Annotated in this window: 106 protein-coding genes (2 of these 106 only partly in view); 48 read left to right on the forward strand and 58 right to left on the reverse strand. The window is 64.6% G+C overall.

The genetic code is table 11. The annotated features are described in order from the left end of the window. The 8 genes from FJ948_RS08325 to FJ948_RS08360 form a co-directional block, all read right to left on the reverse strand. Window positions 1–260, reverse strand: the beginning of a protein-coding gene (locus FJ948_RS08325; RefSeq protein WP_140703241.1) for an alpha-D-ribose 1-methylphosphonate 5-triphosphate diphosphatase. 880 nt of this gene lie to the left of the window's left edge; the window shows 260 of its 1,140 coding nt (coding positions 1–260); it begins with the start codon at window positions 258–260; its stop codon lies off the left edge, out of view. Between the two features lie 35 nt (window positions 261–295). Further along, window positions 296–1,003 (reverse strand): DUF1045 domain-containing protein, encoded by a 708-nt coding sequence (locus FJ948_RS08330; protein ID WP_140703243.1) that lies wholly within the window; start codon window positions 1,001–1,003, stop codon window positions 296–298. 153 nt (window positions 1,004–1,156) lie between these two features. Beyond that, window positions 1,157–1,969: a 5-deoxy-glucuronate isomerase gene (gene iolB, locus FJ948_RS08335; RefSeq protein ID WP_140703245.1), complete on the reverse strand. Its 813-nt coding sequence runs from the start codon at window positions 1,967–1,969 to the stop codon at window positions 1,157–1,159. Window positions 1,970–2,343: 374 nt separating this feature from the next. Further along, window positions 2,344–2,577 (reverse strand): DUF3329 domain-containing protein, encoded by a 234-nt coding sequence (locus tag FJ948_RS08340; protein ID WP_140703246.1) that lies wholly within the window; start codon window positions 2,575–2,577, stop codon window positions 2,344–2,346. A 64-nt stretch (window positions 2,578–2,641) separates the two neighbouring features. Next, window positions 2,642–3,559, reverse strand: a complete 918-nt coding sequence (gene iolE, locus FJ948_RS08345; protein ID WP_140703247.1) for a myo-inosose-2 dehydratase — start codon at window positions 3,557–3,559, stop codon at window positions 2,642–2,644. Window positions 3,560–3,606: 47 nt separating this feature from the next. Beyond that, window positions 3,607–5,457, reverse strand: a complete 1,851-nt coding sequence (gene iolD, locus FJ948_RS08350) for a 3D-(3,5/4)-trihydroxycyclohexane-1,2-dione acylhydrolase (decyclizing) (RefSeq protein WP_140703248.1) — start codon at window positions 5,455–5,457, stop codon at window positions 3,607–3,609. A gap of 37 nt (window positions 5,458–5,494) precedes the next feature. After that, on the reverse strand, window positions 5,495–7,429 hold the full coding sequence (gene iolC, locus FJ948_RS08355) for a 5-dehydro-2-deoxygluconokinase (protein WP_140703249.1): 1,935 nt from the start codon (window positions 7,427–7,429) through the stop codon (window positions 5,495–5,497). Window positions 7,430–7,584: 155 nt separating this feature from the next. Beyond that, window positions 7,585–8,430, reverse strand: coding sequence for a MurR/RpiR family transcriptional regulator (locus FJ948_RS08360; protein WP_140703250.1), 846 nt, complete (start codon window positions 8,428–8,430; stop codon window positions 7,585–7,587). Between the two features lie 151 nt (window positions 8,431–8,581). Here FJ948_RS08360 and FJ948_RS08365 point away from each other — a divergent pair, with 151 nt between their 5' ends. After that, complete coding sequence (locus tag FJ948_RS08365) at window positions 8,582–9,691, forward strand: Gfo/Idh/MocA family oxidoreductase (protein WP_140703252.1); 1,110 nt, start codon at window positions 8,582–8,584, stop codon at window positions 9,689–9,691. 274 nt (window positions 9,692–9,965) lie between these two features. Here FJ948_RS08365 and FJ948_RS08375 read toward each other — a convergent pair whose 3' ends face one another. Further along, complete coding sequence (locus FJ948_RS08375) at window positions 9,966–10,664, reverse strand: YafY family protein (RefSeq protein ID WP_140703253.1); 699 nt, start codon at window positions 10,662–10,664, stop codon at window positions 9,966–9,968. 128 nt (window positions 10,665–10,792) lie between these two features. On the opposite strand from FJ948_RS08375, the gene FJ948_RS08380 reads away from it, so the two are divergent. Beyond that, on the forward strand, window positions 10,793–11,428 hold the full coding sequence (locus FJ948_RS08380; protein ID WP_140703254.1) for a LysE family translocator: 636 nt from the start codon (window positions 10,793–10,795) through the stop codon (window positions 11,426–11,428). 37 nt (window positions 11,429–11,465) lie between these two features. Here FJ948_RS08380 and FJ948_RS08385 read toward each other — a convergent pair whose 3' ends face one another. The 8 genes from FJ948_RS08385 to FJ948_RS08415 form a co-directional block, all read right to left on the reverse strand. Further along, complete coding sequence (locus FJ948_RS08385; RefSeq protein WP_140703255.1) at window positions 11,466–12,557, reverse strand: 3-deoxy-7-phosphoheptulonate synthase; 1,092 nt, start codon at window positions 12,555–12,557, stop codon at window positions 11,466–11,468. Between the two features lie 86 nt (window positions 12,558–12,643). Continuing rightward, on the reverse strand, window positions 12,644–12,793 hold the full coding sequence (locus FJ948_RS30225) for a hypothetical protein (RefSeq protein ID WP_181173595.1): 150 nt from the start codon (window positions 12,791–12,793) through the stop codon (window positions 12,644–12,646). 191 nt (window positions 12,794–12,984) lie between these two features. Beyond that, window positions 12,985–13,779, reverse strand: a complete 795-nt coding sequence (locus tag FJ948_RS08390; protein WP_140703256.1) for an SDR family oxidoreductase — start codon at window positions 13,777–13,779, stop codon at window positions 12,985–12,987. Window positions 13,780–13,815: 36 nt separating this feature from the next. Further along, a complete protein-coding gene (gene iolG / locus FJ948_RS08395; RefSeq protein WP_140703257.1) occupies window positions 13,816–14,811 on the reverse strand; it encodes an inositol 2-dehydrogenase in 996 nt (331 codons plus the stop codon). 117 nt (window positions 14,812–14,928) lie between these two features. Then, entirely contained in the window at window positions 14,929–15,696 is a 768-nt protein-coding gene (locus tag FJ948_RS08400; protein WP_023772158.1) for an ATP-binding cassette domain-containing protein, read from the reverse strand. A gap of 2 nt (window positions 15,697–15,698) precedes the next feature. Then, the gene (locus FJ948_RS08405; protein ID WP_140703258.1) at window positions 15,699–16,775 is read right to left on the reverse strand and encodes an ABC transporter permease; all 1,077 of its coding nucleotides are present in this window, start codon (window positions 16,773–16,775) and stop codon (window positions 15,699–15,701) included. A gap of 105 nt (window positions 16,776–16,880) precedes the next feature. Continuing rightward, window positions 16,881–17,822, reverse strand: coding sequence for a sugar ABC transporter substrate-binding protein (locus FJ948_RS08410; RefSeq protein WP_140703260.1), 942 nt, complete (start codon window positions 17,820–17,822; stop codon window positions 16,881–16,883). 384 nt (window positions 17,823–18,206) lie between these two features. Then, a complete protein-coding gene (locus FJ948_RS08415; RefSeq protein WP_140703262.1) occupies window positions 18,207–19,238 on the reverse strand; it encodes a LacI family DNA-binding transcriptional regulator in 1,032 nt (343 codons plus the stop codon). 164 nt (window positions 19,239–19,402) lie between these two features. On the opposite strand from FJ948_RS08415, the gene FJ948_RS08420 reads away from it, so the two are divergent. Genes FJ948_RS08420 through FJ948_RS08430 form a run of 3 tightly spaced genes read left to right on the forward strand, consistent with a single transcriptional unit; the run spans window position 19,403 to window position 22,070 of the window. Continuing rightward, a complete protein-coding gene (locus FJ948_RS08420; RefSeq protein WP_140703264.1) occupies window positions 19,403–20,494 on the forward strand; it encodes a fatty acid desaturase family protein in 1,092 nt (363 codons plus the stop codon). A gap of 26 nt (window positions 20,495–20,520) precedes the next feature. Continuing rightward, window positions 20,521–20,835, forward strand: a complete 315-nt coding sequence (locus FJ948_RS08425; protein ID WP_140703266.1) for a MocE family 2Fe-2S type ferredoxin — start codon at window positions 20,521–20,523, stop codon at window positions 20,833–20,835. 17 nt (window positions 20,836–20,852) lie between these two features. Then, window positions 20,853–22,070, forward strand: coding sequence for an FAD-dependent oxidoreductase (locus FJ948_RS08430; RefSeq protein ID WP_246677477.1), 1,218 nt, complete (start codon window positions 20,853–20,855; stop codon window positions 22,068–22,070). Between the two features lie 82 nt (window positions 22,071–22,152). On the opposite strand, the gene FJ948_RS08435 is transcribed toward FJ948_RS08430, so the two are convergent. The 5 genes from FJ948_RS08435 to hslV form a co-directional block, all read right to left on the reverse strand. Continuing rightward, window positions 22,153–23,112 (reverse strand): DUF1402 family protein, encoded by a 960-nt coding sequence (locus FJ948_RS08435; protein ID WP_140703270.1) that lies wholly within the window; start codon window positions 23,110–23,112, stop codon window positions 22,153–22,155. A gap of 168 nt (window positions 23,113–23,280) precedes the next feature. Beyond that, window positions 23,281–24,591 carry an ATP-dependent protease ATPase subunit HslU gene (hslU, locus tag FJ948_RS08440; RefSeq protein ID WP_140703272.1) on the reverse strand — a complete coding sequence of 437 codons (1,311 nt, stop codon included), beginning with the start codon at window positions 24,589–24,591 and terminating at the stop codon, window positions 23,281–23,283. A 4-nt stretch (window positions 24,592–24,595) separates the two neighbouring features. After that, window positions 24,596–25,195, reverse strand: coding sequence for a DUF2585 domain-containing protein (locus tag FJ948_RS08445; RefSeq protein ID WP_140703274.1), 600 nt, complete (start codon window positions 25,193–25,195; stop codon window positions 24,596–24,598). A 3-nt stretch (window positions 25,196–25,198) separates the two neighbouring features. Next, window positions 25,199–25,717, reverse strand: a complete 519-nt coding sequence (locus FJ948_RS08450; RefSeq protein WP_140703276.1) for a GNAT family N-acetyltransferase — start codon at window positions 25,715–25,717, stop codon at window positions 25,199–25,201. Beyond that, window positions 25,707–26,258 (reverse strand): ATP-dependent protease subunit HslV, encoded by a 552-nt coding sequence (gene hslV, locus FJ948_RS08455; protein WP_027142430.1) that lies wholly within the window; start codon window positions 26,256–26,258, stop codon window positions 25,707–25,709. The genes FJ948_RS08450 and hslV overlap by 11 nt, the downstream gene beginning before the upstream one ends. 230 nt (window positions 26,259–26,488) lie before the next feature. Here hslV and hisB point away from each other — a divergent pair, with 230 nt between their 5' ends. Genes hisB through coaA form a run of 8 tightly spaced genes read left to right on the forward strand, consistent with a single transcriptional unit; the run spans window position 26,489 to window position 31,969 of the window. Further along, window positions 26,489–27,088 (forward strand): imidazoleglycerol-phosphate dehydratase HisB, encoded by a 600-nt coding sequence (hisB, locus tag FJ948_RS08460; protein ID WP_140703278.1) that lies wholly within the window; start codon window positions 26,489–26,491, stop codon window positions 27,086–27,088. A 4-nt stretch (window positions 27,089–27,092) separates the two neighbouring features. Then, window positions 27,093–27,572: a DUF2628 domain-containing protein gene (locus FJ948_RS08465; protein WP_140703280.1), complete on the forward strand. Its 480-nt coding sequence runs from the start codon at window positions 27,093–27,095 to the stop codon at window positions 27,570–27,572. A 1-nt stretch (window position 27,573) separates the two neighbouring features. Continuing rightward, complete coding sequence (hisH, locus tag FJ948_RS08470; protein WP_140703282.1) at window positions 27,574–28,224, forward strand: imidazole glycerol phosphate synthase subunit HisH; 651 nt, start codon at window positions 27,574–27,576, stop codon at window positions 28,222–28,224. A 30-nt stretch (window positions 28,225–28,254) separates the two neighbouring features. After that, window positions 28,255–29,004 carry a 1-(5-phosphoribosyl)-5-[(5-phosphoribosylamino)methylideneamino]imidazole-4-carboxamide isomerase gene (hisA, locus tag FJ948_RS08475; RefSeq protein WP_140703284.1) on the forward strand — a complete coding sequence of 250 codons (750 nt, stop codon included), beginning with the start codon at window positions 28,255–28,257 and terminating at the stop codon, window positions 29,002–29,004. Next, complete coding sequence (locus FJ948_RS08480; RefSeq protein WP_140703285.1) at window positions 29,001–29,837, forward strand: arginase family protein; 837 nt, start codon at window positions 29,001–29,003, stop codon at window positions 29,835–29,837. Before hisA ends, FJ948_RS08480 begins: the two co-directional genes overlap by 4 nt. Then, window positions 29,834–30,628, forward strand: a complete 795-nt coding sequence (gene hisF, locus FJ948_RS08485) for an imidazole glycerol phosphate synthase subunit HisF (protein WP_181173629.1) — start codon at window positions 29,834–29,836, stop codon at window positions 30,626–30,628. The genes FJ948_RS08480 and hisF overlap by 4 nt, the downstream gene beginning before the upstream one ends. Window positions 30,629–30,661: 33 nt before the next feature. Next, a complete protein-coding gene (locus FJ948_RS08490) occupies window positions 30,662–30,985 on the forward strand; it encodes a phosphoribosyl-ATP diphosphatase (RefSeq protein ID WP_140703288.1) in 324 nt (107 codons plus the stop codon). Window positions 30,986–31,009: 24 nt separating this feature from the next. After that, the gene (gene coaA / locus FJ948_RS08495; protein WP_140703290.1) at window positions 31,010–31,969 is read left to right on the forward strand and encodes a type I pantothenate kinase; all 960 of its coding nucleotides are present in this window, start codon (window positions 31,010–31,012) and stop codon (window positions 31,967–31,969) included. Between the two features lie 56 nt (window positions 31,970–32,025). Here the strand turns inward: coaA and FJ948_RS08500 are convergent, their stop codons facing one another. From FJ948_RS08500 to FJ948_RS08515, 4 genes are all read right to left on the reverse strand, one after another. Beyond that, complete coding sequence (locus FJ948_RS08500; protein WP_140703292.1) at window positions 32,026–33,588, reverse strand: DegQ family serine endoprotease; 1,563 nt, start codon at window positions 33,586–33,588, stop codon at window positions 32,026–32,028. 188 nt (window positions 33,589–33,776) lie between these two features. After that, complete coding sequence (locus tag FJ948_RS08505) at window positions 33,777–34,496, reverse strand: MBL fold metallo-hydrolase (RefSeq protein ID WP_140703944.1); 720 nt, start codon at window positions 34,494–34,496, stop codon at window positions 33,777–33,779. Window positions 34,497–34,507: 11 nt separating this feature from the next. Further along, entirely contained in the window at window positions 34,508–35,674 is a 1,167-nt protein-coding gene (locus FJ948_RS08510) for a diphosphate--fructose-6-phosphate 1-phosphotransferase (RefSeq protein ID WP_140703294.1), read from the reverse strand. An 87-nt stretch (window positions 35,675–35,761) separates the two neighbouring features. Further along, window positions 35,762–36,532 (reverse strand): L,D-transpeptidase, encoded by a 771-nt coding sequence (locus FJ948_RS08515; protein WP_140703296.1) that lies wholly within the window; start codon window positions 36,530–36,532, stop codon window positions 35,762–35,764. A gap of 238 nt (window positions 36,533–36,770) precedes the next feature. Between FJ948_RS08515 and FJ948_RS30890 the strand changes: the two genes are divergently transcribed. Then, window positions 36,771–36,893 (forward strand): hypothetical protein, encoded by a 123-nt coding sequence (locus FJ948_RS30890; RefSeq protein WP_140703298.1) that lies wholly within the window; start codon window positions 36,771–36,773, stop codon window positions 36,891–36,893. A 155-nt stretch (window positions 36,894–37,048) separates the two neighbouring features. After that, a complete protein-coding gene (locus FJ948_RS08525) occupies window positions 37,049–37,672 on the forward strand; it encodes a LysE family translocator (protein ID WP_140703300.1) in 624 nt (207 codons plus the stop codon). A gap of 162 nt (window positions 37,673–37,834) precedes the next feature. On the opposite strand, the gene FJ948_RS08530 is transcribed toward FJ948_RS08525, so the two are convergent. Further along, a complete protein-coding gene (locus FJ948_RS08530) occupies window positions 37,835–40,621 on the reverse strand; it encodes an autotransporter outer membrane beta-barrel domain-containing protein (protein WP_140703302.1) in 2,787 nt (928 codons plus the stop codon). A gap of 227 nt (window positions 40,622–40,848) precedes the next feature. Here FJ948_RS08530 and FJ948_RS08535 point away from each other — a divergent pair, with 227 nt between their 5' ends. Further along, window positions 40,849–42,171, forward strand: coding sequence for a tetratricopeptide repeat protein (locus tag FJ948_RS08535; protein WP_140703303.1), 1,323 nt, complete (start codon window positions 40,849–40,851; stop codon window positions 42,169–42,171). An 80-nt stretch (window positions 42,172–42,251) separates the two neighbouring features. Continuing rightward, entirely contained in the window at window positions 42,252–43,706 is a 1,455-nt protein-coding gene (gene xylB, locus FJ948_RS08540; protein ID WP_140703304.1) for a xylulokinase, read from the forward strand. A 197-nt stretch (window positions 43,707–43,903) separates the two neighbouring features. On the opposite strand, the gene FJ948_RS08550 is transcribed toward xylB, so the two are convergent. Continuing rightward, window positions 43,904–44,266, reverse strand: a complete 363-nt coding sequence (locus FJ948_RS08550; RefSeq protein WP_140703946.1) for a nuclear transport factor 2 family protein — start codon at window positions 44,264–44,266, stop codon at window positions 43,904–43,906. Between the two features lie 113 nt (window positions 44,267–44,379). On the opposite strand from FJ948_RS08550, the gene xylA reads away from it, so the two are divergent. Beyond that, entirely contained in the window at window positions 44,380–45,705 is a 1,326-nt protein-coding gene (gene xylA / locus FJ948_RS08555; protein WP_140703306.1) for a xylose isomerase, read from the forward strand. A gap of 205 nt (window positions 45,706–45,910) precedes the next feature. Then, on the forward strand, window positions 45,911–46,120 hold the full coding sequence (locus FJ948_RS08560) for a hypothetical protein (protein ID WP_140703308.1): 210 nt from the start codon (window positions 45,911–45,913) through the stop codon (window positions 46,118–46,120). 24 nt (window positions 46,121–46,144) lie between these two features. Here the strand turns inward: FJ948_RS08560 and FJ948_RS08565 are convergent, their stop codons facing one another. Then, window positions 46,145–47,122 carry a GlxA family transcriptional regulator gene (locus FJ948_RS08565; protein WP_140703310.1) on the reverse strand — a complete coding sequence of 326 codons (978 nt, stop codon included), beginning with the start codon at window positions 47,120–47,122 and terminating at the stop codon, window positions 46,145–46,147. 79 nt (window positions 47,123–47,201) lie between these two features. Here FJ948_RS08565 and FJ948_RS08570 point away from each other — a divergent pair, with 79 nt between their 5' ends. From FJ948_RS08570 to FJ948_RS08600, 7 genes are all read left to right on the forward strand, one after another. Continuing rightward, window positions 47,202–48,119: a 3-keto-5-aminohexanoate cleavage protein gene (locus tag FJ948_RS08570; RefSeq protein ID WP_140703312.1), complete on the forward strand. Its 918-nt coding sequence runs from the start codon at window positions 47,202–47,204 to the stop codon at window positions 48,117–48,119. Between the two features lie 22 nt (window positions 48,120–48,141). Beyond that, window positions 48,142–48,771 (forward strand): HD domain-containing protein, encoded by a 630-nt coding sequence (locus tag FJ948_RS08575; protein WP_140703314.1) that lies wholly within the window; start codon window positions 48,142–48,144, stop codon window positions 48,769–48,771. Continuing rightward, a complete protein-coding gene (locus FJ948_RS08580) occupies window positions 48,768–49,862 on the forward strand; it encodes a carnitine 3-dehydrogenase (protein ID WP_140703315.1) in 1,095 nt (364 codons plus the stop codon). Before FJ948_RS08575 ends, FJ948_RS08580 begins: the two co-directional genes overlap by 4 nt. A gap of 4 nt (window positions 49,863–49,866) precedes the next feature. Then, a complete protein-coding gene (locus FJ948_RS08585; RefSeq protein WP_140703317.1) occupies window positions 49,867–51,030 on the forward strand; it encodes an acyl-CoA dehydrogenase in 1,164 nt (387 codons plus the stop codon). 86 nt (window positions 51,031–51,116) lie between these two features. After that, window positions 51,117–53,195 (forward strand): acetate--CoA ligase family protein, encoded by a 2,079-nt coding sequence (locus tag FJ948_RS08590; RefSeq protein WP_140703319.1) that lies wholly within the window; start codon window positions 51,117–51,119, stop codon window positions 53,193–53,195. Beyond that, a complete protein-coding gene (locus FJ948_RS08595; RefSeq protein WP_140703321.1) occupies window positions 53,188–53,970 on the forward strand; it encodes a carnitinyl-CoA dehydratase in 783 nt (260 codons plus the stop codon). Before FJ948_RS08590 ends, FJ948_RS08595 begins: the two co-directional genes overlap by 8 nt. A gap of 35 nt (window positions 53,971–54,005) precedes the next feature. Next, entirely contained in the window at window positions 54,006–54,947 is a 942-nt protein-coding gene (locus FJ948_RS08600; RefSeq protein WP_140703948.1) for an alpha/beta hydrolase, read from the forward strand. 20 nt (window positions 54,948–54,967) lie between these two features. Here the strand turns inward: FJ948_RS08600 and FJ948_RS08605 are convergent, their stop codons facing one another. Further along, entirely contained in the window at window positions 54,968–55,669 is a 702-nt protein-coding gene (locus FJ948_RS08605; RefSeq protein ID WP_181173596.1) for a GntR family transcriptional regulator, read from the reverse strand. Between the two features lie 224 nt (window positions 55,670–55,893). On the opposite strand from FJ948_RS08605, the gene FJ948_RS08610 reads away from it, so the two are divergent. The 9 genes from FJ948_RS08610 to FJ948_RS30990 all read left to right on the forward strand — a co-directional run bounded on the left by FJ948_RS08610 (window position 55,894) and on the right by FJ948_RS30990 (window position 64,537). Continuing rightward, window positions 55,894–56,925, forward strand: coding sequence for an ABC transporter substrate-binding protein (locus FJ948_RS08610; RefSeq protein WP_348642960.1), 1,032 nt, complete (start codon window positions 55,894–55,896; stop codon window positions 56,923–56,925). Between the two features lie 68 nt (window positions 56,926–56,993). Further along, window positions 56,994–58,079 (forward strand): ABC transporter ATP-binding protein, encoded by a 1,086-nt coding sequence (locus tag FJ948_RS08615; RefSeq protein WP_140703325.1) that lies wholly within the window; start codon window positions 56,994–56,996, stop codon window positions 58,077–58,079. Beyond that, window positions 58,076–59,002 (forward strand): ABC transporter permease, encoded by a 927-nt coding sequence (locus FJ948_RS08620; protein ID WP_140703327.1) that lies wholly within the window; start codon window positions 58,076–58,078, stop codon window positions 59,000–59,002. The genes FJ948_RS08615 and FJ948_RS08620 overlap by 4 nt, the downstream gene beginning before the upstream one ends. Further along, window positions 58,999–59,799, forward strand: coding sequence for an ABC transporter permease (locus FJ948_RS08625; protein ID WP_140703329.1), 801 nt, complete (start codon window positions 58,999–59,001; stop codon window positions 59,797–59,799). Before FJ948_RS08620 ends, FJ948_RS08625 begins: the two co-directional genes overlap by 4 nt. Before the next feature lie 48 nt (window positions 59,800–59,847). Continuing rightward, window positions 59,848–61,434, forward strand: coding sequence for a gamma-glutamyltransferase (gene ggt / locus FJ948_RS08630; RefSeq protein WP_140703331.1), 1,587 nt, complete (start codon window positions 59,848–59,850; stop codon window positions 61,432–61,434). A gap of 216 nt (window positions 61,435–61,650) precedes the next feature. Then, window positions 61,651–63,171, forward strand: coding sequence for an acyl--CoA ligase (locus FJ948_RS08635; RefSeq protein WP_140703333.1), 1,521 nt, complete (start codon window positions 61,651–61,653; stop codon window positions 63,169–63,171). A gap of 59 nt (window positions 63,172–63,230) precedes the next feature. After that, complete coding sequence (locus tag FJ948_RS08640; protein ID WP_140703335.1) at window positions 63,231–64,214, forward strand: 2-dehydropantoate 2-reductase; 984 nt, start codon at window positions 63,231–63,233, stop codon at window positions 64,212–64,214. Then, window positions 64,199–64,345, forward strand: coding sequence for a hypothetical protein (locus tag FJ948_RS30525; protein ID WP_246677478.1), 147 nt, complete (start codon window positions 64,199–64,201; stop codon window positions 64,343–64,345). Before FJ948_RS08640 ends, FJ948_RS30525 begins: the two co-directional genes overlap by 16 nt. Window positions 64,346–64,366: 21 nt before the next feature. Next, on the forward strand, window positions 64,367–64,537 hold the full coding sequence (locus tag FJ948_RS30990) for a hypothetical protein (RefSeq protein ID WP_348642961.1): 171 nt from the start codon (window positions 64,367–64,369) through the stop codon (window positions 64,535–64,537). Window positions 64,538–64,561: 24 nt separating this feature from the next. Here the strand turns inward: FJ948_RS30990 and FJ948_RS08650 are convergent, their stop codons facing one another. From FJ948_RS08650 to hpaR, 14 genes are all read right to left on the reverse strand, one after another. Then, entirely contained in the window at window positions 64,562–65,533 is a 972-nt protein-coding gene (locus FJ948_RS08650) for a branched-chain amino acid ABC transporter permease (RefSeq protein ID WP_140703952.1), read from the reverse strand. Window positions 65,534–65,555: 22 nt separating this feature from the next. Further along, window positions 65,556–66,443, reverse strand: a complete 888-nt coding sequence (locus FJ948_RS08655) for a branched-chain amino acid ABC transporter permease (protein WP_140703337.1) — start codon at window positions 66,441–66,443, stop codon at window positions 65,556–65,558. A gap of 7 nt (window positions 66,444–66,450) precedes the next feature. Then, the gene (locus FJ948_RS08660; RefSeq protein WP_140703339.1) at window positions 66,451–67,161 is read right to left on the reverse strand and encodes an ABC transporter ATP-binding protein; all 711 of its coding nucleotides are present in this window, start codon (window positions 67,159–67,161) and stop codon (window positions 66,451–66,453) included. After that, window positions 67,154–67,933: an ABC transporter ATP-binding protein gene (locus FJ948_RS08665; protein WP_140703341.1), complete on the reverse strand. Its 780-nt coding sequence runs from the start codon at window positions 67,931–67,933 to the stop codon at window positions 67,154–67,156. The genes FJ948_RS08660 and FJ948_RS08665 overlap by 8 nt, the downstream gene beginning before the upstream one ends. An 11-nt stretch (window positions 67,934–67,944) precedes the next feature. Continuing rightward, window positions 67,945–69,153, reverse strand: a complete 1,209-nt coding sequence (locus FJ948_RS08670) for an ABC transporter substrate-binding protein (protein ID WP_140703342.1) — start codon at window positions 69,151–69,153, stop codon at window positions 67,945–67,947. Window positions 69,154–69,396: 243 nt separating this feature from the next. Next, window positions 69,397–71,157 (reverse strand): ABC transporter ATP-binding protein, encoded by a 1,761-nt coding sequence (locus tag FJ948_RS08675; protein ID WP_140703344.1) that lies wholly within the window; start codon window positions 71,155–71,157, stop codon window positions 69,397–69,399. A gap of 214 nt (window positions 71,158–71,371) precedes the next feature. Beyond that, a complete protein-coding gene (locus FJ948_RS08680; RefSeq protein ID WP_140703346.1) occupies window positions 71,372–72,316 on the reverse strand; it encodes an acetamidase/formamidase family protein in 945 nt (314 codons plus the stop codon). After that, the gene (locus tag FJ948_RS08685; protein WP_140703348.1) at window positions 72,306–73,949 is read right to left on the reverse strand and encodes an ABC transporter substrate-binding protein; all 1,644 of its coding nucleotides are present in this window, start codon (window positions 73,947–73,949) and stop codon (window positions 72,306–72,308) included. Before FJ948_RS08685 ends, FJ948_RS08680 begins: the two co-directional genes overlap by 11 nt. Window positions 73,950–74,001: 52 nt before the next feature. Further along, window positions 74,002–74,922 carry an ABC transporter permease gene (locus tag FJ948_RS08690; protein WP_140703350.1) on the reverse strand — a complete coding sequence of 307 codons (921 nt, stop codon included), beginning with the start codon at window positions 74,920–74,922 and terminating at the stop codon, window positions 74,002–74,004. A gap of 13 nt (window positions 74,923–74,935) precedes the next feature. Then, window positions 74,936–75,802 carry an ABC transporter permease gene (locus FJ948_RS08695; RefSeq protein WP_210242268.1) on the reverse strand — a complete coding sequence of 289 codons (867 nt, stop codon included), beginning with the start codon at window positions 75,800–75,802 and terminating at the stop codon, window positions 74,936–74,938. Window positions 75,803–75,821: 19 nt separating this feature from the next. Next, the gene (locus FJ948_RS08700) at window positions 75,822–76,451 is read right to left on the reverse strand and encodes an ANTAR domain-containing protein (protein WP_140703354.1); all 630 of its coding nucleotides are present in this window, start codon (window positions 76,449–76,451) and stop codon (window positions 75,822–75,824) included. Continuing rightward, complete coding sequence (locus FJ948_RS08705; RefSeq protein ID WP_140703356.1) at window positions 76,448–77,542, reverse strand: transporter substrate-binding protein; 1,095 nt, start codon at window positions 77,540–77,542, stop codon at window positions 76,448–76,450. Before FJ948_RS08705 ends, FJ948_RS08700 begins: the two co-directional genes overlap by 4 nt. 202 nt (window positions 77,543–77,744) lie before the next feature. Then, window positions 77,745–78,227, reverse strand: coding sequence for a hypothetical protein (locus FJ948_RS08710; protein ID WP_140703358.1), 483 nt, complete (start codon window positions 78,225–78,227; stop codon window positions 77,745–77,747). 233 nt (window positions 78,228–78,460) lie between these two features. After that, window positions 78,461–78,817, reverse strand: a complete 357-nt coding sequence (hpaR, locus tag FJ948_RS08715) for a homoprotocatechuate degradation operon regulator HpaR (RefSeq protein ID WP_246677479.1) — start codon at window positions 78,815–78,817, stop codon at window positions 78,461–78,463. A 265-nt stretch (window positions 78,818–79,082) separates the two neighbouring features. Between hpaR and FJ948_RS08720 the strand changes: the two genes are divergently transcribed. From FJ948_RS08720 to FJ948_RS08730, 3 genes are all read left to right on the forward strand, one after another. Continuing rightward, a complete protein-coding gene (locus tag FJ948_RS08720; RefSeq protein WP_140703360.1) occupies window positions 79,083–79,937 on the forward strand; it encodes a MetQ/NlpA family lipoprotein in 855 nt (284 codons plus the stop codon). Between the two features lie 86 nt (window positions 79,938–80,023). Then, window positions 80,024–81,112, forward strand: coding sequence for a methionine ABC transporter ATP-binding protein (locus tag FJ948_RS08725; protein ID WP_140703362.1), 1,089 nt, complete (start codon window positions 80,024–80,026; stop codon window positions 81,110–81,112). Continuing rightward, window positions 81,093–81,749, forward strand: a complete 657-nt coding sequence (locus tag FJ948_RS08730; protein WP_140703364.1) for a methionine ABC transporter permease — start codon at window positions 81,093–81,095, stop codon at window positions 81,747–81,749. The genes FJ948_RS08725 and FJ948_RS08730 overlap by 20 nt, the downstream gene beginning before the upstream one ends. Window positions 81,750–81,863: 114 nt before the next feature. Here the strand turns inward: FJ948_RS08730 and FJ948_RS08735 are convergent, their stop codons facing one another. From FJ948_RS08735 to FJ948_RS08750, 4 genes are all read right to left on the reverse strand, one after another. Continuing rightward, window positions 81,864–82,979 (reverse strand): aminomethyltransferase family protein, encoded by a 1,116-nt coding sequence (locus tag FJ948_RS08735; RefSeq protein ID WP_181173597.1) that lies wholly within the window; start codon window positions 82,977–82,979, stop codon window positions 81,864–81,866. 69 nt (window positions 82,980–83,048) lie between these two features. Beyond that, a complete protein-coding gene (locus FJ948_RS08740) occupies window positions 83,049–83,822 on the reverse strand; it encodes an ABC transporter substrate-binding protein (RefSeq protein ID WP_140703367.1) in 774 nt (257 codons plus the stop codon). A gap of 121 nt (window positions 83,823–83,943) precedes the next feature. Further along, complete coding sequence (locus FJ948_RS08745) at window positions 83,944–85,686, reverse strand: hydantoinase B/oxoprolinase family protein (protein WP_140703956.1); 1,743 nt, start codon at window positions 85,684–85,686, stop codon at window positions 83,944–83,946. A 16-nt stretch (window positions 85,687–85,702) separates the two neighbouring features. Next, a complete protein-coding gene (locus tag FJ948_RS08750) occupies window positions 85,703–87,787 on the reverse strand; it encodes a hydantoinase/oxoprolinase family protein (RefSeq protein WP_140703369.1) in 2,085 nt (694 codons plus the stop codon). 219 nt (window positions 87,788–88,006) lie between these two features. Here FJ948_RS08750 and FJ948_RS08755 point away from each other — a divergent pair, with 219 nt between their 5' ends. From FJ948_RS08755 to FJ948_RS08775, 5 genes are all read left to right on the forward strand, one after another. Continuing rightward, on the forward strand, window positions 88,007–88,834 hold the full coding sequence (locus FJ948_RS08755) for a ferredoxin--NADP reductase (RefSeq protein ID WP_140703371.1): 828 nt from the start codon (window positions 88,007–88,009) through the stop codon (window positions 88,832–88,834). A gap of 213 nt (window positions 88,835–89,047) precedes the next feature. Continuing rightward, window positions 89,048–90,094 (forward strand): deoxyribose-phosphate aldolase, encoded by a 1,047-nt coding sequence (deoC, locus tag FJ948_RS08760; protein ID WP_140703373.1) that lies wholly within the window; start codon window positions 89,048–89,050, stop codon window positions 90,092–90,094. A 58-nt stretch (window positions 90,095–90,152) separates the two neighbouring features. Then, window positions 90,153–92,525: an aldehyde dehydrogenase family protein gene (locus FJ948_RS08765; protein WP_140703375.1), complete on the forward strand. Its 2,373-nt coding sequence runs from the start codon at window positions 90,153–90,155 to the stop codon at window positions 92,523–92,525. Between the two features lie 180 nt (window positions 92,526–92,705). After that, window positions 92,706–93,437, forward strand: coding sequence for an SDR family oxidoreductase (locus FJ948_RS08770; protein WP_140703377.1), 732 nt, complete (start codon window positions 92,706–92,708; stop codon window positions 93,435–93,437). Window positions 93,438–93,648: 211 nt separating this feature from the next. Continuing rightward, window positions 93,649–94,494 carry a fumarylacetoacetate hydrolase family protein gene (locus FJ948_RS08775; RefSeq protein WP_140703379.1) on the forward strand — a complete coding sequence of 282 codons (846 nt, stop codon included), beginning with the start codon at window positions 93,649–93,651 and terminating at the stop codon, window positions 94,492–94,494. A gap of 195 nt (window positions 94,495–94,689) precedes the next feature. On the opposite strand, the gene FJ948_RS08780 is transcribed toward FJ948_RS08775, so the two are convergent. From FJ948_RS08780 to FJ948_RS08805, 6 genes are all read right to left on the reverse strand, one after another. Beyond that, window positions 94,690–95,688, reverse strand: coding sequence for an ABC transporter ATP-binding protein (locus tag FJ948_RS08780; RefSeq protein WP_140703381.1), 999 nt, complete (start codon window positions 95,686–95,688; stop codon window positions 94,690–94,692). A 15-nt stretch (window positions 95,689–95,703) separates the two neighbouring features. Continuing rightward, on the reverse strand, window positions 95,704–96,765 hold the full coding sequence (locus tag FJ948_RS08785; protein ID WP_181173598.1) for a Gfo/Idh/MocA family oxidoreductase: 1,062 nt from the start codon (window positions 96,763–96,765) through the stop codon (window positions 95,704–95,706). Further along, on the reverse strand, window positions 96,762–97,601 hold the full coding sequence (locus FJ948_RS08790; RefSeq protein ID WP_140703383.1) for a carbohydrate ABC transporter permease: 840 nt from the start codon (window positions 97,599–97,601) through the stop codon (window positions 96,762–96,764). Before FJ948_RS08790 ends, FJ948_RS08785 begins: the two co-directional genes overlap by 4 nt. Before the next feature lie 11 nt (window positions 97,602–97,612). Beyond that, window positions 97,613–98,542, reverse strand: a complete 930-nt coding sequence (locus FJ948_RS08795) for a sugar ABC transporter permease (RefSeq protein WP_140703385.1) — start codon at window positions 98,540–98,542, stop codon at window positions 97,613–97,615. A gap of 250 nt (window positions 98,543–98,792) precedes the next feature. After that, window positions 98,793–100,052 carry an ABC transporter substrate-binding protein gene (locus FJ948_RS08800; protein WP_140703387.1) on the reverse strand — a complete coding sequence of 420 codons (1,260 nt, stop codon included), beginning with the start codon at window positions 100,050–100,052 and terminating at the stop codon, window positions 98,793–98,795. A 116-nt stretch (window positions 100,053–100,168) separates the two neighbouring features. Then, a complete protein-coding gene (locus FJ948_RS08805; protein ID WP_140703389.1) occupies window positions 100,169–101,119 on the reverse strand; it encodes an N-acetylmuramic acid 6-phosphate etherase in 951 nt (316 codons plus the stop codon). A gap of 201 nt (window positions 101,120–101,320) precedes the next feature. Here FJ948_RS08805 and FJ948_RS08810 point away from each other — a divergent pair, with 201 nt between their 5' ends. Genes FJ948_RS08810 through FJ948_RS08830 form a run of 5 tightly spaced genes read left to right on the forward strand, consistent with a single transcriptional unit; the run spans window position 101,321 to window position 106,303 of the window. Beyond that, on the forward strand, window positions 101,321–102,199 hold the full coding sequence (locus FJ948_RS08810) for an N-acetylglucosamine kinase (RefSeq protein ID WP_140703390.1): 879 nt from the start codon (window positions 101,321–101,323) through the stop codon (window positions 102,197–102,199). Beyond that, on the forward strand, window positions 102,196–102,978 hold the full coding sequence (locus tag FJ948_RS08815; RefSeq protein WP_096452258.1) for a GntR family transcriptional regulator: 783 nt from the start codon (window positions 102,196–102,198) through the stop codon (window positions 102,976–102,978). Before FJ948_RS08810 ends, FJ948_RS08815 begins: the two co-directional genes overlap by 4 nt. Continuing rightward, the gene (locus tag FJ948_RS08820) at window positions 102,975–104,009 is read left to right on the forward strand and encodes an SIS domain-containing protein (RefSeq protein ID WP_140703392.1); all 1,035 of its coding nucleotides are present in this window, start codon (window positions 102,975–102,977) and stop codon (window positions 104,007–104,009) included. Before FJ948_RS08815 ends, FJ948_RS08820 begins: the two co-directional genes overlap by 4 nt. Further along, on the forward strand, window positions 104,006–105,178 hold the full coding sequence (nagA, locus tag FJ948_RS08825; protein WP_140703394.1) for an N-acetylglucosamine-6-phosphate deacetylase: 1,173 nt from the start codon (window positions 104,006–104,008) through the stop codon (window positions 105,176–105,178). The genes FJ948_RS08820 and nagA overlap by 4 nt, the downstream gene beginning before the upstream one ends. A gap of 12 nt (window positions 105,179–105,190) precedes the next feature. Further along, window positions 105,191–106,303 (forward strand): NAD(P)/FAD-dependent oxidoreductase, encoded by a 1,113-nt coding sequence (locus FJ948_RS08830; RefSeq protein ID WP_140703396.1) that lies wholly within the window; start codon window positions 105,191–105,193, stop codon window positions 106,301–106,303. Between the two features lie 33 nt (window positions 106,304–106,336). On the opposite strand, the gene FJ948_RS08835 is transcribed toward FJ948_RS08830, so the two are convergent. The 4 genes from FJ948_RS08835 to FJ948_RS08850 all read right to left on the reverse strand — a co-directional run. Continuing rightward, window positions 106,337–107,860 (reverse strand): malonyl-CoA synthase, encoded by a 1,524-nt coding sequence (locus FJ948_RS08835; RefSeq protein WP_140703398.1) that lies wholly within the window; start codon window positions 107,858–107,860, stop codon window positions 106,337–106,339. A gap of 174 nt (window positions 107,861–108,034) precedes the next feature. Continuing rightward, the gene (locus tag FJ948_RS08840) at window positions 108,035–108,781 is read right to left on the reverse strand and encodes a GntR family transcriptional regulator (RefSeq protein ID WP_140703400.1); all 747 of its coding nucleotides are present in this window, start codon (window positions 108,779–108,781) and stop codon (window positions 108,035–108,037) included. 395 nt (window positions 108,782–109,176) lie between these two features. After that, window positions 109,177–109,854, reverse strand: coding sequence for a ribulose-phosphate 3-epimerase (gene rpe, locus FJ948_RS08845; RefSeq protein ID WP_140703402.1), 678 nt, complete (start codon window positions 109,852–109,854; stop codon window positions 109,177–109,179). A gap of 219 nt (window positions 109,855–110,073) precedes the next feature. Continuing rightward, a protein-coding gene (locus tag FJ948_RS08850) for a DUF11 domain-containing protein (protein ID WP_140703404.1) crosses the window boundary here: on the reverse strand, window positions 110,074–113,413 show its 3' portion. Its footprint extends 506 nt past the window's final position; the window shows 3,340 of its 3,846 coding nt (coding positions 507–3,846); its start codon lies beyond the right edge, outside the window — the gene reads right to left on this strand; the stop codon is at window positions 110,074–110,076.

The following is a 113,413-nucleotide window of genomic DNA, read 5'->3' on the forward strand; positions in this document are numbered from 1 at the left end:
GCCACCTGCGCGTCATGAGCAAGCACCGCGGCGATCGGATTCCAGCGCACCTTCGGCCGTGGCGCGTAGTGGCCCTCGAGATGGTCGGTGTGGAGCTCGACCAGCCCTGGAATGATGAAGTCGCCACCCATGTCCTCGCCGGCCCGGGTAGCACCGGCATCGATGCCGTCGATAAGGCCGTCACGCAGCACCAGCGACCCTTCGACGATCTCGTCGGCAAGAACGATGCGGGCGTTGGAAAGAACGGTCTCGGCGGTCATTGCGGGTAGTCCCTGGTTGTTGCAGTCGGGTTGGTTCAGGCGATTTTTCGGGCCGGGCGGCGTCCAAGCGCGTGCTGGGAAAGCACCATGAACGGCGCACCGGGTTCCGGTTCGACAAACAATGTCAGCGCATCCACCAGCACGGGCTGCCTCAAGACGTCGGCGAAAAGGCCATCGATCGCCGCGCGCAGACGCGGACTTTCCTGCGGCCCGGCCCGGCCCGAGAGGGTCATGTGGAAGCGGAAGGTCTCGAAGACATAGGGATAGCCCCACTGGCAGAGATTGCGGAACTCGGCCGGCTTCAGCGAATCCGGGCTGCGCCGCTCGATCTCGGCCTCGGACAGCGGCGCGCGAAACCGGTCGAAATCGCGCACGACATCGTCGGCGAAGCGGTTGAGAGGAGGCAGCGGCCCCTCCGGCACCAGCGCGAAGAAGCTGTCGATCTGGCTGACGACCAGGCGCGGGATCGTCACGACAGGCGTCGCCTCGGCAAAATGATCGAGCGCCGCGCGCAGCGAGGTTTCTGTCTCGTTGGCGGCCAGATGGAAGGGCGCTTTCAGCGTCGCGTGGAAGCCGTAGCGGCGCGCCGAGGCGGTGTGGAAGGCCACTTCCGCCGCCGACAAGTCGGCCACCGCCTCAACCGGCCTGGTCGCGGCACCGAACGGGTCGCGGCCGAGCCAGTTGGCGGCGATACGCGCCAGCGGCTCATCCTGCCTGGGGGTGAAATAGATAGCATAACGCATGGGACGTCCTCGTCAGAAACGTTGCCATAGGTGATTTCCATGACGAATTGACGAAGCTTTGACGGGTTTTCGAAGGCAAATCGACCCTCGGGGTCCTTAGCCGACGATTTTTTCCAAACTGGACCAACAGGTTCCGCCCGAAGCGCGGACCGGTCAGGCCTTCATCAACCATTCGTGCTCGGGCGCGTTGTGGAATTTCCACGTCCGCTTCGGTCCGGCCATGACGTTGAGATAATAGAGGTCGTAGCCATGGCAGGCGGCACAGGGGTGATAGCCCCTGGGCACCAGCACGACATCGCCGTCCTCGATCGCCATGGCCTCATCCAGGGCGCGATGGCCATTCTTGCCGGCGTCGGTGTAAACGCGCTGGAAGGCAAAGCCCTGCGGCGGGTTGAGGCGGTGGTAGTAGGTTTCCTCGAGATAGGATTCGGCGGGCAGATTGTCCTGGTCGTGCTTGTGCGGCGGGTAGCTCGACGTGTGGCCGCCGGGCGTGATGACCTCGACCACCAGCAGCGAGTCGGCCGGCTGGCCCTCAGGCAGAATGTTGGTGACGTAGCGCGTGTTGGTGCCCTTGCCGCGCACCTCCTGGCCGAGATCGTCCGGTCCGATCACCCGGACCGGCAGCCCGCCGCCAAGGCCGGGCGCCGAGCACACAGCCAGTTCCAGTTCGGTATCGGCCGTCACCGACCAGTCCGAGCCCTGCGGCACGTAGACCGACCACGGCTTGCCCTCGAAAGGCGACATGCGCTCGCCGAGCAGGCCGAGATCGGTGCCGCCGGCTGTTGCCGTACCCTTGCCGGTCACGAAGACCAGGCAGACTTCGCGGTCGTCCGACCGTCCCGAGGCGCTTTCGCCCGGCTTCAGCCGATGCAGATCGAAACCGACATAGGTCCAGCCAGCGCTTTGCGGCGTGACATGCGCGACGCGGCCATTGCCCTTGTCGGCCTTGACGAGCAGTTTCGACATTGTTGTTTCTCCTCTTGGATTGGAACTGGCAGGTTGCAGCCATGCCGGCGCTTTCACCGGTTGTTCAAAAGAAGCGTCGCAGACGCCTCGGATTGGCCGAGGCCCTCCCAACTTCGTCATCCTAGGGCGAAGCAGGAGCGAAGCTCCGTCGCGGAGACCCTAGGATCCATTCCGTGACCTCGGTCGAAGGGCGCAAGCAGAGCGAGATTCTGCACCGTCGCAACACTTCCATTTCACGGCATGGATCCTAGGGTCTGCGCCGCGTCGCTACGCTCCTTGCTCCGCCCTAGGATGACGAAGCGGGGAGCGTTTTGGCCAATCACCAACGTATGCGATCCGTTGCGCAGGTATCCAATCCACTGGAACCTCTTCCATCATTCCTTCGGTTCGACGCCGACCGTGGGTTCCTCAGGCGTCGCCTTCGCCTCCTCCACGGGCCTATACAGATAAAAAAACTGCCAGACGGCATATCCGGCGAAGCCAAGCGCGATCACGCCCCAGAACGGCGTGCCGGACGCGAACTCGATGATCGACCAGATGACGCAGACCGCGACGACGGCGATGCGCCGCCACAGCGGCCGGAAGAACGGGTGTTCATAATCTTTCATCGCGCCATCCGAGAGTTGCTGAACCAGTTCTCAGATAAGCCACCCGTGGCGACCAATCCAGCCTTCAGGCATTCGGGAAGCCCTGCGTTTCGACGGTGTAGCCGGCAGCCGTCATCACCCGCATCAGTTCCTTGTGGCCGACCTGCGCCATCTTGAGCGGCGGGTTCTTCCTGGGATCCTGTTCGGCCTCGACCACGAACCAGCCTTCATAGCCATGGTCGGCGAAGCGCTGCACGATGGCGCCGAAATCGAGCGAACCGTCGCCCGGCACGGTGAAGGCGCCGAGCGCCACGGCGTCGAGAAAGGACTGCTTCGTACGATCAAGCCCGTCGATCACATCCATGCGCACGTCCTTTACATGGACGTGGCTGATGCGCTTGTGATGATTGTCGATGGCGCGCAGCACATCGCCGCCGGCAAAGGCCAGGTGTCCGGCATCGAGCAGCAGCGGAATGCCTTCGCCGGAAAGGCGCATGAAGGCGTCGAGTTCTGGCTCGGTCTCGACCACCGCCGCCATGTGGTGGTGATAGGACAGCGGCATGCCTTGCCCGGCGCACCATTCGCCGAATTCCGTCAGGCGCTTCGCGTAGGCCTTCATCTCGTCGCCCGACAGCTTCGGCTTGGTGGCGAGCGGCTTGGAGCGGTCGCCCTGGATCGAGCGGCCGACCTCGCCATAGACGATGCAAGGTGCGTCGACCGCCTTGAACAGGTCGATCATCGGCTGGATGCGATCCTTGTTGGCGGCCATCTCCTCGTCGACCAGCGTGCCGGAAAACCAGCCGCCGCATAGGGTCACGTCGGCGGCCTTCAGGATCGGCAGCATCACCTTTGGGTCGTTGGGAAAGCGCCGGCCCATTTCCATGCCGGTGAAGCCGGCCGAGCGCGACTGGCGCAGGCACTCTTCCAGCGACACGTCATCGCTCAGTTCGGCAAGATCGTCGTTCCACCACGCGATGGGGGACATGCCCAGTTTGGCTTTCAAGTCGTCACTCCGGTTTAGAACTGCTTGTTACCGTTGGCGCCGCAACGTCAATCGCCGACGCTCTGCATTTGCCGCTTCTCGTCATAGGCCTTGCGCGCCGCGTTCACTTGGCTGCGCGCCGATACCTCGGGCACCGCCACGTCCCACCAATGGCCGCCGGCATCGGTGGAAACCAGCGGATCGGTGTCGATGACCAGCACTGTGGTGCGGTCGTTCTTTTTCGCCTGAGCCAGCGCTGTCTCCAGTCCGGCGATCGACGAAACCTTTTCGGATATCGCGCCCATGCTGGCGGCATGGGCGGCAAAGTCGACATCGGGCAGGATCTCGTGGCGCGAGTCCTTCAGGAGGTTGTTGAAGTTGGCACCGCCGGTCGCCATCTGCAGCCGGTTGATGCAGCCATAACCCCTGTTGTCGAGCAGCACGATGGTCAGTTTCAAACCGAGCATCACCGAGGTGGCGATCTCGGAATTCAGCATCAGGTAGGAGCCGTCGCCGATCATGACGACGACCTCCTCGCCGGGCTTGGCCATCTTGGTGCCGAGCCCGCCGGCGATTTCGTACCCCATGGTCGAGAAGCCGTATTCGGCATGGTAGGAGCCGGGCGCGCCCGCTTGCCAAAGCTTGTGCAATTCGCCGGGCAGGCCGCCGGCGGCATGCAGCAGCGTCACGCCTGATCCCATGGCGCGCTGCACGGCGCCAATCACCTGCGCGTCGGAGGGGAAAGCGGCGTTGGTCGATGCCGTCACCTTGGCGGCATCGGCCTGCCAGGCCGTCTTGCCGGTGGCCGCATTGTCGGTCCAGGCGGCAGGCGCCTTCCAGCCTTGCAGCGCGGCGCCGAGTTCGGCGAGCCCTTCCGCCGCGTCCGCGACCAGCGGCAGCGCCCGATGCTTGCCGGCATCGAAAGGCTGAACGTTGAGCCCGATGATGGTCTTGCCGGAATTCTTGAACAGCGCCCACGAGCCGGTGGTGAAATCCTGCAGGCGCGTGCCGATGGCGAGCACGACGTCGGCCTCTTCCGCCAGCCGGTTGGCGGCCGAGGTGCCGGTGACGCCGACCGCCGCCATGTTGAGCTTGTGATCGTCCGGCAGCGAGGACTTGCCGCCTTGCGTCTCGCAAACCGGAATGCCAGCGCCTTCGGCGAATTTCGCCAGTTCGTCGGAAGCCCGCGAATAGAGAACGCCGCCGCCTGCGATGATCAGCGGCTTCCTGGCGCCCTTGAGTGCGGCGACGGCCGCCGCCAGTTCGCCACGGTCGGGACGCGGCCGGCGCTGGTGCCAGACCCACTCGGCAAAGAAGCTCTCGGGATAGTCATAGGCTTCGGCCTGCACGTCCTGGCAGAGCGACAGCGTCACCGGGCCGCAATCGGCCGGATCGGTCAGCACCTGCATGGCGCGGCCGAGCGCCGGGATGATCTGCTCCGGCCGGGTGATGCGGTCGAAATAGCGCGACACCGGGCGGAAACAGTCGTTGACCGTCGCCGTGCCGTCGGAAAAATCCTCGGCCTGCTGCAGCACCGGATCGGGGATCCGGTTGGCGAAAACGTCGCCCGGCAAAAACAGGATGGGCAACCTGTTTACATGGGCAAGGGCCGCCGCTGTCACCATGTTCAGCGCGCCCGGGCCGATAGACGAGGTCGCGGCCATGAAGCGGCGGCGGAAATTGGCCTTGCCATAAGCGATCGCCGCATGCGCCATCGCCTGCTCGTTGTGGGCGCGGAAGGTCGGCAGCTCATCGCGCACCTGGTAAAGCGCCTCGCCGATGCCGGCGACATTGCCATGGCCGAAGATAGCCCAGACGCCGCCGAAGATCGGCACCTTGGCGCCGTCGATCTCGGTCATCTGGCGGGACAGGAAGCGGGTCAGCGCCTGCGCCATCGTCAGGCGGATTGTCTTGCTCATGGTTGTTTTCCTCCGCAGTCCCTGTGTCGCGGCCTTCTTATGCCGCCTTGCGGCCGCGCGCGGCAAGCCACGCTTCGGTCAACTGTTCGAAGCGCGAGGCCATGTCGGCGACGGCCTCGGCATCCGACATCTTGCCGGAAAGCCATTGTTCGGCGGCATGGACGAAGATGGTGCGGCCGACGGCAAAGCCCTTGACGATGGGCGCCTTGGCGGTGGCGGCAAAAGCCGCCTCCAGCTCGTCCTGCGGCGCCTCCAGCCCAAGCAGGACGATGCCGCGGCACCAGGGGTCGTGCTTCAGGATCACCGCCTCGATCTTCGCCCAGGCGCCGCTCGACGCCTGTGGTTCGAGTTTCCACCAGTCCGGCTTGATGCCGAGCGCGTAGAGTTCCTCCAGCGCGCGCGGGATCGTCGTGTCGTCGAGCTTGCCATGCTTGCCGGCGATGATCTCGATGAGAAGTTCCCGGCCGACCTTGCGCGCGGCCTCGAACAGCGCGCGCAGCTTCTGCTGCTGCTCTTCCTTCAAGGCCGCCGGATCGTCGGGATGGTAGAAGCACAGGCACTTGATGCAGTGATCGACCGGCCATTCAGTGAGCTGCGAGCCGATATCCTGCGAGAACTCGAACCGCAGCGGCCGCGAGCCCGGCAGTTCCACCGGCCGACCGAGCCAAGCGAAGGGATGCCTGGCGAATTCGAACATCGCTTCGCGGCCATGCTTCTCGTCGATCAGCATGCCGTAGCCATCACGGCCGGCGGCGACCTTGGCCGCGGCCTTGACCGCCAGCACCTTGAAATCGCGGATGCGCGCCGGATCGGCGCCGGTCTTGGCCGCGACGTCCTCGAGCTGCACACGGTGGTCGCAGGCGAGCGCCATCAGCGAAGGGATGTCGCTGCGGCGAGTGGTTGCCCAATGGATGTGGTTGATCGCCTCGTCCTTGCGCAGCGCGCGATGCTTGCTGCCGTTCCTGAGGAAGAACTGCAGCTCCTCGAAGGTCGGATATTCCGGCGCGCACAAGAGCCGCGACACGGCGAAGGCGCCGCAGGCATTGGCCCAGGTCGCCGCGGTCTTGAAGCTTTCACCGCCGAGCCAGCCGCGCAGCAGGCCGGACATGAAGGCGTCGCCGGCGCCCAGGACATTGTAGATCTCGATCGGGAACCCCTCGCCGACGATGCCGTCCTCGAGATCGTCGCTGATCGGCCCGTCATAGACGATGCAGCCCATGGCGCCGCGCTTCAGGACGATGGTCGCCGAGGACAGGGCGCGGATCGTCTTCAACGCGCTCAGGCAGTCATCGGCGCCGGACGCGATCATGATCTCTTCCTCGGTGCCGACGATGAGATCGCAATCGGGCAGCACCGTCTTCAACTGGGCCGAGACCCGGTCCGACTTGACATAGCGCTCAAAACCTTCGGCATGACCGGCGAGACCCCACAGGTTCGGCCGGTAGTCGATGTCGAAGACAACCTTGCCGCCCCTGGCCTTCATGATACGGATCGCCTTGCGCTGGGCGGCGTCGCTGTTGGGGCGGGAAAAATGCGTGCCGGTGACGACGATGGCGCGGGCCGAGGCGATGAACGCCTCATCGATATCCTCTTCGGCCAGCGCCATGTCGGCGCAGTCGGCGCGGTAGAAGATCATCGGCGAGACGCCTTCGCTCTCGACCGAGAGCAGAACCAGCGCGGTCAGCCGCTCCTTGTCGGTCTTCAGCCCGTCGGTGTTGACGCCTTCGCGTTTCAGCTGTTCGCGGATGAAGCGGCCCATCTGCTCGTCGCCGACGCGCGTCAGCAGCGCCGAGCGCAGGCCGAGCCTTGCCGTGCCGACGGAAATGTTGGCCGGGCAGCCGCCAACCGACTTGGCGAAGGAGGTGATGTCCTCCAGCCGCGATCCGATCTGCTGGCCATAGAGGTCGACGGACGCGCGACCGATGGTGATGACATCGAGCGGCGCCTGTCTTGCGTCCACGGCTTCGCTCATTGGAACCTCCCGTCGGTCTTGTCGTCATGGACAACATTGTTGGGTAACACGCGCGAGCGGCAGCGTGGCGCCGGGAATATGAAATAATAATTCCAATCCATAGTCAATATGGAATGAGCGTTCCCTTGGCTAAAATCGCCTTTTTGGATGTCAGCTCAGGCCTTGCGCTTGCGGCCCACGTCGCGCCGCTTCTCGCCGACGCCGACCGTCAGCGCCATGGCCAGCGCCATTGTCGCCGACAGCGAGCGGAAACCGGCGAAATCCGCCTCGGCAACCTCGAACCAGACCCTGGCGAACTGGGCCAGCGGCGAGAATGAGCTGTCGGTGATGGCAACGATCGGCACGCCCTGCTCGGAAATGGCGCGCGCCTCCTCGATGGTGGCCGGCGCGTAGGGCGAGAAGCTGATGGCGATGACGGCGTCCGCCGGCGTGGCGAAGCCGACCATCTCGGCATTCAGTCCGGCGGCCGATTCGATCAACTGGTTGCGGATCTTCAGCTTGCCCAGCGCGTAGGCGATATAGCTCGCCACCGGATAGGAGCGCCGCTTGGCCAGGACATAGATGGTCTGCGCCTTCGCCAGCAGCGAAATCGCCTCTTCCAGATGCGCGTCGTCCAGCGTGCGGGAAATGTCGTTGAGCGAGGTGCTGGCGGCGGCGATGAACCCGTCGAAGATCGCCCGGTGGCCGGCGCCGCCCTCGGCCTTCGCGCGCAGCGCCTGCAGCCGCTCGTCATAGGAAGAGTTGCGCTCGCGCAACCGCTCGCGGAATACCTGCTGCAGGCTGGTGAAGCCGTCGAAACCGAGTTGCTGGGCGAAGCGGATCAGGGTCGAGGGCTGCACGCCGGCCGAAGCGGCGATGCTGGCGGCGGTGCCGAAAGCGATATCGTCGGGATTGTCGAGCGCATAGGCGGCAATCTGGGCGATGCGCTTGGGCAGGCTCTCACGCCGGTCCAGGATCGTGGCGCGCAGCGTCTCGAAGTCGCGAGGTACCTGTTCGTCCATCGTTCTCCGCCCAAGCCTGTCTGGAGGCCCTCTGTGCCCCATCATAGCGGGCCTGCGCAAGAACGCCATAAAAAATGAGACAGACATTCCATTCCAGAGAAAAATGGACTAATTCATCCACGCAGTATCTACGGCAGCGGAGGAACGAAAAATGGTCGGCGTCGGTCTTATCGGCACGGGCTTCATGGGCAAATGCCACGCCATCGCGTGGAGCGCCGTCGGGGCCGTCTTCCCCGACGCGACCAAGCCACGGCTCGTCCATCTGGGCGAGGTCAACGAGGACCTTGCCAGGCGCAAGGCCGGCGAGTTCGGCTTCGCCAAGGCGTCGGGCGACTGGCGTGCCGTGGTCAACGATCCCGAAGTCGACGTCGTCTCGCTGACGACGCCCAACCAGTTTCATCCCGAAATGGCGATCGCCGTCCTCGAGGCTGGCAAGCATCTGTGGTGCGAAAAGCCGATGGCGCCGAGCTTCGCCGAGGCCGAGGCAATGGCGGCCGCGGCCAAGACTTCAGGCAAGATCGCGGCGCTCGGCTACAATTACATCCAGAGCCCGGCCATACGTCACATCGGCGCGCTGCTCGACGAGAAGATCATCGGCGAGGTCAACCATCTGCGCATCGAGATGGACGAGGACTTCATGGCCGACCCCGAGGCGCTGTTCTTCTGGAAACACGAGGCGTCTTCCGGCTATGGCGCGCTCGACGATTTCGCCGTGCATCCGCTGTCGCTGGTCTCAGCACTGTTCGGCCGCGTCGCCAGCGTCATCTGCGACATGGCCAAGCCCTATGCCGACCGCAAGCTGGCGTCAGGCGGGCGCCGCGCGGTCGAGACCTACGATATCGCCAGCGTGCTGATGCACCTGGAAAACGGCATTGCCGGCACGCTGCTGGTCAACCGCTCGGCCTGGGGCCGCAAGGGCCGCATCGCCATCCAGATCTTCGGCTCCAAGGGCTCGATCCTGTTCGACCAGGAGCGGATGAACGAATTCCAGCTCTACCTCACTTCGGACCGGCCGACCGAACAGGGCTATCGCACCATCCTGGTGGCGCCGCAGCACAAGCCCTATGACCTTTTCGTGCCGGCGCCCGGCCACAGCCTCGGCTTCAACGATCTCAAGATCATCGAATGCCACGAATTGCTGACGCGGCTGGCCGGCAAGCCGGCCCGGCTCATCGAGTTCGCCGAAGGGCTGGAGATCGAGCGCACCGTGCACGCCATGGCACGTTCGTATGCGGAGAAGCGCTGGGTGGATGTAAGGTAACGAGCGCGCTGTTGCCAATCCAGGCTTCCACCCATCAGATGTCGGCGGGAAGATCTGTTAATGGTGGCGCTGCCCCTCATCTGCCTGCCGGCATCTTCTCCCCGTATAGCGACGGGGAGAAGGGCGATGTCGGTCTTGGCGCCCGTTCTGCGACGCAGCCGATTGGCGAATCCCCGGCGAAGGCGCTTTTTCTCCCCGTCACTATACGAGGAGAAATGCCCGGCAGGGCAATGAGGGGCGGCGCCGGCCTGTCTCCGTAATAGCCAGCCCTTCCTCAACCACCGGCAGCCGCGTTCGTTTCCCATCCATGGACCCACACCGTCCGCAACCTATCGCCTTCGCCCTTGAAGTTTAACCCGGTCGGCTGGCAGTCCTCGATGCGGTCGCTGCGGAAATTGCGGATCGCCTGGCGCAGCTCGCACCAGGCAACGATGTTGGCGGTTTCGGCGTAGTAGATCAGCGCGATCGGGCGGATGAGCCGCTCGGAGGCGCGGCCTGCTTCGTCGCGATAGGATAGGTCGAGCTTTTCCTCGTCGCGGATGGCGCGGCGCACCAGCGCCAGGTCGATCGTGCCGGCGGCGGGCGCGGCAAAGCCCCAGGCGTGGAGCGCATTGGCGTCGAGCGTCCGGCGCAAGGGCGGCGGCACGGCGCCGGCGATCTTGGCGCCGACGCGCTTGGCCGCCTGCTTGAGCTCGTCGTCGCCGGTGCGTTCCAGCAGCGCCAGCGACAGCACGATCGCCTCCATCTCCTCGATCGAGAACATCAGCGGCGGCAGGTCGAAGCCGGGGCGCAGGATATAGCCTATGCCGCGGCCGCCCTCGATCGGGACACGCATGGCCTGAAGGGCGGCGATGTCGCGGTAGATCGAGCGGACCGTCACCTCCAACTGCCCGGCAATCATGGCCGCCGTCACCGGCTGCCTGGCCAGCCGCAGGATCTGGATGATCTCGAAGAGACGCGAGGCCTTACGCATTTTTCCCACCAGCTGCGATCACAACTGACACATCATCGTCAGTTGGCTCGATCTATAGCAGCGCCCATCGGCTTGAAAATCAACAAATTCCTTGGCGGCACGCCAGCAGGAGGCGACAGGCAACTGACATGAGCTACGCGGAAAATCTCTGGCTTTTCTTTCTTCTCCTGTTCGGCATCATCGCCGTTCCGGGCATGGACATGCTGTTCGTGCTTGCCAATGCGCTGACCGGCGGACGCGACAGGGGCCTGGCCGCGACCGGCGGCATCATGGTCGGCGGCATGGTGCACACGCTGAACGGCGCTGTCGGTGTCGGCCTGCTCATGCATTTCGTGCCGATCCTGTTCAAGCCGCTGCTGATCGTCGGCGCCGCCTATATGGCCTATATCGGCATCACGCTGATGCGCAGCTCCATCACCGTCGGTCATGAAGGGCCCGCCGGCAGCCGTTCGGCATGGAAGGCGTTTCGCCAGGGTTTCGTGACCTGCCTGATCAATCCGAAGGCCTATCTCTTCGTGCTGGCCGTCTACCCGCAGTTCCTGAAACCGCACTACGGTCCGATCTGGATGCAGGCGACGATCATGGGCCTGCTGACCGTGCTGACGCAAGCCGCGATCTATGGCGGGCTGGCCATTTCAGCCGGCCGCAGCCGCAGCCTTCTGATCGCCAATCCGCGGGCGACCGCTCTTGCCGGCCGCGCGGCCGGGCTGCTGCTGTTCGTGGTCTCGGTCTTCACCGCATGGGAGGGGCTGAGGGCGGCGTAATCCCAATCAGCACCGCCCTTCCCGCATCGCCATAATATCAGGCGGCGCCCTGACGGCTGTCCAGCATGGCGCGCCGCGCCGAGCGGCGCCATTCGACGGCACCGGCAAGGCCATGCAGCACCGTTTCGGTGGTCGCCCAGTCGATGCAGCCATCGGTGATGCTCTGGCCGTAGGTGAGCGGCTTGCCGGGCACGACATCCTGCCGGCCGGCGACGAGATTGCTTTCGATCATGACGCCGATGATGCGCTCGTCGCCCGCCGCCACCTGGCTCGCCACGTCCGCCGCCACTTTGGGCTGGTTTTCCGGCTTCTTGGCCGAGTTGGCATGGCTGACGTCGATCATCAGGCGCGGCATGATGCCGATGCGGGCGAGTTCCACCGAAGCAGCCTCGACGCTTGCCGCGTCATAGTTCGGCTGAACACCACCGCGCAGGATGACATGGCAATCCTCGTTTCCGGTCGTCGCCGCGATCGCGCTGCGTCCGCCCTTGGTCACCGCCATGAAATGGTGCGGCTGGGCGGCCGACTTCACCGCCTCGCCGGCGATCCTGAGATTGCCGTCGGTGCCGTTCTTGAAGCCGACCGGGCAAGACAGGCCCGAGGCCAGTTCGCGATGGATCTGGCTCTCGGTCGTGCGCGCGCCGATGGCGCCCCAGGCGACGAGGTCGGCAATGTATTGCGGCGTCGTCATGTCGAGGAATTCGGTCGCCGCCGGCAGGCCGAGATTGTTGACGGCGGAAAGCACATTGCGCGCCATCCTGAGCCCCTTGTCGATGTTGAAGCTGCCGTCGAGGTCGGGATCGTTGATCAGGCCTTTCCAGCCGACCGTCGTGCGCGGCTTCTCGAAATAGACCCGCATGACGATCTCGAGCCGGTCGGACAGGGCCTCGCGCAGCGCCGCCAGACGGCTGGCATAGTCAACGGCCGCGACCGGATCGTGGATGGAACAAGGGCCGACGATGACAACAAGTCGATCGTCGGCCCCCGTCAGGATGGAATGGATGGCGTTGCGCGAGGCGGCAACGGTGCGCGTCGCCGTGAGTGAGCGCGGTATCTCGCGCATCACCTCTTCCGGCGTGCTCAGCAGTCTGAGTTCCTTGACCCGAAGGTCGTCTGTGGTGGTCAACACGGCTTTCTGCTCCTGTTTGGGAACCTGCCGGCTGAAACAAAAAAGCCGCCAGGTCTGGCGGCTTGTCGGACTGTTTGCTGCAATCTTCAGATCGAGCGCAATCCTCCCGCCGCCAGCGAGCTGCTAAAGTACCAATAGGTGGCGGTCAGGTGGATCATGCCGCTCATATAGTCGAAGCGGCGGCGTTTGTCGATGGGGCGATGAGGGTCAGGTGGCGAAACCGTCGATGACAGCACCCCTCTCCCCGTCCTATACGGGGAGAGGATGCCGGCAGGCAGGTGAGGGGCGGCGCCTACGTCGGAGTGACAAGCGAGGTGGGCAGGGGTTGGACCGGTAACTGTCAAAGTTGGTGCTGCCCCTCATTGCCCTGCCGGGCATTTCTCCCCGTATAGTGACGGGGAGAAAGGGCCAGCCGCAACGTCGGCCGCTATTCCGGCGACGACCCCGCAACGCTCTGGTCGTAGTCGACCAGCGATCCGGTCATGACGCCCGATTGTGGGCTGACCATGTAGCTGATCAGCCGCGCCAACTGGTCCGGCTTGACCAATTGGCCCATCGGCTGCGCCGCTTCGGCCTTCGCCAGCCAGTCGTCCGGTGCGTCGTGCCATTTCTTCTGCACGATGTCCTCGCCCTCGGTGTCCATCCAGCCGGGCAGCACGGCGTTGCAGCGGATGCGGTTGAAGCGATAGGCGTTGGCGACGTTCTTGGTCAGCGTCATCAGCGCGCCCTTGCTGGTCGAATAGGGCGTCAGGAAGGACTGGCCGGTATGCGCCGACATCGACAGCACGTTGACGATCGAGCCGGGGGTCTTTTTCTCCAAGAGATGCGCCACGACGCCCTGCATCAGGAAGAACGGGCCGCGCACATTGGTGTCGAAGATCTGGTCGAAAAGCTGTTCCGATGTATCGACAAGCGAGCCGCGCGCAGAGGTGGCGGCGGCGTTGACCAGCGCGTTGATCGTACCGAAATGCGAGAGCGCGGTGGCGACCGCGCGTTTGCAGTCGGCAACATCGGAAACGTCGGCGCTGATGAAGATGGCGTCGACGCCTGATTTCTTGAAATGGGCGACAGCCTTGTCGCCCTTCTCCTGGGAGCGGCCGATGAGCGCCAGCGCCCGGCAGCCCTCGTCGGCCAGCGCCTCGGCGACGGCGAAGCCGATGCCTTGCGCGCCGCCGGTGACGACGGCGCGTGTGTTCGAATTGCGATCGGCGGATGCGCTCATCGCTGTGCTCCTACCTTGGGTCCGAATTTCTGGTTCTTACTTGTCGAGACGTACGGTCTTGCCCGTGGTCGCCGACTTCAGCGCCGCATCCGCCAGCCTGAGCGCCACGAGGCCGTCCGCGCCGCTCGGCGCCGCTTTCTTGCCTGATGTCGCCGCCGTGATGAAGGCGGCGATCTCGAGGGCATAGGCGTCGAGATAGCGGGTCATGAAGAAGTCGTGCAGCGGCGGGCGGGTGTAGCCCTTCTCGTTGGCGAGTTCGATCGATACCGGGCGCTGGTTTTCGGCCGCGACCATACCCTTCGAACCATGCACCTCGATGCGCTGGTCGTAGCCATAGGTGGCGCGGCGCGAGTTGGAGATGACCGCCTGCTTGCCCGATGCGGTCTCGAGGATGACGCTGACCGAGTCGAAATCGCCGGCTTCGCCGATCTTCTTGTCGACCAGCACCGAGGCATGGGCGCTGACCGCGACGGGCTCTTCGCCGAGCAGGAAGCGCGCCATGTCGAAATCGTGGATGGTCATGTCGCGGAAAATGCCGCCGGAGCGCGCGATGTAGTCGAGCGGCGGGGCGCCGGGATCGCGCGAGGTGATGGTGACCATCTCGACCGTGCCTATGGCGCCGTCGTCGATCGCCTTGCGCACGGCCGCGAAATGCGGATCGAAGCGCCTGTTGAAGCCGACCATCAGCGTCGCCTTGGCCTTGTCGACCACATCAAGGCATTTTTCGACGCGCTTGACATCGAGATCGATCGGCTTCTCGCAGAAGATCGCCTTGCCGGCCTTGGCGAAGCGCTCGATCAGATCGGCATGGGTGTCGGTCGGCGTGCAGATGACGACGGCGTCGATGTCTTTCGATTTTTCGATGGCGTCGATGGTGCGCACCTCGGCGCCATAGGCGCTCGCCAGTTCGCTCGCCGCCTTCTCGAAGGCATCGGCGACGGCGACCAGTTTTGCCTGGGGGTTGGAACCCACGGCGCGGGCGTGGACCTTGCCGATGCGGCCGGCACCAAGGAGGGCGAAGCGAACAGTCATGGAGATCTTCCTCTAGGGGATGGGTTCGGAGCACGGCGCCGGTCATGGGCGCTGGATGATTTTCCGGTCAAGACAAATCGACGGGAAGGCGATGACCATCGCCTCCGCGCCCGGCCCTCAGGCCGCGAGTTCCGCCTCGCCGGTCTTGGCGCCGGTGATGTAGGATACGATGTCCTGCCCGTCGGTGTTCTCCTTGCGCAGATTGGCGACGATGCGGCCGCGCCGGAACACCACGATACGGTCGCAGAGGTCGAACACCTGGCGCATGTTGTGGCTGATCAGGATGAGCGGCTCGCCATTGTCCTTCAGCGTCCGGATGATGTTTTCGACCTGCGCCGTCTCCTGCACGCCAAGGGCCGCCGTCGGCTCGTCCATGATGATCAGCTTGGAGGCGAAGGTCGCTGTCCTGGCGATCGCCACGCACTGGCGCTGGCCACCCGACATATGGCGGATGGTGTTGGATAAATTGGGGATTTTCACCGCCGTGCGGACCAGCGCCGCCTCGGTCGCCTTGCGCATGTATTTACGGTCGAGGATCGAGAATGGTCCGAGATTGAACAGCACCTTTTCGCGGCCGAGGAACAGGTTCGACGGCACGTCGAGATCGTCGGCCAGGGCCAGGTTCTGGAACACCGTCTCGATGCCCGCCTCGCGCGCCTCGATCGGGCCGGCGAAGTTCACTTCCTTGCCGTCGAACCAGACCTGGCCGCTCGTCCGTTGCTCGACGGCGGTGATCTGGCGCACGAAGGTCGACTTGCCGGCGCCGTTGTCGCCCATGATGGCGACATGCTCGCCCTTGCGCAGCTCGAAATTGGCGCCTTCGAGCGCGTGCACGCCGCCATAGCGCTTGGTGAGGTTTTCCGTCTTCAGGACGATGTCTGACATGGTCAAGCCCTCAATGCCCGCATGCGCTGGCGCCACTGGTCGAGAACGACCGCGCCGACGATGATCACGCCCTTGACCATCTCCTGATAGTAGGCGTCGAGGCGCAGGAAGGTGAAGCCAGAGATGATGACGCCGAAGATCAGCGCGCCGATCACCGTGCCGATGATGGAGCCACGGCCGCCCGACAGCGAGACGCCGCCGATGACCGCCATGGCGATGGCGTCGAGTTCGTACATCACGCCCATGCCGGCCTGGGCGGTGAGGTTCTTGGAGGACAGCACCACGGCGGCGAGCGCGGCGAGAATGCCGGCGATGACATAGACGAGGATCTTGTGGTTGGCGATCTTGATGCCCGACATGCGCGCGGCATCCTCGTTGGAGCCGATCGCGTAACAATGCTTGCCATATCGGGTGTAGGTCATGATCAGCTGGAACAGCACGGCCAGCGACAGGAAGATGATGACCGGCATAAGGCCCTTGCCGATTGCCGCGAAACTGTCCGTGGGAAACGAGATCGGCTGCCCCTTCGACCACCATTTGGCAATGCCGCGCGCGGTGACCATCATGCCGAGCGTGGCGATGAAGGGCGGGATGCGCGTGTAGGCGATCAGCGCGCCGTTGACGAGGCCGGCGAGCAGGCCGCAGCCGATCGCCACCAGCACCGGCACGATGACGGGCAGGTCGGTCCAGCCCTGGGCCAGGAACATCGCCTTGGGGTTGGGATTGCCGTTGACGGTCGCGACCTGGGCGAAGCTCATGGCGATCATGGCTGTCGCACCGACGATCGAGCCCGAGGACAGATCGATGCCACCGGTAATGATCACCTGCGTGACGCCGATGGCGATGATGCCGACGATCGACACCTGCAGGATGATGATCTGCAGGCGCGCCTCGTTGAAGATGCCGGCGACGTCGGCGCGGGTGTTGAACAGGAAGGAGTCGCCGAGGAAGACCCGGCCGATCAGTTCGAAGATGACGACGAGGATGACGAGCGCCAGGAAGACGTTGAATTCGGCCGGCCATGTGCGCTTCCTGGCGTCATAACCGACCCCGCCGACGCCGTGAGATGTTTGTGCCAATCTTCTATCCTCCGTCAGCCGCGGTCGTTCCTCGGGCACCGGTCGGCGTCGAGGGAAAGGGAGCGGCGCTGTCTGCGCGAGAGCGCCGCTCCGTATGTCCGCGGCTCAGTTCTTCTTCAGGAACTTGTCGATGTTGGCCGGTGTGACCAGCTGGAACGGAACATAGACCTTGTGTTCGACCTTCTCGCCCTTGGCGAGTTTCAGCGCTGCATCCAGCGCGCCGGCGCCCTGGCCGGCGGCGTCCTGGAACACGGTGGCGTCGAGGTCGCCCGCCTGCATGGCGGCAAGCGCGTCCTGGGTGGCGTCGACGCCGCCGACGACAACCGACTTCATGTCGATGTTGGCGGCCTTCATAGCCTGGATGGCGCCGATGGCGCTTTCGTCATTGTTGGCGATGACGCCGTCGAACTTCTTGCCGGTCGACAGCCAGTTGGTCATCAGGTTCTGGGCCTGGTCGCGGTCCCAGTTCGAGGTCTGCTTGTCGATGATCTTGATGAAGCTGCAGTCCGGCGTGGCTATCACCTCTTCGATGTCCTTGGTGCGCTGCACGGCCGCCTGGTTGGAAAGCTCGCCCATGATGACATAGACATTGGCTTCCTTCTTGCCGGCTTCCTTGAACAGGCGGCAGACTTCCTTGGTCTCGAGCGTGCCGGAATCGGCTTCGTTCGAGGCGACGAAGGCCTGGTTGTCGGGCAGCGTGTCGACATTGACCGGCTGGCGGTTGACGTAGACCAGCGGGATCTTGGCCGCGGCCGCCGCATCCGACATCGCCTGCGTGGCCGAGGTGTCGACCGGGTTGACGATGATGGCGTCGACGCCGGAAGCGGCGAAATTCTTGATCTGGTCAAGCTGCTTGGCGACGTCGTTCTGCGCGTCCTCGACCTGCAGCTCGACGCCGCTCATGCCCTTGGCTTGCTCGATCATGCCGTTGCGCAGCACGGTGAGGAAGTTGTCGTCGAACTTGGCCATCGAGACGCCGATCTTGGCGGCCATGGCCGATGAACTCATCAGCGCCGCGAAGGCGACGCCCAAAAGCAGTTTCTTCATTTTAATCTCTCCTCCACTTTGGTGTCCGGTTGCACCGATCTCTCCGGAATCCCCGATCTCCCCGGGGAATCTCTCCCTGCCGTCTCTCTCCCGGGGATGGCGCCTGCCGTTTGCTGCAACGCCAAAGCCTCTGTTTGAAACAGATGTTACGGAACGAAAGAACCAAAATGCATGACTGGTGAAATATTTATTCCATTTCGTCGGGAGGCGTCAAGGGCGATTCCAAACTCGGGCTCGCGATTTTCGGCCGGCTCTGATGGATTCTATCATTTCAGCGGGCCGGTTCATGACGGCGGATCGCTGAAGCGTCCTGTCGCTTCGTCGAAACGCCCTGTCTCTCGTCCTGGCGCGTCCCGGACCCGCTGCGCATTTCCCGAAATGGCGTCAGATGTTTTCCGGCAAATAGATGTCGAAGGGCAGGAAGGTCTGACCCGGCGCATTGGCCGCGCCGGCTTCGATGGCATGCGCCATCCGATCGACGAGCTCACGACAGAGCGCGGCAAGCGGCGTCGAGATCACCATTGTAAGGATGTTGTCGGCGAGCGCCGCGCGCGATTCGGCGTTGATCTCGTTGCAGACGACCACTGGCATGTTGACGGGCTTCGCTGCCCGCAATGCCGAGACGGCGCCTTCCATGCCGCCGCCGGCGACGTAGCAGCCGACGAGATCCGGATATCGCGCCAGAAGATCGATCATCGCATCATGGGTTACCTGGTTGGCCTCCAGATTGACCAACGTCTCCAGCACGGCGAAGTCCGGCGCATGCTCGCGGAAGAAGGAACGGAAGCCGATCTCGCGCAGTTCGTGGCCGTGGAAGCGATGGCTGCCGACGAAGAGGGCGACCTTGCCAGGCGTCCTCGCCGCCCTGGCGATCATCCAGGCCGCGGTGCGGCCGACCTTGCGGTTGTCGAGGCCGACATAACCCTCGCGGACGCCAGCAGCGAAGTCGGACAGCAGGGAGAAGACCGGCAGCCCCCTGGCCTTTAGCGCCTCCACGACCGCGGTCAGCGTCGGATGGTCGGGACCGACCACGGCGATGGCCCGTGATTTCACCGCCAGCCCGCGCATTTGGGCGGCGATTTCGTCCGGGGCCAGGGAGCTGGCGAAATCGACGGTCGCGACGCCGCGGAAGCGCTGCGATTGCGCGACCGCCAGTTCGAGTTCCCGCGCGAAATCGCCATAGAAAACGTCATTGCCTCGAAGCAGCAGGAAGCCCAGCCGATACTCGGGCAGTTCCTGGCGCATTCGCTGCTTGATCAGGCCGGCCGCGTGATAGCCGATCTCGGTCGCCGTCTCGTAGACGCGGCGCGCGGTTTCCTCGCGCACCGGCAGCCGATTGTTGAGCACGCGGTCCACCGTGGCGACGCTGACGCCGGAGACGCGCGCCAGATCTGATATCGTCGGCCGTTTCGCCATGATCGCCTCGTTCGATTGCCCGACAGGCATACATCAACTTGATAGGAAATGATAGAAACTATCTTTGTGATGTTGAGTCTATCATGGCTCGGCGTTATTTCTGAGCATGGAGCCAGTTGTGATCGGCATTCGCATGGCGAATGCCCCTGCCTTGGGAGGCAATCATGTCCATAGCGCCGTCCCGGCGTGACTACAGCCTGATCGGCCGCGACGCCCGGCTTGCCGTCGAAAACGGCTTGTCGGCGGCGCAGTGGTATCACACCGACATTCCCCGCAAGCAGATGAAGGAGCTGATGCAGCGCTCCGATGGGCCGGCGATCCGCGACACCGCGATCTGGCTCGCCGCCCTCATCATCAGCGGCGCCGGCGGCGCCTGGTTCTGGGGCACGTGGTGGTGCGTGCCGTTCTTCTTCGTCTATGGCGTGCTCTACGGCTCGTCCACCGATTCGCGCTGGCACGAATGCGGCCACGGCACGGCGTTCCGCACGCAGTGGATGAATGACGCGGTCTATCAGATCGCCTGCTTCATGATCATGCGCAATCCGGTGACCTGGCGCTGGAGCCACACACGCCATCACACCGACACCATCATCGTCGGCCGCGATCCCGAAATCTCGGTGATGCGGCCGCCGGATCTGGTGCGCCTCGTCCTCGGCTTTGTCGGCGTGCTCGATGCGTGGCATGCGATGTCGGATATGCTGCGCAATGCCGCCGGCAATATCAGCGCGGCGGAAAAAACCTTCATTCCCGAACAGGAGCAGAACAAGGCGATCCGCATTGCCCGCATCTGGACGGCGATCTATGCCGCGACAATCGCGCTGGCGCTCTATACCGGATCGTTCCTGCCCTTGATGCTGGTCGGCCTGCCCAGGCTCTACGGCGCCTGGCATCACGTGATGGTCGGCCTGTTGCAGCATGGCGGTCTCGCCGACAACGTCACCGACCATCGGCTGAACAGCCGCACCGTCTACATGAACCCGATCAGCCGCTTCATCTACTGGAACATGAACTACCATGTCGAACATCACATGTTCCCGATGGTGCCCTACCATGCGCTGCCGAAGCTGCACGCGTTGATCAAGCACGATCTGCCGGCACCGACGCCGTCGATCCTGGCCGGCTACCGCGAGATGATCCCGGCCTTCCGCCGCCAGCTGCGCAACGAGGATTACTTCCTCAAGCGCGAGCTGCCGCCGACCGCCAGGCCATACCGCGAGGACTTCCACAACGACGCCGTCGCCGCGGCGGCGGAATGACATCCACGACCGCAGGGGAGGACTGAATGAGCGATTGGGTCGAGGCGTGCTCCGCCGGTGACATCGATGAAGAGGACGTGATGCGCTTCGATCATGGCGGGCGCACCTTCGCCATCTATCGCAGCCCGGACGACGAATATTTCGCCACCGACGGCTTGTGCACGCATGAGAAGGTGCATCTCGCCGACGGGCTGGTGATGGACGACATCATCGAATGCCCCAAGCACAATGGCCGTTTCAACTACAAGACGGGCGCGGCCAAAGGCGCGCCGGTCTGCGTCAACATCAGGACCTATCCGGTCAAGGTCGATGACGGCAAAGTGCTGGTTCGGATCGGGTGACGGAGATGGCGCGGGGAATGGTCATCATCGGAGCCGGCGAATGCGGCGGGCGGGCCGCGCTTGCCTTGCGCGATCTCGGTTATGAGGGACCGGTGACACTGGTCGGCGACGAACCCCACCTGCCCTATGAACGGCCGCCTTTGTCCAAGGATGCGATGGTCAGCGACGCGCCCGCGATCAAGGCAATCGCCAGCGACGAGGTCCTGGCCGAAAAATCGATCCGTCACGTCCATTCCGTCCAGGCCGTGGCGATCGATCGCGCGGCGCATGCGGTGCGCCTGTCCGACGGTTCGGTGCTGCCTTACGACAAGCTGCTGCTCGCCACCGGCTCGACGCCGCGCAAGCTGCCGATGCCTGGCCTTGGCGGGCGCTGCGTCTATCTCAGGACATTCACCGACGCGCTGGCCATTCGCACCCACCTCAGCGCCGGCAACCGCATCGCCATTATCGGCGGCGGCTTCATCGGCCTCGAGCTTGCGGCAGCCGCGCGCAAGCTCGGCGCTTCGGTCACCGTCATCGAGGCGCAGCCGCGCATCCTGATGCGCGGCGTGCCGGCCGAGATCGCCGAAATCGTCCACGCCGTGCATGTCGCCGAAGGCGTCGACATCCTGTGCGGCGGCGGCATCGGATCCATCGCAGACGACGGCAGAGAGGTGCGCGTGACGCTTGCCGGCGGGCGCGAGATAGCGGCCGATCTCGCCGTGATCGGCATCGGCGCCGTGCCGGTGACCGCGCTCGCAGCCGAGGCCGGCCTGGCCATCGACAACGGCATTGCCGTAGACGCCGAGCTGCGCGGCAGCGATCCCGATATTTATGCCGCCGGCGATTGCTGTTCGTTCCCGCTCGCCGTCTATGACGGCCGCCGCGTGCGGCTGGAAGCCTGGCGCAATGCGCAGGAACAAGGCGCGCTGGCGGCCAGGAACATGCTTGGCGCCGGCGAGGCGCATGCGGCGGTGCCGTGGTTCTGGTCGGATCAGTATGGCCTCTCCCTGCAGATCGCGGGGCTTTCCGACGAAGGCCGCACAGTGGTGCGCCGCGACCTCGGCGATGGCGCCTTCATCCTGTTTCATCTGGCCGAGGACGGCAGGCTGGTGGCGGCGAGCGGCATCGGCCCCGGCAATGCGGTGGCGCGCGATATTCGCTTGGCGGAGATGCTGATCGGCAAGCGGGCCAAGCCGGCCCCGGAGGCGCTGGGATCGCCCGAAGTCAAGCTGAAGGCGTTGCTGGCGGCTTGAGCTGTCGCGCCAATTGTCGAAGTTGGCGCTGCCAACGCTGCGAAGTCCGCTGCTCGCGCAGCCTGAAACCCTCGATTCGCGTCTAAAACAGCGCCTTCAACTCCGGCAGCTTATCATTGACCAGCCAGCCGTAGTAATTCTCTTCCGGCAACTTCACCGGCTCACCGGCGGCGCGGCGCCGGTCGTTTTCCGCTTTCAGCGCATAGGCGCGCTGCTCGGGATTGCCGACATTGTAGAGCGTGGCGGTCAGCCCCGGATTGCCCGAAATGTCGAAGCCGGCGATGGACTTGTAAGCGTCGATCGACTTCCTGATCGTGGCGGCGACGTAAGGCAGCGTCAGGTCCGGATCCATGATCGTCTTGTAGACCGAATTGGGATCGGAGACGTCGAGTTCCGGCAGCCCGGACACCTTGTGCACGAGATCGCTCATCTGCAGGGCGGTCAGCGGGTTGAGCTGGCCGAGGCCGAAGGTCTGGCCGGCATAGTAGGGCTGGAAGAAGGTGGCGCCGAAACGGTTGTCGGGGAAATCCTCGCCGCCGACGGTCTTGCCGCGAAACGAACGGTTCCACACCTGTTCGCGGCATTCCCACAGATCGTAACTGTCCGAAATCGCGGCGCATTTCTTGAATTCCGGCCGCTTGACGAAATCGCTGATGTCCTCGCCGTCATAGGCGAAGGACAGTTTGCTCGAGAGGTAGGAGATCGCCTTGACGTAATAGGTCTGCAAGCGGTCATAGGCGTCGACATTGTAGGTGTGCTCGCCGACGATGGCGCCGACGATATGCATGGGGTCGATGCCATAGGCGCTTGCCGCCTTCTTGATCTTGGCGCGGAGATCGGCGTCGTTCTGCAGCAAGGCATAGACCTTGCGGTACTTGGCCTGGAAGGTGGTGTTGGTCGCCTGCGTGCGGCGGCTCGAGGCGCCGGGAATGTCGGGCTGCTCGGCATTGCGGTTTCCCGCCGGCACCAATGTCGCCGCGTCGGCGGCGAAAAGCGTCGCCGCCAGCGTCAAGCCGAGAATGACTGGGATGAGTTTCTTCATGCGCCGCCGCCTGCAAATGTTGCGGGCAAACTAGGTAAAGCTCAGGGTCGAGTCGAGAGCGGCCCTTCAGCGGGCAAGACGAAAGGTGGCCAGATGGTACCATCTGGCCACACATGATCCGCGGGAGGATCTCGCCAAACCCGTGCCGAAAGGATCCAGCGCCGTTCCTTACAGAATGAAGCGCGACAGATCCGTGTTTCGCGAGAGGTCGCCGACGTGCTTCTTGACATAGGCGGCGTCGATGGTGACGGCCGTGCCGTTGCGGTCGGGCGCGTCGTAGGAAATCTCGTCCAGCACCCGCTCCATCACCGTCTGCAGCCGCCGCGCGCCGATGTTCTCGATGCTGGCGTTGAGGTCGACGGCGACGCCGGCCAGCGAATCGATGGCATCGTCGGTGAAGGTGAGCTCGACGCCCTCGGTCTTCATCAGCGCGATATACTGCTTGATGAGGCTCGCTTCCGTTTCGGTCAGGATGCGGACGAAGTCGTCCTTTTCCAGCGCGCGCAGTTCGACGCGGATCGGCAGGCGGCCCTGCAATTCCGGCAACAAGTCGGACGGCTTGGAGACATGGAACGCGCCCGAGGCGATGAACAGGATGTGATCCGTCTTCAACGGCCCGTATTTGGTCGCCACCGTGGTGCCCTCGACCAGCGGCAGCAGGTCGCGCTGCACGCCTTCGCGCGACGGGCCGCCGGAAACATCCGACCGCGCCGCGATCTTGTCGATCTCGTCGAGGAAGACGATGCCGTCATTTTCCGCGGCGTCCAGCGCCCGGCGCACGACCTCGTCCTGGTCGAGCAGCTTGTCGGATTCGTCGGCCACCAGCAGGTCGTAGGATTCCTTCACCGTGGTCTTGCGCAGCTTGGTCTTCTTGCCGCCCATCGCCTTCGACAGCATGTCGTTGATGTTGAGCACGCCGATATTGGCGCCCGGCATGCCGGGAATCTCGAAGCCGGGCATGCCGCCATTGCCGGTGTCGGCCACCTCGATCTCGATTTCCTTGTCGTCGAGTTCGCCGTCGCGCAGCTTCTTGCGGAAACTGTCGCGCGTCGCCGGGCTCGCGGTCTTGCCGACCAACGCTTCCAGCACGCGTTCCTCGGCATTGACATGGGCGCGCGCCTTGACGTCCTCGCGCATCTTTTCGCGCACCAGGCCGATGGCGATCTCGACCAGATCGCGGATGATCTGCTCGACGTCGCGGCCGACATAGCCGACCTCGGTGAACTTGGTGGCCTCGACCTTGACGAACGGCGCGCCGGCGAGCCGCGCCAGGCGGCGCGAAATCTCGGTCTTGCCGACGCCGGTCGGGCCGATCATCAGGATATTCTTCGGCATCACCTCTTCGCGCATCTGGCCTTCCAGCTGCTGGCGGCGCCAGCGGTTGCGCAAGGCAATGGCCACGGCGCGCTTGGCGTCCTTCTGGCCGATGATGAAGCGGTCGAGTTCGGAAACGATTTCGCGGGGAGAAAATGTGCTCATATCACTAAATTCCACTTTGCCACTGCTTGATGGCCTCGAACGGATGCAGCAGCATGATCACGTTGAGTGTAAGATTATCCCGGATGAGGTAGCCGGTGCCCAGTTCGAAGAGGATGGCGAGGCTGACGATCACCCATATAGGTAGCCTTCGCGCCATCACAAATCCCAGCACCATGGCCAGTGTGTCGGAGACCGAATTGATGATCGAGTCGCCGTAATAATCGAGCGAGATGGTGCCGGCGCGGTAGCGATCTATGATGAACGGGCTGTTCTCCAGCAACTCCCAACCGCCCTCGATCAGAACGGCGAAGGCCAGCCGCAAGCCGATCGGCGAGCGCGGGAACAGGAAGCGTGCCAGCGCATAGAACAGGAAACCGTGGATGATGTGCGAGAAAGTGTACCAGTCCGAAATATGCTGGGAATTCTCCGAACTGTTGACCACGCCATGCCAGAGCTTGACGTAGCCACAGGTGCAGATCGGCGTCCGGCCCATGAGATAGAGCGTGACCGCCTGGAAGAAAACCAGGCCGGCCACGATCAGCAGGCCCATCCGCCAGCTGTTTTCATAGGCAGATAGGTTCTTGTCCTCGCCCGAAGCGTCCATGCCTTATCCCTCTTCCCCGTCTTCGGCATCGATGGCCATCAGCACGACGTCGCCATAGACCGATTGCCTGCGATCAATGGCCCGGAATCCGGCTTTTTCATAGGCGCGTATGGCCCTGGTGTTGGCGGGATCGGGATCAATGATGACGCGCGGCACGCCTTCCTCGAAAAGGTCCTCCACGAACTGACGCACGATGGCCGAGCCATGGCCGATGCCGATCAGTTCCGGCCGGCCGATCGAGACATCGATGCCCAGCGTGCCGAACGGCTGATCGGCATAGGGATGACCGTCTTCCATATGCGGGTCATAGCTCTGCAGATAAGCGATCGGCTTTCCGTCGAGCTCGACGATCAGCGGCTCGACGGAGATCGAGTCTATGTGATCGGCAATCTCGGCGATTTCCGTCTCGGGATCGTCCCACCACTCCGCGACATGCGGCTGGGCGAGCCAGCCTGCGATCATCGGCAGGTCCTTCTTGGTGACCGGCCGAAAATCGTAAAGCACCACCCTCTCAGGCGGCATCGAGCGTTTCGACGACGAAATTGTTGTTGGTGTAGACGCAGATGTCGGACGCGATCTGCATCGCCTTGCGGGCGATCTCCTCGGCATCCTTGTCGGAATCCATCAGCGCGCGGGCGGCGGCGAGCGCGTAATTGCCGCCGGAGCCGATGGCCATGACGCCATGTTCGGGCTCCAGCACGTCGCCATTGCCGGTCAGCGCCAGCGAAACCGACTTGTCGGCGACCAGCATCATCGCCTCCAGTCGGCGCAGATAGCGGTCGGTGCGCCAATCCTTGGCGAGCTCGACGCAGGCGCGGGTTAGTTGGTCGGGATATTGTTCCAGCTTGGCTTCGAGCCGTTCCAGCAGCGTGAAGGCGTCGGCGGTGGCGCCGGCGAAACCGGCAATCACATTGCCGCCCTTGCCGATGCGGCGCACCTTGCGGGCATTGCCCTTCATGATGGTCTGGCCCAGGCTGACCTGGCCGTCGCCGGCGATCACCACCTTGTTGCCCTTGCGCACGGTCACGATGGTCGTGGCGTGCATGGTCAGATTATCAGACATTTCCTGGCTCCGATTCGCGCGATCCCAAAAAGGCGATTGGCGCGGTACGAGTAACTTCGATCGGCCATATGTATGCATGAGGCCAATGATTGCAAACGGCTCGATAGCGACCGGGATCGCAACTGGCAATCGCCGGATCATGCTGCTAGAAGGCTCTCGTTTTCAAGCCAGCGAGCGCTTGAGGCTCGTGAACCGGTCACGATCTGGACCACTGGCACAAGGATAGAGCGATGGCGCCCCGTTCCGCCGATGCAAGCCGCAAGACCAAGGAAACCGACATCTCCGTGTCGGTCCATGTCGACGGCTCCGGCAAATCGGACATCAGCACGGGCGTCGGCTTCTTCGACCACATGCTGGACCAGCTGTCGCGCCATTCGCTGATCGATATCACGGTCAAGGCCAAGGGCGACCTGCACATTGACGATCACCATACGGTCGAGGACACCGGCATCGCGCTCGGCCAGGCCTTGACCAAGGCGCTCGGCGAGCGGCGCGGCATCATGCGCTATGCCTCGATCGACCTTGCCATGGACGAGACGCTGACGCGCGCGGCGATCGACGTGTCGGGCCGCCCCTTCCTGGTCTGGAACGTTGCGTTTTCGTCGCCCAAGATCGGCACGTTCGACACCGAACTGGTGCGTGAATTCTTCCAGGCGCTGGCGCAGAACGCCGGCATCACGCTGCATGTCACCAACCATTATGGCGCCAACAACCATCATATCGCCGAGACCTGCTTCAAGGCGGTGGCGCGCGCTCTGCGCGCCGCGCTCGAGCGCGATCCGCGCCAGCCAGACGCGGTTCCCTCCACCAAGGGTTCTTTGAAGGGATAGCCTGATGGCCGCCTATGTCGTGATGGAGCCGCCGGGCCGCAGCGAGAAGGTCGAGACAACGGCCTTTGTCCGCGACGGCTTCGCCTGGCTCGGCCTGCTGGTGCCGCCGCTGTGGCTTGCTTGGCACCGGCTGTGGATCGAAGCGGCACTTGCCTTTGTCGTCATGGGCGTTCTTTCGATGCTTGGCCAGAAGCTTGGCCTCGGCGTCGCCGGCTCGCTTTTGTCGCTGCTCGTCTCGCTCTATGTCGGGCTGGAGGGCCAAGGCCTGCGCATCGCGGCACTGCGCCGCCGCGGCTGGCATGAATGGGGCGTCGTCGAGGCCGGCCGGCTCGGGGACGCCGACATGCGCTACGCCCTGGAGGCCGAGGGGCTTTCGGATGAAGCAGCACCCCCGCCGCCGCGCATCGTTCCCGATGCCGCCCTGGCGCGCCCGGCGCAGCCCGGCATGGCGCTGGGGCTGACCCACATTCCGGGCCGGCGCTGAGATGCGGGTTGCGATCATCGATTACGGTTCGGGCAATCTGCGCTCGGCCACCAAGGCCTTCGAGCGCGCCGCGCGCGAGGCCGGCATCGCGGCCGAGATCGATCTGACGGCGGATGCCGAGCGCGTGCGCACCGCGGACCGCATCGTCCTGCCAGGCGTCGGCGCTTACGCCGACTGCGCGGCCGGCCTGCGCGCCGTCGAGGGCATGTGGGAAGCGGTCGAGGACGTCGCCATCGCCAACGGCCGGCCTTTCCTGGGCATTTGCGTCGGCATGCAGCTGATGTCGCAGCGCGGCCTCGAAAAGACCATCACCAACGGTTTCGGCTGGATCTCGGGCGACGTCAAGGAGATCCAGCCTTCCGATCCGGCGCTGAAGATCCCGCAGATCGGCTGGAACACGATCGAGCTCACGCGCCAGCACCCGCTGTTTGCCGGCATCCCGACCGGGACCGACGGACTGCACGCCTATTTCGTCCATTCCTACCATCTCGACGCGGAAAACCCGGACGAGGTGCTTGCGGTTGCCGACTACGGCGGCCCGGTGACGGCCACCGTCGCCCGCGACAATCTCGCCGGCACGCAGTTCCACCCCGAAAAGAGCCAGGCGCTGGGCCTGGCGCTGATCACCAATTTCCTGCGCTGGAGGCCCTGAACATGATGAGCAAGAAGGGCGCTTGAACCGATGATCCTGTTTCCCGCCATCGATCTCAAGGACGGCCAGTGCGTGCGCCTCAGGCACGGCGATATGGCGACCGCGACGATCTACAATGATGATCCCGCCGCGCAGGCAAAAGCCTTCGAGGAGCAGGGCTTCGAGTGGCTGCACGTCGTCGACCTCAACGGCGCCTTCAAGGGCCAGAGCGTCAACAGCGCGGCGGTCGGCGCCATCCTCAAGGCGACGAAGAATCCGGTGCAGCTTGGCGGCGGCATCCGCACGCTGGCGCAGATCGAGGACTGGCTCGACCGCGGACTGGCCCGCGTCATCCTCGGCACGGTGGCGGTGCGCGATCCCGACCTGGTCAGGCAGGCCTGCAAGGCGTTTCCGGGCAAGGTCGCCGTCGGCATCGACGCCAAGGGCGGCAAGGTGGCGGTCGAGGGCTGGGCCGAGGCCTCGAGCCTGGGCGTGGTCGAGCTGGCCAGGAAATTCGAGGGCGCCGGCGTGGCCGCCATCATCTACACCGACATCGACCGTGACGGCGTGCTGAGCGGCATCAACTGGGACGCCACCATCGACCTTGCCGATGCGGTGTCGATCCCGGTCATCGCATCGGGCGGTCTGGCTTCGATCGCCGACATCGTGCGCATGACCATGCCCGACGCGCAAAAACTCGAAGGCGCCATTTCGGGCCGCGCGCTCTATGACGGCCGCATCGACCCGGCCGAGGCGCTGGCGATCCTGCAGGGCAGGCCGGCGATGGAGGCGCGGTCGTGAAGGTTTCGCTCATCCTGGCCTCCTATGACAGCGGCCACTATCATGGCGGCATGGGCCAGGGGCCCGACGCCCTGATCTCGGGCGGGCTCGTCGATGCCCTGACCCTTGCCGGCCATGACGTCACGGTCGAGGATATAGGCCGGGTCGGCGACGACCAGGAGCGCGAGATCGCCACGGGCTTTGCCGTCTGCAACGCCGTCTCGGGCGAGGTCCGCATTGCCCGCGACAGGGGGCGGTTTCCCATCGTGCTGGCCGGAAACTGCCTGACGTCCGCCGGTGCCGTTGCCGGCGAAGGCGCCGACGCCATCATCTGGGCCGACCAGCATGGCGACCTCAACACGCCCGAGACGTCCGTACACGGCTTTCTCGACGGCATGGCGCTGTCGACAGTGCTCGGCCTGTGCTGGCGCCCGATGGCGGCGGCCATTCCCGGCTTCAAGCCGATCGATCCTTCACGCTGCGTGCTTGTCAACGCCAGGGATCTCGATCCGGCGGAGGAAAAACTTCTCGAAACATTGCCGGTCATCCGGACGGAATGTCCCGGCGTGGGGCAAGCGACGGAAAGGCTGAAGGCCGCCGGCGCCAACAGCGTGCACATGCATCTTGATCTCGACGTGCACGATCCCCAGGCGCTGCAGGCCAACCGCTACGTCACATCAGGCGGACCGAACCCGGAGCAGCTGCGCGACGCGGCCTGCGCCATGGCGCTCGCGGTGCCGGTCGTCGGCATCACCGTTTCGGCCTACGATCCGGCCTTCGATGCCCAGGCCGACGTGCCGCCGCTGGTCGGACAGCTGCTCAACGACCTGCTTGCCACGATAGAGGGCCGCTGATGCTGAAAGCCCGCGTCATCCCTTGCCTCGACGTCAAGGACGGCCGCGTCGTCAAGGGCGTCAATTTCGTCGACCTCATCGACGCCGGCGATCCGGTGGAGGCCGCCAAGGCCTATGATGCCGCCGGCGCCGACGAGCTGTGCTTCCTCGACATCACCGCGTCGTCGGACAATCGCGAGACCATATTCGACGTCATCGCCCGCACCGCCGAACGATGCTTCATGCCGCTGACCGTCGGCGGCGGCGTGCGCCAGGTCGCCGACATCAGGAAATTGCTTTTGGCCGGCGCCGACAAGGTGTCGATCAACACGGCCGCGGTGAAAAACCCGGATTTGGTCGCCGAGGCCGCCGACAAGTTCGGCAACCAGTGCATCGTCGTCGCCATCGATGCCAAGAAAGTGTCCGGCCCCGGCGAGGCCGACCGCTGGGAGATATTCACCCATGGCGGACGGGAAAAGACCGGCATCGACGCCGTCGAATTCGCGCGCAAAATGGTCGATCGCGGCGCCGGCGAGATCCTGCTGACCTCGATGGACCGCGACGGCACCAAGGCCGGCTACGACATCGCATTGACCCGCGCGGTGTCGGACGCGGTGCGTGCACCCGTCATCGCTTCGGGTGGCGTCGGCACGCTCGACCACATGGTCGAAGGCATTCGCGACGGCCATGCGGGCGCTGTTCTGGCGGCGTCCATCTTCCATTTCGGCACCTACACCATCGCGCAAGCCAAGGCGCATATGGCCCAGGCCGGCCTGCCGATGCGGCTGGACTCGCTCGGGGTTCGGCCCTAGAGGCTTCCGGCTAAGAGAAAGGCTCCTTTGGCCATGGCTGAATTTTCGTTCTCCGAACTGGAGGCAATCATCGGGGAACGCGCCCGTTCCGGCGACCCCGACTCGTGGACGGCCAAATTGTTCGCGCGCGGCATGGACAAGGCGGCACAGAAGCTCGGCGAAGAGGCGGTCGAGACCGTCATCGCCGCCGTCAAGGGCGACAAACAGGGCCTCGTTTCGGAAAGCGCCGATCTTATATATCATTGGCTCGTCGTTCTCAGCATCGCGGGCGTTCCGCTGAACGACGTGCTCAGGGAGCTCGAAAGCCGCACCGGGCGTTCGGGCATCGCCGAGAAGGCGTCACGGCCCAAGGGCTGACCGCGAGGGAGGGCAGGTATCTCGATGGATCAGCTCGCGCCAACCGAGAAATATTCCCCGTTTCGCTTTTTCTCGGCCGAGCAATGGTCGCGATTCCGCGCCGACACCCCGCTGACGCTGAGCGAGGACGAATTCCGCCGCCTGCGTTCGCTCAACGACCCGGTCGACCTCGCCGAGGTCACGCGCATCTATCTGTCGCTGTCGCGGCTCTTGTCGGCGCATGTCGAGGCGAGCCAGCTTCTGTTCCGGCAGCGCCAGGCCTTTTTCAATGCCGTTGATGTCGCCAAGACGCCGTTCATCATCGGCATTGCCGGTTCGGTCGCGGTCGGCAAATCGACCACGGCGCGCGTGCTGAAGGAACTTCTGGCGCGCTGGCCGTCGAGCCCCAAGGTCGATCTCATCACCACGGACGGCTTCCTGCTGCCAAACGACGTGCTGCGGCGCGAAAACCTGATGGAGCGCAAGGGTTTCCCCGACAGCTACGATGTCGGCGCGCTGCTGCGTTTCCTGTCGGGCATCAAGTCGGCGTTGCCCGATGTCCGTGCGCCGGTCTATTCGCACCTCACCTATGACGTCATCCCGGGCGAGTTCGTCACCATCGACCGGCCCGACATCCTGATCTTCGAAGGCATCAACGTGCTGCAGCCGGGCAAGCTGCCGCAGGACGGCAAGATCGTGCCCTTCCTGTCGGACTTCTTCGACTTCGCCATCTATATCGATGCCGACGAGAAGCTGATCCACAATTGGTATATTTCCCGCTTCATGCGGCTGCGCGAGACCGCCTTCCGCAACCCGGACTCCTTCTTCCACCGCTATTCGCAGCTGTCGGAGGATGCGGCCAAGGCAATCGCCGAGGGCCTGTGGACCAACATCAACCTGAAGAATCTGCGCGAAAACATCCTGCCGACGCGCGCCCGCGCCGACCTGATCCTGCGCAAGGGCGCCGACCACCTGATCGAGGAAGTGGCGCTGCGCAAATTATAGCCGATAGAACCGGCGTGGCGGGCGTCTCCACCGGCCCGCCACGCCGGCGTTACGGTTCAGCCATTGGCGAACGGCACGGCGACATAGATCTGGCTGCCTTCGCGTTCGACCAGCAACAGCACCGACTTGCGACCCGACTTGCTGGCCTGCGCGATGGCTTGCGTGACCTGCCTGGCGCTCTTCACCGGCGCCTGGTTGACGGCGACGATGATGTCGCCGGGCTGGATGCCGGCGGCGCCCGCGGCCTTGTCCGGATTGACGGTGGCAACCACCGCGCCGTGCTCGTTGTCGGCGAGGTTCATCTGCTGGCGAATGTCTGGCGTGATGTCCATCAAGCCAAGGCCGATTGCCGGCGCGCGGGACCCCTGCCCGGCGTCAGGCGCGCTGGAATCGCCATTGGATGCCGTCTTCACGTCGTCGCTGTTGCGTCCGACAGCGACGGAAATCTGCATGGCCTTGCCCTTGCGCCAGACATCCAGCGTTTCCTTGGCACCCGGCGCGACATCGGCGACGGCCCGCGACAGATCCTTGGGATCCTTGACGTCCTGCCCGGCGAAGCTGGTGATGACGTCGCCGGTTTCGACGCCGGCCTTGGCGGCGGGCGAGCCGTCATTGACCCGGGCGACCAACGCACCGGCGGGATGGTCGAGCCCGACGGCGCTGGCCACGTCAGGGGTGACCGGCTGGATCTCGACGCCGAGATAGCCGTATTCGATGTCGCCGCCCTTCATCAGCTTGGCGACCACCTTCTGTGCCTGGTCCGACGGAATGGCGAAGCCGACGCCGACGCTGCCGCCATTGGGCGAATAGATCGCCGTGTTGATGCCGACGACATTGCCGCTGACATCCACCAGCGGGCCGCCGGAATTGCCGTGATTGATCGGCGCGTCAATCTGGATGAAATCGTCGAACGGCCCACTATGCAGATCGCGGCCGCGCGCCGAGACGATACCGGCCGTTACCGTGGTGCCGATGCCGAAGGGATTGCCGATCGCCAGCACCTGGTCGCCTGTCATGAGCTTGTCGGAGTCGCCCCATTTCACCGTTGGCAAGGCCCTGCCGGCCTTGATCTGCAGCACGGCGAGATCGTTCTTGGCGTCGTGACCGACAAGCTTGGCCGGAAGCTCCGTACCGTCGTCGAGCGTGACCTTGATCGAAGAGGCGCCGTCGACGACATGGTTGTTGGTGACGATGGTGCCGTCGGCGCTGACGATGAAGCCCGAACCGAGCGCCTCGGCGCGCGGCGATTGCTGTTGCTGCGGAGGCGTCTTGGGACCAGGCATGCCCTGATCGCCGAAGAACTGGCGGAAATAGTCGTCGAAAGGCGAATTGCCGCCAAAGGGCGAACCGTCGGGCGACCCTTCGCTCATGGCTTCCGGCTGCGCCTTCATGACTGTCGTGACGGTGACGACGGCGGGCTTGGCCGCGGCCACGATGGGCGCGAACGATCCGTTTGGAGCCGTTATTCCGGCGACGGGTGTCTGGGTGGTCGCAACGGCATTGCTCAAGCCGGCACTGCCGGGATTCTGGGCAAACGAGACGACGGCGGGGGAGATGATCAGCGCGGCGCCCAGCAGGGCGGCGACGCGATGCCTACGAAGAATACCAAGGGGTGACATGGTCGTTCTGTCCGGGCGAGAGTTGATCCGGCGCCGCGGGCGGCTCCTGGGAGAAAGCGTCCGTCAGCGTGTCGACGACCGGGATGGCCTGTCTCGCCTTACATGGCAGCCGGCCGGATCGACATGAGGTATCTAGGGTCCCGAATGGCCTGAATTAGGGTTTTTGCCCGACCTTACGAAGATTTAATTCAGGGCGCGCTTACGGAGCGCAGGTAGGCCGACGCGATCTCACGCATGCGCCTGCCGTCGAAACTCGGGCCGTGGCCGCCGTGGCCGCTACGGATCGGCAGGTCGAGCAGGCGGCGCATCGTGCCGGCATAGGCCGTCCGGTCGGAATCCGGCAAATCGTCGATCAGCATGGCGTCATAGATGGCGTCGCCGCTGAAGAACAGGCCATCGGTCTCGTCGAACAGGGCGATCGAATCCGGCGAATGACCCGGAAGATGCAGCACGCGAAATTGCCGGTCGCCGAGATCGACCACGTCGCCCTCATCGAGCGTCCGCGTCAGCGGCGCCGGCGGGATCTTGTAATCCGACGCCTTCCAGCCCGGCTCGGGCAGTTTCGAAACCGCCCCCTCGAGATCGTGGAACATGTAGGCGTAGGTCGCGGCCTCATCCATGCTCTCGAATTGCGCGGCGCTCATCCTCGGCCCGGCCCGCCACGGGAATTCGTGCAGCGAGCCGACGTGATCGAGATGGATATGGGTGGCGACGACCAGAAGCGGCTTGCCTTCGGGCGTCTCTATCCAAGGCGCCAGCGGACAGATGCCCATGCCGGTGTCGACCAGAAGGTCGGCGTCGCGGCCGGTGAAATGCCAGATGTTGGCGCGCACATAGTCGTGCACGAACGGCTCGGTCAGCATCGTCGTCCTGTCGTCGACGATGCTCCTGGAGAACCAGCCCGGCATAGGGGCCGGCATCAGACAAACGGCTTTCCGACCTTGTATTTTTCCGGCACCAGCCGCCTGAGATAGGCCATGCCGGTCTCGGACAGCTGGTTCTCCTCGGGCTTCATGAAATCGTCGGGCATGTGGCGGGTCTTGCCGGCGACGTTCTTCAGCGGCACCTTTTTCAACACTATTTTGCTGCCATCATACTGCAGCGCCACCGAGCCGCCGCCCTGCTCGGCCACGCCGACGGCGAAGGCGCCGGCATCGAAGGCCTCCTGCGCGTCAACCGCGCTGATGGCGCCGACATAGCCGCGCGGCATGTAGCCGAGCGCGTCGACGCGGGCTCGCTTGCCCGGCAGCCCCTCGGCCAATGCCCGTTCGAGCGCCGCCGGCAGGTCGCTGCCCGACAGTTTGACATTGCCGTGCTGGTCGCGTTCGAGCTTGTCCGCCGGCACCAGGCTTTCGACCAGCGCCTTGCCGTCGGCGGTGCTGACGCCTTCCGACACGGCGACGATGCAGCGCTTGTGGCGATCGAGCGTGGCGCGCACGTCGTCGATGAAGCCGGCGGCGGAGAACGGCCGCTCCGGCACGTAGACGAGATGCGGGCCGCTGCCGGGGTCGAGCTGCCAAGCTGCCGCGGCTGCGGTCAGGAAGCCGGCATGCCGGCCCATGACGATGCCGACATAAATGCCGGGCAGGGCGCGGAAATCGAGGTCGACCGACAGGAACGCGCCGGCGACGAATTCCGCCGCCGAGATGAAGCCCGGCGTGTGGTCGTTTTCCTCGAGATCGTTGTCGATGGTTTTCGGCGCATGGGCGAAGGCGATCTTGCCGCCGGCGGCATCGGTCAGGATCTGCTGCGTGCCCGAGGTGTCGTTGCCGCCGATATAGATGAAGGCGTCGGCGCCCGCCTTCTGCAGGCCCTTCAGGATGACCTCGCAATAGGCGGCGTCAGGCTTGTCGCGCGTCGAGCCGAGGGCGGCGCTCGGGGTTCCGGCGATCAGCCGCAACCGGTCCTCCGGGATGGCGGACAGGTCGACATAGTTGCCGTCACGGATACCGCGCACGCCATGGATGGAGCCCAGCACCTTGGCGCCGGGATGGCGCTTGCGGATCTCCAGCGTGGCGCCGACGACCGTCTGGTTGATGACGGCGGTCGGGCCGCCGCCCTGCGCGATGACGAAGGTTCCGGCCATGCTTGATTTCTCCCCGGGCAATGGTTTTCAAGGCACCTTGGCCTGTCTTGCCGCATCGCGCAACGGGAGAAACGGAGGGCTAAACGATCACATGACGACGACCGGGTTTTTCTTCGACACCCGGCTGTAGAGATCGATGATGTCCTGGTTGATCAGGCGCACGCAGCCCGACGACATCGCCTGGCCGATGCTCCACCATTCGGGCGAACCATGGATGCGGTAGCCTGTGTCCTTGCCGTCCTGGTAGATGTAGAGCGCACGCGCCCCGAGCGGATTGGTGAGGCCGCCGGGCTGGCCGCCCTGCCACTTCACCAGTTCGGGCTTGCGCTGGATCATTTCGGGCGGCGGCGTCCAGGTCGGCCATTCCCGCCCGTACTGGATGTTTGCGCGGCCTGACCAGCGGAAGCCGTCCTTGCCGATGCCGACGCCGTAACGGATGGCGTCGCCGCCCGGCTGGACGAGATAGAGCATGCGTTCCTTGAGATGGACGACGATGGTGCCGGGCGCCTCGCCCGTCGTGTCGACGACGATCTGGCGGCGAAATTCCGGCTTGACCTTGAGATAGGGCACCTCGGGAACGTTGAAGCCGTTGTCGGTCAGCGCGGCGTACATGAGGTCGGGACTGGTGATGTTCTTGTCGACGCTGATCGAGGGGCGGATCGGCCGCACCGAGCCGGTGACCGTATCGTCGAGCTGGAGCGCCGGCAGGTCGCCACCACCCGAAGTCGAGCAGCCGGCGACGCCAAGCAGCGCCAGGGCGCCCGCCCCGGACAGGACGGCGCGGCGGGAGAGAAAGAGATCGGTTTCGATTGCGTCGCCGTTTCGTGGCGGCGTCGGACCTTGCGGCAACTCAGGCATATACCAAACCCTACGCTGTCGGCGGGAAGCACGGTCCGGCCGGATAGCGGGCATTTTCATCATTCATGGTTGATAAAGCGTGAATGCCTTGCGCTGCCTGCGTTCGCGTCTTGCCGAGGTGACGTTGCGCCGTCCCCGGCGATCGCCGCTCCCGTGTCCCTGCACAAAATCACCTCCATCGGGTCATAATCCCGGCACCGGCGTTTCCTACCTCTCCGGCGATCAGCGAGGGGCCTCCATGTGCAAGACGTTAAAAACCGACATCAAGCTTTTTGCCGCAGCCATTGCCGCGGCGGCCATGGTTCTCGGTGCCAATGTCAGCCTGGCCGATATAGTGAGCACGCTGGGCGGCGCGAACTGACCCCTGGCTGCCGGTGGCGGAACTGACGGCACGGCAATTGCGGTAACGGGCGCGGCGGTTGCGCCCGCAATTTCCTGAAAAACAAAAATCAGGCCTCTTTACATTCTCCCTGGGCTCGGGATTTATCCTTTTCCTTAACCCAAGGGGAGACAGACATGTCCTTCGAAAACTGGGCCGCCTTCGCTGCCGCGTCGACCATCCTTCTCATCATCCCGGGCCCGACAATCCTGTTGGTCGTGTCGTATGCGCTGGGCCAAGGCTGGCGCACCGCTTTGCCGATGGCCGTCGGCGTGGCACTCGGCGACTTCACCGCCATGACCTTGTCGATGCTGGGCATCGGCGCGCTGCTGGCGGCCTCGGCGACCGTCTTCACCGTCCTGAAGCTGATCGGCGCCGGCTATCTGATCTATCTCGGCGTGAAACTGTTCCGCGCCGGCGGCGCGCTGAAAGCAGAACCGCGCACCGACGCGGTGTCGTCGGCCAAGATGATGGCGCATGTCTGGCTGGTCACCGCGCTCAACCCGAAGAGCATCACCTTCTTCGTCGCCTTCCTGCCGCAGTTTCTCGACCGGCATGCCGATTTCTGGACGCAGATGCTGGTCTTCGAGACGACGTTCCTGGCGCTCGCCTTCGCCAACGCCTTCGGTTACGCGTTGATCGCGGCACGCGCCCGCAACGTGGTGCGCAACCCCAAGGCAATCCGCATCTTCAACCGCACCGGCGGCACGCTGCTGGTCGGCGCCGGCATCGCCACCGTGGCGATGCGTTCCGGCAATTGAGAAACGCTGGCGCGCCCAAGGTGTGTTGAGATTCAGGTCAGGCCGAGCCGAAAATGGCTGATATCGAGAACCGGAGCGGAGCGGACATGGGCCGCGAGCACCGGAAGCGCAGATATCAGGCGTTTGCAGGCAGGCATCACCTGAATATCAGCACACCTTGCTTCACCATTTGACGCTGAAGCCCAGATTGCCCTCAAGGACGCGGCGTTTGTCGCCGCCGAGGTTGGTTGTGTAGTCGCCGGTGGCGAAGATGCTGACCTTGTCGGTCACTTTGGCGACGATGCCGCCACCGAACTCGAACGAGGTAGACCGACCCTGCGTCGAGATGTCGGTCGTGTCGAAGCTGACACGATCGGTGCCGCCGAAATCATGCCAGATGTTGGCCTTGAGGTAGGGCTGCAGCGCCATGCCGCTGACGGTGGCCTCGCCTTGCAGCCTCGCGCCCAGCCGGCCGGTGACGCTGCCGTCGCTGTCGAAGGAAACCGAGGAGAAACGGTCCTTGGCATCGTCGAGCGACAGGTGCTGCCAGATCAGTTGCGCCTGCGGTTCGAGCGTCCAGCCCTGTGCCAGCGCTATGGGATAGCCGCCTTCCAGCGAGGCGGTGACACCGGTTCCGCCAATGTCGATGCCGACATCGCGCGACGACGTGGCGTCGCCGCCGAAGAAGGTGGCCATGAGGACGCCGTCGAGGTACCAGCCGCCCTGGCCGATGCGGGTCCAGTAGCCGCCGACGCTGGTGCCGCTGACATCGATGCCGCCGACGGACAGATCATTCTGACCCAGCGCCTGGCCATGCACGTCACCCTTCATGCTGGCATAGGCGACAAACAGGCCGGCGCGGTCGATCCCGCCAGAGGCGGTTTCGCGTCCGAAGACGTCGAAGCCCGCCTGCAAGCCGAACAAGGTGCCGTCGAAGGACGGCGACACCGTTCCAGACCAGCCCATTTTGGCGTCCTGGCCGTAGATGCGGCCCCAGACCGGCGACAGCTCCGTGTTCGACAACAGGCTCTGTTCGCCGCGCCGCTCGTGGAAGGTGCCGAGCGTCGTCATCGCCAGATGTTCGGCCACCGGCGGCAAGGCCGAATAGGTGGGCACCTCGATGCGGTAGAGCAGGATCGTCTCGCCGGCCGCCGGCGTCGGCAGGTCCGGAACGGCGGTCGGCACCACCGGTGGTGGCGGTGGTGGATCGGCCGCGGGCGCTGGCGGCGGTGGCGGCGGCGCCTCGGGCTCGGGATCGCTCGCCTGCACCGGCGGCGTCGAATCGACCGGCGGGTTGTTGATGTCGCCATCGGTCGGCACCGGAACCGGCGGCAGTTCGGAGGGCGGCGGCGGCGGCTCGACCTGGGGCGCCTCCGGCTCCGGTTGCGACGTCGGTTCGAGTGCCGACGGCCCGGCGGCCGGCGTTGCCGGTGTGTTCAGCGTCGAACGCAGATACCAGTTCTCCTCGCTGCCGGCGCTGACGCCGCCCTTGAAGAGATAATATTCGAAGGCGCCGGCGGCGACCGGCGCATCGAGGGCAAAGGCGCCGGCGCTCGATGAGGCTCCGTTGACGGCCTGGACGAGCATAATGCCGTCGGCCGTGGTCTGCGCCCCGGCACCGCCGACATTGACGACGGCAATGCCGGTCGAGCCCGAAGCCGTGCCGCCCGACAGCACCAGCCGGTCGGAAGCGGAGCTGTCGTCGCCGAGTTCGGTCTGCAACAGCAGCAAGCCGCCCATGCCGACATAATTGCCAGAAATGGTCAGGCGGTCGGTGGCGCCGGTGCCGCCATTGGTCAGGTCGATGCGGCCGGCATTGACCACTTCGGCCAATTGTCCCGCGGTAAAGGCCTGGATGGAACTGTTGAAGCCGCCGCCATAGAGCGTGCTTGCTAGGTCGACGCTGAGCTTTCCGGTGCCCGTGCCGCTGTCGCCCAGCACGAGATTGCCGTCGAGGATCAGCTGGGTGTCATTGGTGGCGTCGATGGTTTCCCAGTTCTGTACCCTGGCGATGCCGTCCAGCTTGACGTTGTCGAAGGTGAGCGCATCGGTGCCGAGGCCGCCGTTCAGCGCATCGGCTCCGCCGAGATTGGCCTTGGTGAGGTTGCTCAGCCTGGCTGTATCGTTGTCGGCGCCGAGGTCGACCGAGCCATAGATGATGCCGCCGCCATCCCAGACGAAATTGTCCGCGCCGAAGCTCATCAGCACGTCGCCGCCGACGGTGCCGCCGGTGATCGTCACGCTGTCATTGCCGCCGCTGACGCTGATGTTGCCGCCGATCGTGCCGCCGGAGAGAATGACGGTGTCCTGATCGAAGCCGGTGACCAGGTTGCGGTCGATGATGCCGCCCGACATGTTGAAATAGTTCTTGTCGAGCTTCATGTTGACGCGGCCGATGCGGCCGCCAGTCATCACCGCGCGGTCGCCATCGTCGAAGAAATCGACGATGCGCCCGCCCGTTATGGTGAAGGTGTCGAGCCCGTCGCCCTGGTTCAGCGAACCAATCAGGCCGCCGCTCATGTTGAAATCGTCGATGCCGGCGCCCTGCTGAACATTGCCGGCGACGGTGCCGCCGCCGATGGTGAAGAAATCCGTGCCGTCGCCCTGGTCGACCAGGCCGGTGATGGTGCCGGACTGCATGTCGATGCGGTCGGTGCCGGGGCCGAAGGTGACGTTGCCGCTCACCTGGCCGGTGCCGCCGGCGGGAAAGGTCAGCGTGTTGTTGCCGCTGGTATCGGTGAGGCCGCCGCCCGCATCGCCGCTATCGCAAGTGAAGGTGTCATTTCCCGGAGACGGAACCAGCACGCATGCGGCGAAGGCCGCCGAGTTAGGCAGCAACACGAGCGCTGTAGTTGCAAGTAAGCTAATAAACCATGGATTGATTCGCCGAGGCTCTCGCCGCAGCAAAGCAATAGCTCGAGGAGTGTGCTCCGAACCGTTGTCCGGAAGCTGTATTTTCAAATGCCGCATCGCGTCCCCTCTCAGATCGCGATTACAAGCCCCTTACCCGCGCCGCAATGAAGCCACAATTCGTTTGGTTTTACAAAGCCTAATCTGCCTCTCATGGTTGATGAACTGGAAAGACTAGTGGACTTAACCGGGCTAGCACGCGGTTGGCGTGTCCGTGGCCCATGTACTAGGATCGCCTTGGGCCGAAGGATCGAGGGCCCTGTCACGGGTCGATCAAAGGACACGGCATGGCAATCAAGGACGCATCCGGTCTCGCATTTTCAGGCGCAACGGAGGCAGGGTTCACGCCCTATAGCCAGGCGGTGCGTGAACTGCTGTGCTTTATCGGCGATCCCGTCGCCTCCATCGACCGCGCCATCGCGGAAGATCCCGGCTTCGTCATGGCGCATGTCTTCAAGGGCTATCTCTTCGGGCTCGCCACCGAGCGCGAGGCGACGGCCGTGGCCAAGGCTTGCCACGAGGCGGCGCTGCCGCTTGCCGCGACGACGCGCGAGCAGGCGCATGTTTCAGCCCTTGGCCACCTCGCCAACGGGCATTGGCATCAAGCCAGCCGCATTCTCGAGGACATCGCCATCGAGACCCCGCACGACGGGCTGGCACTGCAGGTGGGCCACCAGATCGATTTCTTCACCGGCAATGCCCGCATGCTGCGCGACCGCATCGCCCGCGCCCTGCCATCCTGGCAACGCGGCATGCCCGGCTACCACGCCATGCTTGGCATGCAGGCGTTCGGGTTGGAGGAAATGGGGGACTATGTCAGGGCCGAGCAGCTTGGCCGCGCGGCGGTCGAGATCGAGCCGCGCGACGGCTGGGCGCAGCATGCCGTCGCCCATGTCATGGAAATGCAAAGCCGGCAAAGGGACGGCATTGCCTGGATGCGTGCCAATCCCGAAGCCTGGACGAGGGAGAGCTTCCTGCAGGTGCACAATTGGTGGCATCTGGCGCTGTTCCACTATGATCTCGGCGAGACCGACGAAGTGCTGGCGCTCTATGACGGCCCCATCTACAGCGTGCCATCGACGATGGCGCTCAACATGGTCGATGCCTCGGCAATCCTGTGGCGACTCTATCTTGGCGGCATCGATGTCGGCGACCGCTGGACGGCAATCGCCGCCAACTGGCGCAAGGCCGGCGCCGGCAACTATGCCTTCAACGATGCCCACGCAATGATGGCGTTTGTCGGCGCCGGGCTCGACGGCCCGGCCCGGACCTTGCTCGAGACCCAGGGCGAGGCCATGCACGGCAACGACGACAATGCGGCCTTCACTAGGGATGTCGGCCATCCCCTGACGCTCGCCATCAAGGCGTTCGGTGATGGCAATTATGCCGAGACCGTGCGCCTGATCCGGCCAATCCGGGCGGTCGCCCACCGTTTCGGCGGCAGCCACGCGCAGCGCGACGTCATCGATTTGACGCTGATCGAGGCGGCGCTGCGCGCCGGTGACGCTGCGCTTGCCAGGGCGCTCGCGGCGGAACGGTCGATGGCGCGACCCGACAGTCCGCTGTCGGCGCTCCTTTCACGGCGTGCGGCCGATTTGTCGGAGAATTGACCCGCGACGGTTCTTGCCTTAAAAACTGGCTGAAGCATATTTTTCGGGCTCCGAAAAAAATAAGAACGTGGGAGGAAACCATGTATCTCGGCCTCGACCTGGGCACGTCGGGCGTCAAGGCGCTGCTGATCGACGCCGGACAGGGCGTCATCGGCTCCGGCCATGGCTCACTTGATGTCTCGCGGCCGCATCCCGGCTGGTCCGAGCAGGACCCGTTACACTGGATACGCGCCTGCGAGGACGCGATCGCGGAGCTGAAAGCCTCCCATCCGGCACAGGTCGCGGCGGTGAAAGGCATCGGCCTCTCCGGCCAGATGCATGGCGCGACCTTGCTCGATGCCGCCGATCAGGTGCTGCGCCCCTGCATTCTCTGGAACGATACGCGCAGCCATGTCGAGGCGGCGGCACTCGACGCCGATCCGCGCTTCCGCGCTCTCACCGGCAACATCGTCTTTCCCGGTTTCACCGCGCCCAAGCTCGCCTGGGTGAAGAACAACGAGCCCGCCGTCTTCGCCAAGGTAGCAAAAGTGCTGTTGCCGAAGGATTTCCTGCGGCTCTGGCTGACCGGCGAACATATGTCGGAAATGTCCGACTCGGCCGGTACGTCCTGGCTCGATGTCGGCAAGCGCCGCTGGTCGCCAGAGCTTCTCGCCGCGACATCGCTCGACGAGAAACACATGCCGTCGCTGGTCGAGGGCACCGCGAAGGCCGGCGGCCTGCGCGCCGAATTGGCGTCCAAATGGGGCATCGCGGCCGGCATTCCGGTGGCTGGCGGCGCCGGCGACAATGCGGCTTCCGCCTGCGGCATGGGCACGGTCGGCGCCGGCCACGCTTTTGTCTCGCTCGGCACGTCGGGCGTGCTGTTTGCCGCCAATGCATCCTATCTGCCCAACCCGGCAAGCGCGGTGCACACCTTCTGCCACGCGCTGCCAAACACCTGGCACCAGATGGGCGTCATCCTGTCGGCGACCGATTCGCTCAACTGGCTGTCGGAAATCACCGGCAAGGGCGCCGGCGAGTTGACCGGGGAACTCGGGGAGACGCTGAAAGCGCCGAGCGGCGTGTCCTTCCTGCCCTATCTCTCGGGGGAGCGCACGCCGCATAATGATTCCGCCATTCGCGGTTCCTTCACCGGCCTGGCGCATGAATCCAGCCGCGCCGTGCTGACCCAGGCCGTGCTCGAAGGCGTCGCCTTCGCCTTCCGCGACAGCCTCGAAGCGCTGAAGACGGCCGGCACCAGCTTGACGCGGGTGACCGCGATCGGCGGCGGCTCGCGCTCGCGCTACTGGCTGAAGGCCATCGCCACCGCGCTGCAGCTGCCGATCGACATCCCCGCCGATGGCGATTTCGGGGCTGCGTTTGGTGCGGCAAGGCTCGGGCTGATCGCGGCGACGGGCGCCGATCCGCTGGCCGTGTGCACGGCGCCAAGGACGGATGCGACGATCGAACCGGATGCTGGTCTTGGTGGGGCGTATACCGATGCCTATCAACGCTACCGGGCGTTGTATCCGGCGATCAGGGCTGTAACCGCGTGATTTGGCGCGAGGCGCCCCCCTCTGCCCTGCCGGGCATCTCCCCCTCGAGGGGGGAGATTAGCAGCGTCGACGGCTCAGCCAATCATGATGGGCTGGTAATTTGCGAAGCCGGAAAAGCCAGCCAATCTCCCCCCTCGAGGGGGAGATGCCCGGCAGGGCAGAGGGGGGCGCCTCGCACCTCCCTTCCTAAGTTAGCCTCACTGCGCCGGCACCTTGTCCAGAAACCCGGTGACGCTCTTCAGGCGCCCGTCCTCGATGAGACCGATATCAGTGCCTTCGATGACGGACGGGACCCCTTCCGGCCCGAGATTCCACGAAAATCGGATCTTGTCGGCAAAGCCGTCCGGCGTGCCCTTAAGCGAGAAGCGGAAGCCGGCAAAGCGCTGCTGGACGCCGTCGATCAGCGCCGCAATGCCTTCATGGCCGTCGCCCTGCATGAGCGGATCGCGATAGCTGACGTCTTCGGTGAAAACAGCCTCGAGCAAGGCTGCCCGGCGGTCGGCGTCGCTCTCGTTCCAGGCGGTGATGTAGTTCTGGGCGATCGTGGTGAGGTCGGTCATCATCTGTCTCCTTCGTTGGCGGTTTTGACAGGACCGTTTTCGACCAGCGCCGGCGTGAAACCAATTACGCCTGAGGTAATCGGGCAAAACTATCTTGGAGAGGAAGAGAACCCATGAGCAGCGGATTTTTCGGCGACATCCAGACAATCAAATATGAGGGACCGGATTCGACCAATCCGCTGGCCTATCGTTTCTACAACCCCGACGAAGTGGTCGCCGGCAAGCGGCTGGAAGACCATCTGCGCTTCGCCGTCGCCTACTGGCATTCCTTCGCCTGGCCAGGCGGCGACCCGTTCGGCGGCCAGACCTTCGACCGTCCCTGGTTCCCCAAGGCCGGCGGCGTCGACACTATGGAACTGGCGAAGCTGAAAGCGGACGTCGCTTTCGAGATGTTCTCGCTGCTCGGCGCGCCCTATTTCTGCTTCCACGACGCCGATGTGCGGCCAGAGGGCAAGGATTTCTCCGAAAGTGCGGCCCGCCTGGATGAGATCGCCGATTATTTCGCCGGCAAGATGAAGCAGACCGGCGTCAAGCTTCTCTGGGGCACGGCCAACCTGTTCTCAAACCGCCGCTTCATGTCGGGCGCGGCGACCAATCCCGATCCGGATGTCTTCGCCTACGCGGCAGCGACGGTGAAGAACTGCATCGACGTCACCAAGCGGCTGAAGGGCGAGAACTACGTGCTGTGGGGCGGGCGCGAGGGCTATGAGACGCTGCTCAACACCGACCTTGCCCGCGAGCAGGAGCAGGCCGGCCGTTTCCTCAACCTCGTCGTCGACTACAAGCACAAGATCGGCTTCAAGGGTACCATCCTGATCGAACCGAAGCCGCAGGAGCCGACAAAGCACCAGTACGACTATGATGTCGCGACCGTTTACGGCTTCCTCAAGCGCTTCGGTCTCGAGAAGGAGGTCAAGCTCAACATCGAGCAGGGCCACGCGATTCTCGCCGGCCATTCCTTCGAGCACGAACTGGCCTTGGCCAATGCGCTGGGGGTCTTCGGCTCGATCGACATGAACCGCAACGACTACCAGTCGGGCTGGGACACCGACCAGTTTCCCAACAACGTGCCTGAGATGGCGCTTGCCTATTACCAGGTCCTGCAGGCCGGCGGCTTCAAGACCGGCGGCACCAATTTCGACGCCAAGCTGCGCCGCCAGTCGCTCGACCCGCAGGATCTGCTGATCGGCCATATTGGCGGCATGGATTCTTGCGCGCGCGGCCTCAAGGCGGCAGCCAGGATGGTCGAAGACAAGGCGCTGTCTGGCCCGCTGGCGGAGCGCTATGCCGGCTGGAGCAGCGCCGAGGCCAAGGCGATGCTTGCGGGCAAGCGGACGCTGGAGGAGATCGCGGAGCGCGTGGTGAAGAAGAAGATCGAGCCGCAACCGCGCTCCGGCCGCCAGGAACTGCTGGAAAACATCGTCAACCGCTACGTCTGACGCTGCCTGACCATCGGCAATCCAAGCCGGCGTACTATTCGATTCGAAAGCTTGGCGCGCGGAAACCTTTTGCGCGCCATGCTGAAATCGACGACAAGGTTTTGCCCTTGCCGCCTCTCAATGACCTCGCTCCTGCCTTCAAACTGCCGTCACGAATCTCGTATAGATATCGCTCGTGGCGGGAGAGGAAGAAGGAGGCGACCCGATGCAGAACGAACGTGAAATCGACGCCCTGCTCTCACCTGAAGCGGCCGGCTCGATCATCGACCGGCTGATGGCCATGCCGCATCCCCGGGATGGCGCGCGCCGCACCAACGAATGGGACCGCGCCGTCGCCAGCCGCTTGGAGACCCATCTCGCACGGCAGATGCGCTCGCAGATCAACGGCGGCAGCGACCGCCAGAATGCTGCCTGATTCCCGAATCGACCACGGCCCTAATCAACCGCGGCGAAGCCTGACGGGGGCTTCGCCAAAAGCTCTCGAAAAGGCTCTCGAAAAGGCCGCGGCGGACGAAAAACCCGTCCGCCCGGCAATGTCGGCCATGGCGATCCGCGTGTCGACCACGAGCCGGCGCGCGGCGCCCAGCCGCAGCCTGAGATAATAGGCGCCCGGCGTCTCGCCGATCGACTTTCGAAAGATGCTCTCCAGGGTCCGCGCCGTCACACCGGCGCGCTTGGCGACCGCTTCTATGGTCAGCGGCTGGTCGACATGCGATTCCATCAGCCGGATAGCCTGCGCCAGGCGCGGATCGTAGCCGTCGAGCCGGCCGAGCGAGACCAGCGGCTGCGCATCGGTCGCGGCACGGGCCTGGTCGTAGATGAAGACGCTGGCGACATCGAGCGCCACGGCCATGCCGAGCCGCGTGCGAACGAGATGCAGCATCAGGTCGAAGGTCGGCGACGCGCCGCCCGAGGTGAACACCGGCCCGTCGATGACATAGCGGTCCGGCCGGACGTCGACGCCGGGAAAGGCCGAGGAAAAATCCTCCATGTCCTCCCAATGGGTGGTGGCGCTGCGGCCTTCCAGCAGGCCGGCGCGCGCCACCAGCCAGGTGCCGGCCTCGACACCGCCGCAGGCGCGGGCCGCGCGCGCCGCCCTCCGCAACCCTGAAAGCAGAGCCGACGTCGCGTAATTCTGGGTGCCGAAACCGGCGACGACGACGAGAACGTCGGTTGGCTCGGCCGCGTCGAAACGGCCGCTGACCGCCACCGGCAGGCCGCATGTGGTGACCGGCGCCTCGCCGGTGACCGAGACCAGCTTGAAATCGAACAGGGTCTCGCCGGAGATGCGGTTGGCGGCGCGCAACGGGTCGACGGCCGAGGCGACGCACATGATGGACGACCCGGAAAACACCAGGAACGTCACCTTGAGGGTCTCGCGTTCGGCGCGAAAGACAGATTTTTCGCTTTTGATCATATCGTCTTCGTAAAACGCAAAGCAGTTTCGATCAAGGCAAGCGATGCTTGGTGCCTGTTCGAATGGGAGGAAAGTTCCGATGCCGCTTGCGATGAACCGTGAGGTCTTCATTACCTGTGCCGTGACCGGTTCCGGCGGTTCGCAGGATCGCAGCCCGCATGTGCCGCGCTCACCCAAGCAGATCGCCGATTCGGCCATCGATGCGGCCAAGGCGGGTGCGGCCATCGTCCATTGCCATGTGCGCGATCCTGAAACCGGCAAGCCCCGGCGCGACGTGCATCTCTACCGCGAGGTGACCGAGCGCATCCGCGCGGCGGACGTCGACGTCATCCTGAACCTCACCGCCGGCATGGGAGGCGACATGGTGTTCGGCTCGCCGGAAGCGCCGCTGCCGCTCAACGAAAAGGGCACCGACATGGGCGGCGCCACCAACCGCATGGAGCACGTGCGCCAGTGCCTGCCGGAAATCTGCACGCTCGACTGCGGCACGATGAATTTCGCCGAGGCCGACTATGTCATGACCAACACGCCCGGCATGCTGCGCGCCATGGGCGGCATGATGACGGCGCTCGGCGTCAAGCCGGAGATCGAGGCCTTCGACACCGGGCATCTGTGGTTCGCCAAGCAGCTGGTCGAGGAAAAGGTGCTCAACCCCGACGCGCTGGTGCAGCTCTGCATGGGCGTGCCGTGGGGTGCGCCCGACGATCTCAACACCTTCATGGCCATGGTCAACAACGTGCCCTCGACCTGGAACTGGTCGGCCTTCGCCATCGGCCGCAACCAGATGGCCTATGCGGCGGCGGCGGTGCTCGCCGGCGGCAATGTCCGCGTCGGCCTGGAAGACAATCTCTGGCTCGACAAGGGCGTGCTGGCGACCAATGCGCAGCTGGTCGAGCGCGCCGCCTCGATCGTCACCAATCTCGGCGCCCGAATCCTCGGGCCGGAGGAAGTGCGCAAGAAGCTGAACCTGACCAAGCGGGCGCCGATAACGGCATAAATTATTCGCAGGGAGGGTCGATATGGCTACCGTCAAATTCACCGCGATGAAGGATGGCGACAGGGACGACTACGAGTTCCTGACCGCCCATGAGATCGACTACGCGGCCAGGACCGGCGAGCGGCTGCTCGATGCCCTGGTCCAGCTTGACGAAGGCCTGTCGGGCTACAAGATCACCCGGCTCGGCCATTCGCTGCAAGCGGCGACACGGGCCTGGCGCGATGGCGCCGACACCGACTGGATCGCCTGCGCCCTGCTGCACGATATCGGCGATATCTACGCGCCCTACAATCACGACGAATATGCCGCGTCGATCCTGAAACCCTTCGTGCGCGAGCAATGCACCTGGGTGGTGGAAAAGCACGGCGACTTCCAGCGGCTCTATTACGCCCATCATCTCGGCGGCAACAGGCACGCGCGCGACCGCTTCGCCGGCCATGCCTATTTCGATGATTGCGACCAGTTTTGCGAGCGCTGGGACCAGTCCAGCTTCGATCCCGATTACGAGACGTTGCCGATCGAGTTCTTCCGGCCCTTCGTTCTCGAAGTCTTCGCCCGCAAGGCCTACGACCCCTCGGTGATCCGCGCCGGCGAGCGCGAGCCCCTCACCGATCCCCAGACAGCCAGCACAAGAACCGGAGCTTCCGCATGAGCATCATCAACAAGGCGGCCGCCATCGGCGGCGGTGTCATCGGCGCCGGCTGGGTGGCGCGGCTGCTCTTGAACGGCATCGATGTGTCGATCTTCGATCCCGATCCCGAGGCCTCGCGCAAGGTCTCGGAAGTGATGAAGGGCGCGCGTCGCGCCTACAGGCAGATGGTGCCCGGCGGACTGCCCAAGGAGGGCAAGCTCACCTTCGCCAAGACGATCGCCGAAGCGGTGGCCGACGCCGATTTCATCCAGGAAAGCGTGCCGGAACGGCTCGACCTCAAGCACCGCGTGCTGGCCGAGATCGACGCCCATGCGCCGGCCAACGCCATTGTCGGTTCGTCCACATCAGGCATCAAGCCGACCGACATGCAGGTGGCGATGAAGAAGCATCCGGAGCGGCTGGTCGTCGGCCATCCGTTCAACCCGGTCTACCTCCTGCCGCTGGTCGAGATCGTCGGCGGCGACCAGACCTTCCCCGAGGCGATCGAGGTCGCCAAGGAAATCTATGCCTCGATCGGCATGAAGCCGGTCGTCATCCGCAAGGAAATCGAGGCTTTCGTCGGCGACCGCCTGCTCGAAGCGGCATGGCGCGAGGCGCTGTGGCTGATCAAGGACGGCATCTGCACCGTCGAGGAACTCGACGATATCATGCGCTACGGCTTCGGCCTGCGCTGGGCGCAGATGGGCATGTTCCAGGTCTACCGCGTCGCCGGCGGCGAAGCCGGCATGCGCCACTTCATGGCGCAGTTCGGGCCCTGCCTGAAATGGCCATGGACCAAGCTGATGGACGTGCCCGAGTTCAACGACGAGCTGGTCGACCTGATCGCCACCCAGTCGGACGACCAGGCACATGGCCTGTCGATCCGCGAACTGGAAAAGATCCGCGACGACAATCTGGTCGCCATCATGGATGCGCTGTCGAAGCAGAACAAGGGCAAGGGCTGGGGCGCCGGCGCACTACACAAGGATTACACCAAACAGCTCGCCAAGCTGGCGGCGAAGAAGCCCGTGGCTTCAAAGGCGGCGGAAAAGGCCAAGGCCGCCAAGCCGGTCAAGAAAGCCGAAAAGCCGAAGAAAAAGAAGAAGGGCTGAGAGCATGGATTTCGGTCTTTCGGAAGAGCAAAAGCTCATCGTCGAGACGACGCGTGCCTTCGTCGAGAACGAGCTTTATCCGCATGAGCGCGAGGTCGAGCGCACCGGCGTGTTGCGCCGCGAGCTGATCGAGGAGCTCAAGGCCAAGGCGATCGAGGCCGGGCTCTATGCAGCCAACATGCCGGCCGATGTCGGCGGTGCGGGTCTCGATACGGTGACCTGGCTGCTCTACGAAAAGGAGCTCGGCCGGGCCAATTACGCGCTGCACTGGACCTGCGTGGCGCGCCCCTCCAACATCCTGCTCGCCGGCACGCCGGAGCAGCGCGAAAAGTATCTTTTCCCCTGCATCCGTGGCGAGAAATGGGATTGTCTCGCCATGACCGAGCCCGGCGCAGGCTCCGACCTGCGCGGCATGAAGGCATCAGCCGTGCAGGACGGCGACGACTGGGTGCTGAACGGCACCAAGCATTTTATCTCCCATGCCGATCTCGCCGACTTCGCCATCGTCTTCATGGCCTCGGGCGAGGAAGAAACCGCGCGTGGCAAGCGCAAGAAGATCACCGCCTTTTTCGTCGACAAGGGCACCAAGGGTTTCACCGTGCGCGACGGCTATCGCAACGTCTCGCATCGCGGCTATACCAACGCCATCCTCGAATTCGACGATTGCCGGCTGCCGGCATCCCAGGTCCTGGGCGAGGTGCACAAGGGCTTCGACGTCGCCAATTCATGGCTCGGCGCCACGCGCCTGCAGGTCGGGGCCACCTGTCTCGGCCGTGCCGAGCGGGCGCTGGGCCATGCCATCGAATACGCAGCGCAGCGCCAGCAGTTCGGCCAGCAGATCGGCAAGTTCCAGGGCGTGTCGTTCAAGCTCGCCGACATGGCGACGGAACTCAAGGCCGCCGACCTGATGGTCTTCGAAGCTGGCTGGAAGTACGATCAGGGCACCGTCACCGACCAGGACATGGCCATGGCCAAGCTGAAGGCCACCGAAATGCTCGCCTTTGTCGCCGACGAGGCGATCCAGATCCATGGCGGCATGGGGCTGATGGACGACCTGCCGCTGGAGCGCATCTGGCGCGACGCCCGGGTCGAACGCATCTGGGAAGGCACGTCGGAGATTCAGCGACATATTATTTCGCGGGCGCTGCTGCGTCCGTTCGGCGCTTAGAGCATGATCGCCAAGGCTGGAATTCGGTTTTGTCGGGCAAACGAGATCATTTGTCCTGAGATCGCGTTCAAAAAGAAAAGATGACCATGCATAAACTCGAACGTCTCCTGCGCCCGAAATCGATCGCCGTGTTCGGTGGCGTGCAGGCCGCCGCCGTCGTGGCGCAATCGATCAAGATGGGTTTTGCCGGCGAGATCTGGCCGGTGCATCCGACCAAGGACGAGGTCGCCGGCCGCAAGGCCTACCGGTCGGTCGCGGACCTGCCGGGTGCGCCTGACGCGGCCTTTGTCGGCGTCAACCGGCATTTGACCATCGAGGTGATCAAGGCGCTGGCCGAACGCGGCGCCGGCGGCGCCGTCTGTTTTGCCGCCGGATTTCTCGAAACCGAGGCCTATGACGACGACGGCGAAAGGCTGCAGGCCGAACTGGTCGCGGCCGCCGGCCAGATGCCGATCATCGGGCCGAACTGCTACGGCCTGATCAACTATGCCGACGGCGCGCTTTTGTGGCCCGACCAGCATGGCGGCATCAGACTGGAGGAGGGCGGCAAGGGCGTAGCCATCATCACCCAGTCGTCCAACATCGCCATCAACATGACGATGCAGAAGCGCGGCCTGCCGATCGCCTTCCTGATGACCGCCGGCAACCAGGCGCAGACCGGACTGTCGGAAATGGCGCTCGGCCTGATCGAGGACGAGCGCGTCACCTCACTCGGCCTGCATATCGAGGCTTTCGACTCGGTAGCCGGCTTCGAGCGCCTGGCGGCGCGGGCGCGCGAGCTCAGGAAGCCGATCATCGCCATGAAGGTCGGCCGCTCCGAACAGGCACGGCAGGCCACCGTCTCGCACACCGCCTCGCTCGCCGGCTCGGACGCTGCTTCGGGCGCTTTCCTCAGGCGGCTCGGCATTGCACGGGTCGATTCCATCCCCAGCTTCATCGAGGCGCTGAAGCTGCTGCACATCACCGGGCCGTTGCCCGGCTATACCTTGTCGTCGATGAGCTGCTCGGGCGGCGAGGCCTCGGTTATGGCCGACAGCGCCGAGGGTCGCTGGGTCAACTTCCCGGTGCTGACGGAAACCCATCGCGCCCACGTCAAATCGACGCTCGGGCCGCTGGTCGCGGTGGCCAATCCCCTGGACTACCACACCTTCATCTGGAACAACGAGCCGGCGATGACGGCCACCTTCACCGCCATGGTGTCGGGCGGCTTCGATCTCAACATGCTGGTGCTCGACTTCCCGCGCCCCGACCGCTGTTCGGTGACCGACTGGTGGGCGACGCTGCGCGCCTTCGAATCGGCACTGAAGACCAACAAGGCGCATGGCGCCATCGTCTCGTCGCTGCCCGAGAACCTGCCCGAGGAATACACCGCCGAGCTGATGGCGCGCGGCATGGTGCCTTTGTTCGGCATTTCGGAAGCGATGGACGCCGCAGGCGCAGCAGCCTTCATCGGATGGGCATGGGCTGAACCGCAGGCGCAGCCGGTCGACACATCCGCTGCCGGCGCCGCTGGCGGCGATCACGTCACGCCCGACGAGGCGCAAGCCAAGGCGCGGTTGATCAAGGCCGGGCTGCCCGTGCCCAGGGGCGAGCGCGCCGGCAATGCGGTCGAGGCGGTGATCTCGTCGATGGCGCTCGGCTTCCCCGTCGCCCTGAAAGCGCTCGGCGTCACCCACAAATCGGAGGTCGGCGCCGTTCGGCTCAACCTCAAGGACGCCGAATCGGTGAGCACGGCGGCGCACGATCTTCTGCCGCTCGGCACCGGGCTCTATGTCGAGCGCATGGTGCGCGACGGGGTCGCCGAACTGATCGTCGGCTTCACACGCGACCCGATGTTCGGCGCTGTCATGACACTGGGCACCGGCGGCGTGCTGGTCGAACTGCTGCGCGACAGCGTCACGCTGATGCTGCCGGCGACGCGCGACGACATCGAAGCCGCGCTACGCGGGCTGAAACTGTTCCCGCTGCTCGAAGGCTATCGCGGCCGGCCGAAAGCCGACGTCGCCGCCGCCATCGACGCGATCGCTGGCATTGCCGGTTTCGTGCAGCAGAATGCCGGCGAGATCGAGGAACTCGACATCAATCCGCTGATCGTCTGCTCGGAAGGCAAGGGCGCCTGGATCGCCGACGCCTTGCTGGTGCTTGGAGAAAAGAAGAATGTCTGACGTCATTTCGACCCGCCGCGAAGGCTCGATCCTCGAGGTCACGCTCGGCCGGCCCAAGGCCAATGCGATCGACCTGAAAACCTCACGGCTGATGGGCGAGACCTTCAAGGCGTTCCGCGACGATCCGGACCTACGCGTCGCCATCGTCAAGACAGCCGGCGACAAGTTCTTCAGCGCCGGCTGGGACCTCAAGGCCGCCGCCGGCGGCGACGCGGTCGACGGCGACTATGGCGTCGGCGGCTTTGCCGGCCTGCAGGAATTGCGCGACCTCAACAAGCCGGTGATCGCCTGCGTCAATGGCATGGCGGTGGGCGGCGGCTTTGAACTCGCGCTCTCCTGCGATCTCATCTACGCCTCGGACCATTCCTCCTTCGCGCTGCCCGAAATCCGCGCCGGCACGCTGGCCGATGCCGCGACCATCAAGTTGCCGAAGCGCATCCCTTACCATGTCGCCATGGACCTTCTGCTCACCGGCCGCTGGATGGACGTCGCCGAGGCGCATCGCTGGGGCCTGGTCAACGAGGTGCTGCCCAAAGACAAGCTCGAGGACCGCGTCTGGGAGATCGCCCGCCTGCTCGCCAGCGGCCCGCCGCTGGTCTTCGCCGCGATCAAGGAGACGGCCCGGGTGGCAGAATCGCTGACCTTCCAGGATGCGATGAACAAGGTGACGCGCCGGCAGTTGGCCACGGTCGATAGGCTCTATGGGTCGGAGGACGGCATGGAGGGGTTCCGTGCTTTCGCGGAAAAGCGCGAGCCGGTGTGGAAGGGGAAGTGACGCTGGAGATGATGGCGCCAATCGACCCAGCACCGATGACCGACTACAGAACCCTCATCGACGCCGAGACCTGGGCCTTCATCGAGCGGACCAATTCCTATTATCCGCCCGACACGATCGACCACACGATCACCCAGCAGCGCGAGATTTATGACCGGATGTGCCGCGAGTTCTTTGCCGGCTATCCACACGGCGTGACAGCCGAGACCACGGTCATTGCCGCGCCCGCGCACGCTATCCCGATCCGCATCTATCGGAACGCGACGCCGGACGATGCGGCGATCGTGGTCTACATCCATGGTGGCGGCTTCATCCTCGGCGGGCTGGGCAGCCATGACGATGTCTGCGCCGAACTTTGCGGCCTCACCGGCCATGAGGTGGTTTCGGTCGACTACCGGCTGGCGCCGGAGCATTTGCATCCGGCCGGTTTCGACGATGCGATGAGCGCCTTCGAATGGGCCGCAGGGACCTACAACCGCCCGGTCGTGCTGTGCGGCGACAGCGCCGGCGGCAATCTTTGCGCCGCCGTCGCGCACGCGACGCGTGGCCATGCGAAGAAACCCATCGGCCAGGTGCTGATCTATCCCGGCCTCGGCGGCGATCGCTCGCGCGGCTCCTATGTGACGCACGCCGAAGCGCCTATGCTGACGGTGCGCGACCTCGAATTCTACAAGCATATCCGCACCGGCGGCACCGACCAGACCGGCGACATCACGCTGTCGCCGCTGGCCGACGCCGATTTCGCCAATTTGCCGCCGACCGTGCTGATCACCGCCGAGTGCGACCCGCTGTCATCCGATGGCGAGGCTTATCGCGACCGCATCGTCGCGGCAGGCGGGCGCGCCACCTGGTTCGAGGAGCCCGGCCTGGTGCACGGCTATCTCAGAGCCCGGCACACGGTCGGCCGCGCCCGCGCGAGCTTCACCCGCATCGTCGACGCGGTGGCGACGCTCGCAAAGGGCGGCTGGACCTGGTAGGGGCCGGGGGCTTTCCCCGCTCAGGAGGCCTTGGCCAGGAAACTCTGATAGTCCGATTTCGCCTGCAGCAGGCGCAGCACGTTCTCGCGCGATCCCCGCACATGCGCGCGCGCCAGGGCGCCGGCCTTGACGGCGTCGCCTGCGCAGATCGCCTCGACGATCTCGGCATGCTCGTCGCGGGCGATCTTCCATTCATCGAGCCACAAGAGTTCGGTCCAGACATAATGCTGGCACTTGTCGAGGATGCCGCACAGCATGCCGTGCAGCATGACATTGCCGCTGATCTCGGCAATGACGCGGTGCAGGTCGATGCCAACCTCCAGTTCCTGGAATTTTTCTCTCGTCGTGCGATCCGGGATGGCGGCCAGCCGCTCGCATTCGGCCAGCATGGCGCGCAGCCGCGCCTTGTCCTTGTCGGTCGCCGCGGTGGCCGCCAGTTCCGTCGCATGGCCGTCGAGCAGTTCGCGGATGTCGAATGCCTCGCGGAACATGTTGATGTCGAACTCGGTGACGGCATAACCCTGGCGCGGCCGGCCGGTGACCAGCCCGTCGCGCTCAAGCCGGTTGAAGGCCTCGCGCACCGGCGTGCGGCTGACATTGAGTTTTGCCGCGATGTCGCTTTCGGTGACGCGCGAGCCCGGCGGAATCTGGCCGGTCACGATCATCGCCTTGAGCGCGGAATAGACCGAGTCGCGCAGCGTGTTTTTGGTTTCCTTGGCCAAGTTCCGTTTCCAGTTCTCCGGCCGCTCTGGCCGGACATTGCCTCGTTTGTAGTCGCAGTCGGCGCAATTTGCCACGCCCGGCGGCGCGGTCCCCACCGCCCAACGGATCGTGCCTGTCGCAGTTGACAACACCAATCTCTCGGCTACATTCGAAATTGTATACAAAATCGCATGCTAAATCAAAAACAAATGGGAACGCCGGTCGGAGAACCGAAATGAACAGGATGAGAAAAGTTTGCGTTGTGGCGATCGCGGGCCTCATTGCCTCCACGGCAGTGCCCGCCATCGCCGCCGACACGATCACCGTCGCCTCATGGGGCGGCACCTATCAGGAGGCGCAGACCAAGGCGTTCTTCAAGCCGACCGCCGATGCGCTCGGCATCACCATCAAGGAAGACACCACCAACGGCCTCGACGATGTGCGGCTGCAGGTGACCGGCAATGCGGTGAAGTGGGACATCACAGAACTTGGCGCCGACGAATGCGCGCGCGGCTCGAAGGAAGGGCTGTTCGAAAAGCTGGATTACGGCATCATCGACAAGAGCGGCATCAACCCCAAGCTGGTGCATGACGACTGGGTCGGCATTTCCTACACCTCCGTCGTGCTGATCTACCGGACCGACGTCTTCGGCGACAAAGGCCCGAAGACCTGGGCCGACTTCTGGAACGTGGAAAAATTCCCGGGACGGCGCGCGCTGTCGAGCAGCCAGGCGACGGAAACGCTGAGCGTCGCCGCGCTCGCTTCGGGCCTGCCTATCGACAAGGTCTACCCCGTCGACATCGACGGCGCCCTGAAGTCGGTCGACAAGATCCGTGGCCATGTCGATGCCTGGTGGACCTCCGGCGCCCAGGCCATGCAGCTGGTGAAGGACGGCGAAGTCGACATGGCGAGCATCTGGAACGGCCGCGCCGGCACGTTGAAGAAGGAAGGCGCACCGGTCAGCTTCTCCTTCGACCAGGGCGTGCTCACCGCCGACTGCATGGTCATTCCAAAGGGCGCCAAGAACAAGGAAGCGGCGATGAAGGCGCTGGCGATGTTCGTCAGCCCGCAATTGCAGGCCAATCTGCCACTCTATGTCGACAATGGGCCGGTCAACGAAAAGGCCTTCGAGACCGGCAAGATCCCGCCGGAGCGGATCAAGGACATCAACTCGGCGCCCGAAAACGTCAAGAAACAGGTGCTCCAGGATGCCGAGTTCTGGCGCGACAACCTCGTCGAGGCCACGGAAAAGTTCAACAATCTGATCCAGCAATAGGCCGGAATCCCTGGGGCGGCGCTAGCGCCGCCCTGTTCCCTCAGTCTTCTGCCCAGGAGAGAAAAAACTTGTCCATTGCACCATCCGCGCTGCCGATCAGCATGCGCCGGATCGAGAAGAGATTTGGCAGCGTGCCGGTGCTGCGCGACCTGAACCTCGATGTCGAGGCCGGCGAGTTCCTGACCTTGCTCGGCCCCTCCGGCTCGGGAAAGACGACGCTGCTGATGATCCTGGCCGGTTTCGTCAGGGCCAATGGCGGGAGCATCAAGGTGGGCGGCGACGAGATCATCACCACGCCGCCGCACAGGCGCAATATCGGCATGGTGTTCCAGAACTATGCACTGTTTCCGCATATGAACGTCTTCCACAACATCGCCTTCCCGCTGAAACAGCGCGGCGTCGCGGCCGCCGAGACGGCGCAGCGGGTGGAGAAGGCGCTGGAGCTGGTGAAATTGCAGGGGCTGGGCGAGCGCCGCGTCGACCAGCTTTCCGGCGGCCAGCGCCAGCGCGTGGCCCTGGCGCGCGCCATCGTCTTCGAGCCGCGCATCGTGCTGATGGACGAGCCCCTGTCGGCGCTCGACAAGGGCCTGCGTGAGCACATGCAGATCGAGCTGCGCGCGCTTCATCGCCGTCTTGGCATGACCACGGTCTATGTCACGCACGACCAGCGCGAAGCCATCACCATGTCTGACCGCATCGCCGTCATGAATGGCGGCCGCATCGAACAGCTCGACCAGCCCGAAACCCTCTATGCCGCGCCGAAGACGCAATTCGTGGCCGGCTTCATCGGCGAATCGAATTTCGTGCCGGTGGAAAGCCGCAACGGATCGGTCTGGTATGAAGACAGGCGGATCCAGACCGAGGCACCGACACCGCCGGCTGGTCCGCATCTGATGGTGGTGCGACCGGAGAAGCTCAGGCTGGTCACGGCAACCGAACCGTCGGCCGGCATCAACGTGCTCGACGCGACGGTCAGCGACATCATCTACCAGGGCGACAGCTTCGTCTGCTATGCCAGCCTGAGGGACGGCCGCCAGCTGACGCTGCGCGACTATTGCCGCAGCGATGTGCTGGCAAGGCTGCCAGCGCCCGGCCAGCCGATCATGCTCGGCCTCGACGCGAAGGACACGATCCTGGTGGCGGCCGAGGGATGAGCGCGCAATCCGCCCTGCTGAAAGAGATCGCCGGCCCGGCGGGACAGAATCTGAACGCGCAAGAGCTGCGCGCCGACGCGCGGCGCGAGCAGCTCAGGCTGTTGGCACTGTTGGCGCCGAGCCTGTTCCTCGTCTGCGCCATCATCATCGTGCCCATCGGCTGGCTGTTCTGGCTGTCGCTGTTCGACGAGTCCGGGGCCTTGAGCGCCGCCAACTATGCGCGTTTCTTCGAGCAGGCCTCCTACATCAAGACCTTCATCACCACCTTCAAGGTCGCGTTCATTGTCACCGGCGCCTGCGTCCTGCTTGGCTATCCCCTGGCCTACATGCTGTCGCAACTGCCGCGCCGCGCGGCGTCGATCTGCTTGATCTTCGTCATCCTGCCGTTCTGGACCTCGGTCCTGGTGCGCACCTATGCCTGGCTGGTGATCCTGCAACGCAAGGGCCTGATCAACAGCTGGCTGATCGACCTCGGCGTGATCAGCCAGCCGCTGCCGCTCGCCAACAATTTTGCCGGCGTCGTCATCGGCATGACGCACATCCTTTTGCCGTTCCTGGTGTTGCCGCTCTATGCCTCGATGAAGACCATCGACACCGACTGCCTGCGCGCCGGCATGAACCTCGGCGCCAGTCCTGCCGCTACGTTCCGGCAGATCTTCTTTCCGCTGTCGCTGCCCGGCCTCGCCTCGGGCGTGGTCATCGTCTTCGTGCTCTGCCTCGGTTTCTTCGTCACGCCGGCGCTGATGGGCGGCGGCAAGGTGGTGATGTGGGCGATGCGCATGGAACAGACCACCAGCCTCTATTCCAACTGGGGCGCCGGCGCGGCACTCGGCGTGGTGCTGCTGGTCGTCACGCTGGCCTTGCTCGGCCTGTTCCAATGGCTGCTCGGCGCACGCACCACCGGCGTTTGGAGTTCGCGATGAGTGGAGATATCGGCCTGCCGATCTCGCACCGGCAACGTCTGTGGCTTTACGCACTCGGCGGCCTCGTGCTTTTGTTCCTGATCGCGCCTTCGGTCATCATCGTCATCATGTCGTTCTCGGATTCGACGCTGCTGCAGTTCCCGCCACAGCAATGGTCGCTGCGCTGGTACCAGAGCTACTTCCAGTCGCTGGAATGGCGAGATGCAACCATCGTCTCGGTCAAGGTGGCTGTCATGACGGTGCTGGTGGCGACGCCGCTCGGCACCGCCGCCGCCTATGCGATCAACCGGGGTACGCTGCGCTTCAACGGCACCATCAATGCGCTGCTGACGGCATCGTTGATCATCCCGGTGATCCTGATCGGCATCGGCACCTTTTTCCTCTATGCGCGCATCGGGCTCAACAACACGCTGACCGGCCTGGTCATCGCGCATACGGTGCAGGCGCTGCCGCTGGTGGTGCTGACCGTGCTGTCGGGCCTGCGTTCCTACGACATGAACCAGGAACGCGTCGCGCGAAGCCTCGGCGCCGGGCGCATCGCCGCCTTCTGGCAGGTAACGATGCCGCAGATCCGCTTCTCGATCGTCTCGGGCGCGCTGTTTGCCTTCATCACCTCCTTCGACGAAGTTGTCGTCTCGCTGTTCATCTCGGGTGGCGAGACGACAACCCTGACGCGCCGCATGTTCAATGCGCTGCGCGACCAGATCGACCCGACCATCGCCGCCATCTCGACCTGCCTGATCGTGCTGTCGGTCCTGCTTTTGTCCGTCGCGCAGATCTTCGGACGGCGGCGTTGATTTCACCAAACCAATTCGCAGACGTGACCAGGGGATATCCAGACCAAAATGCGTGACTTTCAATTCCCCGGCCGCTCGCCGGTTCGTGCCACCGAGGCCATGGCCGCCACCTCGCACCCGCTTTCGACCCTTGCGGCGATCGAGATGCTGCGCGCCGGCGGCAACGCCATGGACGCCGCCATCTGCGCCGCCGCCGTACAGGGCGTCGTCGAGCCGCAATCGACCGGGATAGGCGGCGATTGCTTTGTCCTCTACTGCCCCAAGGGAAAAAACGAGGTGCTGGCTTTCAACGGTTCCGGCCGAGCGCCGGCAGCCGCGACCGTCGATTGGTATCGCGACAAGGGTTTCGATAGCATCCCGCTCCAAGGGCCGCATCCCGTCACCGTGCCGGGCGCCATCGACGCCTGGTGCCGGCTGCTCGAGGATCATGGCAGCAAGAGCCTGGCGGAGGTGCTGGCGCCGGCGATCCACTATGCCGAGAACGGCTATGTCGTGCACGACCGCGTCGCCTTCGACTGGGCGGAACCCGAAACCGATCTTTCCGCCGACGAACATTGCGCGCGCATCTTCCTGCCGGGCGGCAAGGCGCCGAAGGCCGGCGACGTGCATCGGCAGCCGGAACTCGGCGCCACTTTGCGGATAATCGCTAAGCACGGCCGCGCCGGATTCTATGAAGGCGCCGTCGCCGACGACATGGTGCGCCGGCTCAAGGAATTGGGCGGGCTGCATTCGCATGAGGATTTCGCCGCGACAAGGGGCGACTATGTGGCGCCGGTGAGCGTCAGCTATGGCGGCCACGAGATCCACCAGATGCCGCCGAACAACCAAGGGCTGACGGCGCTTTTGATGCTGAACGTGCTGTCGGGCTTCAAGCTTGGCGGGCTCGATCCCAACGGCGCCGAGCGCCTGCACCTGGAGATCGAGGCCGGACGCCTGGCCTATCGCGACCGCGACCGTTTCGTCGGCGACCAGGACCATGTCCCGGTACCGGTGCAACAGCTCCTGTCGGCCGCCTATGCCGACCAGCTGCGCGCCGAGATCGACCGCGAGCGCGCCATGACGCATTTGCCTGATATGCAGCTGCCCGGCAGCGACACGGTCTACATCTCGATCGTCGACCGCGACCGCAACGCGGTCTCCTTCATCAACTCGACCTATTATTCCTTCGGCAGCGGCGTTGTCGGCCCGAAGAGCGGCGTGGTGCTGCAGAACCGCGGCTCGAGCTTCCGGCTGGACGCGGCGCACCCCAACGCCATCGCGCCCGGCAAGCGGCCGATGCACACGATCATGCCCGGCATGGCGACGAGGAATGGCCGCGTGGTGATGCCGTTCGGCGTCATGGGCGGCGGCTACCAGCCGTTCGGCCATGTTCATCTGCTCACCAATATGATCGACTTCGGCATGGACCCGCAGCAGGCGCTGGACGCGCCACGGGTGTTCTTCAATGACGGCATGGTGGAGGCGGAGCGCAACGTGCCCACTGAGGCGATCGAAGGCCTGCGCCGGCGCGGCCATGCCATCACCGAGCCGCACCATCCGCTCGGCGGCGGCCAGGCGGTGCTGATCGACTGGGAAAAGGGAACGCTGACCGGCGCGTCGGACCCGCGCAAGGACGGGATGGCGCTGGGGTATTGAGGGATGGCGCGGTGGCGATTGGTTCTGGGACGTTGGCGCTGCCCCTCATCCGCCTGCCGGCACCTTCTCCCCGTAAACGGGGAGAAGAGAGTTAGTCACCGACGTCGCGGCCAGCTTCTTTCGCCCCGTTTATGGGGAGAAATGCCCGGCAGGGCAATGAGGGGCGGCGCCAACCTCCGCTGGACTTTCACAAGCTTTGAAACATAGTCGGTGACCATGAGCACGAATTCACAAGACCTCTCCCGCCGCCTCGTCGCCGGAGACGACAACGCCCCCGCGATCCTGGCGCCTGACAGGCCGACGCTGACCCATGGCGGCCTGCGCGCGCTGATCGCGACGACCGCCGGACGGCTTCACGCCGTCGGCATCGGCCGAGGCGACAGGGTGGCGATCGTGCTGCCGAACGGGCCGGAGATGGCGACGGCCTTCATCGCGGTGGCGGCCACAGCCTCGACGGCGCCGCTCAACCCCGCCTACCGGGCCGACGAACTCGATTTCTATCTGACCGATATCGGCGCCAAGGCGATCCTCGTCGCGGAGACCGAGACCGGCCCGGCCGTGACGGTGGCCGAGCGCCTCGGCATCGGTGTGCTGCGGCTCACCGTGCCGCCTGATGCGCCAGCCGGCAGCTTCGCCATCGAGGGGGCGGCGATCGGCCCACAGGCGGCGCCCGCCATGGCCGGGGACGACGATATCGCGCTGTTGCTGCACACCTCCGGCACGACGTCGCGGCCCAAGCTGGTGCCGCTCAGCCATGCCAATGTCGCGGCCTCCGCCCGCCATATCGGCACGACGCTCGGCCTGACGGCCAGTGATCGCTGTCTCAACATCATGCCGCTGTTCCACATCCATGGGCTGATCGCGGCGGTGCTGTCGTCGCTCGCCGCCGGCGGCAGCATCTACTGCACGCCGGGTTTCAACGCGTTGCGCTTCTTCCAGTGGCTGAGCGACGCGAAACCAAGCTGGTACACGGCGGTGCCGACCATGCATCAGGCGATCCTGCCGCGCGCGGCGCGCAATGAAGACGTGCTGGCGGCGGCTAGGCTGCGCTTCATCCGCTCGTCTTCGGCGTCGCTGCCGGCGCAGGTGATGGCCGAACTCGAAACGACCTTCGGCTGCCCGGTCATCGAATCCTACGGGATGACCGAGGCCGCGCACCAAATGGCGTCGAACCGGCTGCCGCCGGGCCTGCGCAAGCCGGGCAGTGTCGGCGCATCGGCCGGGCCGGAGGTGGCTGTGACGGCACCGGACGGCCGGCTGCTCGAACCGGGCGAGACGGGCGAGATCGTCATTCGCGGACCCAATGTGACGGCAGGCTACGAGAAGAACCCGGACGCCAACGCCACGGCCTTCGCGCATGGCTGGTTCCACACCGGCGACCAGGGCGTGCTCGACGGTGACGGCTACCTCAGGGTCACCGGCCGGCTGAAGGAAATCATCAACCGCGGTGGCGAAAAAATCTCGCCGCTCGAGGTCGACGATGTGCTGATGGACCATCCGGCGGTGGCGCAGGTCGTCACCTTCGCCATGCCGCATGACAAGCTTGGCGAGGAGGTGGCGGCGGCGGTGGTGCTGCGCGAAGGCATGAGTGCCACCGAGAGCGATATCCGCGCCCACGCCGCGACGCGGCTCGCCGATTTCAAGGTGCCGCGCAAGGTGCTGATCCTGGACGAGATCCCGAAGGGCGCGACCGGCAAGCTGCAGCGCATCGGGCTCGCCGCCAAGCTCGGGCTCTAATGCATGTCGCTTGGAAGTGTCCCAGATAGCGACACGCATGGAATCAAAGGCTCACTAGGATGAAGATCACCATTTTCGGCGCTGGCGCCATCGGCGGTTATCTCGCCGCCAAGCTGGCCATTGCCGGCCGTACCGATCTGTCGATCGTCGCCCGCGGCGCGCATCTCGAAGCGATCAAGGCAAATGGCCTGCGCCTGATCGAGGATGGACAGGAAACGGTGGCTCCCGTCCGCGCTGCCGCCAAGGCGGAAGAGCTTGGCGCGCAGGACTATGTCGTGCTGGCGCTGAAGGCGCATTCCGTCGCGCCGGCACTGGACCAAATCGCACCGCTGCTTGGGGACCACACATCCGTCGTCACCATGCAGAACGGCGTTCCCTGGTGGTATTTCTACAAGGACGGCGACGCGCTCGAAGGCGCCAGGCTGCATCAGGTCGACCCCGGCGACACGATCTGGGACCGGCTCGGCCCGCGACGCGTCATCGGCTCGGTCGTCTATCCCGCCGTCGAAGTCGATGCGCCAGGCCTGATCCGCCATGTCGAAGGCAGGCGCTTCTCGCTCGGCGAGCCCTCCGGCGAGAAGAGCGAGCGGGTGATGCTGCTCGCCGGCGAGATGGTCAAGGCCGGCCTGCAGGCGCCGGTGCGCGAGGACATCAGAAGCGAAATCTGGGTCAAACTGTGGGGCAACCTCTCCTTCAACCCGATCTCGGCGCTGACCGGCTCGACGCTTGCCGCAATCGTCGCCGACGAAGGCACCCGCGCGCTCGCCCGCGCCATGATGCTGGAAGCGCAAGCAATCGGCGAAAGCCTCGGCGTCCGCTTCCCCATCGACGTCGACCGCCGCATCAAGGGCGCCGGTGATGTCGGCGAGCACAAGACCTCGATGCTGCAGGACCTTGAGCGCGGGCGGCCAATGGAAATCGATGCGCTGGTGGGCGCGGTGCAGGAGCTTGGGCGGCTGACGGGCAAGCCGACGCCGGCGATCGATGGAGTGCTGGCGCTGGTGAAGAGGCTGGCGGTGGAGCGGGGGTGTTATGGGGGATAGAGGCGCGGACACGCCACGAACAGCTGTCGCAACGCCACGCAACCGAGGCGATGCTGGATTGCGGGAAGATCGAGATCGACAAGTTCGATGTCAGGCTGAACGCGGCCTACAACACGCTGATGCAGCGCTAACATGGCGCCGAACGCACGCGGCTGCAGCGCGAACAGCGCGCCTGGCTGAAGCAGCATCTGCGGGAGGCGCACCGTCTTGCCGCCGATCCAAACAACGGATCGGCCGCCTTCCTCGACTCTCAGGGGTTTGAACTTGATGATTTGAGCGTACGCACGACCGAACTCGAAAAGCGCGTCCAGAAAAACGGGTAGTCGTCCAACCGAGTGCCGAAACGATCAGCCCTTGCCTACGCGATTGAAAAGCCGCGCATAAACCTCTCCCACAATCCCGCGCCGGAACACCAGCACGCAGACCATGAAGATCAGCCCGGTGGCGATCGTCACCGGGAAACCTGACGTGGCCAGCGTGTTTTCCAGGCCGACGACGAGGCTGGCGCCGATGATGGGGCCGACCATGGTGCCGATGCCGCCGAGGAGCGTCATCAGGATCACCTCGCCCGACATCTGCCAGGTGACGTCGGTGAGGGTGGCGAACTGGAAGACGATCGCCTTGAGCGAGCCGGCGAGCCCGGCCAGCGCGGCGGACATGACGAAGGCGCCGAGTTTGTAGCTGGCTACGGAATAGCCCAGCGAAATGGCGCGGTTCTCGTTTTCGCGGATCGAGCACAGGATCATGCCGAAGGGCGAATTGACGATCCGCCAGATGGCGAAGACGCCGATCAGGACCACGGCAAGCACGAAATAATACATGTTCATCGAGACGTTCAGGTCGAGGACGCCGAAGAGCATGCCGCGCGGCACGCCCTGGATGCCGTCCTCGCCTTGCGTGAACGGCGCCTGGACGCAAAAGAAGAAGAACATCTGCGACAGCGCCAGCGTGATCATGGCGAAATAGATGCCTTGCCGGCGAATGGCGAAGAAGCCCATGACGAGGCCGAGCAGTGCCGCGCCCGCCATGCCGAGCAGGATGCCGGCTTCGGGCGGCCAGCCCCAGACCTTGACGGCGTGCGCGGTGAAATAGGCGGCGCCGCCAAAAAAGGTGGCGTGGCCGAAGGACAGCAGCCCGGTATAGCCGAGCAGGAGATTGAAGGCGCAGGCGAACAGCGCGAAGCACAGCATCTTCATCAGGAAGATCGGGTAGACGAAGAAGGGGGCTGCCAGCAGCGCCAGTATGCCGAGCGCGACAATCGTCCATTCGAGCCATGCCGAGGGTTTGGCCGATGCCTCGCGAAGGCTGAGAGCGGCCATGTCGGATGTTTCTTCCGCCATGTCAGGCATCCCTTCCGAACAGGCCGGCCGGCCGGACCAGGAGCACGATCGCCATGATGACGAAGACGACGAGGTTGGAGGCCTCGGGGTAGAAGACCTTGGTCAGGCCTTCGGCCAGCCCAAGCATGTAGCCGGTGACGATGGCGCCGAGGATCGAACCCATGCCGCCGACCACGACCACCGCGAAGACGACGATGATGAGGTCCGACCCCATCAGCGGGCTGACCTGGTAGACGGGTGCCGCCAGTATGCCGGCCAGCCCGGCAAGGGCGGAGCCGAGGCCGTAGGTGAGGGTCAAAAGCAACGGCACGTTGACGCCGAAGGCCTGGACGAGGCGGGGATTCTCGGTTGCGGCGCGCAGGTAGGACCCGAGCCTGGTCTTCTCGATCAGCGCCCAGGTTCCGAAGCAGACGATCGCCGAGGCGATTACGACCCAGCCGCGATAATTGGGCAGGAACATGAAGCCGAGATTGGTGCCTCCGGCAAGCAGCGGCGGCACGGCGTAGGGGTTTCCCGACACGCCGTAATAGTAGCGGAAGATGCCTTCGAGCACGAGCGCGAGGCCGAAGGTGAAGAGCAGGCCGTAGAGCGGATCAGTGTCGTAGAGCCTGGACAGCGCCAGGCGTTCGACGACGACGCCGAACAGGCCGACGATCAGCGGCGCCAGGACCAGCGCCGGCCAATAGCCGATGCCGAGATGGGTGAGCAGGAGATAGCCTGTGAAGGCGCCGAGCATATATTGGGCGCCATGGGCGAAATTGATGACGCGCAGCAGGCCGAAGATCACGGCCAGGCCGAGGCTCAGCATGGCGTAGAAGGAGCCGTTGATCAGGCCGACCAGCAACTGGCCGAGCAATGCCTGGACGGGGATGCCGAAGATCATCGTCATGGCGCCATCATACACCCAGGATTTCGTGGAGCAGCGTCATGCGGTCCGCCAGTTCGCCGGTGGGAAACCCGGCCACGACCTTGCCGTGCTCCATCAGGTAGAAACGGTCGGCGACACGGCTGGCGAAGCGGAAATTCTGCTCGACCAGCAGGATGGTCATGCCGCGCTTCTTCAACGTCACCAAGAGCTCGCCGATGCGCTGCACGATGACAGGTGCGAGGCCCTCGGTCGGCTCGTCCAGGAGCAGCATCTTGACGCCGGTGCGCAGCATGCGCGCGATCGCCAGCATCTGCTGTTCGCCGCCCGACAGCCGCGTGCCGGGACTGTTGCGCCGCTCCTTCAGATTGGGGAAGAGATCGAAGATTTCCTCGACGCTCATGCCGCCCAGGGCGACGACCGGTGGCAGCACCAGGTTCTCGTCGACGGTCAGCGTCGAGAAGATGCCGCGTTCCTCCGGCACGAAGCCGATGCCTTGATGGGCGGTGCGGTGCAGCGGCAGCCGCATCAGGTCCACGCCGTCGAAAACGACCTGCCCGGTTCGCCGGCGGATCAGGCCCATGATGGCGCGCAGCGTCGTCGTCTTGCCGACGCCGTTGCGGCCGAGCAGCGTCACCGTCTCGCCGGCAAACACATCCAGGTCGACGCCGTGCAGCGCATGGCCTTCGCCATACCAGGCGTTGAGGCCGCTGACCGCAAGCAGGGGCGAAGCACTAGTCATCGGCGGTGCCCATATAGGCAACCTTGACGCGCTCGTCACGGCTGACGGTGGCGTAGTCGCCGGCGGCAAGCACCTCGCCGCGCTGCATCACCGTTATCCAGTCGCAGAGATCGGCCACTACGGTCAGATTGTGCTCGACCATCAATATCGCGCGGTCCTCGGCCACCGAACGGATGAGGGCGGAAACCGTGGCGACGTCCTCGTGCCCCATGCCGGCCATCGGCTCGTCGAGCAACAGCACTTTCGGATCCAGCGCCAGGGTCGTGGCGATCTCGAGCACGCGTTTCCTGCCATAGGAGAGATCGCTTGCCAGCCTGTTCCTGGCATCGTCGAGACCGACGGAGCGCAGCAGCTCCATGGCGCGCGGCGTCAACCGGTCGAGTGCGGCCAGCGAACGCCAGAACTGGACGCCAAGCCCGGCCGGACGCTGCAGCGCGACGCGCACATTGTCGAGCACGCTGAGATGCGGAAAGATCGCCGATATCTGGAACGAGCGCACCAGCCCCATGCGCGCAACCCTGGCCGGCGGCGTGCGGGTGATGTCCTGGCCGAGCAACTCGATCCTGCCGCTGGTCGGCGCCAGGAATTTGGTCAGCAGGTTGAAGACGGTGGTCTTGCCGGCGCCGTTGGGTCCGATCAAGGCATGGATCTTGCGACGGCGGACATCGAGGTCGACATTTTTGACGGCGACGAAGCCGGCAAAGTCACGCCGCAGGCCGCGGGCGGAAAGCACCACTCGCGGTTCTTTGTCGGTCAGGTCAGGCGGCGCCATGGCCGCGCCGGTCACTGGGCCGCCGTCGCGCAGCCGCTGTCCTTTTCGCTCAGGAAAGCCTCCTTGCCGGGAATGGTGGCGAGATACTTGTAGTAGTCCCAATCCTTGGTGCTCTCGCTCGGTGCCTTGACCTGGTAGAGATACATGTCGTGCACCATGTTGCCGTCGGCCTGCACCTTGCCGCCGGTAATGACGGCGTCGTCGACGGGCAGCGAATGGAGCTGCTTGGCGACCGCTTCGGTCTCGTCGGTGCCGGCCTTGTCGATCGCCTTCAAATATTGCGTCACAGCCGAATAGGTCGCGGCCTGGATCATGTTGGGCATGCGGTTGGTGCGCTTGAAGAAGCGCTGCCCGAACTCGCGGCTCTTGTCGTCGCGGTCCCAGTAATAGCCCTCGGTCAGCACGACGCCTTGCGCGGCCTGCAGGCCGAGCCCATGCACCTCGGCCAGCGTGAACAGAAGCGCTGCCAGGCGCTGGCCGCCCTGGACGATGCCGAATTCGGCCGCCTGCTTGATGGAATTGGAGGTGTCGAGACCGGCATTGGCCAGGCCGATGACCTTTGCGCCCGACGACTGTGCCTGCAGCAGGAAGGACGAATAGTCGGTCGATCCGAGGGGGTACCGCACTTCGCCCAGCACCTTGCCGCCATGGCTCTCAACGAATTTGGATGTCTGCTCCTTCAGCGAATAGCCGAAGGCATAATCGACGGTGACGAAGAACCAGCTGTCGCCGCCCTGCTGGACGAGGGAGCCGCCGGTTCCCACCGCCTGCGAGTGGGTGTCATAGGCCCAGTGGAAACCGTAGGGCGAGCATTGCTTGCCGGTGAGGTCGGTGGTCGCCGCACCGGTGACGATGTCGATCTTCTTCTTTTCCTTGGAAATCCCTTGCACGGCGAGCGCGACAGAAGAGGTCGTCAGCTCCATGATGGCATCGACCTGCTCGGTGTCATACCATTGGCGGGCGATGTTGGAGGCGATATCGGGCTTGTTCTGATGGTCGGCGCTGATGATCTCGACCGGCGCGCCCTGCACCTTGCCGCCGAAATCCTCGACCGCCATCTTGGCTGCTTCGACCGACCATTTGCCGCCGAAATCGGCATAGACGCCGGACTGGTCGTTGAGGATGCCGATCTTGACCTTGCCATCGGAAATCTCGGCGGCCGAAGCCGGAACAGTGGTGGCCGCGAGGAGCGCGGCGGAAACGACATGGCATAGCTTCATGAGTTTACTTCCTCCCAGTGTGGATGAATCCGTCCGCCCCCTACGATCGTCATCCGCAAGCACAATGGAACATTAGGAAAATGAGGCGGAAGGGCAAGAGGCGGCCACGGATTTCATGCCGGCGAGCCCGTGCCGATCCGGCCGATAGCATTCCCCCAGCCGGAAGCCGGGGAAGAGACACGAACATGTGAACCGCCCATGCGGGCACGGCTATGAAGCGTTCTCAGGAGGCAATAAGCGCCTTCAGCCCTCGGCGGCGACGAGATGGCCGTCGCCGACATCGCTCAGCGCCAGTTTCAGCGGCGCTTCGCCGATCCTGCGCGTGGCGCTTGGGATTTCCTGGTCGAGGCGGGCGAAACGGCTCCTGCGCCGCGTGGGGTCGGGCACCGGCACGGCCTCGATCAGGCGCCTGGTGTAGGGGTGGCGCGGGTTCGAAAAAACCTGGTCGCGCGTGCCCATCTCGACGATCTGGCCGAGATACATGACGGCGACACGGTCGGAGATGTTCTCGACGACGGCCATGTCGTGCGAAATGAACAGATAGGCGACGCCGAATTCGCGCTGCAATTCCTTCAAAAGGTCGAGCACACGCGCCTGCACAGAAACGTCGAGCGCCGAGACGCTTTCGTCGGCAATGATCAGTTTTGGCCGCAGCGCCAGGGCGCGGGCGATGCAGACGCGCTGGCGCTGGCCACCGGAAAACTCGTGCGGATAAAGCTCCATCTGATCCGATGACAGGCCGACACGGTCGAACAAGGCCGCCACACGCTCGCGGCGCTCCTGCTTCGAGGCGATGCCGTGGATCAGCAGCGGCTCGGCGACGAGGTCGCCGACGCGCATGCGCGGGTCGAGCGAGGCGAAGGGGTCCTGGAAGATCATCTGCACGTCGCGGCGAACCGCCTTGCGCTCGTCGCGGCCGAGACCGGACAAATTGCGACCGCCGACGACGATGTCGCCGCTATACGGCACCAGCCCGGCCAGCGCCTTGGCGGTGGTCGACTTGCCGCAGCCGGATTCGCCGACCAGCGCCAGCGTTTCGTTGGGCGCGATCGAAAAGCTGACGCCCTCGACGGCGTGAACGCGGCGGGTGACCTGGCCAAAGATGCCGCCATGCAGGTCGAAGCGGACGTGGAGGTCTTTTACATCGGCGACATTGGCCGGCATTGCGGCTTCGGCAATCTCTTTCGATGCCTGCCGGCCGACGCCACTGCCGATGCGCGGCACGGCGGCGAGCAGCTCGCGCGTATAATCGGCTCGCGGCCTGGCGAAAATATCCGATGTCTTGCCTTCCTCGACCATGCGGCCGTGGCGCATGATGATGACGCGGTCGGCCATCTCGGCGACCACGCCCATGTCGTGGGTGATGAGAATGACGCTGGTGCCGTGCTTCTTCTGCAGGTCGCGCAGCAATTCCAGCACCTCGCCCTGCACGGTAACGTCGAGCGCCGTCGTCGGCTCGTCGGCGATCAGCACGTCGGGTTCCAGCGCCAACGCCATGGCGATCATCACGCGCTGGCGCATGCCGCCGGACAGCTCGTGCGGAAATTGCCTTAGCCGGCTTTCGGCCTCCGAAATACGCACCGCTATCAGCGCCTCGATGGCGCGCCGGCGGGCTTGCGTAGGCGACAGGCTGGTATGCGCCTCGATGGATTCGGTGAGCTGGCGGCCGATCGACAGAACCGGATTGAGCGAGGTCATAGGTTCCTGGAAGATCATGGCGATGCGATCGCCGCGAATATGGCGCATCCGGCGTTCGTCGAGTGTGGTGAGGTCGGTGTCGGCCAGATGGATCGAGCCGGCGGAGATGCGCGCCGCAGGCTGCGGCAGCAATTGCATGATCGCCAGCGCCGTCATCGATTTCCCGGAGCCGGACTCGCCGGCGATGCAGAGCGTTTCGCCACGGGCAAGTGCCAGAGAGAGGTTGGAGACGACCTCGCGAGAGCCCTCCTCGCCGCGCACGGAGACGGAGAGATTGGTTATAGTGAGGATGGGGTTGGTGGTCATTGCAGGCGCAGGCTTCCGAGAGGTTTGGCGGGGCACGCCCCCCTCTGGCCTGCCGGCCATCTCCCCCTCGAGGGGGGAGATTGGACGGCACGCATGGCTTCGCCAACTTTCGACGGCACAAAAAGGAGTGCCGGCGCGCGTGAAAGCCAATCTCCCCCCTCGAGGGGGAGATGTCCGGTAGGACAGAGGGGGGCGCCTTGGCGCTGACCCAACTTCATTCAAACACGCAGCGCGGAAAGTAGAACGACACCACCCAGTTGGGCATGTCGACGATCTCGCTGATCCTGAGATCGCCGCAGACCGAGGCCAGCATGTAGCCCTCGACCGGATCTATTCCGTAGCGCCCGGCGAGCAGGTCGACCATCTGGGCAACCGCTTCCTTGGCGCCAGTCATCAGGTCCGGCCCGATGCCGGTCGTCACCTCATAGCCCTTGGCGTCGAGATGGCGCGTCACCGGGCCCGATGTGGTGAAGCGCGGCGTCTTCAGCCGCGCATCTTTCACCAAATCGAGTTTCAGCACGACGTCCATCGGGCTTTCGATCGCCGTGCCGCAGACCTCGCCATCGCCTTGCGCGGCATGCGTGTCGCCGACCGAGAACAGCGCGCCCGCCACCTCCACCGGCAGATAGAGCGTCGTGCCTGCGGCAAGGTCGCGAATGTCGAGATTGCCGCCGACGCGACGTGGCGGCACCACCGAGTGATGACCCATCTCGGCTGGTGCGTTGCCGATGGTGCCGGCGAACGGTTTCAGCGGCACTCGCGCGTTCTTGCCGAACAATGCCGGCTCGAGCGAGGCGGCATTGTATTTCCAGATGTTCAGCGCCGGCTCCTTGAAGTCGTCGGCGAGCAGGCCGAAGCCGGGAATATTCGCCGTCCAGCCGAAGCCGGACGGTTTGAACATCTCGATCGTCACCTTCAGCGCATCGCCCGGCTCGGCGCCCTCGACGAAGATCGGTCCGGTAACCGGATTGATCCCCGCGAAGTCGAGCTTGGCGATTTCGGCGACCGTGCTGTCGGGCTGCAACTGGCCGCCCGAGGAATCCAGGCACTGGAACTCGATGGTCGAACCGGGCGCCACGCGCTGCGCCGGAACAAACGAATTGTCCCAGCCGAAATGGTGATGGCGCCCGTGGATGGTGTAGTCGCAGTTATTGCACATCTTTTACGTACACATTGTCGTAGTTGATCGGGACATGGACCGGGTCCACGTAAAGGTTGTCGGCGCCGCCCATGCGGGCCGATTTCATTGTGAATCGCTGCTCGTTGAAGACCGGCGCCCAGGGCGCGTCCGCCATGATCTTCGCGTAGATGTCGCTCCACATCTTGCTGCGCTCCCCGGACTTCGCAGGGTCGACAATCGAGTCGGCCTCGGCCGCCTTGGCGTCGAGGTCCTTGTTGCAATACCACGACCAGTTCCAGCCGCCCGGCACGGCACCAGCGCAGCCCAGGATTGGACCGTAGAAGTTCGACGGATCGGGGAAGTCGGCGATCCAGCCCATGCCGCCCGACCAGATCATCGGCGCGCCGGCCTTGTCGCCGCCGGCGGCGATGACGTTGGCCTGCGCCAGGGACTGGATGCTGGCCTTGATGCCGATCGCCGCCAGATCCTGCTGGATCGCCTGGGCGATGCGTGGGTTGGGGTCGGTGTTCATGGCGAACAATTGCGTCTCGAAACCATCGGGGTGGCCGGCCTCGGCAAGCAGCGCCTTGGCCTTGGCGACGTCGTAGGGATAACCCTTGTACTCCTTGTCGTAGCCCGGCATCGATGGCGGCAGCGGCTGGTTGGCCGGCACGGCGCGGCCGTTGATGATCTGGATGATGCGCGCCTTGTTGAGCGCCATGTTGACCGCCTGGCGCACCTTCACATTGTCGAACGGCGCCATGGTGGTGTTCATGGTGACATAGCCGGTGTGCAGCTGGCCGCCTTCGACGACGCGCGCCTTCTGCTCGGGATCGGCCATCACCTCCTGGAACTTTGCCGGAGGAATGCCGTCGAGCGGCAGGTCGATCTCACCTTTCTGCAGGCGCAGCAAAGCCACGATCGGCTCCTGGCCAACCTCGAAGGTGATCTTGTCGAGATGCGGCAGGCCTTTGTGCCAATAGTCCGGATTGCGTTCGAAGACGATGCGCTGGCCGAGCGTCCACTCGGCGAGTTTGAACGCCCCGGTGCCGACCGGATGCTTGCCGAAATCGGCGCCGTATTTCTCCACCTCTTCCTTCGGCACGACATGCGAGAAATTGATGGCCATGACATGCAGGAAGGTGGCGTCGGGGCGGGTCAGCTCGAACTTGACCGTGTAGGGATCGACGACGGTGACGCCCGACAGCGTCTCGGCCTTGCCCGCGGCGACATCGTCATAGCCCTTGATCGAGCCGAAGAAACCGGCACCGGGGCTCTGCGTCTTCGGATTGGTGACGCGGTCGAGCGAATATTTGACGTCGTCGGCCGTCATCTCACGGCCATTGTGGAATTTCACGCCGTGCCTGAGCTTGAAGGTGAAGGTCTTGCCGTCGGGCGAGATCTCGTAGCTCTCGGCGAGGTCGGGTTTGAGATTGGTGGTGCCGGGCTCGTAGTCCATCAACCCGTCGAACAGGCTCTTGATCATCGACCAGTTCTGCCAGTCATAGCCGATGGCAGGGTCGAGCGTGGTGACGTCGTCCTTGTAGGTGGCGATGATCTCGCCACCCTGCTTGGCGTTGGGATCCATGGCGTCCTCTGCGCGGGCGCTCGTCATGCCGAGCATCAGCGCCAGCGCCGATGCCGCCACGGTCGATGCGAGAAACTTCTTCATTGTCATGTTCCCTTTCTCTGTTTGTTTTCTTGGTTTCATCCGAGCTTGATGCTCATCTCAGTTTGATGCGGGGGTCGATGAACGGCGCGATGATGTCGGCGAGCAGATTGCCGAGCACGATGGCGAAAGCCGACACCAGCGTGACCCCCATGATGATCGGGATGTCGACTCGCTGGATGGCCTGCCAGGCCAACTGGCCTATGCCGGGCCAACCGAACACGCTTTCGACGACGACGATGCCGCCCATGAAGATGCCGATGTCGATGCCGATCATGGCGATGACCGGCAGGATGGCGTTGGGCAGCGCATGGCGGAAAATGATAGCGCCGCGAGCCAGGCCTTTCGCACGCGCGGTGCGCACATAATCCTGGCGCAGCACGTCGATCATCGACGAACGCATCATGCGCGCATACCAGCCGGCCCCGAGGATGCCCATGGTCAGCGATGGCAGCACGAGATGGCGCCAGGTGCCGTAGCCACCGATCGGAAACCAGCTCAGCCTGACCGCGAAGACGTAGAGCAGCAAAAGGCCGACGACGAATTGCGGCGCCGAGACGCCGACGAAGGAGGCGACCATCAAGGTCTGGTCGGTGGCGGTGCCGCGCTTGATGGCGGCGATCAGGCCCATCGAGAGCCCGATCAGCAATTCGCACAGGATGGCGCCGACCATCAGAAGCAGGCTGGCCGGCAGCCGCGAGACGATGAGCTCGGTAACCTCCGAGCGCTGGATGTAGGAGCGCCCGAGATCGCCGCTGACGAGCTTCACCAGATAGTGCCAGTACTGGACGATGAAGGGCTGGTCGAGGCCGAGCTGCTGGCGGATGTTCTCCACCGTCTGCGGCGTGGCGCTGCGGCCGGCGATCTGGCGCACCGGATCGGCGGGCAGGAGATAGAGCAGCGCGAAGGTGATCAGCGAGACGCCGAGCAGGATGAGCAGCGACTGGATCAGCCGGCGGCCGAGATAGGCGATCATGCCCGGCCTCCCATCATGCCCGGCCCCTTTGCGTCGGGTCGAGAATGTCGCGCAGCGCGTCGCCGATCAGGTTGAAGGCCAGCGCCAGCGCCAGGATCGCGGCGCCGGGAAAGAACACCAGCCAGGGCGCGGCCTGAAAATAGGTCTGGTTCTCGAAGATGATGTTGCCCCACGATGCCGTCGGCGGCTGCACGCCAATGCCGAGGAAGGAGAGCGTCGCCTCGAGCAGAACCGTGGTCGAGATGCCGAGCGTGCCCCAGACGATGATGGTGGGCAGGAGATGCGGCAGGATGTGGCGAAACAGGATGCGCGGCGCACTCGCGCCGATGGTGCGCTCGGCGTCGATGAATTCGCGTTCGGCGAGCGAGGACGTCTCGGTGTAGATGACGCGCGCGGTCTGCACCCAGTTGACCAGGGCGATGACCATGGCGACGATCCACAGGCTGGGCTGGAACACGGCCGCCAGGCAGATGGCCAGCAGCAGCGCCGGGAAGGCCATCATCAGATCGGTGAAACGCATCAACACGCTGCCGACCCAGCCGCGGAAATAGCCCGCGGTGACCCCGACCAGCGTGCCGATGAAGAGTGCGATGCCATTGGCGACGATGCCGATGATCAGGGAGGTGCGCGCGCCGTAGAGGATGCGGGTCAACAGGTCACGCCCGAGCAGGTCGGTGCCCAGCCAGAATTTCGCATTCGGCGGCAGCGGCGAGCCCTCGATGGTCAGGCCGTCGAACATCTGTTCGTTGGGATCGTAGCCGGTCAGCCATGGCGCCAGGATCGCGCCGGCGACGACAACGGCCACGATGACCAGGCCGAGCAGCGCCAGGCGGCGCTGGACCAGCCGGCGCCAGACGCCGGCGCGCGGTTTTAACGGCATGCGCGCCGTCGCCGCGAGGTCAGGCGCGATGGGACTGGTCATCGCCGCTCTCCTCCCCGGTCTTGGCCTCTCCCGTTACGTCCTCGGTCATTGCCACGATGCGGCGCGCGGCGTCCTCGACGCTGATCCGCCAGCTCATCGCCAGCGAGCGCAGTTGCGCATAGGCGCGCTCGTCGTCGCTGCCTTTGGCCAAAGCCGAGACAGCCCGCACGATGGTCTGGCGTTCGGCGACGCGCTGGCGCAGCGCGGCAATCTCGCCGGCTAAGTTCTTTCGTGCCTCGAAGCTCTGGCGCGCGATCAGCAGCGCGCTGTAGACGCCGGCATTGCCGACCGGCTTCAGGAGCTGCGCGTCGGCCTTGTGCGACAGCGCCCATTCGATGCGGCCGGGCGCTTCCGAGCCGATCAGCGCCACCAGCGGCATCGGCGCCTCGCCCGGCTTCCAAGGAAATTGCTCGTCGAAGCCGAGATCGGCATCGAAGAAGACGAAGTCCGCGGCCAGCGCTTCCGCCGCCAGTTCCGGCCAGCAGTCCACGGTGACAAGGCCGATGGCCGACAATTGCCTGGTGATCGCCTGCACCGTCGGGTGCGGGCGATGCAGGACAAACGCCCTGGCGCCGCCGAGATTGGGGATGCGCGGGGTGCGGGTCACGACACCACCCGCAAGCGCGGCCGGCCGAATGTTTTTGCCGGATCGTAGCGTGACAGGTAGGGATCCGGTGCGACCTCGTCCTCGCGGCTGACGACTTCGAAGAAACCGTCAGCGATCCGGCCTATGATGACGGGCAGCGTGGCGTGCTGGGAATGCGCGTCGATGGCGATCGGTCCGAGCCGGGTGGAAAAGCGCCGCTCGGCGAAGGTCCTGGAAAATTCCGCCGGGCCGGCCTCGGGATCACGCGACAGCACGTCGGCCATCACTTGCACCGAGGCATAGGCCGAGGCTTCGAAGGACGAGGCGAAGGCGGCCGGACGCGGCGCGAAATAGGGCCCGACCGACAGATGGCCTTTGCCCGTCTCGCCGATCGCCGGCAACTCGCCCTCGGTCAGGTTGCAGGAAATGACCGGGCAGTTCCGCGGGCTGAAGGCCGGATCCTCGACGCCCAGGTCGCGATAGGCGGCCAGGAAGGCATAGGACGAGGTGCCGATCAGATTGTTGAGGATGAAATTCGGCCGCGTCGCCCTGATCTCGGCAATCAGGCGCGACACGTCGGTCTCGCCTATGCGCAGATAGCGCTCGCCCAAGACCTTGCCGCCGGCATCGGCGATCAGGTCGCGCGCGACACGGTTCATCTCCCAGCCCCAGATGTAGTTCGATCCGAGCAGAAAACCGTTGGCGCCGAAGCGCGGCACGACATGCGCCAGTAGCGGCACCAGGTGCTGGTTGGGACAGGCGTGCATGTAGACGACATGCTCGTTGGCCTCGAACCCCTCATAGGGGCAGGCATACCAGAGCATGCCGCCCGCCTTCTCCAGCACGGGAATGGTCTCCTTGCGGCTCCAGGAGGTGACGCAGCCGACGACGTGGCGGGCGCTGCTGGTCCTGAAAATGTCCTCGCACAGCGTCGCGTAGCGGTCGGCGTTGCTTTGCGGATCGCGTTCGACCGGCACCAGTTCGATACCCGAGCTGCGGTCGGCATTGATGTCGGCGATGGCGCGCATGGCGCCGATGCGGCACGCGTCGGAGACGAGCTGATAGCTCCCCGAGCGGGAATAGAGGATGCCGATTTCGATACGCCGTTTCAAACAAGACCCCAGAAATGACAATGCCCCGCAGCCAGCGCCGGAAAGGCGAGGCATACGAGGCATATTTGCCGCCCGGCGATCAGAGCCGGTATTTTGCGCTAGCGTATTCGGTCCGGCGGGGCAGTCAAGCCCTCAACGCCATCCGCGTCAAACACCGAAGGCCGGCCATCGCCGTTTCCCGCGGAATCCGGTGTCGTTCCGGCTATTTGGTCGCCGACCTGTGCTGGCGGGCATAGGCCACGCAAGCATCCACGGTGCTGACACAGAGCGCGTCGCGCCTGCTGGGCAGATTGTTGTCGCCGGCGTAGGCAACTTCGGCGACGCGGCCGCCGACCATGCGGACCTGCGTGTCGCAATAGCCGCCCGGAGCGACATTGAGGGAGCCACCGAGCGCCGGGACCGGCCCCACCGACAGGGTGGGGACGACGATGCTGAGATTGCCGCGCTGAACGACGCGCTTGTAAGTCCAGATCTGGCCGGATCCGCCGGCGTCCGCGGTGGCGGTTGGAAACCCCGCGCACATTCGAACGTCGGCTTCGCTGAGGCCGACCATCTCCTTGCGAGCCGCCGCCGCCGTAGGATCGACCTTGGCGATGCGCGACGTGTCGTCGGGAACGACGCAGGAAGACTGGACGACGACGATGAGACCAGAAAGGGCAAGCTTTCGAATAGTGGAAAATGTCATACCGATTGTTGAGATCGCGTGGCGCCCTGCCGCACTCTCTACCTAGGCAAGAAGGCCGCCCGATCAACCCGCCCGCCTTCACGAAAAGGCGGCCATGGCCGCATAAGGGAAGAATGCTGGCCGCAGGCACAATCAATCAGCGTAAGGATCAATGTCCCTGCAACTGCCGCCGGCACCGCGCGGCTGGGCAGTTTGCGCTCGAGGCGAGGCGGATGGCCCACGCCGCGGAGCGGTCAGCTCTCGCCGTCGATCAGGATTTCCAGGAGATCGAGAAGGTGCTCGAGCCGCTCACGGCCGAAGCGCCGTTCGATGTCGTCATAGATGACGCGACGTTCGGGCGACAGCACCTCGATCAGCGCCGAGCCGGTCGGAGCAATGGCGAGCACGACGCAACGGCCGTCGCCTTGCGCCTTGTTGCGGGTGATGAATTTTCGGCCTTCGAGGGTCTTGATGATGCGGGTCAGGCTGGGCTGCAGCACCGAGGCACGGTCCGCAAGCTCCGTCGCCTCGATCGGACCGGCCTCGCTCAGCACGCGCAACACCCGCCATTGCTGCTCGGTCACGTCATGCGCGGCCAACAATTGTAACAACACTATAAATCCGGAGGGAAACACGACGGCCGGGCTCGTGGGCACCTCGCCGGCTCTTCTGGGCCACGGGATCGGATCGCAACGGACGATAGCCGATCCCGCGGCGTGTTTTGCTCTCTTCCCCAAAATTTTTGAGAGAATATTCCCGGCTTGGCCGAGAACGGCGAAACACGTTCTTTGATAAAATCGATAGAATTCTGATGATGTGACCAAGCCTAGGCAACCCGCCTTGCTGCCATGACTTCACAACCGCAGAGAATCAGACATGTCCGACTTCAACAACACTTTGTCCTCTTCCCCAAGGTCAACCATCAACCGGCGCAGCGGCCTCGCTCTGCTGTTCGCCTCGGCTGTGGCGATCGGCAGCCTGATGGCGCCGCATGCCTCCTTCGCCGAGGACAAGAAGGCGATCAAGGTCGGTATCATCAGCGGCGAGGACGAGGATGTCTGGCGCGTCGTGGTCGCTAAAGCCGCCGAGAAGGGCCTGAGCATCGAGACCGTGGTGTTCAACGACTATACCCAGCCCAACGAGGCGCTGGAGCGCGGCGAGATCGACGCCAACGCCTTCCAGCACCAGCCCTATCTCGACAACCAGATCAAGACGCAGGGCTACCATATCGTGCGCGTCGGCTATACCGGCGTGTGGCCGATCGGCCTCTACTCCAAGAAGTACACGAAGGTCGCCGACCTGCCGGAAGGCGCGGTGATCGGCGTGCCGAACGACCCGTCCAATGAAGGCCGGGCGCTGCGGGTGCTGCAGAATGAGGGCGTGATCAAGCTGAAGGACGGTACCGGTATCCTCGCCACCACCGCCGACATCGCCGAGAATGCGAAGAAGGTCGAGATCAAGGAACTCGACGCCGGTATCGTCGGCCGCTCGGTCGAGGATCTCGACGCCGCCGTGGTCAACACCGACTGGGCGCTGAAAAGCGGCCTGACCCCGGAAAACCGCATCGCGCAGGAGCCGATCGCCGACAATCCCTATCGCAACTTCATCGCCGTCAAGGTCGGCAACGAGAACGAGGCCTGGGTGAAGACGCTGGTCGCCTCCTACCAGAACGAGGCGGTCAAGGCTGAGTTCGACAAGGTCTACAAGGGCACCGGTCTCAGCGCCTACTGAGCAAATCCTGGCACGAAAGTGTCTGCTTTGACGAGAAGTGCGGTCCGTGCGATGCGCGGGCCGCAATCCTGTTTCGGAATCCGCGTATGAACCAGCATGTGACCGCAGCCATCGAGAACACGGACGACGCCGATGCACCGGCACAGGACGTTGTGCGCCTTGTCGAGCTGAAGCGCCGCTTCGGCGCGACGGCGGCGCTCGACGGCATTTCACTGACGGTGCGCAAGGGCGAGATCCTCGGCATCATCGGCCGCAGCGGCGCCGGCAAATCGACGCTGATCCGCTGCCTGAACGGGCTGGAACGCCCCGACACCGGCGAGGTGTTCATCGAGGGCCGCGAGATCAGCCGGCTCCGCGAGCGTGACCTGCAGCCGCTGCGGCGGCGCATCGGCATGATCTTCCAGCATTTCAACCTGCTGTCGGCCAAGACCGTCGAGGACAATGTGGCGCTGCCGCTGAAGATAGAGGGCCGGCCAAAGGCCGAGCGGCTGAAGCGGGCGGCGGAGCTGCTCGATCTCGTCGGCCTGTCGGAAAAGGCGAAAGCCTATCCGGCGTCGCTGTCGGGCGGCCAGAAGCAGCGCGTCGGCATCGCCAGGGCGCTGGCCGCGCGGCCGGCGCTGCTTCTGTCTGACGAAGCGACGTCGGCGCTCGACCCGGAGACGACCCGTTCCATTCTCGCCCTGATCAAGGACATCAACCGCCAGCTTGACCTGACCATCCTCTTGATCACCCACGAGATGGAGGTGATCCGCTCGATCGCCGACCGCGTGGCGGTCATCGACGCCGGACGCATCGTCGAGCAAGGGCCGGTCTGGTCGGTGTTCGCCGATCCGCAATCCGGCATCACAAAACGCCTGCTCGGCGCCATCCGGCCGCAACTGCCGCCGGAGCTGGCGGCCCGGCTCCGTCCGTCAGCCGGCGCGCAAACCATCCTGCGGGTGGATGTGGCCGGCGAAGCCGCGCGCGGCCCACTGCTCTCCGACCTTGCGAGAGCCGTGCCTGGCGCCTTCCGGCTCGTTCATGGCGGCATCGACCATATTCAGCAGCAGCCGGTCGGAACGCTGTTCCTGTCCATTCCCGGCGGCGATGCGGGCCATCTCGCCGAGGTGATCGCTTTTCTAAAGTCCCGCGAGGCGCGGGTGGAGGTGCTTGGCCATGTCGCCGATCCTGTTTGAGCTTCTGCTGCGGTCGATCTGGGAGACGGTGCTGATGACGGCCGCCTCCGGCCTGATCTCGCTGGTCTTCGGCCTGCCGCTCGGCCTGGCGCTGATCGCCACCGAGCGCGGCGGCATCGCCGAAAGCCCGTGGGTGAACCGGGTGCTCGCCGCCGTCATCAACGGCTTCCGCTCGGTGCCGTTCATCATCCTTCTGGTGGCGCTGATCCCGGTGACGCGGCTGATCGTCGGCACCTCGATCGGCACCTGGGCGGCGATCGTGCCGCTGTCGATCGCCGCCACGCCCTACTATGCGCGCATCGCCGAAGTGTCGCTGCGGGAGGTCGACCACGGGCTGATCGAGGCGGCGCGCGCGATGGGCGGCAACCGCTGGACCATCGTCCGCGAGGTGCTGGTGCCCGAAGCCCTGCCCGGCATCGTCGTCGGCTTCACCGTGACGCTGGTGACGCTGGTCGGCGCCTCGGCCATGGCCGGCGCCATCGGTGCGGGCGGACTCGGCGACCTCGCCATCCGCTACGGCTACCAGCGGTTTGAAACCAGCGTGATGATCGCCGTGGTGATCGTGCTGATCATACTGGTTTGCGGCATCCAGTGGGTGGGGGATCGTCTGGTGGCGCGGCTCGATCGTCGGGGGTGATGAGCCGGCTGACTGTCAGCGATTGGGGCCACCGCCCATCGCTTCGTCATAGGATGACGATGTCAGGCCGTTTCCGCCAATCGCGAAGGCAGCGGTCTGTCGATGCAAGTCGCGCTAACCCCGCAACCTCGCCCCTTCCGGATCGAAGAACGGCATCGGCGCCACCATGGCGCGGACCGGCTTGCCTTCAATGGCGATGCTGAGTTCCGTTCCAACAGCCGTGAACGGCAGCCGCAGATGCGCTGTCGCCAGCACCTTGCCCAGGGAATAGCCATGGTCGCTGTAGGTGACCACGCCGACATCCCTGCCATCGGCCATCACCCGCGCATCCGTCGCTGCCGGCGTGTCGCCATCGAGGATCAGGCCGGTCCAGCGTTCGTCGAGACCCTTGTCGCGCACTTTGAACAGCGCTTCGCGGCCGATGAAATCGCCCTTGTCGAACTTGATCCAGCGGTCGAGGCCGACATGGAACGGCGAGCGGGTCTCGTCCATGTCGATGCCATGCGCGGGATAGGCCTTTTCCAGACCGAGCGTGAACATGGCCAGCACGCCATAGGGCTTCAGGCCGAAATCGCGGCCGGCCTTCATCAGCGCGTCCCAGACCGAAGCCGCCTCATCGGCCGGCACGAAGAGTTCGAAGCCGAGTTCGCCGGTGACGCCGGTGCGCGAGATCAACACCTTGGTTTCGCCGACACGCCCCGAGGTGAACGCCCAGCGCTTCAACCCATCGAGATCCGCATCCGTGACCAGAGCTTTCAACAGGTCGCGCGAGCGCGGACCCTGGATGGTGGGGAAGGCGACCGCCGCGGTGATGTCGGTGACATAGGCCTTGCGGCCCTCAGCATGGTGCTGGAGCCAGGGCAGCATCTTCAGGCGGTTGACGGAGCCGGTCACCAGCATGAAGTGCTCGGGTGCCAGCCGGAACACGGTGAGGTCGTCCATGATCCCGCCATCCTCGCGGCAGACCGTGGAGTAGCGGACCTGGCCCGGCTTCATCGCCGAGGCATCGTTGACGATGACATGGTTGACCAGCGCCTCGGCCTCCGGACCCTTGATGTCCATCTTGCCCATGGTGCTGAGGTCCTGGACGCCGACATTCTGGCGCGTGTTCAGGTGCTCGTCGGCAATGCCGGAATAGTATTTGGCCGAGATGAAGTCGCCGCCGACACGGCCCATGGTGGCGCCAAGCCCGACAATACCGCTGTAGAAAGGGGAGCGCCGCTCGGCCAAGGAATTTCTCCGTATGGATGAAAATCGGCAGCGCCATCAGGCGCTGCCGGAGGGGGTTCGTCGTCGGTCTCAGGAACCGTAGACGTCGAAGGCAAAATACTTGTCGTTGATCTCCTTGTATTTTCCGTTGGCGCGCAGCGCGTCGATCGCCGCGTTGAACCTGTCGGCCAGGTCCTTGTTGCCCTTCTGCAGCGCGATGCCGACGCCGGGGCCATGAATGGCCGGATCGGCGGTCAGCGTACCCAGCAATTTGCAGCAGGCGCCGTCGGGCTTCTTCAGCCATTCGGTCAGGATGATCGAGCCATCCATCATCGCGTCGAGGCGGCCATTGGCCATGTCGGTGCGGGCGTCGTCGCCCGTCGGATAGGCCTTGACGGTCGATCCCTTGTATTTCTGCTCGGCGAAATTCTGGTGGATGGTGGCGCTCTGCACGCCGAGCACCTTGCCCTTGAGATCGTCCGGCGAGGTGCCCGCGATGGTCGACTCCTTCGGCACGGCGATGGCCGGCGGCGTCTGGTAGTATTTGTGGGTGAACTCCACCTTCTGCGCCCGCTCGGGCGTGATGGTGATGTTGATGATGGCGTCGAACTTGCCGGCCTGCAGCGCGGGGATCGAACCGTCGAAGTCCTGGACGGCGAATTCGCACTCGACCTTCATCTCGGTGCACAGCGCGTTGCCGAGATCGATGTCGAAACCGCCCAGCGTGCCATCGGCATTGGCGTAGTTGAAGGGCGGATAGGCACCCTCGGTGCCAAGCCGCAGTTTCTCCTGGGCGAAAGCAGCACCCGTGGCGAGAGTGAAAACGACGGAAGCGGCAAGCACGAAACGACCAAAAAGATGCATGTTCGAGATCTCCGTTGACCGGATAAATCTACGGGCTTTCATGCTCCCGGCGGAGACGGAAACGACATGTCATGCGGCGATCACGGCGCTGTGAACGATCCGCGCGGGCGACCTGCGGTGGCTAGCCGGCTCGCTGATTGTGGGTTGCCATCCGGTCGACGATGAGATCACCGGCCGACAACACGACGCCAAATTTTTCCCTGGCTTGCTCGAAGGTGTAATAGCCCAGAGCCACATCGCGCCGCACCTGCTCCGCGTCTCGCTCACGCGGATCGCCATAACCGCCGCCGCCGGGCGTGCCGACGCGCACGCGGTCGCCGGCCTTCAGCGGGATGTCCTGTTCCTTGGAAAGATGCGGCGGTATGTGTTCCGCGCCATCGCGGAAGACGATCACGCTGTTGGGCTGGCCATCCTCCCCGCCAAGCGCGCCCTGCGGGCCGAAACGGCCATGATCCATGACGAAGGACGCGCGCGCCTCGCCGCGCAGGATCTCGACCTCGTAGGCGAGGCCGAAACCGCCGCGATGCTTGCCGGCGCCGCCCGAGCCTTCGCGCAAGGCATAGTGGCGGTAGAGCACGGGAAAGGCCTGCTCCATGATCTCGACCGGCGGCGATTTCGAAATGCCGATGGTCGAGCAGCCATTGGTGAGGCCGTCATGGGCCGAATTGCCGCCATAGCCGCCGCCGGATATTTGATACATGACATAATCACGGCCGCGCGCGGGATCGCTGCCGCCAAGCGCGAAATTGCCGCTTGAGCCGGCGGGGGCGGCCGTCACCTTGTCGGGAAGCGCCTGCACCATGGCGGCGAACACCGCCTCGGCGATGCGCTGCGAGACCTCGGCCGCGCAACCCGAGACCGGACGTGGATACTTTGCATCGAGGAAAGTGCCCTCCGGCCGCTTGACCTCGAGTGGTTCGAAAGCGCCGGCGCTGATCGGCACATCGGGGAAGATATGACGCATGGCGAGATAGACCGAGGACAGGGTCGTTGCCAGCACGCTGTTCATTGGTCCGGCGCAGGGCTTGGATGAGCCCGTGAAATCGAAGGTCAGCGTATCGCCCTGTTTCTCGACGGCGAGCGCGATGGTCAGCGGTTCGTTGACCACCCCGTCGGAATCGACGAAGGCCTTGGAATGATAGATTCCGTCGGGAATGGCGGATATGTTGGCGCGCATCTGCTCGGCGGCGCGGCGGCGCAGTTCGGCGATCGCCGCGACAACGGTTTCGTCTCCGTAACGATTCAGGATTCCATTGAGCCTGTCCTGGCCGATCAGCAGGGCTGCTGCTTGCGCCCTGATGTCGCCGATGCGCTGGTCGGCAACCCGGATGTTGGAGCAGATGATGGCGTAGATTTCAGGATCGAGCACGCCCTTCTTGAACAGCTTTACCGGCGGCAGCCGCAGGCCTTCCTGCTCGACGGCGGTGGCGGATGCCGAGAAGCCGCCGGGCACGGAGCCGCCAATGTCGGGCCAATGGCCGGTGTTGGACAACCAGCAGAAGATCTTTTCACCGCGATAGACCGGCATGACGAAGCGCACGTCCATCAGATGCGTGCCGCCGAGATAAGGGTCGTTGACGATGTAGATGTCGCCCGGCTCCGGGGCCAGGCAGCGGCCGTCGGCGATCATTTCGATCACCGTCCTGGTCGAATATTGCATGACGCCGACGAACACCGGCAGGCCCTGGCTGCCCTGCGCGATCAGCGAACCGTCGACGGCGGAATAGATGCCGTCGGAACGGTCGTTGGCCTCGGCGATGACGGGCGAGAAGGCGGCGCGGGAAAACGTCAGGTCCATCTCGTCGCAGACCTGCTGCAAGGCGGCCTGGAGGACCGAAAGCGTAATGGCGTCGAGCTTTGCCATATCAATGTCGGGCATCTCAGGCCTCGCCGATGTCGATGATGATGTTGCCGTCGGGGTCCGAGCGCGCGCGGTCGCCGGGCTCGAGCACGGTGGTGGCGTCCATCTGTTCGAGGATCGCCGGGCCTTCGATGATGGCGTCGAGCGGCAGCTTTTCCCTGATGTACACCGGCGTGTCGTGCCAGTGGCCGGCGTACCAGACCGACCGGATTTCACGCCGCGCCTCTTCCAGTGTTTTTGCGCGCCCAGCCGGGTCGATCAGGCGCGACAGGTCGATCGCCGGGCGCACGCCGGTGACCGAGGTGTTGAGGTTGACGAGGTTGGCGCGGATTTCCGGCAGCTCGACCTTGAAGCGGGCGAAATAGGCTTTTTCGAACAAAGCCTGCAATTCGCTCCGCGTCACCGTCGAAGACGGCAGCGGCACGTTGATGATGTGGGTTTGGCCGACGAACTGCATGTCGGCGGAGTGGGTGACGCGGATAGTCTCCGGTTTCACCGCCTCCTTGCCGATCAACTCCCCACCTTCGTTCCGGTGCCGTTCCAATAGTTGGTGGAGCTGGCTTTCATCAAGCAGGGCGACAGGCTGGTTGATGGTGTTGACGAAATCATGGCGCAGATCGGCGACGACGCAGCCGAGCGCGTTGGTGATGCCGGGCCGTGCAGGCACCAGCACTTTGGGCAGGCCGAGTTCGCGGGCGAGCGCGGTGGCGTGCAGCGGCCCGGCGCCGCCGAAGGCGAACAGCGCGAAATCGCGCGGGTCATGACCGCGCGACACCGAGACCATGCGGATGGCGCCGGCCATCTTCATGTTGCCGAGGCGCAGCACCGCGCCAGCCGCCTCGACGCCGGACAGGCCGGTCGCCTTGCCGATCCTGTCCTCGAAAATGCCGGTGACGCGCTCCGCCGTGACCGGATTGTCGACCGCCAGCAGCTTCTTCGGGGCCAGCCGGCCGAGCACAAGATTGGCGTCGGTGATGGTCGGCTCGGTGCCGCCACGGCCGTAGCAGATCGGGCCGGGATTGGCTCCGGCACTTTCGGGACCGATCTGGATCAGGCCGGCCGCATCGACGCGGGCGATCGAGCCGCCGCCGGCGCCGACCGTGTGCACCGCCACCATCGGCACGTGGATGGGCATGGCATATTCGATCTCGATCTCGTTCGAGACCGCCGGCTCGGCATTGCGGATCAACGCCACGTCGGTGGAAGTGCCGCCCATGTCGTAGGTGACGAGGTTTTCGAAGCCGGCGCGCTTGCCCGTATAGGCGGCGGCGATGACGCCGGAGGCGGGGCCCGACATCACCGTCTTGGCCGATTCACGTGTGACGAAGCGGGCCGAGATCATGCCGCCATTGCCGTTCATGATGAGGAAGTCGCGGCCATAGCCTTGTGCCGCCAATTCCTTGCGCAGCCGCTCGACATAGCGCTCGAGGATCGGCTGCACCGAGGCATTGACTGAGGCCGTTACGCCGCGTTCGAATTCGCGCGCTTCCGACAGCAGCGCATGGCCCGTGGTGATGTAGCCGTTCGGCCAGAATTCGGCGGCGATTTCGGCTGCGCGCCGCTCATGTCCGGGGTTGGCGTAGGAGTGCAGGAAGTGGATGACGAGGGATTCGCAGCCGGCGGCGATAAGCGCCTGCACGGCATCGCGCATTTCGGCCTCGTTGAGCGGCGTGCGGATAGCGCCTGAGGCCTCGACGCGCTCCGACACTTCGAGCCTGAGATTGCGCGGAATGATGGGGACGAAGGTCCCGGTCATGCCATAGGGCTGCGGCCGCGTGCGCCGGCCGAGCTCGATCACGTCGCGAAAACCGCGCGTGGTGATCATGCCGGTTTTGGCCAGCCGGCGCTCCAGCACCGCATTGGTGGTGGTGGTCGTGCCATGCACGATGAGGTCGATGCCGTCGACCGGAAAACCGGTGGCGCCGAGCGCCGAAACCACGCCAAAAGCCTGGTTGTCGACCGTCGTCGGCGTCTTGGCCAGATACACCTTGCCGCCGTCCTTGCCATCGATCAAAAGCAGGTCGGTGAAAGTTCCGCCGACATCGATGCCGGCAACCACGCTGCCCAGGGAATCCGGCGACGGCACCGAAAAATTCTCTTCCATTGTCGAAACCCGAAATGCTGGGACTACGGATATGCCGCAGTTTGGAAAGGTGTTTCACGGCGCCATCTTGACGCAAATATCGTTTGTATACTAATAAATTCCCGACACAAGAGCTTACCGCTTTGGTAGCGTGCATGGCACGCCGGGACCTGAATGGTTCGGGCGCGCACGGGAAAGTTCGGCGCCCGTATCTCTCATTGGGCGAGAAGGTTGGAATTGATGAACACCACGCCCGCGTTCAACACCGCTGAAGCCCGTCCGCTGCAGTTCCCGATTCCGGCTAATGTCTATGCGCAAACCGTCGTCTCGGTGAAGCACTATACCGACCGGCTGTTCTCGTTCCGGATCACCCGTCCGCAGTCGCTACGCTTTCGCTCGGGCGAGTTCGTCATGATCGGCCTGCCCAATGCTGAGAAGCCGGTGTACCGTGCGTATTCCGTGGCCAGCCCGGCCTGGGACGAAGAGCTGGAGTTCTTCTCGATCAAGGTGCCAGACGGCCCGTTGACCTCGGAACTGCAGAAGATCCAGGTCGGCGACACCGTCATCATGCGCCAGAAGTCGACCGGCACGCTGGTCGTCGACGCGCTGACGCCGGCCAAGCGGCTGTTCATGATCTCGACCGGCACCGGCATCGCGCCCTTCGCCAGCCTGCTGCGCGATCCCGACACGTACGAGAAATTCGACCAGCTGATCCTGACCCATACCTGCCGCGACAATGCCGAACTGATCTATGGCCAGGAACTGGTGGCGGCGCTGGAAAGCGACCCGCTTATCGGCGAGCTGACCACCGGGCGCGTTACGCTCTACAATTCGACGACCCGCGAAGAGTCGGCGCGCATGGGCCGCATCACCGCGCTGATCGGCTCGGGCAAGTTCTACAGCGACCTCGGCATCGAGAAGCTCGATCCGGAAACCGACCGCATCATGATCTGCGGCTCGATGCATATGCTGAAGGACGTCAAGGAATTGGCCGAAAGCCTCGGCTTCCAGGAAGGTTCGCTCAGCCATCCCGCGACTTTTGTCGTCGAACGCGCCTTCGTCGGCTGAGGCCCGCGCTTAACGCTCGGCAATCGAGTTTTGACCTTCCGGTCAAAAATTAGCTGCTTTTGCAGCCTTTTTCAGCTATCCCTCGCTTGAGGACTCGTGAAGCGCGGCTTCGCGGGCTATCTTCGTGCGTGTTGCCCAAAGCTGTCGAACGGCTTTGGGAGAACGATGCGCACCAAGACGTCAAGCGCACGCCGCTGAATGAAAGGGCAGGAGATGAGCAGCACAATCCGCGACGCCGATCTTGGCACCAAGGTGACGCCGCTGCCGGCACGCGCCGCCGCCAACACCCCGGTGCCGCTGGACCATCACATCGCGCGCAATCCTGGCCTCAAGCTCGACCTCGGCTTTCTGGAATCGGTGCGCAGCGTCAACCGTTCGGCGCTGGAACGCCGCGTCGCCAGCCTGACCAAACGGCGCTCGATCAAGGCCGACAACCAGGCGGCCTGGCTGCTGCGGTCGATCGCCTGCATGGACCTGACAACGCTCAACTCCAACGACACCGAGGAGCGCGTGCGCCGGCTCTGCGCCAAGGCGATCAACCCGCTGCGCCGCGACATCATGGAGGGCCTGGGCATTGCGGGCGAGACCATCCGGCCGGCCGCCGTCTGCGTCTACCATCCCTTCGTCGCCACCGCCGTCGATGCCGTGCGCGGCACCGGCATCCATGTCGCCGCCGTCTCCACCGCCTTCCCGCATGGGCTGGCGCCGCTGTCGACCCGGCTGCAGGAAATCGAGGCCTCGGTACGCGACGGCGCCGACGAGATCGACGTCGTCATTCCGCGCGGCCTGGTGTTCGGCGCCAAATGGCGCGAGCTTTACAACGAGATCGTCTCGATGCGCGCCGCCTGCGGTGACGCGCATCTGAAGGTCATTCTGGGCACCGGCGACCTCGCCACGCTGCGCAATGTCATGCTGGCCTCGATGGTGGCGATGATGGCGGGCGCCGATTTCATAAAAACCTCGACCGGCAAGGAAAGCGTCAACGCCACGCTGCCTGTCGGCCTGGCCATGGTGCGCGCCATCAGGGCCTATTTCGAGGAGACCGGCTATCTCATCGGATTCAAGCCGGCCGGCGGCATTTCCACGGCCAAGGTTTCGCTCGACTGGCTCGTGCTGATGAAGGAAGAGCTCGGCCGGCCGTGGCTGGAGCCCGAGCTGTTCCGCTTCGGCGCGTCGAGCCTGCTGACCGATATAGAGCGCCAGCTCGAACATCACCTGACCGGGCACTATTCGGCCAATCACCGCCACGCGATGGCCTAGCGTCAGAGTTTGACGGGCGTAGCGGAATGCCTTCTCTGACAATTATCTGGAGTGCCTGATGAACATTCTCGAACGCTATCACGCCATGGAATACGGCCCGGCGCCGGAAGCCCGCAACGAGGCCGACGCCTGGTTGGCCGCGCGCGACTTTGGCAAGGCGCTGTTCATCGACGGCGCATGGAAGGCCGCTTCCGGCGGCAAGACCTTCGAGACCAGCGAACCGTCTTCGGGCAAGCTTCTGGCCAAGGTGTCGGATGCGAATGCCGCCGATATCGACGCGGCTGTCGCCGCGGCCACGAAGGCGCTGCCGAAGTGGTCGGCCGCCTCGGGATACCAGCGCGCGAAAGTGCTCTACGCCATCGGCCGCGCCATGCAGCGTCACCAGCGGCTGTTCGCGGTACTTGAATCGATCGACAATGGCAAGCCGATCCGCGAGAGCCGCGACATCGACGTGCCGCTGGCGATCCGTCATTTTATCCATCATGCCGGCTGGGCGCAGGCGCTGGACAAGGATTTCCCCGGCCACAAGGGCGTCGGTGTCGTCGGCCAGATCATCCCGTGGAATTTCCCGCTGCTGATGCTGGCCTGGAAGATAGCGCCGGCACTCGCCGCCGGATGCACGGTGGTGCTGAAGCCGGCCGAGTTCACGCCGCTGACCGCTATCCTGTTCGCCGAAATCTGCGAACGCGCCGGCGTGCCGAAGGGCGTCGTCAACATCGTCCAGGGCGGTCCGGAAGCAGGTGCGGCGATCGTCAACCATCCCGGCATCCAGAAGATCGCCTTCACCGGTTCGTCCGAAGTGGGCAAGATCATCCGCAAGGCCACCGCCGGCTCGGGCAAGAAACTGTCGCTGGAGCTTGGCGGCAAATCCGCCTTCATCGTCTTCGAGGATGCCGACCTCGACAGCGCCGTCGAGGGCCTCGTCGACGGCATCTGGTTCAACCAGGGCCAGGTGTGCTGCGCCGGTTCGCGGCTGCTGGTGCAGGAAGGCATTGCCGAAGCCTTGATCGCTAAGGTCAAGACGCGGATGAGCCGGCTGCGCGTCGGCAGTCCGCTCGACAAGAACACCGATATCGGGCCGCTGGTCGACGCCACACAGCTCGACCGGGTCAAGGGTCTGGTCGCGGAAGGCGCCAGGCAGGGCGCCGTCTGCTGGCAGCCGGATGCGGCGCTGCCGTCTTCCGGCTATTACCACCTGCCGACGTTGGCCACTGGTGTTTCGCCGGCTAATATCCTGGCGCAGGAGGAGGTGTTCGGGCCTGTGCTAGCCACCATGACCTTCCGTAACACCGAGGAAGCGGTCGAACTGGCCAACAACACGCGCTACGGGCTCGCCGCCTCAGTATGGAGCGAGAACGTCAATCTGGCCCTTCATGTCGCGCCGCAACTCAAGGCCGGCGTCGTCTGGGTCAACGGCACCAACATGTTCGACGCCGCCTGCGGCTTCGGCGGCTACCGCGAGAGCGGTTTCGGGCGCGAGGGCGGTCGTGAGGGGATGTTCGAATATCTGACGGCAAAGCTGCCGCTCGGTCCGGTCATCAAACCGGCGACGTCGTCCGCTCGGCCCGTCGAGCAGGCCGACGGTAGCGCCATCGACCGCACGGCAAAACTGTTCATCGGCGGCAAGCAGGTGCGGCCCGATGGCAATTACTCGCTTGGCATCGCCACCGCCAAGGGCAAGCTTGCCGGCGAGATCGGGCTCGGCAGCCGCAAGGATATCCGTGACGCCGTTTCCGCCGCGCGCGCCTGCAAGAGCTGGCCGGAAGCAACCGCCTATAACAGGTCGCAGGTGCTTTATTACCTGGCCGAGAACCTTTCCGGCCGTGCGGGCGAGTTTGCCGCCCGCCTCACCGAGCTGACCGGCGCCAACGCCAAGGGCGCGCGGGACGAGGTCGAGCTCTCGATCGAACGGCTGTTCCTCTATGCCGGCCTTGCCGACAAGTTCGAGGGACGCGTGCACCAGCCGCCGGCGCGTGCCGTGACGCTGGCGCTGCATGAGCCGGTCGGCGTCATCGGCATCGTCGCGCCCGACAATCAGCCCTTGCTCGGCTTCATCTCGCTGGTCGCTCCGGCGCTGGCCATGGGCAACACGGTGGTCGCCGTGCCTTCGGAACGGTATCCGCTGCTGGCGACCGATCTCTATCAGGTCATCGAATATTCCGACGTGCCGGCCGGCGCCATCAACATCGTCACCGGCCGCAGCGCCGAACTTGCCGGCGTGCTGGCCAAGCATGACGATGTCGACGGGCTCTGGCTGTTCGCCGACGCTGACACCTGCGCCAAGGCGGAAGCCGACTCCATCGGCAATCTCAAGCGCGTCTGGAACGGCAATGGCCGGAGCCTCGACTGGGCCTCCGAAGACGCCGCCGGTGACGCCTTGCTGCGCCGCGCCATCGAGGTGAAGAATGTCTGGGTGCCTTACGGGGACTGATATCTCCATGCTGTCGCAATGGGATCGTGTTCGGGCTTGACGCCCGTGCATATGTTCTTTAACGAGAAAAAACATCTTATCAGTGAACTGGCGCAGGCCGCACGATCGCGCCTGACTGGCACATGACGTCTTCGTCGGCCGCCGATAAAGGCAATCGATCCAAGCAGGCGAGGAAAAGACATGGCGGATCTGGCAGGCAAGATCGTTGTCATCACGGCGGCGGCGCAAGGGATCGGCAAGGCAAGCGCACTGGCCTTTGCCAAGGCAGGTGCTGTCGTCCATGCCACCGACATCAACGAGACGCTGCTGGCGGAACTCGCCAGGACATCAGGAATCAAGACCCGCAAGGTCGACGTCCTCAACGACGAGGCGGTCAACGCGGCCTTCGCCGAGATCGGCCGTGTCGACGTTCTGTTCAACTGCGCCGGTTTCGTCCATTCCGGCTCGATCCTCGAGATGAAGGATGGCGACCTCGATTTCGCGCTGAACCTCAACGTCCGCGCCATGGTCCGGACCATCAGGGCCGTGCTGCCCGGCATGCTGGAGCGCGGCGACGGATCGATCATCAACATGGCCTCGCTCGCCAGCTCGACCAAGGGTGTCCCAAACCGCTTCGTCTATGGCCTGAGCAAGGCCGCCGTCATCGGCCTGACCAAGGCGGTCGCGGCCGACTATGTCGGCAAGGGCATACGCTGCAACGCCATCTGCCCCGGCACGGTCGAGAGCCCGTCGCTGCAGGACCGCATGCACGCTCAGGGCGACTACGACGCCGCCCGTGCCGCGTTCATCGCCCGCCAGCCGATGGGCCGGCTCGGCACGCCGGAGGAAATCGCAGATCTCGCCGTCTATCTGGCCGGCGCCACCTATACGTCCGGGCAGGCCTATAATATCGACGGCGGCTGGTCGATCTGATCGCGTCCGGAGACGATTGCCGGCAACCGGACGATCGGGTTCGACGAAGGATCGGGAAGTCTGAAAATCCCGCCCACCGGCGATCAAAACGGGCTGCCCGCGCTTGTCGTGAAGCAGGCCGGTGGCTAGGGTCCGGCCCGGTTCCGGAAGGGCTGATGCCCCGGCGGAGAGTTTTGTAGAACGGCCCGAGGCCGCAATCAGGAGAAGATGCATGAAACTGCTGCGCTATGGCGAGGTGGGGAGCGAACGTCCCGGCCTACTCGATGCGGATGGAACGATCCGCGATCTCTCCGCCCATGTCGCCGATATTGCCGGCACCACGCTTCATCCTGCGTCGCTGGACATGCTGTCGAAGCTCGATGCGAAGTCGCTGCCTGTTGTTTCCGGCAAGCCTCGCCTCGGCGCCTGCGTTGCCGGCACCGGCAAGTTCATCTGCATCGGCCTCAACTATTCCGACCATGCCGCCGAGACCGGCGCCACCGTGCCCTCCGAGCCGATCATCTTCATGAAGGCAAGCTCGGCCATCGTCGGCCCGGATGATGACGTGCTGATCCCGCGCGGTTCCGAGAAGACCGACTGGGAAGTCGAGCTCGGCGTGGTCATCGGCAAGACGGCCAAGTATGTCAGCGAGGCCGACGCACTGGACTATGTCGCCGGCTATTGTGTCTCGCACGACGTGTCTGAACGTGCCTTCCAGGCCGAGCGCCAGGGCCAGTGGACCAAGGGCAAGAGCTGCGACACGTTCGGCCCGACCGGCCCATGGCTGGTCACCAAGGACGAGATCGCCGACCCGCAGAACCTGAAGATGTGGCTAACCGTCAACGGCAAGACGATGCAGAACGGCTCGACCAAGACCATGGTCTATGGCGTTTCCTATCTCGTCTCTTACCTCAGCCAGTTCATGTCGCTGCATCCCGGCGACATCATCTCGACCGGCACGCCGCCCGGCGTCGGCCTCGGCATGAAGCCGCCGGTGTTTTTGAAGGCCGGCGATGTGGTGGAGTTGGGAATCGAAGGGCTGGGGCAGCAGAAGCAGACGTTCAAGGCTGATATTTAAGCGCGAGATTTTGGGCGTCAGCGCTGCCCCTCATCTGGCTGCCGCCATCTTCTCCCCGTGAACGGGGAGAAGGACGCTGTCATCGCTGCTTTCGCAAATTGACGCCAGCGTCGCCGCCAGCTTCTTTCTCCCCGTTCTACGGGGAGAAATGCCCGGCAGGGCAATGAGGGGCGGCGCTGGCCTTTACTGTGAAAGCTACTTCAGCACCTTCCCATCCGCACCAAACCGATAGGTCTTGCCCGGCTCCGGCGTCGCATAAAGCGTGGTGCCGGGCTCCGCGTCGTAAACACCGAAAATCCGCACGGTGATCAGCCCGGCCTTTTCGCAATCGAGATAAAGATTGGTGTCGGCGCCGAGATGCTCGGCATGCACGACGGTGCCCTTCCAAGCGCCGGATTTCGGGTCAACGGTCAAATGCTCGGGCCGCACGCCGATGGTCTTGGCTGTCTCGCCAAGGCGGGCGCCGTCGACGAAATTCATCTTGGGCGAGCCGATGAAGCCGGCGACGAATTCGTTTGCCGGCGCATTGTAGAGCTCCATCGGGCCGCCGATCTGTTCGATCTTGCCGGCGTTGAGCACGACGATCTTGTCGGCCAGCGTCATCGCCTCGACCTGGTCGTGGGTGACGTAGATCATCGTCGCCTTGAGGCGGCGGTGCAGCTGCGCGATTTCCAGCCGCGTGTTGACGCGCAACGCGGCATCGAGGTTCGACAGCGGCTCGTCGAACAGGAACAGTTTCGGCTCGCGCACCACGGCGCGGCCGATGGCAACGCGCTGGCGTTGGCCGCCGGAGAGTTCCGCTGGCCGCCTTTCGAGATAAGGTTCCAGCGACAGCATGGATGAGGCGACGCCGATGCGGCGATCGATCTCGGTCGCCGGGGTGTTCGCCTGCTTGAGGCCGAGCCCCATATTGTTCCTGACCGTCAGATGCGGGTAGAGCGCGTAGGTCTGGAACACCATGGCGATGCCGCGTTTGGCCGGCGGGGTGACCGAGACGTCCTCGCCATCGATCAGCACCCGGCCCGAGGTGGAATCCTCCAGCCCGGCGATGACCCTGAGCAAGGTCGACTTGCCGCAGCCGGAGGGGCCGACAAACACGACGAATTCGCCATCCGTCACTTCGAGGTCGATGCCCTTCAGCACCTCGACCGGCCCGAAGGCCTTCTTCACATTCTCGATTTTCAGCGAGCCCACGGCTTCGTCCCTGTTCTAGAGTTTCACGGCGACGCCGCTGCGCACGCTCTCGTCGGCGGCAAGGCAGACGGCGAGCGAGCGCACCGCATCGTCCATGTGGCGGGTCAGGTCCAGGTCCTCGCGGATCGCTTTCAGGACAAAAGCCTGTTCGAGATCGCAGAGGTCCTGGTGGCCGGGTTCGCCTGCCATCGACAGCAGCTCGTCCGGCTTTAGGAACTTGCCGTCAGCGCCGGTCGCGGCACTGTGCAGGCGGATGGTCGAGGTCTTGGTGTGGGTGTCGATGTCGTCGGACTTGACGCCCTCCTTCATGACGATCGACACGCAGCCCTTGGGCGACATGACATCCTTCACGAAGAAGGCCGTCTCTGAGATCATCGGACCCCAACCGGCCTCGTACCAGCCGACCGAGCCGTCATCGAACAGCACCTGCAGATGGCCGTAATTGTACATGGAGGGCGCGACCTCGTCGGTCAGCCGCACGCCCATGCCGCGCACCTCGACCGGCCTGGCGTCAGTGATCTGCAGCATCACGTCGAGATAGTGCACGCCGCAATCGACGATCGGCGATGTCGTCCGCATCAATTGCTTGTGCGTCTCCCAGGTATGGCCTGAGGATTGCTGATTGAGGTTCATGCGGAAGACGTAGGGACCGCCGAGCTTGCGCGCCTCGGCGATCAGCCTGATCCAGGACGGATGATGGCGCAGGATATAGCCTATCACCAGTTTTCGACCATTGGCCTTGGCGGCGGCGACCACGCGCTTGGCATCCGCCACCGTCGTTGCCAGCGGCTTTTCGACGAAGACATGGCATCCGGCCTCGAACGCCCTCACCGCATAGTCGGCATGGCTGTCCGAATAGGTGGCGATGCAGGCGACATCGGGCTTCTCCTCGCGCAACGCGTCGTCGAAGGAGCGCCTGATGTCATAGCCGGACAGCCCGTCCGGCAGCGGCACGTCGGAGCGGTTGACCAGGGCCGCGATCTCGAAGCCTGGATTGTTGTGATAGGCCAGCGCATGGCTGCGCCCCATATTGCCGAGCCCGGCGACGACGACACGAAGGGGTTTTTGCACGCTCACTTGACGGCTCCGGAGGTGATGCCGCGGATCAGTTGCCGCGAGAAGATGACGTAGAGGACCAGCACCGGCAGGATCGCCAGCGACAGCGCGGCCAGGATGGCGTTCCAGTTGGTGACGAACTGGCCGAGGAAGAGCTGCGCGCCGAGCGTCACCGTCTTGGTCTCTTCCGACGGCGCCAGGATCAGCGGAAACCACAGATCGTTCCAGATCGGGATCATGGTGAAGACGGCGACGGTTGCCATCGACGGCCGCACCAGCGGCACGACCAGCCGGAAGAAGATGGTGTATTCCGACAGGCCGTCGATGCGGCCGGCGTTCTTCAGATCGTCGGAGACCTGCTTCATGAATTCCGACAGGATGAAGACGGCCAACGGCAGGCCTTGCGCCGTGTAGACCAGGATCAGCGCCGTCAGCGTGTTGACCAGTCCGCTCGCCACCATCAATTGCAGGATGGCGACGGTGGCGAGCCGGATCGGGATCATGATGCCGAGCGCCAGATAAAGCCCCATCAGCGTGTTGCCGCGGAAGCGGTATTCCGACAGCGCGAACGCGGCCATGGCGCCGAACAGAAGCACGAAGAACAGCGAGCCGACGGTGACGACGAGGCTGTTCTGGAAATAATGGATGAAGTCGCCCTGGCCGATCACCGTGGTGTAGCCGATCAGGTCGAACGTCTTTGGCGCCGGCGGCGTCAGCGGCGCGCCGAAGATGCCGGCGCGGGACTTGAACGAATTCATGATGACCAGGATCACCGGAAACAGCGCGATCGCCGTGTAGGTCAGCAGGATCGCGTGGGCGCCGATGGCGCGGGGCAGTGAACGGGTGGCGATGCTCATCTCCGTCGCCTCTAAAACTGATACCGACGCAGGCGCGTCTGGATGAGGAAGAGGTAGACGCAGACACCGCCAAGGATGATCAGAAACATGATCGTGGCGATGGTCGCGCCCATATTGGGGTCGCCGACCTGCAACTGGAAGCCGAAGAAGGCGCGGTAGAGGAAGGTGCCGAGAATATCGGTGGAATAGTTCGGCCCGGCGAGCGCGCCTTGCGCGGTGTAGATCAGGTCGAAGGCATTGAAATTGCCGACGAAGGTGAGGATTGAGATGATGCCGATCGACGGCAGGATCAGCGGCAGCTTGATCTTCCAGAACTGCGACAAGCCTGTGACGCCATCGCATTCGGCCGCCTCGATCACCTCTTCGGGGATCGACAGCAGGGCGGCATAGATCAGCATCATCGGAATGCCTATGAATTGCCACACCGAGATCAAGCTGAGCGCCGTCAGTGCGTATTGCTCCTTGCCGAGCCAGGGTGTGAATAGGCTTTTCAGGCCGACGAAATCGAGCAGATGCGGCGCCACGCCCCAGAGCGGCGACAGGATCAGCTTCCAGGCAAAGCCGACGATGACGAAGGACAGGATGGTCGGCACGAAGATGGCGGTGCGGTAGAAGGCCGAGAACCGCAGCTTGGGGCTGGACAACAGCGCCGCCAAAAGCACGCCGACCGGGTTCTGCACCAGCATGTGGATGATGAAGAACCAGACATTGTTCCTCAGCGCATTCCAGAAATTGACCGACCAGTTGGGGTCGCCGAACAGGGTGCGGAAATTGTCCAGGCCGACGAAGACCTGGGACTGGTCGACGTTGCGGAACAGCGACAGCTGCAGCGTGCCGGCCAGCGGCAGGATCATGATCGCGGTGTAGACGAGCACCGCCGGCGCCAGGAAGACGGCGATATGCCAGTGGAACGGTCTTTTCGGTCGTGTTTGTGCGGCCATGAGTTCGGTTCCCGCCGATCAAGGTTCTGGGCAAATGCGTTTGCCGGCAGCGCCGCCCTCACCCTTACCCTCTCCTCGTGAAGGACGGGGAGAGGGGTCGCCAGCGTCGCGGCTAGTCCCTTCTCCCCGTCACTATAAGGGGAGAAGGTGCCGGCAGGCGGATGCGGGGCGGCGCCATCGTTCGCGGTCGATGCTATCGAAAAAGGCAGGGCCGTCCACTTGGAACGGCCCTGCTCCGTTGCCTGAGCTCTTATTTCGCCGGCTTATACCAGCTGTCGAGGCCGGTCTGCAGCTTCTTGGCCGCGGCTTCCGGCGTATCGGTGCCGTTGATGACATTGGCCGACTCGACCCAGGTCTCGTTTTCGAGGTTCGGCGTGCCGCGCGACAGGATCTGGTAGGTCGAGCGGATCGTCGACTTGCACTTGCCACGCCAGGAGACGAATTCCTGCGCCAGCGGGTCTTCCATCTTCACCGGCGCGGAGTTCAGGCTGAAGAAGCCCGGCAGCGCGTTGGCGTAGATGGTGGCGAAGTCAGCGGAAGCCACCCAGGACAGGAAGGTCTTGGCAGCGTCGGCATTCTTCGAAGCCGCGTTCAGGCCCATGCCGATGTCGGTATGGTCCGAGATGTAGCAGGTGTCGCCGGCCTTCTCGACCGGTGGCGGGAAGGCGCCCATCTTGAACTGGGCCTGGGTGTTGAACAGGCCGATTTCCCACGAGCCGGCCGGGTAAATGGCGGCGCGGCCGAGCGTGAACAGGTTCTGGCTGTCCGGATAGGTCTGGGCCTCGAAGCCGTCACCGAGATAAGGCTTCCACTTGGCCAGTTCCTCATAGGGCGCGACCCAGTCCTTGTCGGTCAGCTTCTGCTCGCCCTTGATCAGCGCGGCGCGGCCGTCCTCGCCCTTCCAGTAGTTGGGGCCGATGTTCTGGTAGCCCATGGTCGCGGCTTCCCAGAGATCCTTGGTGCCCATCGCCATCGGGATGTAGGTGCCGTCGGCCTTGATCTTGTCGAGCGCGGCGAAGAACTCGTCGCGGGTTTCCGGCACCTTGATGCCGAGCTTGTCGAAGGCGTCCTTGTTGTAGATGAAGCCGTGGATGACGGACGCCATCGGCACGCAGAAGCTCGACTTGCCGTCATCGGTCTGCCAGGCGGACTTGGCGACAGGCGAGAAGTTTTCCATGCCGGGCAGCGCCGAGAGATCGGCAAGGTTGCCCTTCTTGAACAGTTCGAGCGACTTGTCGAACGGGCGGCAGGTGATCAGGTCGCCCGCCGAGCCGGCGGCGAGCTTGGCGCCGAGCGCGGCGTCATACTCGGTCGGTGCCGAGGGCGCGAACACCACCTTGATGCCCGGGTTCTTGGCTTCGAAGGCCGGGATCAGCTTGTCCTTCCAGATGGCGAGGTCGTCGCCGCGCCAGCTTTCGATGTTGAGCGTTACGTCCGCGGCGTGAGCCAACCCGGCCGAGCCGAGAATGGATGTGCCCAGAAGCAGTGCCGTCAGTAGTTTCGTTGTCATGCTCAGTCTCCCTGTTGACCTTTTTCAGGTTCGGTTTTGATGAGAACCCAGGCTTTGGAACCCTTGTTCCCCTCGAAAGCCCGTTTCACCCGATGCAAATCGGGATGAAACAGGCTCTATTTCTTTGTTCGGGCATGATCGTTTCCGAAAAGCGGTTTCCGCTTTTCGGGATCATGCCCCAGCGCGGAAAGGGCGGGCCGCAGCTTCTGGCCTGTCCCTTCCAGTATTTTCCGCGCCGCTTCCGCACTGTCGACGCCGGCGGCGAGCAGAATGGCGGTCTTGACCGCGCCGCTGCTCTTTTCGAGCAGCCGGGCCGCTTCTTCCCTGTCGCGCCCGCTGATGGCGGCGACGATGCGCGCCGCCCGGTCGCGCAGCTTCATGTTGTCGGCCATGAGGTTGACCATATAGCCGTCATGCACATGGCCAAGATGAATGGCGGTCAGCGTCGACAGCATGTTGAGCGCGATCTTCTGTGCGGTGCCGGCGCCCATGCGGGTCGAGCCGGCAATGACTTCCGGCGGCGTTTCGAGCAGGATGGCGGTGTCGGCTTGCCTGAGCAGCGCCGTATCCCGGTTGTTGGCGATGCCGATGGTGGCGGCGCCCCGACGCCGCGCCTCCTCGACGGCGCGCACCGCATAGGGCGTGGTGCCGGAGGCGGAAAGGGCGATCAGGCAATCGCCCGCGCCGATGCCGGCATTGGCGACCGCCATCGCGGCCTCTTCGGTGTCGTCCTCGGGCCCGCCGGCCGATGTCCTGAAAGCCTCGTCGCCGCCGGCGATCAGGATGGCGATGCGGTCGCGCTGAATGCCGAACGTGCCCGGCAGTTCCAGCGCGTCGGCCAGCGCCATCAGGCCGGAGCTGCCGGCCGCGGCATAGGCAAGCTTGCCGCCGCCGTTCAGGCTGCCGGCAATGATCTCGGCTGCCCTGGCGATGGAGGGAATGGCGTTGCGGACGGCTTTCGCGGCCTCGACCTGCGCATCGGCCAGCGCGCCGAGGATCGCTTCGGGAGCCTGGATATCCAGCCCCTCGGCATTCCTGTGCAGCGCTTCGGTGCGCGTTTCAGCCATCCCTTTTCCTCCAAACTTCGAAAACAATACCAAAAAAATACCACTTGTCCACACGCATTAACGAATTCGTCGGCTGGAAATCGCTATGCCGGCAAAAATGACTAGTTTTTTCAATAAAATACGGCTTAATCTTTTTGAAAGACAAATTAAGCCTTGGCTATTGGTATTTTATTGGTATTATCGGCGCGGAGGAGAAATCGCGTGAAATTCGTGCTCGGCATCGATGGCGGCGGCACCAGCTGCAGAGTCGCCCTGGCAACAGTGGACGGCATCGTGCTCGGCCGCGCCAAAAGCGGCGCCGCCAACATCCGCACTGACCTTACCGGGGCGCGCGCCAACATCGTCGACGCGGCGCGGCAGGCCTTCATCGCCGCTGGTCAGGATCCCGAGCTCATTCCGCAAACACCCGCCATTCTTGGGCTTGCCGGCGCCAATGTCGGCACTTACCGGCAGCAGCTCGAGGCGATCCTGCCGTTCAGCACCAGCCGCGTCGAGACCGATGCCGAGATCGCGCTCGAAGGCGCGGTCGGTTCCGGTGACGGCGCGATGGCGATCCTGGGCACCGGCACCGCCTATATGGCACGCAAGGATGGCAAATCGCGCGCCATTGGCGGCTGGGGATTCCAGGTCGGCGACCAGGGCAGCGGCGCCCGCATCGGCCGCGACCTCCTGGAACAGACATTGCTCGCGCATGACGGCGTGCGCCAGGCCTCGCCGCTGACCGACAGCATGATGGCCGTTTTCCGCAACAATCCCGAGGACGTGGTCGAGTTCACCACCAACGCCAAACCGGGCGATTTCGGTGGCTTCGCGCCGAAAGTATTCGAACACGCTGGGAAAGGCGACATCGTCGCCAACTGGATCCTCGACAGGGCGGTCGCCGATGTCGAGGCCTCGCTCGGCGCGCTCGACCTCGCGTCCGCCGCGCCGCTCTGCCTGCTCGGCGGGCTGGCGCCGCTCTATGCGCCGCGCCTGTCGCCACGCTATCGCGCGCTGCTGAAGGAACCGCTCGACGATGCGCTCGGCGGTGCGGTCCAGATGGCGGCGCGCCTGTTCGCCAGGACGGAGGCCGCACGATGAGCGATGCCGCCGACCAGATCTTCGCCACGCTCAAGCAATCCTCGCAGAGCGGCGCGCCGCTCTACCTGCAGCTCAGGAAGAGCATCGAGGACGCCGTCAATCGCGGCCTGATCGGGCCCGGCGACGCGCTGCCGTCCGAGCGCGACATCGCCACCAAGGCCGATATTTCCCGCGTCACCGTGCGCAAGGCGGTGCAGGACCTGGTCAAGGGCGGCATATTGGTGCAGCGCCATGGCTCCGGCACCTTCGTGGCGCCGCGCATGGAACGCGTCGAGCAGTCGCTGTCGCGGCTGACCTCCTTCACCGAGGACATGGCGCGGCGCGGCATGGCCGTGCGTTCGGCCTGGCTTGATCGCGGCCTCTACGCCCCCTCGCCCGACGAGATGATGGTGCTCGGCCTGTCATCGAGCGAGTTGGTGGCGCGCGTGGCGCGCCTGCGCATCGCCAACGACACGCCGCTGGCCATCGAGCGCGCCTCACTGTCGGCCAGCGTGCTGCCCGACCCGGCCGGCATCGGCTCCTCGCTCTACGCGGCGCTGGAACTGACCGGCAACCGGCCGGTGCGGGCGGTGCAGCGTATCTCCGCCGCCAATCTCGGCGACAGTGACGCGCGCCTGCTGGAAGTGCCGCCGGGCATTGCCGGCCTGCATATCGAGCGTATTTCCTATCTGGCGAGCGGCAAGGTGATCGAATTCACCCGCTCCATCTACCGCGGCGACGCCTATGATTTCGTCGCCGAACTGCGGCTGACAGGGCCGAGCGAAGAGGGCCGACCATGATTGCCAACACCACTCATATGCAGCGCGAGATCGAGGAGATCCCGCAGGCCGTCGCCCGCCTGCTCGACGGCTCCGGCGCCGTGCTGGCCGAAGCCGGGCGCGGCATCCGGGAACGCGACCCGCATTTCGTCGTCACCGTGGCGCGCGGTTCGTCCGACCACGCCGCCACCTTCATGAAATACGCCGTCGAGCTGACCGCCGGCCTTGCCGTCGCCTCTGTCGGCCCCTCCATCGCCTCGATCTACGGCCGCAAGCTCAGGCTTGAGGGCTCGGCGTGTCTCGCGATCTCACAGTCGGGCAAGAGCCCCGACATCGTCGCCATGGCCGAAACCGCAAGGGCCGGCGGCGCGCTGACCATCGCCGTCACCAACACCGCCGATTCGCCGCTGGCGCGCGCCTCGGATTTCGCCATCGACATCCTGGCCGGACCGGAGCGCAGCGTCGCGGCCACCAAGACCTTCATCAATTCCGCCGTTGCCGGTCTTGCCCTGATGGCGCATTCGACCGGCGACGAAGCGCTGCTTGCGGCGCTTGCACGCCTGCCCGAGCATTTCGGCAAGGCGATCGCCTGCGACTGGATGAGCGTGCTGGCCGAAACGATCGAGAAGCAGAAGTCGTTGTTCATTCTCGGACGCGGCCCGTCGGCGGCGATGGCCAACGAGGCAGCGCTGAAATTCAAGGAGACCTGCGGGATGCATGCCGAGGCCTATAGCGCGGCCGAGGTCATGCATGGCCCGCTGGCGCTGATCGGCCCCGACTTTCCGGTGCTGGCGCTGGCCGCGCGCGATGCGTCCGAGCCCTCCGTCGCCGAAGCCGCCGACAGCCTGGCGGCCAAAGGCGCGCCGGTGTTCGTCACCTCGGCACTCGCCAACCGCGCCACGCGGCTGCCGCATGTCGCCACCGGTCATCCGCTGACCGATCCGCTGACGCTGATCGTCTCCTTCTACATGTTCGTCGAGGCCTTTGCCCGCCATCGCGGCCTCGATCCGGATGCGCCGCGCAACCTTCGCAAGGTGACGGAGACCGTATGAGCGACCGTTTTGCCCTGACCGGCGCCCGCATTTTCGACGGCGACGACTGGCATGAAGGTGCCGCCCTTGTCGTGCGTGAGGGCCTCGTCGAGGCCATCGTGCCGGCTGGCGCCATCGCTTCCGATATTCGCATCGTCGACACGGGCGGCGGCATGCTGGTGCCGGGCTTCGTCGACATCCAGGTCAATGGCGGCGGCGGGGTTATGCTCAACGACCATCCCGATGTCGCCTCCATCGAAACCATCTGCCGCGCGCACGCGCCGTTCGGCACGACGGCGCTGCTGCCGACGCTGATCACCGACACACCCGCGATCACCGCGGCCGCCATCGCCGCGGGCGAAGCGGCAGCGCTGCAAAGGGTGCCGGGCTTTTTAGGCCTGCATCTGGAAGGTCCGCATCTGTCGGTCGCCCGCAAGGGCGCGCATGATCCGGCGCTGATCCGGCCGATGACGGATGCCGACCAGGCCATGCTGATCGCGGCGCGGGACAAGCTGCCGGTGCTGCTCACCACGATCGCGCCGGAATCCGTCGATCCGGCCCGCGTCGCGGCCTTGGCCAAGGCCGGAATCATCGTCAGCCTCGGTCATTCCGACACGGGTTTTGCCACGGCAAAAACCTTCGCCGAGGCCGGCGCCAGCGTGGTCACGCATCTGTTCAACGCGATGAGCCAGATCGGCAACCGCGAGCCCGGACTGGCGGGTGCGGCCATCGATGTCGGTGCCTTGTCGGCCGGTCTGATCGCCGACGGCATCCATGTTCATCCGGCAACGATCAGGATCGCGCTCGATGCCAAGCAGGGGCCGGGCAGGATCGTGCTGGTCACCGACGCGATGGCGACGATCGGCACCGACATGACGTCGTTCACGCTGAACGGCCGCACGATCTACCGCAGGGATGGCAGCCTGAGACTTGCCGACGGCACGCTGGCCGGCGCCGACCTCGACATGATCTCGGCCATCCGGTTCATGCACCGCACCGTCGGCATCGAACTTTCCGAAGCCTTGCGCATGGCTTCGCTCTATCCGGCGCAGGCGATCGGCCAGTCGCACCGGCTGGGCCGCTTTGCCAATGGCACGGCGGCGGACATCGTTGCGCTGTCGGACGATCTTGGCATAGGAAGCGTCTGGATCGGCGGCGACAAGGTGTTCGAGGCTGTCGCTCCCCGCTGAGAGCGAGAGGCCATGCAGACAATCGATTGTGTCGTCGCCGGAGCAGGCGTCGTCGGGCTTGCCATTGCCAGGGCGCTTGCATTGTCGGGCCACGAGGTGGTGGTGATCGAGAAAGCCGACGCGATCGGCACCGTCACCAGTTCGCGCAATTCGGAAGTCATCCATGCCGGGCTCTATTATGCACCCGGCAGCCTGAAGGCCCGGCTCTGCGTCGAAGGCCGCCGGCTTCTCTACGCCTACTGCGCCGAACACAATATCGGCCATCGCCGCGCCGGCAAGCTGATCGTCGCCAGCGAGCCCGTCCAGGCGGAAGGGCTGCGAGCGATCGAGGCCAATGCGAAACGCTGCGGCGTCGACGATGTCGAGCTTTTGACGCGCGGCGAGGCGGAGCGGCTGGAACCGGCACTGACATGTGCCGGCGCGCTGCTGTCGCCATCGACCGGCATCATAGACAGCCATGGGCTGATGCTGTCGCTGCGCGGCGACGCCGAAGCGGCCGGTGCATCCTTCGCTTTCCTCACTTCCATTGCCGGGGCGACGATCGAAGCTGGCGGGATCCGTATCGATACACGTGATGCCAGTGGCGAGACCTTCACCCTCACGGCCGGCGCTTTCATCAACGCCACTGGCCTCGATGCGCAGGCGTTGGCCGGGCGGATTGAGGGCTTCCCGGGGGATTTCATCCCCCGGCAGTGGCTGGCGCGCGGCAATTATTTCGCGCTTCCGGGGCGGTCGCCCTTTTCACGGCTGATTTATCCGGTCCCGGTCGAGGGCGGCCTCGGCGTCCATCTGACGCTCGACCTCGCCGGCAATGCACGCTTTGGCCCTGACGTCGAATGGATTGACGGTGTCGATTACACGGTCGACCCCGGCCGAAGTGCTGTCTTCTACGAGGCGATCCGCCGCTATTGGCCCGACCTTGCCGACGACGCCCTGCAGCCTGCCTATGCCGGCATCAGGCCGAAGCTCTCGGGACCCGGGCAGCCCGCCGCGGACTTCCTGGTGCAGGGGCCGGCCGATCACGGCGCGGGCCGGATCGTCAATCTGTTCGGCATAGAGAGCCCCGGCCTGACGGCGAGCCTGGCGATCGCCGACCATGTGGTCGAACTCTTGTACTCGGCCTGAGCCGGCGTTCGCGCGCCGAAGCGGAATGTCCACTTAGCCGGCTTTGTAAGCGTAGAGATCCTTGTAGGTGTCGCGAAGCAAGTTTTTCTGCACCTTGCCCATCGTGTTGCGCGGCAGGTCGTCGACGAAGATCACCTGCTTCGGATGCTTGTACTTCGCCATGCGGCCGGCGATGGCGTCGAGGATCTCGGCCGCGCTGATCCGCGACGCTGGCGAGCGCACAACGACGGCGGTGACGCCTTCGCCGAAGTCGGGATGGGCAAGGCCGATGACGGCACTTTCCAGGACGCCGTCGAGCGCGTCGATCTCGCTTTCAAGTTCTTTGGGATAGACGTTGTAGCCGCCTGATATGATCAGGTCCTTGCCGCGACCGACAATGTGGACGTAGCCATCGGCGTCGATCGTGCCGAGGTCGCCCGTGATGAAGAAGCCGTCGGCGCGGAATTCCGCCTTGGTCTTCTCCGGCATGCGCCAGTAACCGCCAAAGACGTTCGGCCCCTTCACCTCGATCATGCCGACCTCGCCCTGGGCAAGTGGCTTGCCGGTCTCGGGATCGGCGATGCGCAGCGACACGCCCGGCAAAGGGAAGCCGACCGTGCCGGCGCGCCGCTCGCCGTCATAGGGATTGGAGGTGTTCATGTTGGTCTCGGTCATGCCGTAGCGCTCGAGGATGGCGTGGCCGGTACGATCGTGCCATGCCTTGTGCGTCTCGGCCAGCAGCGGCGCGGAGCCAGAGACGAAAAGACGGATGTTTTTCGTCGCCTCGCGGTCCAGGCCCTCCTGCTGCAACAGCCTGGTGTAGAAGGTCGGCACGCCCATCAGAACGGTGGCGCGCGGCAGCAGCGAGACGATGCGGCCCGCATCGAATTTCTGCTCGAACAGCATCGAGGCGCCGGCCATCAGGACGACATTGGTGGCGACGAACAGGCCGTGCGTGTGGAAGATCGGCAGCGCGTGGATGAGCACGTCATCCCCGGTGAAGCGCCATTGCTCGACCAGGACCCGGGCGTTCGAGGCGAGATTCTCGTGGCTGAGCATGGCGCCTTTCGAACGGCCGGTCGTTCCCGATGTGTAAAGGATCGCCGCAAGGTCGTCCGCGCCGCGCTCGACATCATGGAAATCGCCGGACTGCCGCGATGCCTGGTCTGCGAGCGATCCTTGGCCATCGCGGTCGAGCGTGACCACGACGGCACCGGACGGCTCGACCATCCCCGCGATATCCGCCGACCGTGCCGGGTCGCACACGATCACCCGAGGCGCGGCATCCCCAAAGAAATAGCCGAGCTCGGCCAGCGTATAGGCGGGGTTGAGGGGCAGGAAGACGGCGCCGGCGCGCACGCAGGCGAGATAGAGCAGAACCATCTCCGGGCTCTTCTCGACCTGCACGGCAACCCGGTCGCCGGGCGCGACATCCATTTGCAGCAGCGCATGGGCAAGCTGCGCCGAGCGCGCCAGCATGTCGCCATAGGTGAGCGAGCGTCCATCATCGGTCTCCATCAGCAGACGCCCGGGCGCCGGCATCCGGGACCGGAATGCATCGAACAGATGATTGCTCATGAAAACTTCCTGGGGTGGCCGCGACTGGCGCACCGGCCATGTTCGGGTCGGCACGCGAGCGAAGCGTTCGCGTTTCCCAGCCCTGCCGTCAAGACCGCGGACGGCTGCCCGCGGCACCCGTCTACCGAAAGATTGAAAAAGGATAGGACAGCAAGCGCGACGATCAGACAGCCGTCAACGATGGATGCGCCGGCCCGGAACGGCGGCGGCTTTTGGCGCCTCGTCTTGCTTGAAGCGTTCCATGCACATGGCGGCGGTCAGCTGGTAGTGATCGATCAGGGCCTGGACGGCGCCATCCGCGTTTCCGTCGAGCGCATTTTCGGCGATCAGCCGGTGCTCGGCGAAATCGTCGCGCTGGACGTTCTCGCCGTCATTGGCCATCTGGCGGTAGCGGTAGGCGTGATCGGAAAGCTGATCGCAGAATCCCACCAGCCAGTGCGAACGGCAGGCCGAGATCAGCACCCGGTGGAAGGTGCGGTGCAATTTCTCCCAGTCCGGATCGAGCGACGAGCTAATTTGCGGCGAAAGCCGTGAGGCGCGCCCGAGGCGATGCAGCGCCAGCACCAGTTGTTCTTCCCATTCGGCCGTGCGGTGGGCGATCGATTCGCGCAGCGCCCGCTCCTCGAGCCAGCAGCGGGTACGCGTCAGCTCCTCGAGCTCCTTCGCGCTGACAGGCATGATGAAGAAGCCACGCTGGTCGTGGCGACCAAGGAGACCTTCGGAGGCAAGACGATTGAGGGCTTCGCGAACCGGAGAGGCACCGGCGCCATACTTGGAAACGACCCACTCGACGCGCAGCTTGCTTTCGGTTTCCAGAGCGCCGCTCAGAAGATCATCACGCAATTGATGATAGACCGTGCTGGCAAGCGTACTCTTGGCTCCCGTGCCGTCGTCGTTCAGGTTGGCAGCTCCGTATGTCAAAAGCGACTCCTTGTCCCCAACTGTCATCTTGGGCAATTCGAGTCCGAAAATTCCCCTTCTGTACATGTATCATATAGCGCCGCACTTGCGCTGCTCAAGCAGAAGATCGCGCTATTGTACTTTAGAACAAAGAAATATACCCGATGCGCCGTCCGATCGCGGGAATTCGTATATCTCTACAACCAGTAGAAACTTAACGTGTTTTATGCACGCAGGATTATCTGCTTCCTTGTTCCCGTGAGAGCATCTTTTCTGTCGCGCGCAAAGACAGCGGCAAGGTTCGGCCGAATCAGGCTTTCCGTACGGATTTGATTCGGCCGGGACGCCGAAGGGCCGTCTCCGCACCATGTTCTTAGTCGGCCTAAAGGGATTGAGAACCGGGCGATGACGCAGAGTTAGCCGGCGGCCTTGTCGGCCGCCGTCCTGATCGCTTCGATGTTGGCGCGGTACGCGTCGACACTGCCACCCCTGAAGATGGCGGCACCGGCCACCAGAACGTCGGCGCCGGCCGCGGTGACCAGAGGCGCGGTTTCCGGAGAGACGCCGCCGTCGATCTCGATGCGGATCGGCCGGTCGCCGATCAACGCCCTGACCCTTCTTACCTTGTCGACCATTGCCGGGATGAAAGCCTGCCCGCCAAAACCCGGATTGACGGTCATGATCAGGATCAGGTCGAGCCGGTCCAGCACATATTCGATCGCCGTTTCCGGCGTCGCCGGATTGAGCGAGACGCCGGCCTTCTTGCCGAGGTTCCGGATGGTCTGCAGCGAGCGGTCGAGATGCGGCCCGGCCTCGGCATGTACCGTCATGCCGTCGCAACCGGCCTCGGCGAAGGCGGCCAGATAGGGATCGGCGGGCGCGATCATCAGGTGGCAGTCGAAAAAGGCCTTGGTGCGGTCGCGGATCGCCTTGATGACGGGTGGGCCGAAGGTGATGTTGGGCACGAAATGCCCATCCATGACATCGAGATGTATCCAGTCGGCACCGGCCGCCGCCACCGCCTCGACCTCGTCGCCGAGCTTCGAGAAATCCGATGCCAGCACCGACGGTGCGATCAAGGTTTTTTTGCTCATCTCGAGGCCTTTCCGGACGCCCTTTTCATACGGTCGTCCCAAACCGACTGCCTAAAGCGCTCCCGGCGACTTGTCGAGGGCGCAAGTATGGCGGTTCCACAGGCAGGGGTAACGTCGCGGCGCGCGCTGGTCCTCGGCCGCCAAATCCACCGCCTGCGCGGATCATGAAGAAACCCGCCGGATTGCTCCGGCGGGTTTCTCGTTCGGTGAAGCGCAGACTTACTGCTGCTGGAGTTTCAGGATTCTGTTTGGAGCAGGATCCTGTTGCTGGTCGCTCTGCTGGCGCCGCGGCAGCAATTGCAGCAATTGGCCCGGGTTGAGCTCCAGAGACGGCTGACCGCGGATCGGCCGGCAGTTCGGATACCGCCCGATCGTACCTTCCGGGCAACGCCGCCTGATGATCGGCTGGCACTGGCCGTTGATCATCTGCGAGCCTGGCGCGCATTCCTCCTGCTGCCTGGGCCGGCGGCATGCGCCGTCGATCACCTCGGTCCCACGCGGACAGACGCACTCGCCGCGCTTGTTGTGGATCTGGCCACGTATGTCGCACTGCTCCAGTTGCGGCTGCTTGCGCCGGCAGGCGCCGTCCCGCACCTCCGTGCCTCTCGGGCAGACGCAATCGCCATTGGCGTCGGGGACCTGGCCACGGATCGTGCACTGGTCAGGCTTCGGCCGGATCGGACGGCAGGCCCTGTCGCGCACTTCGGTCCCCTGCGGACAGACGCAGTCCCCGTCCGCATTGTGGACCTGGCCACGGATGGTGCACTGCTCGGGCTTCGGCCGGACAGGTCGGCAGGCGCCGTTGCGCACCTCGGTCCCTTGCGGGCAGACGCAGTCTCCATCCGCATTGTGGACCTGGCCACGGATGGTGCACTGCTCGGGCTTCGGCCGGAGCGGACGGCAGGCGCCGTTGCGCACCTCGGTGCCCCTTGGGCAGACACAATCGCCGTCGGCATTGTGGATCTGACCGCGGATGGTGCACTGCTCGGGCTGGTCGGTACTGACGCACTTTCCGTTCTCGAGTGCGGTGCCGCGCGGGCAGACGCAGCGTCCGTCCTCGGTGCGGATCTGGCCTTCCAGCAGAACGCAGCGCTTCGGCGGAGGCGTCGGCAGAACATTGGTGCCGCCGCCCGTGCACTGGCCGTTGCGGAAGGTGGTGCCTTCCGGGCAGACGCATCTGCCGGCATCGTTCATGACAAAGCCCGGCGAGCACTGGTTCTTCACCTCATGCGTGATGATGAAGGGATGGCACGCATAGGCCTTGCCGCGATCGCCCTGCACATTGGTGGCGTCCCTGGACAGCACGTCGCCGCCGCCCTGCACCCGTGTGTCGGGAGAGAGCACGCCGACGCAGTTCTGGCCATCGACGTTGCCCTGCAGATTGGCGAGACGCCCATCGTCGGGGATGACAACCGTCACGCGGTGTGACTGGCTCTCGCCAGCGCCGAGCGTCAGGTTGGCTATGCAGGAGGCCGGCAGGGTCGTCGGCTCCGGCGAACAGCCGAAGGGCGGGTCGATCGAGGTGATCTCGACGCCTTCGAGCCGGCCAAGCCCTTCCACGCCGATCGCATCGCCGATGCGAACCGGACCGGAGAAGGGGCTCGTCCCGTCATTGGTGATGGTGATGTCGAACGAGCAGGGTTGGCCGAGCCTGCATTCGCGGTCGCCGGTCTTCTCGACACGGATGGTCGAGGAGCCGCCGCCCTTGGCGCAGGCCTGGCCGATCGGATAGACGACGTCGTCGCCCTGCGCCGGGCCATAGGAGCCGCGCGCGCAGTTCTCGAACTCGCCATTGGCCGAAACCGTCACGTCGAAGTGCCTGGAGGTTCCGGGCGTCATGACGGCGCCTGGTATCTGGCACGACAACGTGTTGGCCGGAACCGGTCCACACGCCCATTCCGCGCCGTCGGGGGTGACGGTCTGGATCTGGACGGGCGCACCGCCCGACACCAAAGTGGCGGCGTCGTTGACCCGCACCGGACCGGTGGGGGCGGCTGTGCCGACGCTGCTGACGGTGATGCGGCAGGAAACCAGCGACGCACCGGCGAGCGAGCCGTTGCACACCTTGGTGATGCGCAAGGTCGGCTGGCCGCCATTGGGATGGCGGATGCGTTCCTTGGCGCAGGCCTTGTTGTTGGTGAGGTCGACCTCACCGGGGATTGCCTTCACCTCGGCGCAGTTTTCGACCGTGTCGGACCGGTAGCCGGCTGGTACGACCGCCTTGACGAAGATCGGCGTCGAGGCGCCCGCCGGCAGCGAGATGCCGGCATTGTCGCAGCGGAACTGGCCAGGGCCATTCGGGCCGCATGTCCAGGGCGGGCTCGGCCCGAAGGTCGAGGATGTCGGCGCGCCGCTGGGGTAGTTGTCGATCACCGTCAGCGGCCCGTTATAGGTCGATGTGCCGTTGTTGATGATGTCGATGATGAAGGTGCAGACGCCATCGGCGGTGCAGACTTCGGTGCGGGCACGCTTCTTGAGGATCAGGTCGACCTTCTTCTCGACCGGCGGCTGGCACTCCGGGTTGCGGTCGCCGCGGCGGCAGATCGGGATCGAGGCACAGCCACGGTCATTGGCCTGGCTGCCGAACAGCGGCTTGCCGCTGGCGCCGTAATTGTAGGTGGCGCAGTTGCGCAGCACGCTGCCTTGCCAGCCTCCGGCCGGCTTGAAGCCGAGCTTGAGGTCGACAAAGGCCCCCGGATTGAGCGTAGTGACCGGATAGGTGCACGTCATCGGGGTGGTACCCGGCGCACAGACCCAGGGCGGATTGGGCCCTGAATCGAGCGTCGAGCCGGCCGGCAGCGTCACCTCGTCGAGCGCGATCTTGCCGTTGTAGGGCGCGGTGCCGACATTGGTGACCCGGATGGTGAAGTCGCAGCCACCACCCATCGTGCAGCGTGTGACATCAGCATGTTTTTCAACCTTGAGGTCGGGTTCCTTGTCCTTGGGCGGGCACCTCTGGTCACGCGGGATGATGATGTCGATGGTTTGCGTGCAGCACAGGCCCCAGCCTTCCTTCGGCCCGGCATAGGTCTCGATGCCGGTGACGACGAGATGGATGACGTCACCGGGTGAAGCGCCGACGATCTTCCAGTTGAGCACCCCGCCGCCCGCCGGCACCTTCTGGGTGTCGGGGATGATGGTGATGCCTGGTGAGGTCGTCGAAACCTGCACCCACTTGCCGCCCATCTCGGGGCCGACAGGCATGTGGTAGATGAAGGCGCCACCGCCGGGGACGCAGTCGACCGTGCCGCGCTCGACCTTGAAGCATTCATGGTCGGTGGGCGGCGGAGGCCGCTTGTCACAGTTGGTAAGGTCGATGCGGATCGAGGTCTTCGCGCCGGTCTTGAAGTCGCCGTCATCGGGCTTGCCCGGATCCTGCGACGGGATGATGGTGCCCGTGCCGGCCTCGTTGCTCACCTTGATCAGGCCCTGATTGTCGACTGTGGTCGGCGACGGAAACGCCGCATGGTCGATCTTGGCCGTGATCTGGAAGGTGATGACGCGCTCATTGGCGGCTCCGGCGCCGTCGATATCGGCGGCGGAGAGCCGGAAATCGGAG

This window comes from Mesorhizobium sp. B2-3-12 (genome assembly GCF_006442205.1).
Lineage (GTDB): Bacteria > Pseudomonadota > Alphaproteobacteria > Rhizobiales > Rhizobiaceae > Mesorhizobium.

Excerpts from the sequence above, each read along its gene's own strand:
- FJ948_RS08625 (WP_140703329.1), top strand. The coding sequence starts at position 58,999 with ATGAGTGGAGATATCGGCCTGCCGATCTCGCACCGGCAACGTCTGTGG.
- FJ948_RS08635 (WP_140703333.1), top strand. The coding sequence starts at position 61,651 with ATGAGCACGAATTCACAAGACCTCTCCCGCCGCCTCGTCGCCGGAGAC.
- FJ948_RS08805 (WP_140703389.1), bottom strand. The coding sequence starts at position 101,119 with ATGGCTGAAACGCGCACCGAAGCGCTGCACAGGAATGCCGAGGGGCTG.
- FJ948_RS08435 (WP_140703270.1), bottom strand. The coding sequence starts at position 23,112 with ATGAAGAAACTCATCCCAGTCATTCTCGGCTTGACGCTGGCGGCGACG.
- iolG (WP_140703257.1), bottom strand. The coding sequence starts at position 14,811 with ATGACTGTTCGCTTCGCCCTCCTTGGTGCCGGCCGCATCGGCAAGGTC.
- FJ948_RS08400 (WP_023772158.1), bottom strand. The coding sequence starts at position 15,696 with ATGTCAGACATCGTCCTGAAGACGGAAAACCTCACCAAGCGCTATGGC.
- FJ948_RS08610 (WP_348642960.1), top strand. The coding sequence starts at position 55,894 with ATGAGAAAAGTTTGCGTTGTGGCGATCGCGGGCCTCATTGCCTCCACG.
- hisH (WP_140703282.1), top strand. The coding sequence starts at position 27,574 with ATGCGGGTTGCGATCATCGATTACGGTTCGGGCAATCTGCGCTCGGCC.
- FJ948_RS08765 (WP_140703375.1), top strand. The coding sequence starts at position 90,153 with ATGAACATTCTCGAACGCTATCACGCCATGGAATACGGCCCGGCGCCG.
- hisA (WP_140703284.1), top strand. The coding sequence starts at position 28,255 with ATGATCCTGTTTCCCGCCATCGATCTCAAGGACGGCCAGTGCGTGCGC.
- FJ948_RS08525 (WP_140703300.1), top strand. The coding sequence starts at position 37,049 with ATGTCCTTCGAAAACTGGGCCGCCTTCGCTGCCGCGTCGACCATCCTT.
- FJ948_RS08515 (WP_140703296.1), bottom strand. The coding sequence starts at position 36,532 with ATGCCTGAGTTGCCGCAAGGTCCGACGCCGCCACGAAACGGCGACGCA.
- FJ948_RS08710 (WP_140703358.1), bottom strand. The coding sequence starts at position 78,227 with ATGACATTTTCCACTATTCGAAAGCTTGCCCTTTCTGGTCTCATCGTC.
- FJ948_RS08745 (WP_140703956.1), bottom strand. The coding sequence starts at position 85,686 with ATGGCAAAGCTCGACGCCATTACGCTTTCGGTCCTCCAGGCCGCCTTG.
- FJ948_RS08775 (WP_140703379.1), top strand. The coding sequence starts at position 93,649 with ATGAAACTGCTGCGCTATGGCGAGGTGGGGAGCGAACGTCCCGGCCTA.
- FJ948_RS08560 (WP_140703308.1), top strand. The coding sequence starts at position 45,911 with ATGCAGAACGAACGTGAAATCGACGCCCTGCTCTCACCTGAAGCGGCC.
- FJ948_RS08490 (WP_140703288.1), top strand. The coding sequence starts at position 30,662 with ATGGCTGAATTTTCGTTCTCCGAACTGGAGGCAATCATCGGGGAACGC.
- FJ948_RS08740 (WP_140703367.1), bottom strand. The coding sequence starts at position 83,822 with ATGCATCTTTTTGGTCGTTTCGTGCTTGCCGCTTCCGTCGTTTTCACT.
- FJ948_RS08420 (WP_140703264.1), top strand. The coding sequence starts at position 19,403 with ATGTCCATAGCGCCGTCCCGGCGTGACTACAGCCTGATCGGCCGCGAC.
- FJ948_RS08410 (WP_140703260.1), bottom strand. The coding sequence starts at position 17,822 with ATGAAGAAACTGCTTTTGGGCGTCGCCTTCGCGGCGCTGATGAGTTCA.
- FJ948_RS30890 (WP_140703298.1), top strand. The coding sequence starts at position 36,771 with ATGTGCAAGACGTTAAAAACCGACATCAAGCTTTTTGCCGCAGCCATT.
- FJ948_RS08665 (WP_140703341.1), bottom strand. The coding sequence starts at position 67,933 with ATGGCGCCGCCTGACCTGACCGACAAAGAACCGCGAGTGGTGCTTTCC.
- FJ948_RS08730 (WP_140703364.1), top strand. The coding sequence starts at position 81,093 with ATGTCGCCGATCCTGTTTGAGCTTCTGCTGCGGTCGATCTGGGAGACG.
- hslV (WP_027142430.1), bottom strand. The coding sequence starts at position 26,258 with ATGTCTGATAATCTGACCATGCACGCCACGACCATCGTGACCGTGCGC.
- FJ948_RS08360 (WP_140703250.1), bottom strand. The coding sequence starts at position 8,430 with ATGGACGAACAGGTACCTCGCGACTTCGAGACGCTGCGCGCCACGATC.
- FJ948_RS08450 (WP_140703276.1), bottom strand. The coding sequence starts at position 25,717 with ATGCCGCCTGAGAGGGTGGTGCTTTACGATTTTCGGCCGGTCACCAAG.
- rpe (WP_140703402.1), bottom strand. The coding sequence starts at position 109,854 with ATGAGCAAAAAAACCTTGATCGCACCGTCGGTGCTGGCATCGGATTTC.
- FJ948_RS08465 (WP_140703280.1), top strand. The coding sequence starts at position 27,093 with ATGGCCGCCTATGTCGTGATGGAGCCGCCGGGCCGCAGCGAGAAGGTC.
- FJ948_RS08330 (WP_140703243.1), bottom strand. The coding sequence starts at position 1,003 with ATGCGTTATGCTATCTATTTCACCCCCAGGCAGGATGAGCCGCTGGCG.
- FJ948_RS08790 (WP_140703383.1), bottom strand. The coding sequence starts at position 97,601 with ATGAGCATCGCCACCCGTTCACTGCCCCGCGCCATCGGCGCCCACGCG.
- FJ948_RS08580 (WP_140703315.1), top strand. The coding sequence starts at position 48,768 with ATGAGCATCATCAACAAGGCGGCCGCCATCGGCGGCGGTGTCATCGGC.
- FJ948_RS08820 (WP_140703392.1), top strand. The coding sequence starts at position 102,975 with ATGATTGCCAACACCACTCATATGCAGCGCGAGATCGAGGAGATCCCG.
- FJ948_RS08340 (WP_140703246.1), bottom strand. The coding sequence starts at position 2,577 with ATGAAAGATTATGAACACCCGTTCTTCCGGCCGCTGTGGCGGCGCATC.
- FJ948_RS08770 (WP_140703377.1), top strand. The coding sequence starts at position 92,706 with ATGGCGGATCTGGCAGGCAAGATCGTTGTCATCACGGCGGCGGCGCAA.
- FJ948_RS08750 (WP_140703369.1), bottom strand. The coding sequence starts at position 87,787 with ATGGAAGAGAATTTTTCGGTGCCGTCGCCGGATTCCCTGGGCAGCGTG.
- FJ948_RS08585 (WP_140703317.1), top strand. The coding sequence starts at position 49,867 with ATGGATTTCGGTCTTTCGGAAGAGCAAAAGCTCATCGTCGAGACGACG.
- FJ948_RS08835 (WP_140703398.1), bottom strand. The coding sequence starts at position 107,860 with ATGAGCAATCATCTGTTCGATGCATTCCGGTCCCGGATGCCGGCGCCC.
- FJ948_RS08815 (WP_096452258.1), top strand. The coding sequence starts at position 102,196 with ATGAGCGATGCCGCCGACCAGATCTTCGCCACGCTCAAGCAATCCTCG.
- FJ948_RS08445 (WP_140703274.1), bottom strand. The coding sequence starts at position 25,195 with ATGGACGCTTCGGGCGAGGACAAGAACCTATCTGCCTATGAAAACAGC.
- FJ948_RS08800 (WP_140703387.1), bottom strand. The coding sequence starts at position 100,052 with ATGACAACGAAACTACTGACGGCACTGCTTCTGGGCACATCCATTCTC.
- FJ948_RS08655 (WP_140703337.1), bottom strand. The coding sequence starts at position 66,443 with ATGACGATGATCTTCGGCATCCCCGTCCAGGCATTGCTCGGCCAGTTG.
- iolB (WP_140703245.1), bottom strand. The coding sequence starts at position 1,969 with ATGTCGAAACTGCTCGTCAAGGCCGACAAGGGCAATGGCCGCGTCGCG.
- iolD (WP_140703248.1), bottom strand. The coding sequence starts at position 5,457 with ATGAGCAAGACAATCCGCCTGACGATGGCGCAGGCGCTGACCCGCTTC.
- FJ948_RS08365 (WP_140703252.1), top strand. The coding sequence starts at position 8,582 with ATGGTCGGCGTCGGTCTTATCGGCACGGGCTTCATGGGCAAATGCCAC.
- FJ948_RS08640 (WP_140703335.1), top strand. The coding sequence starts at position 63,231 with ATGAAGATCACCATTTTCGGCGCTGGCGCCATCGGCGGTTATCTCGCC.
- FJ948_RS08390 (WP_140703256.1), bottom strand. The coding sequence starts at position 13,779 with ATGAGCGCATCCGCCGATCGCAATTCGAACACACGCGCCGTCGTCACC.
- hslU (WP_140703272.1), bottom strand. The coding sequence starts at position 24,591 with ATGAGCACATTTTCTCCCCGCGAAATCGTTTCCGAACTCGACCGCTTC.
- FJ948_RS08595 (WP_140703321.1), top strand. The coding sequence starts at position 53,188 with ATGTCTGACGTCATTTCGACCCGCCGCGAAGGCTCGATCCTCGAGGTC.
- FJ948_RS08575 (WP_140703314.1), top strand. The coding sequence starts at position 48,142 with ATGGCTACCGTCAAATTCACCGCGATGAAGGATGGCGACAGGGACGAC.
- hisB (WP_140703278.1), top strand. The coding sequence starts at position 26,489 with ATGGCGCCCCGTTCCGCCGATGCAAGCCGCAAGACCAAGGAAACCGAC.
- FJ948_RS08620 (WP_140703327.1), top strand. The coding sequence starts at position 58,076 with ATGAGCGCGCAATCCGCCCTGCTGAAAGAGATCGCCGGCCCGGCGGGA.
- FJ948_RS08685 (WP_140703348.1), bottom strand. The coding sequence starts at position 73,949 with ATGAAGAAGTTTCTCGCATCGACCGTGGCGGCATCGGCGCTGGCGCTG.
- FJ948_RS08650 (WP_140703952.1), bottom strand. The coding sequence starts at position 65,533 with ATGGCCGCTCTCAGCCTTCGCGAGGCATCGGCCAAACCCTCGGCATGG.
- FJ948_RS08670 (WP_140703342.1), bottom strand. The coding sequence starts at position 69,153 with ATGAAGCTATGCCATGTCGTTTCCGCCGCGCTCCTCGCGGCCACCACT.
- xylA (WP_140703306.1), top strand. The coding sequence starts at position 44,380 with ATGAGCAGCGGATTTTTCGGCGACATCCAGACAATCAAATATGAGGGA.
- FJ948_RS08755 (WP_140703371.1), top strand. The coding sequence starts at position 88,007 with ATGAACACCACGCCCGCGTTCAACACCGCTGAAGCCCGTCCGCTGCAG.
- FJ948_RS08695 (WP_210242268.1), bottom strand. The coding sequence starts at position 75,802 with ATGCCGTTAAAACCGCGCGCCGGCGTCTGGCGCCGGCTGGTCCAGCGC.
- FJ948_RS08590 (WP_140703319.1), top strand. The coding sequence starts at position 51,117 with ATGCATAAACTCGAACGTCTCCTGCGCCCGAAATCGATCGCCGTGTTC.
- deoC (WP_140703373.1), top strand. The coding sequence starts at position 89,048 with ATGAGCAGCACAATCCGCGACGCCGATCTTGGCACCAAGGTGACGCCG.
- FJ948_RS08425 (WP_140703266.1), top strand. The coding sequence starts at position 20,521 with ATGAGCGATTGGGTCGAGGCGTGCTCCGCCGGTGACATCGATGAAGAG.
- FJ948_RS08680 (WP_140703346.1), bottom strand. The coding sequence starts at position 72,316 with ATGTGCAATAACTGCGACTACACCATCCACGGGCGCCATCACCATTTC.
- FJ948_RS08550 (WP_140703946.1), bottom strand. The coding sequence starts at position 44,266 with ATGACCGACCTCACCACGATCGCCCAGAACTACATCACCGCCTGGAAC.
- FJ948_RS08600 (WP_140703948.1), top strand. The coding sequence starts at position 54,006 with ATGACCGACTACAGAACCCTCATCGACGCCGAGACCTGGGCCTTCATC.
- FJ948_RS08690 (WP_140703350.1), bottom strand. The coding sequence starts at position 74,922 with ATGATCGCCTATCTCGGCCGCCGGCTGATCCAGTCGCTGCTCATCCTG.
- FJ948_RS08725 (WP_140703362.1), top strand. The coding sequence starts at position 80,024 with ATGAACCAGCATGTGACCGCAGCCATCGAGAACACGGACGACGCCGAT.
- FJ948_RS08660 (WP_140703339.1), bottom strand. The coding sequence starts at position 67,161 with ATGACTAGTGCTTCGCCCCTGCTTGCGGTCAGCGGCCTCAACGCCTGG.
- FJ948_RS08530 (WP_140703302.1), bottom strand. The coding sequence starts at position 40,621 with ATGCGGCATTTGAAAATACAGCTTCCGGACAACGGTTCGGAGCACACT.
- xylB (WP_140703304.1), top strand. The coding sequence starts at position 42,252 with ATGTATCTCGGCCTCGACCTGGGCACGTCGGGCGTCAAGGCGCTGCTG.
- iolC (WP_140703249.1), bottom strand. The coding sequence starts at position 7,429 with ATGAGCGAAGCCGTGGACGCAAGACAGGCGCCGCTCGATGTCATCACC.
- FJ948_RS08675 (WP_140703344.1), bottom strand. The coding sequence starts at position 71,157 with ATGACCACCAACCCCATCCTCACTATAACCAATCTCTCCGTCTCCGTG.
- FJ948_RS08795 (WP_140703385.1), bottom strand. The coding sequence starts at position 98,542 with ATGGCCGCACAAACACGACCGAAAAGACCGTTCCACTGGCATATCGCC.
- FJ948_RS08500 (WP_140703292.1), bottom strand. The coding sequence starts at position 33,588 with ATGTCACCCCTTGGTATTCTTCGTAGGCATCGCGTCGCCGCCCTGCTG.
- FJ948_RS08535 (WP_140703303.1), top strand. The coding sequence starts at position 40,849 with ATGGCAATCAAGGACGCATCCGGTCTCGCATTTTCAGGCGCAACGGAG.
- FJ948_RS08505 (WP_140703944.1), bottom strand. The coding sequence starts at position 34,496 with ATGCCGGGCTGGTTCTCCAGGAGCATCGTCGACGACAGGACGACGATG.
- coaA (WP_140703290.1), top strand. The coding sequence starts at position 31,010 with ATGGATCAGCTCGCGCCAACCGAGAAATATTCCCCGTTTCGCTTTTTC.
- FJ948_RS08830 (WP_140703396.1), top strand. The coding sequence starts at position 105,191 with ATGCAGACAATCGATTGTGTCGTCGCCGGAGCAGGCGTCGTCGGGCTT.
- FJ948_RS08570 (WP_140703312.1), top strand. The coding sequence starts at position 47,202 with ATGCCGCTTGCGATGAACCGTGAGGTCTTCATTACCTGTGCCGTGACC.
- nagA (WP_140703394.1), top strand. The coding sequence starts at position 104,006 with ATGAGCGACCGTTTTGCCCTGACCGGCGCCCGCATTTTCGACGGCGAC.
- FJ948_RS08565 (WP_140703310.1), bottom strand. The coding sequence starts at position 47,122 with ATGATCAAAAGCGAAAAATCTGTCTTTCGCGCCGAACGCGAGACCCTC.
- FJ948_RS08430 (WP_246677477.1), top strand. The coding sequence starts at position 20,853 with ATGGTCATCATCGGAGCCGGCGAATGCGGCGGGCGGGCCGCGCTTGCC.
- FJ948_RS08720 (WP_140703360.1), top strand. The coding sequence starts at position 79,083 with ATGTCCGACTTCAACAACACTTTGTCCTCTTCCCCAAGGTCAACCATC.
- FJ948_RS08415 (WP_140703262.1), bottom strand. The coding sequence starts at position 19,238 with ATGGCGAAACGGCCGACGATATCAGATCTGGCGCGCGTCTCCGGCGTC.
- FJ948_RS08380 (WP_140703254.1), top strand. The coding sequence starts at position 10,793 with ATGAGCTACGCGGAAAATCTCTGGCTTTTCTTTCTTCTCCTGTTCGGC.
- FJ948_RS08375 (WP_140703253.1), bottom strand. The coding sequence starts at position 10,664 with ATGCGTAAGGCCTCGCGTCTCTTCGAGATCATCCAGATCCTGCGGCTG.
- ggt (WP_140703331.1), top strand. The coding sequence starts at position 59,848 with ATGCGTGACTTTCAATTCCCCGGCCGCTCGCCGGTTCGTGCCACCGAG.
- FJ948_RS08510 (WP_140703294.1), bottom strand. The coding sequence starts at position 35,674 with ATGGCCGGAACCTTCGTCATCGCGCAGGGCGGCGGCCCGACCGCCGTC.